Raw genomic sequence first — 115,343 nt, 5'->3', positions numbered from 1 at the left:
ATGTGCCTAGTTCGAGTGAGTTTTTCACGCTGGGAGTTGGGTTAATTTATGTCAGCTATGCGTACACCGGTTGGAATGCGGCGGCGTATGTTGCCGGCGAGGTGCGCGAACCAGAAAAGCTGTTACCCAAAAGTTTGATTGCCGGCTGTGCGACGGTAGTTATTTTGTATCTGCTGGTGAACCTGACGTATGTGTATGCCCTGAATCCACGGATGATGACCGAGTTGTCGTACGACGAAGTAACACCGGTTGCGCAATTAGCGGCTGAACAACTGTTTGGCCGCGAAGTGGGTGGCGCGGTATCGCTTTTGTTGGGAGTAGGTATGTTGGCATCGGTGAGTGCCTACATGCTTTCCGGCCCACGGATTGCTTTCGCAATGGCGCACGATGGAGCGTTTCCTCGCTTCGCCGCGAATTTGCATAGCGAGCGAGAAACCCCAGTCGCGGCGATTATCGTTCAAGGTGTTATCGCGATAGGGCTGGCTTGGTCCGGGCCATTTCTCAGCATCTTAAACTACACCGCCATCGGTTTGGCGGTGATCTCTGGACTGGTGGTGGCTAGTATCTTTCCGCTGAGAGCGCGAAAAGACTTGCCGCATCCTTTTCGGATGCCGTTTTATCCCTTGCCGCCACTGCTCTACCTGGCCCTCATGATCTGGATTTTAAGTACCGGCGTCATGCAAGATATCGAGGGCTTACAGGCCGATTCGCCCAAGTTGCCCACAACTTTTTTAAGCCTGCTGACGATTGCGGCTGGTTTGCCGGTGGCTTACTTCTTAGGACGCAAGAAGCCGGTCTCGTAGCGAATAACCGATGCAGCGATCAAGAGACCGAAGGCGTATGGGTGTGGAAGCGAATTAGATCGATTAGCTTTTCTCGATCGACGGGCTTGGTGGTGTAGTCGGTACATCCCACTTCAATACAGCGGTTGCGATCTTCTGCCATGGCATGGGCAGTTAGGGCAATTATGGGGCCGGAGTACCCCTCGGCACGAAGTTTCGTTACCGCAGCGTAACCATCCATGATCGGCATTTGCATGTCCATTAAGATGACATCGAATGGCTGGCCGACGTGTGAGGCATGGGTAGCCGCTTCGTAGCCAAGTAACCCATTTTCGGCGATTTCGATGGTAGCACCTGCCTTCTTAAGCAGGAAGGAAATCAGCCGTTGGTTGTCGGGCCCATCCTCAACCAACAGAATATGCAAGTTAGCTAACACGTCTTTCAACTCGGCAAGCTTGCGCGGCGGCTGACGCTGCTGCTCGATTAATTTGTCTGGTTGTTCTAGCTTCGCGTTTTGTAGTGGGCCAGGATCGATGGTCAAGCGAAAGGTCGTACCGCGTGGCGAGGTATCGAGAATGACCAGATCGCCTCCTAGTAAATGGGCGAATTGTTTGCTGATCGTCAGCCCCAAGCCGGTTCCACCGAACCTGCGTGACATCGAACCATCTCCTTGGGTAAACGGCTGGAAGAGTTTTTCACGCATCTCGTCGGAAATGCCAATACCGGTATCCGAGAGATCGATCTGAACTTTACAATCGTTGCCGCGACCGACCAGGCTAACCAGAGCTTTGATTTTGCCCTTGGGAGTAGTGAACTTGATGGAATTACTCAACAGGTTCATCAATACCTGCCGTAACCGAGTGGGATCGGTTTGAATCATCGCGGGTATGGGGCCAAGATAATCGACCGAGAAGGTCAGCTTCTTTTCTTCCAGGCGAACGTGCATCAGTTGGCCCAGGTCGGCAATCAGACGATGAAGTGAACAGGGTAGATGCTCGACCTGAAATTTCCCCGCTTCAATCTTCGAGAGGTCAAGCAGATCGTTGATGAGCGAAACCAGGTGCGCTCCGTTTCGGCGGATTGTATCAATCGCTTCCACGCGCTCTATCGGTGCTTTGCCGATATCTCCTGTTTCAAGGAGTAAATCGGCGAAACCAAGGATGGCGGTAAGAGGCGTACGGATTTCGTGGCTCATGTTGGCAAGGAATGCACTCTTGGCTCGGTTGGCTCCTTCAGCAGCTTCGATCGCGAGACGCAGTTCGTCCGTTTGACGCTGCAGGCGTTGGTGCGATTCTTCCAGGACGAGACGTTGCAGTTCGATCTCACGAGTTCGCTCGGTCACCTCGCGTTCGACTTGGATTTGCATCCGTTCCATTTCGGCACGACGATTGGCGATCACCGTCATCTCGCGGCAGCTTTGCATGATGGTGTAAAGGAGGAAAATGTCCTCGAATACCACCCAAGTGGTGTGTTCTAAGGATCGCTGCCAACCGTAAATCGAAACACCATAGATCGATTCCGGCCAGACCAGTCCACGGAAGAAGTGATCAGCGGCAATAACCAGCGAAGCAACGACCAACACAGACCAATCACGATAGAAGGCCAGGAAAGCCAGCGAGCCAAATACGTGAAAATGCGACTCTATGCGTCCGCCCATTAAGTGAATGAGCAGTGACGAGGCTAGGGCTTGTCCCACGGCAATCGTATAACGCGTGACAGCTTTCCCTGGAGCAATCCAGGCCAGCATGATCGGCAAACTGCAGATCAAGCCACCTAAAAATAGAGCCGTCCAAACATGAGGGTGGACATAACTCTCTTCTCCCTCCCAGGTGTGTGGCGAAATCCAGAGCGTGATGATCAGGCCGGCAACCCATTGAAAGAGCATCAGCCAAGCGAACATACGATCTGTCCGCCGATAGATCGCTGTACGATGCTCTTCTAATAGTTCCCGTGCTCGATCGTTGATCGGGCGGTTTTCACTCAGCGCGATCATTTAGAGTCCTCGGCTCGGGATACGACCTCTCTCCGGGGCCAAGCAGAGGGCAGCCAAAGACTTTTGTTTGATCGACGGAGAGGTCTCCACGGCAAACGTACGCTTCGATCGCTTGGCTGCCCAGGTTATCTCCTTCATGGGCACGAGAAGGGGTAATGCCTCCACTGAAGACGCGCTTGCCATTGGGGGCGAACAAAATGACTTGACCTGAAGTGGTTGCTCCAAAGCGTGTTGCCTCGACTCCGTCTTTATCGATAATTGTGTATGTCTTGGGAATTTGATTCGCCAAATCGACAGTTTGCGAATCAAGCCAGTCATGATCCGCATGGGAAGGTTGAAACAAGACAATCTGAATGGCCAGCTTGTCTTGGCAATGTGTTTGCAGCCGTGCGAGCTCCTTTAAGGTCGCCAGCGAACAAGTACATCGTGGATGGAGAAACAGTAATAAATTGCAACGTTTCGAGTCGCGATGAATATAGGTCGAGTTGGGCCAAGCCAGCTGAGAATCGGTGGCTTGACCGGATGTGTTTTGGTAGGCCAACAAGGTAATGAAACCAATTCCAATCAATCCAATCCAGACCGCGATCATTACCGGCAAAAATAGTCGGTACAACGCAAAAGGCTGGTTGTTATTCAAACTGCCTTCCCGGATGTGAAAGCTGCTTTCCATCGAAACTGGTTGCCCCTGAGTTCGTTTGAACGTTCAGTATTAGCGCACCTTTTGCTACGCCAACGTCTGAGATCAAGCGTAGGTTAACCCAGAAACGTAGATGCCTTTGTCAGTCGATGATGCATCATTCCACAGTACAATTGCATCAGATCTCTCGATTGTGCGGAATAAACCGGGTGGGAGATGATTCCCTAAGATAGGAGTAGCCTCGTGAATCGGCGCAAAATCGATTCACTTTCTGGGGCGGCTTCGCATTGGCGGCGGAAAACGTCGAACGGAATTCGGGCAATCCGTTCGCAGTATTCGGGATACGCTTCGATCCGCTCGTGCAATGTCGACAGAGTTAACTCAGGATGGAACTGCGTGCAATAGATGGGCAGATCGTTAAAGCGAAATGCCTGCTGGGCCACTTGCGAATTCGTGGCGAGCAGGGTTGTGCCGGGGGGAAGTTCGACAACGCGGTCCTCGTGGCCCATGTAGGCCAGAAACGACTCGGGTAGCTGAGAAAAGAGTGGGTCTTCCTTTCCCGCGTCGGTTAGGAAGACTCGGTGGGTGCCGAGCTCTGCATGTTCCAAGTCGTGCACAACTTTGCCGCCGGCTGCTCTTGCTAATACTTGAAAACCCCAGCACGAGGCAAACGTTGGTTTGCCGCTGGAAAGCAGAAACCGCAAGCTTGCCAAAGCGGTGTGTAGCCAAGGGGCTTCGCTGGTCACGCTGTATCGGCCTGAGCCGCCGATGACGACCATATCGCAGGCCTCCAAATGAGAGGAAGTAAGCTCGGTCGTTAACAGATCGAACACTTGCAGCGAAGCGGTGGGGCAATCGAGAGCAGCCGCAAAGCAGGCGATCTCTTGCTCGCGAATTGGGTCGTCGGCATCGCGAATCTGAATCAAGAGGTAGCGATAGTCACGCATTAAGTGAGATCCTTCGCTTGCGTCACGTGGTGAATTCCCGCCGCGATAACCTCGCACAGCTTGTCGATTTGATCAAGCGAAACCGACAGCGGGGGCATAATTACCAGCACATCGCCCAGTGGACGAATCCAAACGCCATGGTTAAGTGCGAACTGACAAACCTGATGGCCATGGCGATCGGTCCAGAGAAAGTGTTCGCCGCTGGCTTTGTCTCGCACCAATTCCACAGCAGCAATCATCCCACACTGGCGGACATCACCTACGTGAGGATGTTCTTTTAGCTTGGTCAGATGCTCGGAAATTCGAGATATCTTGGCTGGTAATTGAGCTAGGGTTTGTTCGGTTTCGAATAGGTCTAATGTCGCTAACGAGGCGGCCGCGCCCAAAGGGTTGCCGCCGAAGGTGTGCCCGTGGCAGAGCTGCTTGGCTTCGCCAAAATCACCTAGGTAAGCGTTCCAAATTTCGGTGGTGGCGATGGCTGCACTCATGGGGAGGTAGCCTCCGCTAAGCCCTTTGCCTAGGCAGAGAATGTCTGGGATCACTTCCTCGTGTTCGCAGGCAAACATCTTGCCGGTGCGGCCTAGTCCTACGGCAACTTCATCCGCGATCATGAGGACGTTGTATTTTTGGGTAAGTTCCCGCACCCCTTTCAAATAACCAGCTGGCTGAACGATCATCCCAGCAGCTCCCAAGACGAGCGGTTCGATGACGACGGCCGCGATGGTCTCGTGATGCTGTTGGAGTGTTTCTTCGAGAAGGCGGAGGTGATGAGCACAAGCGGAGGCTTCCGCAGGAACGCGGCGGTCAGGGATCGGCAGCCGTTTAACGGGAAACATCAGCGGTTTGAACACGGCATTGAACTGGTCGATGCCACCCACACTGATCGTGCCGATGGTGTCGCCATGATAAGCGTCCTCGAAGCCGATGTAGCTTGTCTTCTTTGGCTGCGGGCTATCGCACTGGTGCCAATATTGAAAGGCAAGCTTAAGAGCGACTTCCAAGGCCGAAGCGCCATCGCTGCAGAAGAAGCTGTGATTGAGATCGCCCGGGGTGAGGTCCGCTAGTCGCTTGGCTAAGCGAATCGCGGTGCTATTTGAACAACCAAGGTTCGTTACGTGAGCGACGTTGTTTAATTGCTCTGTGATTGCCGCGTTGATCGCGGGATGGCAGTGGCCATGTACGTTACACCACATACTGCTGACACCATCCAGGAGGAGGCGTCCTTCGATGTCGATCAGTTCGCACCCTTCTGCCGACTCGATGATCAGAGGTTCGTAGCAGGCCATTTGCGTGAAGGCATGCCACACGTAGCGTTTGTCCCAGTCGGTTAGCTGTTGGACGGTCGGATTCATAGAGGCACAGGGGATAGCGTCGCGAAATAAATCCCCATTGTAAAGTATCGGCCCTATTGCGACGACGACCGTTCCCCTTGCGGGCTACCACCAATGGGATAGTCTGTTGGTAAGGGACGAGCAGCCGTGGTAAAGCCGATTTGGTATAGGTCGTCTCTAACGCTGCGAAATTGATGATAACTGTCCGGGTAGGTCCAGATCGTGATAGTCGTTCGGGCCGGATCGAGCGACGCGATGATATCGCGAAAGCGCGAGCCCGGTTTGAGCGCGTCCTCGACCGGTTCGCCGAGGAGGTCCGACTCGGGAACCAAAATGAACTGCTTCAGTTCAACACCACCCCGAGTGGCTGTACCCATCGAAGTTTCCATTTGGTAGGCCCGGCTGATGAGCGTGTATTCCATGACGTACCCATTCATGGGACCAATGCGAGACGTGGCTGTGCCGTCCCGTTTCGCCCGGCCCAGATGGCTGCTGGCGTCGTTCTTCATGCCTTCGACCAGGCGATCCATCGGAACGTACGAGATACGACCATTCTTCAGGCGGAAGTGCTCTTCCTTGCCGAAAACGGTTTTCGCGAGCGGGGTTGGGTAATGGGCCAGCTCTTTAACTTCAGGGCGATATTTGCTAATCCCTTCGATTTGATCGTAAAGCGTATCCAACTGGCGAGAGGTTTCTAGCAACTCTCGCTGCTGGGCTACCGCTTGTTGTTTGTCGGTTTCGAGTTCGTTTTGCTTTTCGTTGAGCGTGGTTTCTGCCGAGGTGAGGAAAAGCTGTAGCTGATTCCGTTCTTCGAAGGCGAGCTTGGCTTGTTGCTGGGTTTGCAAGATTTCGCGCTGAATGTTCGCGACATCATCGGCCAAGTTGTTGAGTTCCGCGAGCGTTGGTCCCTTGGGGGTCGGGGGCGTTTGAGGAACCGCCGCTTCTTCTGGAGCAGGAATCGAAAGAGCCGGTGGTTTGGCGCTTTCCGAACTGGTGGTTGCCGCGTCGAATAACGCGTCACGTGTCGTGATGCCAACCACCATGATCAAAATAATCAAGATCCCCACGAGGTTGGTTACCACGTCGAGAAACGAATCGAGCGAGGGGGCGTTTTGATCGCCGTTTGCTTTTCTGGCCGGGCGTCTCACTTGCGTTTTACCTCGATTCCCGAACCATAGAACAGAGTTTCCAACTGGCGGACCACCGCGTCGCCGCCTGGTTCGACGGTGACCTCTAAGACCGGCTTCCAATAGAAGTTGCGGCCAGCGATACCCCAGCTATCGATACGGGTATGAATCAAGCGAACTAGTTTATCGGCAGCGGCTTCCATGTCTCCGTCGACTGGGACCGTTTCAGCGGGCCCCAAGACGCCTCGTTCCTGGACCAAGGTCATTTGCTCGCCACTGCAAACCAAATGAACGGGACGCGTGATGGCTGTGCTGCGCGGTGTCGCATTGGGTAAGGCCCAGTTGCTGCCACGCTTCGCGGCCATGGGCTGTCCCATGGAAGGTCGGTTGCCGGTGGTACCGGAGTTGCCATTTTGGGCACCATCAGGTGTTGCTCCTTGACGTTCGTACGGAGACCCTTCTTGCCCGTTGCTATTGTTGTTCTGTGCTGCTGCAGGGGCGTTCTGAGGGTAAAACCCCTGCTGTCCTTGCTGTTCCCTCGGTTGCATGTTCGAATCTTCTGGCGCGTTGAATGCTTCTCCCCCACCGTTTAAGCCAGAGCCCCCCAGCTTCTCTCCAAAGGCACTTTTGCCGTTGCCATGGATGAATCGGTTTTCCAAGAAGCTTTCGTCTTTGCCACCACCGCCAACCGCTTGAAAGCCACCGTTGCGAGTGGCGACCAGGTATTGATCTTCAATCCGGCCATATTTCTTCGGGGCAGCCATCATGATGGCAAACTTCCTGCGGCGGGCTAGTTCCACGGTTTCCACCAAGCGTTTGGCTAAGAAACGGTCGGCGGGTGGGTAGGCCAGCTCGGTTTCTTCATCAACTAGTTCGTAGCCGAATTCATCGTCCCAGCCATCCAGCGCATCGCGAGCAGCCGAGTACGACTCCGCTCCATTCGGGCGAACGATGAGCAGAGGATAGGGGCTTCCTTGATTGCCGATCCCTTGGCCTTCCCGATATTCGCGAATCGTTCGGAGTGCCGCCGCCAAAGGGTTGCCAGGACCAAGCGGAGGTTGGAAATCGTTGCCGGTAAGACCAATTCCTTCCGGTTGAATAATCACTCGGTCGGCCGTGCATTCGATGTAAATCGGCTGCCGCCGGGTGCCGCTACGTCCTTCGTAGGGAACCAACGCATACGCAGGCTTGCGTTTCTCGGCTTCTTCACGGACTTTGGCAAGTTCTGCTTCTGCCTCGGCGATTTGCTGCCGTAGTTTTTGCTTCTGCGTTTCGAAATCGTCCGCACTACCGGTAACATTGGTCGTTTCCCCTTCCAGGACGGCAATGTCGGCGCGTAGTTTTTTGATCTGCTCGGTCAAGCGATGACTGTGATCTTCCAAGCCCGAGAGCTGCAGGCGCGTCTCTTGGAGTTGGGCCAAGCGTTGCTCACGCAAGGCTTCCAGTTTGGCCAGCTGCTCCGAATAGTCGACTTGCGGCTCCAGAGCAGGGGATTCGATCTGTGGCTCGGGTTCGGGCGGAGCAGGCACCGAAAGTGCTGGCAGCTCGACCGCGACCGCGTCTGTCCGTGCTTGCAGAACCATCACCACGAACAGCACGATAAGTGCTCCCATGGTACAGATCAGCACGGCCAGAAACGGGAAGAGCGACATCTCGACCGATTGTCGTGTTGGACGACGTCGATTCACGCTGCGTGACCTTTTTCCTGTTTCCGATCGAGTTGAACCGTGGCGTGGCCACCATCGGTCATCCGTGAGTTAAGCAAGTGAATGGTGGCAGCCAGGCTTTGCACGGTTTCTTCAAAGTGCTGCTTGCCGGCCAAGCTGGAAAGATTGCGATTGAGCGATTCTTCGAGGCTGGCCACTTCACCGGTCGCTTCCACGACTTTCAACAGGATCGAACCTTGTTCGGTCATTTGTTCCTGCTGCGAGTGGATCGAAGAACTAACTTGGTATAACGCATCGATCACACCATTAAGCTGCTCTGCCGAACGTTGCATCGTGTTTTGTTGGGCAGCGGCAAGGGCCTCGGCATGCGTCTTAAGCGATTCACTTAACGCGTTATGCAAGGCGGTTTCCATTTGTTCGGTACTGGTACTGACCAAACGTTGCCAATGTTGATGGGCGGCCGAAACCGTTTCCCGCCAGAGCTCGGTCTGGCGAACAACCAGATCTTGCGTCGTTTGAATCGTCCGTTCCGCCATTCGCTTAACAGCCAAAACACTTGGGTCGGTCGCGCTTCCCTCGGTTTCAAAGCGAGTTGTGAGTTCTTCCGCCGCGATCGCATCGACATTGCTCAAAATATCGGCTTCGATGCGTCCCATGACAAACTGAGCGAACATTAATCCAATCGACAGCGTCAACGCCAGGGCAGTCGTGTCAAACGCGACACTCAAACCTTGCAGTAGGCTTTCCATTGCCACTTTGGGTTCGCTGACTAAGGCCTCCGGCGAGAGATTACCGAGGGCCAGGGTGATACCGATCACCGTTCCCAAGAAGCCGAGCATGGGGGTCGCCCAAATGACGATCCGAACCATCGAGTAGTCATGCTCAGAGCGTTCCTGGTCGATGTCGGCCAGGTACTTCATTTCGTCTTGCAACGACGCAGCCGTTTGGCTGGCATGCACATGATGCAGCCCTTTGCCCAAGCGTTGGAACAAAAGTGTCGAATGAAGCGACTCCGGCAATTCGCGGAGTGCGGCCAGCAGCACGGGGGCTTGTTCGATTTTGGTTCGTTGAGATTCCTGAGGAGGAAGCTCGACTTGAGGAAGGGAACGTAACTCAGCAACGAGTTGTCCACCTTTCAAGAGCAACGCCGCAATCCCCACCATGAACATGGCCACTTCTGCATATTCGACCGGGTGAGCGGTAACATAGCGAAGTAGCGGGTGCTGGGGGATGACGCCAAAATGAATGGCGGCATAGAAAAGAACGGTCAAAGCCGAACCAATCAGAATCGGCCAGCCAAGCTTGGCAGCGATAGACTGAGAGATCTTAGGGGCGTCCGTCTCTTGCACAATCGAACTCCTTTTCGATGGCACCGCAACTTCCCGGGGAGGGAGGCGGAACAAAAGGGAAACTTCCGTTAATCGTTAGAATCGGAATAATGGGCCTGTAACAATCAGGCAAAATCTAAAGTCTTCTGGGAATGTGTTAGTTTGAGGTGACGTGGCGGTTTGCGTCGTTACGCCGGTTTTTTCGAGAATCACCCCAAAAGAGTTTCAATAGGACCGGTTCGCTTGCCGATAACTCTTTGCGTCGAGGCAAGCAACGCCGCGATAACCTCCTCTGAGAAGAGGACTTGCTTAAAACATCACTCGCTCGTCGAGTTTGAATTAAATCCCGGGGGGGAAATGAATGTTCGGCCGACGGACTTAGTCCGTCGGCCGATGTTCTTTCTTGACAAAATTTTCTCCTCCCGCGGTTTCTTTCCCTGACATGGGGGGAATGGTCCCAGAAATTCCTGTTTGTCGGGGCCGACACTGCTGATAAACTGCCCAACGCATAGGTTGCCAGGATTTAATAGACCGATTTTGCCCCTTTTGGGTGGAATGCTTTGCGGTTTCTCCCTAAACAACCATCAGATAAATAGTTGCATCTCGGAATTGGGCTTCTAGAATAAGTCTTAGAGGAACGATTCCGTAAATCGCGTAATATGGGTGATTTATGTGGAAGTCAATTCTCTCGGCGATCGTCGTCATCGTCGTTGTAACGCTTGGCGTTGAGCTTTTCCGCGATTCCTCGTCCGCTATGGCCCAGCAAAATCTTGGGCTACCGGTCTCTTCCGGGTTAGTCGTTCACACGGCGACCTCTGGAGATGGAGGACAGCACATGATTTTGGTGGACCCAGAAACAAGGGTCATGGCCGTTTATCATGTGGATGGGACCAACGGAAAAGTTTCCCTTCGCAGCGTTCGCAATTTACAATGGGATTTACTCATCGAAGAATTCAACGGGGGCACACCTGGCCCACGTGACATTCGCAAACTGCTCAACCAATCCTAGTGGCAAGCCTTCGGTCGGTGGCTTCCTGGTAAGGATTGGAACACCTGGGAGCCATCATGGCCGAATATATTCCGCTTTCTGATTTCGCCGCCAAGCTGGGCGTTTCCGAAGAAATCATCCAAGATCTGCGTGACCGTGGTAAGCTGCGAGCTTTCCGTGACGGTTCGAGCTGGAAGTTCAAAGACGACGAACTGGAGAAAGCCAAGACCATTCTGGCGGAAGAAGGTTTGGCTGGTGACGAGAGCCAAGAATTCGAGCTCAGCGGTGGGCCTGACTCCGAAGATGGTTCGTCCGGCTCGATGGATAGTCTTTTGATTGAAGACACCGGCGAAGGTGGTGATGGCGGCAGCTCGAATATCATCAGCAATATCGATGATAGTGCTGGCGACATCGCGTTGAGCCTACCTGATAGCGATCTGGGGCTCGAAGATAGCCTGGTCAGCAATACCGAAGAATCTGGCCTGAGCAGCTTAGATTTGGGCGATGATTCTTCGATTGATAAGCCTGCCGAAGACGAATTCAGTCTCGTCGACGACGGCGAGTTGAGCTTGACGGACGAAGAAAGCGAAGCCGACATTAACCTCGGCGGCGAACCGCTCGATCCGGAAGGTACCGGCAGCGGTTTGAGTCTGGCTTTGGAAGACGAATCGTTGGATCTCGGGACCAGCGGTATCGGGATGGACCACGACAGCAGTGGTGAGCTTTCGCTTGATATCGAAGATGACGAAGACAGCAGCATGGACTTGCTGGCTTCCGAAGACGAGTTAAGCCTCGCGGATGAAGCGCCTATTCCAAGCAATAGCGATGACAGCGAAATTGATCTGATCAGCGATTCGAGTGAATCGGGTGAAATTGGACTAGCTGCTTCCGACGATAGTTTCTCGCTGTCCTCCGGTGATAGCGGTTTAGATCTTTTGGCTGAAGAATCGCCAGAGCCAGCAGCCAAGGGGATTGCTGCTTCGGATGACGAAGAATTGTTCGAGCCAGCTGCGGCTGCCGACGCAGCGGAGGGTGACTTCCTGCTGACCCCGGTCGAAGGAGAGTTGGAGGATGACGACAGCGGTTCCCAGGTGATTGCCTTGGATTCCGATTCGATGTCGTCGGAATCAGGCCTGTTTGGTAGCTCGACTCTGGAAGGGGGCGATTTTGGTGGTCTAGGCGATAGCGATGGCCTGGAAGCAGACGATGCTATGGCCGCCTCATCTGGCTCCGGCACCATGGCCCAAGCAGCCCCAGCGGCGGCTGCTCCGGCTGACATTTCCTACACGGGACTAGAAGTTGGCCTCCTCGGGGCAACCGCCCTGATGTTAATGGCTTGCGGTCTGATGGTGACCGACCTGATGTGGAACACGTGGAGTTTCAGCGAGCCCTATTCCATCAGTAGCACCATCATGGACAGCATCCTTGGCCTGCTTCCTTCTTAAGTAGCTGTGATTCAAGCGACCCGTAACCTACAAAAGCCGTGGCCTTCTTTTTGAAGGCTATGGCTTTTTTTGCGGTTGATACCTTCCGCCACCGCGTTGGTGAAGCGGTTTGGGCAACAACTCGTCGATCGACATCAAGCGCCAACAGCGATAGAAGCTATGGCGCTATCAAACCCAAGAGGGCCGATAGCGTTCTTGGTCTGGCGTAAGGTTTCTCCTGCTCGGAGGACATTCGCAGGCCCATGAAAAGCCCGCTGGACGCTAATACTCTCCGATGACGTTTCCATCCGCCTTCATGGAAAGATTGACGAAGATATGACGGTCAATCGTCTCTGGCAGGCTGCGCGTGGAACCATCAGCAAGCATTACGGTGACAACACCCGGATGAAAGCTGTATGGCGCCCCTTCGTTGTTGACATTGATGTAGTGCAAGCAATCATCTGCGGCACCGCAACGGCTTTGGCCTTTTTTGTTGTAGTTCCAAACCATCACACCGTTGTTGCCGACCCAAGGACCATAGCCGTAGAACTGGGCATTCGTCACTTCGACGGTCTTGCCGCTGATCCAATTCGCAGGCTTGCCGGCCATCTCAAAGAGGAGAATTGTATTGCTTGTTCCATCAGTAATGTCAGCAAAATCAGTGGCCGTCTCGCTGAGAATCCCGACCTTGCTGTTGGCATCAGACCACGCGCCGGAAGAGTCGACAATATGAATTCCCCGCACACCTTGATAATCCGTTGCGATGCCGGTCAAGTTCGGATCAAGCGCCGAAACATCCGTCGTCCATCCCATGTTCCAGCCTGCGTAGATGGGCGTCTTCCGTTCGCCCGGAGCGGAAGGGCAGAGATAAACATTAACACTCGTATTGGCAGCGGCCTGATTCGTCACATCGTCGAAGCCATAGCGTTGGTCGTAAAGCCCTTTTAGGTTGCCTTGTTCCACAAATGGTAGGACCATGGCCAGGAAGCCAGTGACAATCTTTGTACTGCTGCCGGTAGAGTCTTTTCCCGAATACTGCAGCCGTCCTGGAGCGAACGTTCTGTAAGTGTCATGGTAGTTATGTCACGCAAGCCCTACCTGGCGCAGGTTATTAGAACACTGCATGCGACGAGCTGCTTCTCGTGCTTGTTGCACGGCAGGCAGCAGCAACGCGATCAAGACGCCAATAATGGCGATAACCACCAATAATTCAACAAGAGTAAATCCACGGGCACGCTGAACAGACACGGTAAAGACCTCCACGAGGAAGAAGTGCGAATCGAAGCCAACGGGAATCAAATGATTCCTCAGGTCGCTTTCGTTCGGTGCCTCGATTCACAAGTGGATATCTGGGTGCCTAGGAACGAGCTCAATCGCTGATATTCTGCATGGATCATGAATCTTATGCAACATTCAGGTCCTTCCCTGCCACGCATATCTCAATCTTTGGCTGGTATAAGCCTTCTATTTTCGATTCGAAAATTATGAAATCGCAGAGAATTCGCTGACGGCTGTCGCTTGATGCGACACGAATCTTCCATTGCCGATGCGAGGGGAAGAGATTTCAAGAGAGACGTGGGAGGCCACACCTCTGGATTGGCCATCACTAGAACGAGCGAATCCTCCTTCACGGAGTATTTCGAGATACACCCACAAAAAAATCTGACAGGACCTTTTGGGCAAGGCAAAGAGTCACAATCTGGGGATCTTGTCAGCAAAATCGGAACCTTTAATTGCCGCTTCTCCCCACTGGCTGCAGAACTGTAGGTATCCGTTGCGACGCATCGCGCTATAATAGAGAGAGTGCCGAAGTGGTGCGACCGTCCAGGGGACGTAAGTTGTTGCCGCATCTGGCCAATTGGCGGGTTTCTCTCGGAGATCTGGGAGGAACTAGGTACCTAACACGTATTGGGCCCCGCTCCCCAATCGTCGGGTAGATGTAACGCCTAATCAAAATCGCCAACATTGCCGAAAGTATCGAGCCAAATTTGAATGCTGAGAGTGCTCAGCGGAAAGCGAGATCCCACCTAGGGGGAGGTTTCTTTCCAGCACTTGAAGTTCACAAACGCTCGCATCCCGCGCTTCCTGACCCCATGGAATAGAACGTGGCAAGACCCAAACTTGTCTCTCCCGACCAACCTTTTCTGGTTCGGGCACTGTTGTATACGTATCAATTCGCTGCTTCGCTGGGCTTGGCCGTGGTGCTGCTCAGCTTGATGGCCCTTGCGCTGATCTTTGCCACCTTTGTCGAGGCCACGTTCAATACGGACGTGGTGCAGTTCTACGTTTATCGATCGTGGTGGTTTGGTCTGATCTATGCGCTGTTAGGGGTCAACATTTTTTGCGCGGCCGCGATTCGTTACCCATGGAAACGGCATCAGACGGGGTTTGTCATTACCCATATCGGGTTGTTGATGCTGTTGTTGAGTGGTGCGATTAGCCGTAGCAAGGGAGTCGATGCCCAGGTTCATGTCTGGGAGAATCACGCCTCGGAATTAGCGTTTGATAACTCGTACTACTTCGATTTACGAATCGATAATCAGGCCAGTCTGCCACCAGAAACGCTTGGCCCGAAGACCGAAGGAGTCGAACGGCATGCCGTCGATTTCGCCCCTGGCATGTTTAACTGGTCGGCCTATCACGATGGCTTCGCCCATTGGAAAGTTGCCGAACCAGAGCTGGCACGTTGGTTCTCTCCCATTTTTTACGCTTCGATGCGAAACCGCGCTGGGAATGTTCTGTACAACCGAGACGACGTGCAACTGGAAGTGCTGGACTACTATGCCGACTGCCGTTGGTGGGACAACACACCTACCGTTCAGTTAATGATGAGCGTGCCGAAGATGCCGAAACAAACTTCGGACGGGCGAATGGAAGAAGGGGAAGAGCAATGGATGCCCACCCGTTTATCGGTTTTCAATGCTCCGCAACAGCCTAAATACCGATTTGGTGTCGGAGACAGTCAGCGTACTGGGGGGGGAACACTAACCTTTCACATGGCTGGCAACCGGGCGGCGACCGAGGCCTTCTTGAAGTGCGTGCCGGAAGAAGGCTCGATCGGGCCACAAGGGGAAGTCATTCTGTACGCTGGCGGCAAGCCAACCGTGATTCAAGTGGATCAACAGTTAGAAAAAGAGCCTCAAGAGCTGCCAGGGACCGATTTGAAATATCAGGTCAAAGCCTATTACCCCACGGCCCAACTCGACCAGGTTGGCGGGCAGCAATTCAGTTGGGTAGAAGTTCCTGAAGAAGAAGGAGCCGAGCCACGCAACCCGACGGTAATTATCGAGCTGTTCCAGGGGGATAAAAAGGTTGACGAATTAACCTTGTTAGCAAACATGCCGCAGATGAATATGCAGGCGTACGATTCGCAAGTCTTCGGCCACTATTGGTTCGACTTTGGCGAAAAAGACGCAGCACAGTTGATGCGTGGGGAAGGGGGATCGCGGATCGATTTGATCCAAGGGGTCGCCGAAGGAACCGAAGATGAAAACGACCCGGCGTCGAAACGCATCTTCTACCGCTATTGGAATCGCAAACAGGTCGTTGCTTCAGGCGAACTCAAACGCAAGGCCACCAAAGAAGATGCGGTCGAAGCATTCAAGATGCCGATTGCAACGCTCAATATGTATGTGGGTGCGTTCGTGCCATCCGATCGCCCTAAACCACAGCCCGAGAAGTTACCGTTTGGCACTTCAGGGCCACTCGCCAACACGCCAGCTGCTCAGGTGCGTTTGACGGTCGACGGCGAGACCGAAGAGTTTTGGCTCAAGGCGCACATCAACGAGCCAGACGTAGGCTTGAACGAACGTTCTACGCTGCACAAGGTGAAGGTCGGGGATCGTGAAGTAAAACTCTCGATGCCAATCCAATCGTACCCCATCGGCTTTCGCATTTACCTGCAACAGTTTGAACGCCGTCTTGATCCTGGTACCTCGCAGCCGTCGCACTACTCAAGTGACGTCGACTATCTCGATCGCCTGAAAGACCGTTACATCATGCGGCTCTCAGACGGAAAGATCGCGCCGATGGGTATCAATGGTGAGATCAATGCGACTTTTGTCGTGGCGCGTGGTGACCGGTTGGCTTGGATCGATGCCAACACACGTGCCAAGCCGATTATGGCGTCGAACCTGGGCGGGTTTGGTGAACCAGCGATTACGCTGGTTAATTCGGCGGCAACCGACCCCAAAAACTTGACAATAAGTGAAGATGGTAAGCAATTCTATTGGTTAGCCAAACAGTTCAATCGACTGACCGGCCAGGAGGCCGATGTGCTATTGCAGGCCAAGGCCGATGGCAGCGATAAGAGAGTGATCGCGTTGTTCGATCGTTCTCCGAGCGGTCTGGCCGTTGATGTTGCGGGAGGCTGGGCTTACTTCGGAAACGTGGCCGACAAGGCGATTGGACGCGTCAAGCTTGATGGCAGCGAAGTCGAGAACAAGTGGCTGGCCAGTGCCGGCAACGTGACGAGTGTGGCTCTTGATAGTAAAAACGGCCAGCTCTATTTTACAGACGACTTGAACGACATGATCGGCAAGACCCCGCTCGATTCCCCTGAGCTTACGCCGGTGTATACCTACAAGTCAGCAGGCAAGCCGAACAGTATCGCTGTCGATAGCGAGCGTGGGCGACTCTATTGGACCGATATTCAGCCGAACGGTATCGATCCGAATGCTCGAAAGCACTTGAACGATCCAATGTACTTGGGGGATGATGGCCCCAAAGAACAAGAGATTAACACAGTGATTCGCATGCTCGACTTAAACGAGAAGTCGGGCGAACCGGTGGTCTTTCACTCGCCGCTAATGGATGGGCTCGAGGGGATCTCGGTCGATCCGGAAACAGGCGACGTTTATTACACGCAGCGTGCTTTGTTAAAGCGTAATGTGTGGATCACAATGAACGCGCCAGACGATTTTACCGAGCCAGCTGGCGGACGCGACTTGCGGATCTTTCAGGAATCGTTCGATGGTCCTTACTTGGCTGGAACGCCCGAGTATCGAGAATTTGTCCCGGAACGAAGTAACGATTCCGAGGTTTACAAATCGGTGTTCTCGGTCAACTACGATCCTGGTACGGCGCTGCGGTATTGGGGCTGTTTGTTCGTGATTGGGGGCATCGCTTGCATGTTCTATATGCGAGCCTATTTCTTCAAAACAAAACGCACGTCTGATCCAAAGGCCCGCGCCAAGGCGCATCCGGCCAAGATTGAGACAGAAGTGGTGACGCGATAATGGCGGAGAGCAAAATGACCAACAGTATGCTGCGAATGGTGTTGTTCACCGTGGTGCTGCTGAGCAGCCTCGGGGTTGCCGGCACGCCAGTTTACGCAGAAGATTTTCCTTCTGACATCTGGCGAGAAATCCCCGTCTATCACCATGGACGGGTCAAGCCGATGGATGCCTACGCGCGGCAAGTGGTGCAGAAGATCACCGAGTTCAATAAGTCGAAGCCACGCTTTAACCTGGTTGACTATTACACCGAAGAAGAACTGAAGCAGCCCGAGATGCAGGCCGCTTTAGAGATCTTTCCTGAGGGGAAAGAACGTAAGTTCACGCCTGATGAACTGATCTTCGAGTGGAGCTTGCGGCCAGAGGCTTGGGAGCGAGTTCCCTTTATCTATCTTGGGCGAGAAGATGTCCGCGAAGAACTTGGTTTGCCGATCAATAGCCCTGGTAGCGTAAAGCTGAATTTCGTTTCTCCGCACCAAGTAGCGACCTCGGTCAAGCTACGTGAATACATCAATGGCATGCACCAGCGAGAGATGAAAAAAGGGCAAGGCGAGTCAGAAGATAAGCAGCCCTTGGATGCGTATATTTGGAAGGGGCTCGTTTTTCGTTACGCCGTTTATCGAGAGGTCTCGCTTGATCCACGCCTGCCGGTGATCTCGACTCCGCCGATTGCGCTCAGTGGTGCACGGGACCGATTCTTCTATCAAGTTCAAGAAGCCAATATGGTCTTGGATGGTGGGGGCGAACGGCCGCTTTATAGTCAACTGCAAACTTTACAGCAAATTGCCGGTGAGCATCCGCTCAGCCTTGGGGCGACGCATCTGCTTGGTTCCATTCAAGAACTGACCGAATTGGCTCGGGAGTCGATCGTGAGAACCGACGAGGTTCTTGGGAATAAAAATCCCACGCCGGTGATGCCTGCGGACCCGCTCAGTACTAAAGAGCTAGAGCCGCTTGTGAAGCGGTTCCGCGAAGATGCCGCCGCGATGGAACGCGTGTTGGAAGAACAGCGCGACACGGTGAATAAAAGTACGACGCTCTCTGAACGCGAGTACAACAACATCAAGCCGATGTTTCAATCGATGTTGGTTTATGTCCGCCAATTGGAACACATTGGTCTGGAAACCAATTTGGCGTTGTACGAGAACCCTCAAACCGCCGCGACCATGGACCGGGTGGGGAACTACTTGCAAATTGTGCCAGCTTTGAATCCATACGCCTTGAGTAAATCGCGTAATCCCAGCGACCTTGCTCAGCCGTGGCTCGGGCTGACAACGGTGTTGTACGGTTCCGAGGACCTGCTTCAGCCGTACAACATGAGCTTGATCAACGCCGTGAGGTCCGATTGGGAAAAGGTGCGTCAGGCTTATCTGGCCGGTGGTGAAACGAAAGGTTCTGGGTTGCGTGACGCAATGCAGAAACTGTCAGACGATTTGCATCGACTGGGCGAAGCCAACAACACCGAACGTAAAGTTGTGTTAGAAGAAACGCTCGGCCCAGACGAAGTCGATTCTGGAATTCTTGCTTACACCGCCTATCCACCAGTGGACAGCTACCGCATTGCGACCGAAGTCCGTTACAACACGCTCGATCCCTTTATGTACGCCTGGATTTTCACATTCATCGCTACCTTGGGGTTTGGCTTGGCCTTTACTGGCATGCGGAAAGCGATGTTCTGGACCGGCGTGACCTTTTTGTTAATTGGCATTGTTTGGTCGACGTATGGTTTTTACATGCGGGTTGTCGTTACCGGTTGGGCTCCGGTGACCAACATGTACGAGACGGTGATCTTTGTGCCGTGGGTCGTTTGTGCTTTGGGGCTGATGTTTCTGTTGCTGCCGATCTACGACCGGGGCCGCTTGGCTGCCTGGCGAGCGACAGCGATTCCCGGAATCTGGGAAGCTGCCGAGCTTACCGAAGCCCAACGCGAAATGTTCCCTTCCAACAAGCTTTGGCTTGGCTTTAACGTGGTGGCGGCAATTCTGCGGTTGCCGGTAACGCTGTTCATTGCCTACGCGTTGGTGGCTCTTCCGTTCTACGACGGCAATCGGCCGATCATTAATTTCGATTCCGTGAACTTCGGTGGCTCGGTCTTTTCGATCGTCCAAGGTCTCGTGATTAGCGTGATTTTGGTCGGAACTACCGTTCTGACGGCTTGGTATTTGCCGCGTCTGGTGATCTCCGCGATCTTGATGCCGCTGTTCTGTCTGTACGATTGGTTTGCCGTCGACAAGAAACTGAGCGATCGCTTTGAGAAGACCTACGACCGCACCTATTACGGGCTCGCTGCCGCTGCTTGTGGCACGTTTCTGTTGTGTGTGGCTTCGATTGCTCCGATTGTTGACACAGGCACGTCCCGGGTCTTGAATGCCGAGTTCTCGCCGCTTCAGCCGGTGTTACGATCGAACGTGTGGTTAACGATCCACGTGCTCACGATTGTGGCCAGTTACGGGGCTGGGATCTTGGCTTGGGGCTTAGGCTGGTTGGCGCTAGGCTATTACATGTTTGGCAAGTACCGTGCTCCGGTTGTGGCTAGTACGCTGAACGAAGGGCTCGCTCCGAAGCATGCCCATACTCCGCAAATGAGTTATCGTCCGCCGGAACAGTGCTTCATCTTGGGGCAGCAATGTTACCGAGCCATCCAGGTTGCTGTGCTTCTGCTGGCCACCGGGACGATCTTGGGCGGTATCTGGGCGGACGTGTCCTGGGGCCGCTTTTGGGGTTGGGATCCAAAAGAAGTTTGGGCCTTAGTGACGCTGTTGATTTACGTCGCTATCTTGCATGCCCGGTTTGCTGGTTGGTTCAACAACTTCGGTTTGGTGGTGGGAACCATCATCGGTTTCTCCTCGATTGTCGGCAGTTGGTACGGTGTGAACTTCCTGTTGCCGCTGTTCAAAGGGGGTGACGCTGTTGGTTTGCACTCGTACGGCAGTGGTGGCAAGGGAAGCGAAATCTTGGTCATGGGATTCGTCGCTGCTAACTGGATTGGCCTGGGGTTGGTCGCGCTTCGTTTTCAATTGTCGAAGCTATCGGTTGTCGATGAAAACGACGTGGAAGAAGTGGTCATTAAAACCGACCTGCCCGATCCGAAAGATACCAGCAACCTGGGCGATATCACCTAAGCGTATGTGTTGGACAGAGAGCCTTATTTCTGCTTGCCGCCTCTGGGCTTCCTGAGGCGGGTATGCAGAGCCTCGACTTCCCTTTCCAGCGAGGGCTGTAATTCGGCCAGTCTTGCTGGAAGATCCATACTGGTAGAAAGGATCGTCAAGACAAAGATCGTTTTGGGCGAGGCATCGCAGACGATCAAGTGCTTGTTCGCCCGATAGAAGCAAAAATCAGGGTGAAAGCTAGGTTCTGCACAAAGCAAATTTGGGTGGGACTGAATGCGATCGAAAGCCGCATTCAAGGAATCGAGATACTTGTCGGTAGCCTTTTTACCGAATTGCGTAAGGCTGAAGTTGACAATACCTTCCAAGTCAGAAATGGCCCTCAGTGTGAATTCCAGGTCCACTTTGCCTGAGCGACTCACTGCTCCGCTTTCTTGAGCATCGCCCGCACGTCCCCTTGGAACTTTACCGTGCGACCAGCGATTGCGTCTTCATAGCCTTCGATGATACTATCGCGGGCCCTTTGGGCTTCGATTTGAGCTTTGCGTTGACGCAAAACGTCGCGCACGAATTCACTGGGCGTGGCATACAGGGTGCCGTCGCCGCAGTTGGCGTCGATGAAGGCGCGAAGTTCGTCGGTAAGGGATAGGTTGAGAGAATTGGCCATCCGGTTTTCCTTCTATCACCAAGGCTTTGCCAGGAAGCTAGGTTGTAGGCCCAATAGTCCAGCTAAGATCTCTGGCATAGTTTAGTCTAGAGTGTGGGCAAATGATGTCAATATTTGCCATTCTCTAGGCTTGCGTTCGTTACCGGAGCGAGTTGTCCGAGCGGTCTGCCAGTTGAGGAACTGCCAGCCAGCGAGCCATATCTACCGACCGCTGCGAGGCAGGGACACTTGGCGTGTGGTCTTCATGAAAGACGCTTGCCAGGTTTGTTGCCGGAAGGTTGTTCACCAGGCCTTCCATGGCCAGGGGATGTTCAAGCCCGGCCAGCATAGTGCCGTGTGGCATGTTTGCGCACAGCCCGCTGAGCGTCAAACGCCCTTGGTCGTCGCGGAAACCGATAGCCAGTTCGTGATAGGCGATCAAGTCTTCATTTTGCGATGGAGGAATCACCCGCAGTTGAAGGTGCTGGGCGGCGCGATTGAGTAGTCGGCGTGATATCTGGCCGTTCTTCGAGGCCAAGACACCGTTCGCCCAATGGACGGTATTCTGGCGAATAATGACCGAGTCCAAGTAAAGATCGGCCCCGCCTGCCCCATGCAGGCCAAACTTGCTGGCCAGGGCCGTTTCTAAATTCATTTGATAGATGTTGCCGCGAAGTTCGACGTTTGGAGAATCGTTAACCAACTCGAACGTCATCTGTCCTTGGTAATAGGCATCGGCCCCGAGCCCAGCCAGTTGTGGTACGGCCATGGCCAAGCGATCAGTTAGCAGACGGTCCGTTTTCAGTTGCAGTTGCCAGGGGACGCCTGCGGTTGTATCCAGAGCGACTTGCAGAGTTGGTGAGTTATCGGTACTCCCAATCATCGCAATGCTGGTCAACGCCGGCTGAGTTGCAGGATTGTGGCGGATACTTAATTGCCGGAGCGGTGGTTGGTTGCCGTCCCGAAAATGAACCTCGGCCACGTTCAAGTGCAACTGTTGAGTCCCGCCACGTTTCAGCAGAATGCCTTCCTGGATGGTCTCCCACAGTCGATGACGCGATGCCCAGTCGATTTCTGCTTCATCGGCTGAAAGATGCCACGTGTTTTCGACTAGTTCGGCCTTGAGCACCGGAAAGACTACCGCGTCCTCGCCAGCCCGTTCCAGGTGAACATCTTCAAAGATCCACTTGGTTGGTTTCGGGTTATAGTAGCGAGCAATCTGGCACTTGAGGCCAATCGTTTGCGAGAGTTCGTGCTCGATTGCTTCGATCGCCCAGTTCGATTGGCGATAGGTAATCCACGAGAGGGTGCAGACCGTCGGTACGACACATCCCAACAGGAATGCGACCCGGCAAAGCAGGCGTCTCGTTGATTCGTGCATGCCGAACATCCTTGCTTGGCAGGCGAATTGTTGGGCCGCGGCTTAACGCTTCCGGGCCATGTCCATGAACAGTTGGTAACGGGCCTTCATTTCTTCCAGGCTGTCACCGCCGAATTTGTCGACCAACGCCACGGCGATTTCAAACGCCACGACACTTTCCACAATCACACTGGCGGCTGAAACCGCACAGACATCGCTTCGTTCGTACGACGCCGCATCTGCTTCTTTGGTTTCCAGATTGACCGATTCCAGTGGCTTGCGAAGCGTGCTGATTGGCTTTTTGGCTGCACGCACGACAATCGTTTGCCCGTTGGTCATCCCAGCTTCTAGCCCACCAGCATTGTTGGAAGGGCGGGTATAGCCAAGATTGACGCTATCTTGCTCGGAAGCGTCGTAGTGAATCGGATCGTGAACTTGCGAGCCGGGCAAGCGGGCGGTTTGGAAGCCCATGCCAATCTCGACCCCTTTGATCGCTTGCACCGCCATGACGGCTTGGGCCAGCTTACCGTCAAGCTTACGTTCCCACTGGGCATGGGTGCCAAGGCCAAACGGAGCACCGACCACGCGAACTTCGACAATCCCGCCGAGCGTGTCGCCTGCTTTGCCCGTTTTGTCGATCAGTTCTTTGAACTCAGGATCTTGGCCCGGGTTAAGCGAGTAGATGATGCTTTCATCACGCTTGGCAACCATCGCCTCGACATCATCAACGTTCTCTGGCCGCTCGATGGCAATTCCGCCTAACTCGTCGACAAAGCCGTAGACCTGGATATCGAATTCAGCCAAAAGTTGCTTGGCCAGGGCGCCGGCAGCAACACGAACGGCCGTTTCGCGAGCACTGGCTCGTTCTAGAATCGCACGAATCGGACCAAGGAACTTAATCGCTCCGGTCAGGTCACCATGTCCTGGGCGGGGGCGCGGCAAGTCTTCCAGGCGTTCTAGCTTGTAATCGCGATTGATGACCTGTAAGGCAATGGGGCTGCCCAAGGTCATTCCTTTCCAGACGCCAGTCATGACTTCGACCTTGTCGGTCTCGATCCGCTGTCGTCCGCCCCGGCCATATCCTCCCTGGCGCCGAGCAAGCTCGCGATTAATAGGTTCCTCGTCGATCGTCAGCCCGGCCGGAAAGCCGTCGATCATCGCGAGAAGGGTTTTACCGTGGGATTCGCCCGCTGTCCAATAACGCAACATTATGCAAAATAAAGACTTTGGCCCCGAGCGAGATTCCGCAGGCCGCTTCCGCTGAAGGGCCGGTCGGCGGTAAACTGCTCTAGGTGCCTAGGTTAAGTGCAAACCGATCTTCGATTCTAACCGCAACCCCGATCGGCAGATAGATCGGTTAGGCAAAAGAGTCTGTCTGGCGAACGCCAAACGGGCCAGAAAGCGAGGCGACGTGCGATCTATTTTACGACGACATTGGTTCCTGGCTGGCCTGATGGTCGTTGTATCGGTCGGATTTGCATTCTCAGAGCCGCTCCGCGAACTGCCGAACATGGCCGTTTTGCGGAACGGAATCGTGGTAACGGTTCTCTTTTTAATGGCCTTTCCGCTGGCTTTTGGCGATTTGCACAATGCCGTTCGCCGCCCAGCCGCCTCCCTGCTAGCAACCGGGATGAATTTTGGGGTGCTGCCACTGATTGCTTGGGCGCTTTCGCTGCTGGCTGCTGGCGATTTCGCAATTGGCATCAACCTGATCGCTGCGATTCCTTGCACGTTGGCTTCGGCTGCCGTTTGGACACGAAGGGCAGGGGGGAACGATTCGGCTGCGTTGGTGGTGACAATCGTGACCAATTCACTTTGCTTTCTGGTAACCCCCTTCTGGCTCCTGTGGACCACCGGAAGTGAAATCACCATCACCGTTTGGCCTGATCCGACCGGCAAAGGGCTGTCGTTGGTCGACATGGTCAGCAAGTTGTTTGTGCTGATCGTCTTGCCGATGGCATTGGGGCAATTGGCTCGCTTGATACCTAAGGCAGGCGACTGGGCATCGCGACATAAATTCTCGCTCAGCATCATCGCTCAAATCGGAATTTTAGCGATGGTTTTGCTGGGATGTATCAGTTGCGGCCTGAAGCTCCGCAGCTTGCCTGCCGCAGAAATGCCGACCCTCTTTTCGTTTGCCACAATGATCGTGCTGGTGCTGACGGTTCACTTCTCGACGCTGGTCATGGGGGCTGGAATTGCCCGACGGCTGAGGTTTAGTCGCCCTGATGAGATCGCGATTGCTTTCTCTGGTAGTCAAAAGACGCTGATGATTGGTTTGGCGATTGCGACGGAATTTTACACGGCCAGTCCGCTGGCCATCTTGCCGATGGTCGCTTACCACGTGGGCCAACTTTTCCTCGACACGGCTGTGGCCGATCATTACCTGCGTAAAGATCGCCAAGCCAATTTCTCGCCTGGCGAAAAGATGCCCTAAGGCTACGCCGCCGCGAACCACTCCTCAGCCAAGCTGTCTAAGTCAGATAGGCCGCCACCCACTCGGCCAGAACACCCCACGCTGGCCACTGGACGGGCGTCAAAAAACCGTTATAACATGGGTAATACACACATCATCGGCCTCGCCTCACGCAATTCGCCCCGGCCAGCCGAAGAAAGTAAACAGCACCCACCATGCCCCCTTCGTCTAGTGGCCCAGGACGTCGGGTTCTCAGCCCGAAAACAGGGGTTCGACTCCCCTAGGGGGTACTTTCTGGCCTTTCGTAAGTCCAGTGTCTGCAACAGTTTCTGATGTAAGTGCTTTCCCCTCATGGGGTTCCTGCTCTTCTGTGCTTTTCGCCGCTTCAACCTGCGGCGTTGATTTTGGCACACTTTCATCACCAACGGCGCTAGTTTTAGCTCGCGTTGCCTCTCTAAAGTGTGATTCCTTGACCTTCAGGTAATGCTTCAACGCCACAAGCTCGGAATTGCCCATCCATTCAATCACTACATGCATTGGGTATTCGTCTGCAAGTTCGTTTTGCCGCGACGTTCGCAGATTTTGAAAAAGCCTTTCCCATGGGGTGATACCAGCTTGGGTTAGGATTCTCTTGAACTGAGTTCGAAGGTTCGCGTTCTTGTTTCGATACTTGGTTATCACGAAACCGGCTTTATCCTCGGCGGAATCATGAGCTTCGCGAAGCAGAGGAATCAGTTCTGGGAATAGTGGAATGACGCGGTGTGATTTGCCGTGGTGCTCAGTTTTGGGGGATTTGACTTTGATTCGTCCTTTATCCCAGTCGATGTCGCACCATTCGAGAGCTTGAATCTCGCTGGGGCACCGAAGCCCACCGTAGCGTGCCAAAGTGATGACAAGCTTCATCTCGATTTCAGGTGTCTCAGAAATTGCCTTGTCGATTACGTCCCGTTCAACGAAGAAGTTACGGCTTTCGTTTCGTTCTCCTCCTGCCTTTAGGTGTTGAAACGGATTGATCCTGACGAGATCTCTGCGTTTAGCCTTCGTGAAAAAGTGTTTGGCGTGCTTGATGGCCTTGCTGATCGTGGCTTTGCTGTAGCGGTAATTGATCAGCGACTGATGCCATTCATCGGCGTCGCCTTCGCTAATCTCGTCTAGGAACCGATCCTCACCAAAAAAGTCCGTTAGCTTTTTCTGGCTGTTGGTATAGTTGCGAATGGTATTGGGTTTTGAATTTTCCCGAGATTGGATGTAGGCGGAAATGAACTCACCCAATTTCTGCCTCCGAATGCTATCGCAAAGGCCTAGTTCTGCGAGCCAATTCACCAAGTTCTTCGGAGCTTCATTTCGTAGCCAGCCATCAGTCTTCGCGTTCAACTCTGCGTTGGACTTCTTTACATCTACGAGATTCTGGATGTGCCCAGCAACTGTATCGGCGTGTTGCTTGCTCACTCTCCCAAGCTGACGAGAATGCCGACGTTTTTCAGCATCGTAGAATTGAATCCGATATCGCCACTTGCCCTGGGCATCTTTATTTCGTGTTACACTTGCCATGATTTTTCTCCTTAGGTGATTTAGTTGAATTTAAGCCAATTGGCTGAATTGTGGCTTCGCCGATTCGTGCATTTAGCGGCTATATTTTGGCGAAACGTGGGTATTGTTTTTCACGAACTCATCGAGGTCGGAATGTGCGTATCGCACTCGTTTCCTCTTGCCCGTTCCGATTCGGACGCAAGCTATTTCTCCGTTTTTGGTTAATTGCCAAAGTAGTCGGGGCGATATTCCCAAGATTGCCGCAGCTTCTTTAGGTGGAGCTAGAAGAAGGGGATTCGATTTGGATTTGGACATTCGTGTCTCCCATGTGAAAGAAAGGTTGATGACCACTTGTGTGGTCCTACCTATGGGAGAAATTCAGGTTGTTCAGCTTCCGAACACCGGAACGCAGATTGCGGAAGTGCCGTGCAGAAAAGGGCTTATGATCGCAAAGAAATTTTTTCAAGCGTTCGATGATCGAACCAAACGATCGAACAATGGGGCTGATTGTTACTCGCTGTCAGGAATCTCGAAGTCCTCGGAGATTTGCCGCATTGGTTCAATATCGCTTTTACGAACTAGAAACTTTTCGATAGCTCCTTCTCGACATAATCTCTGATATTCATGGTGTCCGCCGGCAAATCTTTTGAAGAACTCAGATGCAGTAGACTTCGATACGTCTGCCATCCTAGCTAATTCGCTGACGCCAATGGGGGCGCTGTTCGGCGTATCGCCGCCTTGGTGGTGCTTCTCTAGTGCCCCAAGGATTTTCGATTGAGCATCGCCCGAGGCGGTACTCTTCTTTTTTCGGATGGACGTTGTCGTTTCACCATGACTAGATGTCGCACTCTTCGAATCGAACGGGTTAATGGATTCGACGGCTTTGTGCCCATTTTGGGCCAATTCACTTAACCGGTAACCATAATCAGCGTAGTAGTTGAACTCCCAATTCGATCGACTTCGGGCCAGCATTTCGTAAGCCAGATTTCCGATCTCTCTCAGAATGGCAGCTACTTCATCGAAGCCAGGTGGCGGAGACTCGACGACTGAGATTGATTGAAGCAGAATTTGCCGAAATTGCTTGATTTCAAACTCGTAGATGCAAAGAATCTTGCGTTGCGAAGATGAAATGGCTTCCTCGGAAAGTGCCTCAAATTTATCTTTGAAAACCTCCGATAAATCACGGTAGCTTTCTACCGTTTCTCCGTCGTGATATGTCACGAGGACGCGACGTCCGTTGTCATCCTCGCCTATTGTTTCTTGATGAGTACCACCTCGCAGTCGGTACGCCTTGGTTCTCGCAAGTTTGCTCCCCAATTCCTGAGCGAACCGAATAGCTTCCGATGCTTGGTTGATGGCTGTTAATTTCGCGTGTACTTGACTCATTTACTTTGACTCGACGGCTGGTCGTGCGGATTTCGGAACAACTTACATCCTAGAAAGTTTGTTCAATCAATCCTATTCGCAGGCGTCCGTTCCCACTGGACAATCGAGTCAAAAAAGAGATGCCTGACGGGAGGGAGCGACTATGGTGTTTCCAGAATGCTGTAGATCGTCGGACGCGACAATCCCACGGCCTTTGCAATCGCAGTGATTGGTTCGCCCGCAGCCTTCATCGCTAAAACTGCCTTTTCCTGCGTTGATGTAACCTTTTTCCGTTTGCCCGCCTGAGAGCCTCCCCAGCGTTTTCCCTTTGCTCGGGCAGCAGCTTGGCCAGCGGCTACCCTCTCACCACGCAATTCGGTTTCGTATTGAGCGACGCTCGCGAGCATATTCGCCATCAGCCGACCGGCTGAGGTAGAGAGATCGACTCCATCTTTGAGGCTGACAAAGTTGATGTTCCGGTCTTGGAATTCGTCGAAGAGCGAAGCAAGGCCGCTGACCGTGCGTCCCAATCGATCGATTCTCCAGACGACTACCTGGAAGATTTTGCCCATCCGTAGTGCGAATTCCAATTCATTCCAAGCAGGACGGTTCATCCGCTTTCCAGTTGCTTTATCCCGATACCACTTGATCCTTCCGTTTTGTGCGTCCGCCCATTGTTGGAGGTCGGGTTCCTGGGATCTGAAATCTTGTTGTTGCGTAGAAACGCGTACGTAAATCGCGATTGTCTTGGCCATCGGTTTTCCCTGATTTCCTAGAAAGTCCTACAGCTAGTGTCCTTTGGTACGCCGACAGGTGTCACGAATCGATGAATTCGACCTGAGGCTTTGCCTGAAAACTGAGTCAGTTTCAGAACCTTCAGTGGCAACAGTGGCGTTGGTCTTGTTGGACGTGAAAGTGAACGTATGTTCACTTGATTCTCGGTTCAGAGAGTATCGGGCGTCAAGAATGGATTACAATTCATTCGTTTCAAGAAAGAAGAGCGATTGGCTCCTGAAAACACGGCACGTTGGAGTAGCGAACTCAGGGATAATCAAACTTTACGCCGAGCACTTAGTTGTAGTGTTGGCAATTGAAGGAGCTTCTTCTATACAACGTGGATCCCATGTTAATGATCCCTTTGTGGATTTGATATCATCAGTTGTCGTTGCAGGGGTTGGATATCGCAGGAGAGTTAGATGTATCGAGTGCCGAATGAGTTGGTCGAAATTTTCGCGAGTCTTATTGATGACAGTAAAGTTATCAAGTACGTAGCGGACCAAGCTGGATTGCCTCTTGGGATGATCGATTTTGGTGGCCCTACGAAGGTTGTTTGGCAAAACGTACTGAAGGAGGCTCGCAAGCAGGAGATGTTGGAGTCGCTGATTAGCGTCGCGTCCAGTGAGTATCCAGCCGCAAATTGGAAAAACATTGAACAGATTCTGCAAGACACGAACGAAATTCGTGCAATCTCGGCACTTGGAATTGCTGATTCGGATTGGCAAGGAAAGCGAAGCCGAATTGAGCTTGAAAAGATTACCGGAAAAGAGCCAACGTTTCTGCCACTCCATTTCCTTGAAATGGGGCAATTTAGGGCTAAATCGGTAGCACTGGTTCAACTGGGCCAGACCGCGGGCACTGGTTTTTTGATAAGCAATAATCTGTTGATTACGAATAATCACGTAATCAGTGACGAGGAAGATGCTCGAAAAGCGTCGGTGATTTTTAATTACCAACATAATCTCAACGGTTCGTTGGCAGCGACATCGACGTTTTCTCTTAAACCTGAACTCGGATTTGCTACTTCAGCGTCGCACGATTGGACGGCGGTTCGAATCGATGGGGATGCGAATAAAGAGTGGGGTGAGATCCCATTGATGGGATGCAGCGTCAAAGAAGGTGACTACGTCAATATTATTCAACACCCATTGGCGAAACCCAAAGTAGTGGCTCTATATCACAACGTAGTTGTGTATTCAAACGAAGACAGGGTCCAATACCTGACAGACACATTGCCGGGCTCTTCCGGGTCGCCAGTTTTTCAATCAGACTGGACGCTGGTGGCGCTCCATCATGCGGGAGGAGATTTGATGAATGATGGAAGCGTCAGAAATCAGGGCATCGCGGTTCAGCGTTTACTAAAGGATTTAAAGGCAACACAACTCATTTAGGGAATTGTTTCGTCAAGCATTCGCAGATGAGTGTTGTTTCGATAGTCACTCAAGGAAGCTTTAAGCAGTGATTTGATGGTTAGCTCACCACTCTGAGAACCGTTTCTTAAACCATGGAGGCACTGGCGCCACTGATTGGTGGCAGTGCCTTCGCTCACCAAGTCAGCGGGATTCCCGCTTGCACGCTCCCAAATACCGCTAGTTCTTGGTCCATTTGAATAGAGTCCCGTTAGAGTCGTTTCCACTTCATGCCACCATTCGTCTGGGGAGACGCGAACTGCAATTCCGCCAAATTGGTATCGCTGGATCCAATTCAACAGATCAGGAAATTGGCTTACGGCGGGACGAAGATCTTGCCGTCTATACCAATTGACGTCGTTTGCGAGAGATGACGCAACACCTTCCCAGTGTCGATCACGAACAAACTTGCCGAGTATGATCGCGTCGATATTCGAAACTGGCTGGTTCCGGGCAAGGTAAGTCGATCGCCAACTCTCAAAGTCTTGTTCGCCAAGCTGATTTAGCGTGTCGAAGGCATTTACAACCTTATTCAAGGCCCTTTCCCCCTCACTTGGAAGCAGCCGATTTCGAAAATCTGGATGCACGATTGCCCCGAGTAGTGGAGGTTCAACCTCGTCGGCGCGAATCTCGCCTTCGTGGATACGGTCAATCATTGCTGTTGCCGTTGACTTGAGGAAACCGGGATTTGCGACAGGGTCCATTTTGTCCCAGAGTTTCGGACGATTCTTAGCATCTATGATGTTGGAAAATCTTGTCTTGGATAACGCTCTCTGATACGCAGGGTCCAATTCGTCTGTCAAGAGTAGCTGGATTGAATCTTCAATTGCGACCTCAATCAGATTCAGGGAATCGGGATTGGCGGGCGAGAGTGTGATGATATCGCAGATGACTCTACGCCAAGCGCTAGAATTGGCGTCAAAGTGAATTGGCAACAACTGTGGATTTTCAGCACAGCACTCAGCGGCGACTGCGGACAACTGCTCGTTCTCAATTTGCCCAACAGTTTGGAGGAATTTATCAATGTCTACTCTGGCCCTTAAGCGTTTGAGAGATTTACGCAACTCACTTGGACTCCAGCTATTTTGAAGCTCTTGAACTGCGTTGCGAATAGATGAGTGGGCCGCCAGACCAACAGCATGAAGTTCAGGCAATCTCTGCTTCTTCGCTATATTGCATAATTGAATGCCCAAATCATTGGTAACATTATTTGGGGCGGTCACTGCCAACACGTGATCGTGTTGCTTAATGTTTGGCATCAGTGTTGCCGCCTCAACTGCAAGATCGGGGCTTTCCGAAAATAGGTTCCAGACGCGACCTGCAACTACATCGGAACAGACATTGGAATACTTCGCGAAGCCAGAAATTGTTCCTTCCGCCCAGTCTCTGTCCGAGTGATAAACCGCTTCTAGAACGAGTTCCGCTAGAGTGCCGATATTCGACGAGCTATCTTCGAGGCAAACCTGGATGCCCTCGAAAAAGGCACTTTTTGCCATTTTGGAGGCTTCGAGTTGAGCAAAGTCGATGTTTCTAACAAGTTTCATCGCATCAAGGCTTCCTGACTTTATGCGACTGCAAATTTCGTTTACTACTCGCGTCCTCGCGTCGATTCCGAGCTTTGATTGAGGACTTAAAACCCCTAGGTTTCTAAGAAGTTTTGTCGCTTCTAGATTAGTTGACGACTCCAGGTTTTGAAGCGTGTTATGACATGCACAGGCTCTTCTGAGCTCAGGAAATCCATTGATCGAGATGCCCAACTCATCCATGGATTGATTTATCTGAAATCGAACCGACGGATTAAGGAAGTAGAGTTCGGTCGTTGGGTCCAATGCTCCAGATCGCAATGGGCCTTCAGTGACTAGTTTAATGGTCCACTTGCTTGCCAGTGCAATCGGGCAATAAAGCACAGAGTAGCCATCCTTGTTGCCAACGCTTGGATCGCAGACAAACGCGAAGCCTAGTTTGCGTCTGATAGAGGGTGGGATAAGGGACCATAATTCTGCTACGGCTTCGGTGAAATTGTCCATTCCTGCCCAGACGACAGGGCGATCGGAATTGTCGAGCAACGACTCAATTAGCATCCCAGATAATTGAACTTTTGTGTCTGAATTTGATGAACCGGGAAGTGGGAAATCAAGACCAGAGTACTGGACGGGCGTTACAGAAGGATCTGGGAGTAGGTCTAACAGGCTACGAAAACTAGGGACCTGAATTACTTCGTCTAGAGGAAAGAACGCGGCAGTGGTTGCGGCCATGCCCGGGCGGCTTGCATTCGTGTCACGAATTGTCTTCGTTAACACAAAATAGTCGTCGATCGCACGTGCCCGATACATTGGGGAGGAGCCGAGGCTATCGGGAAGACCCCACGCAAGGTCAGTTATCTGGAGGGTTTTCTCAACAACAGAGGCCTGAAACGAGGAAATCTTTAACGCGTGTGCTCCCTTCTTGTCGCCATATGCTGCAAATTCAACTTTCATGTGTTTCAGTCAATTCGAGTAGTTTGGAAATGGGAAGGGTGAGATCATCGACCTGACTTCCGTCAGTGTCGATGGAGAACCCAAATTCCTCTGGCCCTCTCTTTTTGAAATCCTCGTCCGGCTTATTTTGGTCCAATGGCTTCCCAGTTGAGGAAAGGCCCATCACGAATTGACTTTCGTTAACCCAGTTCGATTCCAGGAACTGGTAGATCAATGGAGCCTTGTCGCCTAGAAGAGATTCGGGAACTACGTTTGGCTTGTCGCAGACTTCATCCCAGCATGACAGTACTACTCCAATTTTGGGCTTCAAAGTTGGGCTCGAAATGTCAATATTAGCAGCGTTGAGAAGGATCTGGAGTAGTTCGATAACTTTCGCTTGACCAGTTAGTTCGTCAATGACTGCTTCAGCATTTAACTCCGTTGTTTCCACATCGTCTGCCGCCGGAATATCTGTATCGATGGGAGCAGAAAGAATGTCTTTGTGCTGAGGCATAATTCCAAGACGCACAAAGAGAAGCCAAGCGTCGGCGGATGAAACGCGGTCTTGCCACTCCTGATTGATTTGTCTCTTTGTGACCAGCCTGTGGAGTTGTTCTCCGTCGTAGTCTGGCCAAGTGATATCAATATCCCTGCCGCCGCAACTCAATGGAAGCATGCATTCAAGATAGGTGTCCGTTGACGTATGAATTGCTGCTATTCCCTGATTTAGCCTTTCTAGTCCTGCCTGAAAAAGCGAAGTGCTTTCCGGTGCCTGGCGTAAGGAGATTGCCCCTTTTTTCGTTCGAAGTCGACCGAAAAGTTGTATCGCGAAGTGCGACTTGCCCGTGTTGGGACCACCGAGGACGGCAATGGACTTGGACATAGATTTGTTGGGCATGAGACTAGACAGAACGAAAGGTGAAAAAGGGGTTGTCGGCACGTATAGGTACTTTGATCGTGATTCTAGTTCCCTGGAAGTCGAGGCGGCCTAACAGTTCCTTGGCAACCGTCTGAATCCCCAAATGGTCGTCTTCATAAACCGAAATGTTAAAGTGCTTGGCCGCAGGAAGGTAATCCGCGAGTCGAGTCGAAATCTGTTCGTGGATAATCGGGTCCAACTGAATGTCATGTTTCGACCAGATTATCAATACTCGTTTGTCTTCGACTTCATCTGCAAGGCGTTGTGCAAGTTGGGTTATAGAATTTCGCGTGGTTCCGACATTCTCGCCAGCCAACTCTTCGCAATCGATGAAAAACAGAATTGAGTCAGAGAATTTTGCTATCCATCGGGCCCCCTTCGCGTTTTCGGCACTGCGATTGGTGCTCCAGTTGGAGAACCATTCTCCAGGGGCATCCGTAAACAGATAGTCTTCGAGGCGATTCCTTGAATTCCGAAACGCAAGATGGAGTAGGCCTGGGACACGGTCCTCAGTGTTGGGCGTATGCCGAGGGAACATCGCTGGCGTTTCGTTTGGATATCGAAGATTGTTAGCGAGGCTTTCCCACGCACTTAACGAAAATGAACCTGAAAATCGCTTGTCGGGTATACGAGCCCCTTGAAAAAGCTTCAGGTATACGGAAGTGAGGAAGGTTGTCTTGCCTGAATTATGTGTTCCAACTAATCCAATCAAGTGAGGTCGCCCGCGAGCGGCAACGTGCTGTAAGTCCGCGAGTCCAAGTACGCTCCCATGCCAAGGAATAGGGCTGTCATAATCAGCTTTGCTTGTTGTCGCGTCTTCGCTGGATTCGTAGTACTGGCAATCTTTGGGATAAAGTTCACCCCTTTGACAACCAGTTCGAAGGTCACAGTCAGTTTCACTGCAATGGTGCTTATTCATCGGATTCTCCCGCATCATACGAATCCGCCACGTAGATCAGTTGAAGTTCACGAAAGAACAACTGTGCAATTTCCGCAAGTGACAGCTCGTTAGTTCCGATTGAGAGATCGTTTTCAATGTTATCTAGAGCATTTGTGTCAGCGAGCGTACGCTTAAGCGCACCAAGTAAACCGCATCTTCCGGGAAGATCGGGGACATCTTCGACGGCTTGGGCTACGATTTCTTGAAACTCTTTGGCGACGAGAGCGTCGATCACCGGACGAATAGTTGTCTTTTTCGTTCGATGAGCGGCGTCACTTACCATAGATGCCAAATAGTGCTCAACAGAATGCGGGCAGAGAACAGGTGCGAGCCGATGGACGTCCAGTGCCAACAGGAAAGGCATCGCCAATTTGGGAATGTCGCTAAAGCCCGTCGATGTCGATAAACAGAATTTTGATTGACCCCACCAGAGTAGGTCAGTCTTGCGAGAGACGACGAGCATCTCGTCATTGAATTGTCTTGTAAGGTCCTCTGCGATATTGAATAGGTTTCGCTGAGCTGGTTGAACTAGGCTATTGATGGCAAGTGCAACTGCACGGCCAACTTTCTGGCTAAATACTGATGACCATTGTTGATTGCTAGCCGGCCAAGTCGGATTGGCTCCCTCAATTGCACCTTCCGTGCCTTCTGGTCCACATGCTGCCAAGATATTCGCAGTCAGACTTTTTTCGTTCACCTGTAGAATCTTGAGTTGCTCCTCATGCAATTCTATTTGGGGAACATTTGTCCACGCCTCGATAGCCTTGGACTCAAGTTTTTCAACTGCAAGATCGATTAACTGCTGACAAGAACTCGCCTCGGGACCGAGGTTAGAGTATTTGGACTCGGATTTGGCTGTCAGTCCGATGATTACTAATTGGTCGTCGTCATTCGCTAGTCGCCCGATCGCCTCCCAGAGAACTGCTCGCAATATGGAAATCGGGCGGTCAGTGTGCTTGTTTCTGAAAAGTTTCCATTGAGCTTTAATTGCTTCTTCGACTTCATCCAATACTGGTTCTGCCGGCGCAACATCTTTGTCCAGGCCTACTCTGACGTAGCGTGCGAGCTGCCATGGATTCGACTCAAGTTCTGACTTTATGGATGCCGCTGCTTCCTCAAGGTTCGCATATCTTCCATCGTCGTCCCCAATGTCAAGCAACTGAAGACCCAGAAACGTGTTCAGAAAACTTCCTGGATTTGACATGTCATATCCTTCTTGCCAATAGATTAACCGTGCGTCAACGTGGGAATTGCTCTTGGGTGCGCCGTCAAACGCTGAGTTAGTCACGCAGCTTCGGATCGGGTTGGTTGGAAACGTCTGAAACTCAACGTCCTCGGGGGGGCGTGGCCGCGATCGTCTGCTCCTTGAGCAGGAAGACGCAACATACATATAGAGGGGGACGAAATCAATCAGGAGGTGAGAATGAGCGTCGCAAGCTATTTAATCTCATTGCCGTATGTTGCCAGCTGGGTTCTCGCTTGGGGGGTGCAGTTCACCTACAATTAACGCCATCAGGCCGGTGATCCGGATCCGTATATCCCAGCCCGATATCAATTTGATCGCTTGCTTCCCCAGATAAATCGGCAAAATTTCTCTCGAAGCGTCGCAAGCACACGCCACCCCCGCAGGGACTGTGGGGAGTGCTGCTTGTGCTATGTCGCTTCACGGGTTTTGCCGAACCTATCTGGGGACTGGTGTGGGTGGCCTCCCCGCCTGGCCCCTCCGAGCAAGCTGTTCTGAACACCATGTTTACCGCTTGCCTGGAGGAATCGATGACCGAAGAAGAAAAGCCAGAAGATCTCGACGCCAAGTACCAGCACCTTTGGGAAAAGAAGGATTCGCCGCCCCCGAACTCACTCACCCGGTTTATTCCCAGCTGGCCCATCTGTATCGCTGGTGTCGTACTTCTGATAACGATTGTGGTTCTTGTTTCGATGGGTGAGCTGGAATTCCGCCCCTCTTGGCCTGGAGGTTCGTCATCCTCCCCATCTCCGTCGTTCGTTTCCGTGAATGGAAACACGCCCAGAAGCGAGTCAGAAGCGTTTCGCGAATTGGTCAAGAATCGAGTCGGTTCAGAAGGATTGGAGTTCACCATCAATGACGACCTAGATCTCGATAGTCGAAAAATCATCCAGGTTCGGTTCGACATCGGTGACAACCTGACGGACGGAATGGTGAAGCGTGGGGCCATGATGGATATCGAAGCCATTCTGAAAGCAATCGACGAGTCGGGCATCTACTGCGGCGAAGTCACCGTCTTCGGTTCGTTTCCACTCACCGACAAGTACGGCGGCTCAAAAAGCGAAGTTGTCGTGAAGGCAACTTACTCTGGGACGGAGATCGACAAAGTTGACTGGAATGGATTCTTGACCGATAACGTCTATGAGATTGCCGACGACGTTTGGATGCATCCAGCGTTCCGCAACTAGGTCCGAGGCGAGGGCTTGGAGAGAGGGAAACAATAAGGGATATGTACTAACGATCTTCCACTGTCCAAGTCTGCGTATCAAATCCCTAGTATCGCGTAAATTACAGGCCCAAACGCATTTCTGTCTTGGGCCGACGGTCAAAAAACCGGACAACAATTTTTTTACTTGTTATCAGGTCGATTCTCCCAGTCGGAAATTGTTGAACGTGGGATGCCAAGTGCGTCTGAAACTTGGCGAAGGGTTAGTCCGTGTTCTCGCATTTCAAGTGCCTGACCGATCTTTGTTTTACGCCGATCATTCATGTATCCAGGTTTCGGAGGCGCTTTCGGCTTGGGACCAGGTTTGTTGCCATTTGCTCGCATTCCTCTTGCCGACTCCATTCCTCGGATTCCACCTTTTCCCATTCTCGGCGTGTCGAATGGCAGTATCGTTGTAACTGGCACTCCTCGGAATAGCTTTATCCACTCTTCAAACTCCGCTGCCGTCGGCATAGCGTAGTTGTCGTCAGGGTATCGGTTGCTTCTAATTGCTCGGTCAAGATCTTGATAGACAATGATAGCGTTCAGTTCTTCCGCAAGTTTGACGATTTCGTTCAGGGCCTTTCGATAATCTGAGTCGAAAATATAGCCGCGTGCGATTTCCCCAGGCGTGTCGATAATGTTCTCGTAAAAGAGCCATTCCAGTTTCTGGTGATTCCCTAGCAGTTGACTTGCCAGATGACTGGCCTGCGAACGCTCCGAAACGCGAGCAGCGTTCAAAAGTATTCTGTCGGTGGGTATGTCGAGAAGGGGCCATAGAAAGTCCCATGGGTTTCCAGGTGGAAAAAGATCGTGGACGTCTGAATACCTTACTCGGGCTGCTCTTCGCTTCTTTCGCTCTTTTCTCTCGCGATCTCGTCGTCTACTCATTACGCAATCCCTTCATGCGTACCCTGAAAAAGTGAGAAGGGGCAGGCGGCAGGGAATTCCGCTTTTCGGTTAGCTATACCTAGCCCCGTTGATTGTGATGTTAGAAGGTGAGTTGAAATCTGGCTTCTAAGCGGCTTAGGCAGCTGCGATTCCGCGTCTTGGATGCAAACCCAATAAAGCTGCTGGCTAAAGTGGCCGCTCACGACAAGCCGTCTCAGGAGCTTTAGTGGAGAAACGGTAGATAGAGAGCTATGAACCCTCTACCATGGCGAGGATTCCCGCTTTGATTGCGGGGTGTAGATCGGGCCATGCCTTTGCGATCTTGCCTAGTTCCGGGTCATTTAGAAGCAACTCATGACCAACAGCGTAGGAATTAACACACTCGCTGGTCAGAAGCCCTGTTTTTCCCGAGGAATTTAGAGGTTGTACGACTCCCCTAGGGGGTACTTCATCATCGCATGATGGAGCTTTAGGTGGCATAATGGCCCGGTTCGTCCGGGCTTTTTTTGTTTCTTGGCTGGTCTGGCTTGTTGTTTCGCTGGGTATTTTCGGGGTTAGGAACATTGACGGAATCTAAACTGCCGCTTCGAGAGCTTCATTTCACCGATCTGCCCTCTGCCGTCCGCGAGGCTGAGGGGTTGTTGGCAGGTGGCTACACGCAGATGGGCAATTGGACTTTGGGGCAGATCTGTTTTCACTTGCGGGTGGTGCAAGATTGTTCGATCGATGGGTATCCGTGGTACTTCGTGTTGTTTGCGCCTTTGCGGCCTATCGTGCGGCGGACGTTGTTGCCTCGGGTGCTGAAAGGGGATTCGCCACGCGGGATTCCGACGACATCGATCTATGTGCCAGGAAACGACTTGGACGATTCCGTCGAGGTCGCTGCGTTTGCGGAAAGTACCGAGCGGCTGCTCGGCCATACCGGTTCTTATCACCCTCATCCTGGATTTGGGCGGCTCGATCGTGAGTTGTGCGAGAAGATCTACGCCGGGCATGCCGCGCATCATCTGCGGTTTCTGCGCCCGGTGGGGTAATTTGGCTTGCACATGCCGATCGTGGTGACAGGGGCACAATTTAAACTGTATCCCCCAAGTTCTCACAAAGCTTGCCCCTGTTCACTCGCGCAGCATCGTATACAATCGCAAGCTATCACTGTTCCTTCGCTTATTGGCATCTTAGCTCGACTGAGCCCCGCGACGATCGCGGAGCAAGGTCACCGTCACTGGCTGTTTCCGAAATGGAAGCAAACCAGAGCACTTGCGGTGCGCGGTGACTTCGCAGGACGAGAACATACGAGACGTTCGACGGATGACGACCGACACACTGAAAAAGACTCCACTCTACAACTGGCATGCCGCGAACGGGGGGCGAATGGTCGACTTTACCGGCTGGTCGATGCCGGTTCAGTACACTTCGATCATTGACGAGCATAATGCGACCCGCAATTCGGTCGGCTTGTTCGATGTCTCGCATATGGCCCGCTTTCGCTTCGATGGGGCAGAGGCTTTGCCCTTTATCGATGGCTTGGTAACCCGGAAAGTGGCCGATCTGAAGCCAGGCCGCATCCGTTACGGCTTGGTCTGTAAAGAAGATGGCGGGATCTTAGACGACGTCCTCACCTATCATCTGCAGGACGTTGCTGGCCAATCTTATACCTGGATGGTGGTTAACGCCGGCAATCGCGAGAAGATCGCCGCTTGGATTAACGATCGTTTGCCGGAAGGTGTCACTTTTACCGACCATACCGAACAGACGGCCATGATTGCCGTGCAAGGGCCGCGGGCGATGGCCTTGGCTCAGGAAATTGTCGAAGGCGATCTTAACGAGCTGAAATATTATCAAGGGCGGGAAGCGACCATTCTCAGCCATCCTGGTTTGGTCAGCCGCACCGGGTATACCGGCGAAGATGGGGTCGAGCTAACTGTGCCAGCCGAAGTGGCGTTTGCCACGTGGGAAGCTTTGCACGTAGCGGCGGCAGAAGTAGGCGGCCATGCGGTCGGCTTGGGAGCCCGCGATACGCTGCGTCTGGAAGCCGCGATGCCCCTGTATGGACACGAGCTTTCTGAAGAAATCACCCCGCTGCAAGCCGGGCTAGGCTTTGCAATGTCGTGGGATCACGAGTTCATTGGCAAGTCTGCCTTGGAAGCGATCGATCAAGACTCGCTGCCGGTTCGGGTGGGCTTGGTGATGCAAGATCGGCGTGTGCCGCGTGAGCATTACCCGCTTTTCTCAGGTGACCAGCAAGTAGGCGAGGTGACCAGCGGTTCGCAGTCGCCCACACTTGGTGCTCCGATTGCCATGGGGTATGTGGCTCCTCAGTTTGCCGCCGACGGCACGCTGCTGGATGTCGACGTTCGCGGCAAGCGGCATGCGGCCAAGGTCGTCCCGCTTCCGTTCTACAAACGTAAGTAAGCTGGCTCGTCAGCATTTCATTAGCTTCCCTTTCCGAATATCAAACTCGCAGGTTTAGTTAGGAGTTTCCCGGTTATGTCCACGGACAATTTGCTTTTCGCCAAGACGCACGAATGGGTCAAAGTGGAAGAGTCGGACGGCGCCAAGATTGCCACGGTTGGTATCAGTGCTCACGCGATCGAAGCTCTGAACGACTTGGTTTATTTGGAATTGCCCGAAGTTGGCAAAGAAGTCACCGCTGGCGAATCTTTTGGTGAAATCGAATCTGTAAAAGCGGTTAGCGATATCTATGCTCCGGTTACAGGCGAAGTGATCGAAGCGAACACGGCTTTGCCAGATAACCTCGATTCGTTGCACGAAGATGCCTACATCAACGGTTGGATCGCCAAGATCAAGATCAGCGACGATACTGCCCTGGCCGACCTGATGGACAAAGCTGGTTACGAAAAGATGTGTGCGGAAGAAGGCTAAGGAAGCCTGCTTCGTTTGAAGTTTTCAGTTGGACGTGTTCAGAGAGGAACACTGCAGGAATTGCTCTCCTGCTTGCTGAAAACTGAACGCTGAAAACTGAATATTAAACTTGGATTTATTGAATGGCCTATCTCTATAACACGCCGGACGATCAGCATGCGATGCTGAAAGCGATTGGCGTCGATTCGATTGAAGCGTTGTTCAGCACGATCCCCGAAGACTTGCGTCTGAAACGTGATCTGGACTTGCCGCCGCAAATGGGTGAATTAGAACTGACGCAGCACTTGTCGGCCTTGGCTGGCAAGAACGCTTCGCCGGCGACGCATGCCTGTTTCCTCGGTGGTGGCAGTTACGATCACTTCGTGCCGGCGGCCGTCGATGCGTTGGCTTCGCGTGGCGAGTTCTACACCTCGTATACGCCGTACCAGCCGGAAGTTTCGCAGGGTAACTTGCAGGCCATGTTCGAGTACCAGACGCTCATCTGCGATCTGACTGGCATGGACCTTTCCAACGCTAGTCTGTACGACGGCGGCAGTGCCTTGGCCGAAGCGGTCATCATGGCATTGAACACCGGCAAGCGGGGCGAGAAGGTGGTAGTGCTGGGGACGGTTCACCCAGAGTATCGCCAGATTCTGCAGACCTACTTCACGCATCTGGGTATTGAGATTATCGAAATCCCTTGCGTCGACGGCATTGCCGATCTGGCCAAGGTGGAAGAGACCGTCAACGCCGAAACGAACTGCGTGGTGGTTCAGTCGCCGAACTTCTTTGGTGGAATCGAAGACGTTGCTGCGATTGCTGAGATAGTCCACAAGAACGACGCCGTCCTGATTCAAAGCTTCGATCCGATCAGCCTTGGTTTACTGAAGCGGCCGGGCGATTTGGGAGCGGACATTGCCGTGGCCGAAGGGCACTCGCTTGGTTCGGCGATGCAGTACGGTGGCCCTTACCTGGGGATCATGGCCTGTAACGACAAATTTGTGCGTCGTCTCCCGGGGCGTATCGTCGGCCAGACTGAAGACCGTCGCGGCAAACGATGCTGGGTGCTAACGCTCCAGACGCGCGAACAACACATTCGTCGCGAGAAGGCGACCAGTAACATTTGTACGAATCAAGGGTTGTTCGCTCTGCGGGCTTCGATCTACTTGGCGTTGCTGGGGCCTGGCGGCTTGAAGCAGTGTGCCACGCTCTGCACGCAGAAGGCCCACTATGCTCAAACGAAGTTAAGTGAAGTGGAACGTTTGGAACCAGTTTTCGCTGGTAGCCCGTTCTTCAAAGAGTTCGTCTTGCGAGACACCCAAGGCAACGTCGAGGGACTGTTGGCTGAAGCTCGCGAAGCAGGGTTCCTCGGTGGCGTACCGCTGGGCCAGTTCTTCCCCGAGATGAACGATTGCTTCCTGGTGTGCGTGACCGAGAAACGCACTAAGCAGGAAATCGACGCCCTGGCCCGCACTTTCTCCCTTATTCATTCCGGGAGCTCCACGATCCATGCGTAACCAACAAGCAACTCAATTGCTCTCCGAACTGTCGCACCCAGGCCGTACTGCGGTTACCTGGCCAGCGTGTGATGTGCCGGAACAGCCGATCGAAGACTTGATTCCTGGTAGCTACCTTTCGGACAAGGCTTTGCAATTGCCTGAATTGACCGAAGGGGAAGTGGTTCGGCACTACACGAACCTGTCGACCAAGAACATGTCGGTCGATACCCATTATTACCCGCTCGGGTCGTGTACCATGAAGTACAACCCGAAGCGGAACGAACGTTTGGCTTCGTTGCCAGGCATTGTCGACTTGCATCCTTACCAGGACGAAGCGACCATCCAAGGCATGCTGCAACTACTGTTTGAATTGCAGGGGATCTTCTCCGAGATTTCTGGCTTGCCGGCTTGTTCGCTGCAGCCTGCCGCAGGTGCCCATGGCGAACTAACCGCGTTGATGGTCGCTGCCAAGTACTTCAAGAGCATTGGCGAAGATCGTAAGGTGGTGCTGGCCCCGGACAGTTCTCACGGGACCAATCCGGCCAGTGCCCAGATGGCTGGTTTCAAAGCGGTTAGCATCAAAAGCGATCCGGCTGGCGGTGTCGACATGGACGACTTCCGCGCCAAGCTGACCGACGACATCGCTGTGCTAATGATCACCAACCCCAGCACGCTCGGCTTGTTCGAGAAGAACATGCGTGAAATCGCCGACGCGGTTCACGCCAAGGGTGGTCTTGTTTACTTGGATGGCGCCAACATGAACGCCATTCTCGGCATCGCTCGCCCAGGCGATTTCGGGGCCGACATGATGCACTACAACCCGCACAAGACCTTCAGTGGTCCTCATGGCGGCGGTGGTCCTGGTGCTGGTCCAATCTGTGTCGCCGACAAGCTCGAGCCGTTTCTGCCGTCGCCGGTTGTGGTGAAAGATGGCGAGAACTACAAGCTTAATTTCGATCGTCCCGAGTCGATCGGACGTGTGCGTAGCTTTTTTGGCAATGTTGGCGTGCTCGTGCGTGCTTACTGCTACATTCTTTCGCACGGCCCGGTCGGTTTGCGAGAGATTTCCGAGAATGCGGTTCTGAATGCTAATTATCTGCTCAGCCAGGTAAAGCACTTCCTTCCCGTTCCGCGTGGCGAACGCTGTATGCACGAGTTCGTGGCTTCCGCTGGTAAGCTGAAGCAAGAGCGTGGCATCACGGCCATGGATATCGGTAAACGACTGCTCGACTATGGGTTTCATGCTCCGACGGTTTACTTCCCCTTAACCGTGCCGGAAGCAATCATGATCGAACCGACTGAGACCGAAAGCAAGGAAACGCTCGACGCGTTTGTGCAAACCTTGTTTCGGATCACCGAAGAGGATGCCGAGTTGTTGCACGAGGCACCTCACTCGACACCGATCAGTCGGCCCAACGAAGTCCAGGCAGCACGTAGCCCTTGTCTGCGAGCTAATTTCTGCAGTTCCTAAACCGTCAGCGGTCTAAAGAATAAGTCAACGACATGCCCACGTTTACGTGGGCATGTTGCATGTAGGGACTTCTCTGGTTGGTTCCACAACCTAAGATGCTCGAGGAAATATCGCATGAATGAGATGCGTTTAATTGTCGATCCACCAGCTTTGGGAAGTTGGAACATGGCGGTCGACGAGGCGATTCTGAGAAATGCCGCAGAAACTGGCATGCCGACCCTCCGATTTTATCAGTGGAGCGAGCCCACGCTCTCGCTCGGGTATTTTCAGAAGTACGAAGATCGCTGGCAGCACGAAGCCAGTCGGGATTGTGCCTGTGTTCGCCGCGCTTCTGGGGGCGGAGCCATCATGCACGATCGAGAATTGACTTACAGCTTCGTGGCACCCGTTCATGATTCTCGGGCCGAGCAGTTCACACGGTGGTTTAACATCTTTCACGAGACGTTGATTGCAGTGCTGTCAGATTGGGGAATAAACGCCCACTTGAGCGGTAATCCGGAGCCAGGCTCACCAAGCGACCCTTTTCTTTGCTTTCAGCGACGGCACGAAGTTGATGTGATTGTGGATCGGTATAAGGTCTGCGGTAGCGCGCAAAGGAGGCACCAAGTGGCTATTTTGCAGCACGGAAGTGTGCTTTTGCAGCAATCGGTGGCTGCCCCTGAACTACCTGGGCTATGCGATTTGACGAAGAAAACCATTTCGCCCGACGAATTGACGCATGCCTGGTGCTCGGCCATTAAAAAGAAATTTCAGCGAAGTTATGCCGAGAAACCCCTCACTAAGGAGGAGTATCGATCCGCTCAGACTATCGATCAAGAGAAATTTGCCAATAAAGCCTGGACGCATAAGCGTTAATCAATGCGGTGGACTTGCGCCTTGCCTTTGTGTTAGTGGTGGAATATCTTTAATACAGGGAGAAAGCCTGAGTGCCGATAGTTAATAATGCAGGTTGGTTGCGAGCAGCTCTTTTTAAGCCTACGAACACGGTTGTCCGCACCCCCTGAAAAATTAGTTGCATTCCAGTTGGAAACCGTTATTTTGATGAGACTCGTCTGATTTAATTGGCACGTCATGTGTGAATCTTTTTACACCGTATGGCGCGTTGATTGCAGTTAAATCATTTGACCCTTCGGTCGGTTCGGTTAACTCCCAGTTAGTTCCTGTAAGATCGCCATTATTGAGTTTTTCAAAATGGGATTAGCCGTTGCACAGGAAGGATTTTCATATGCAAGTTATGCTTCGTGTTATCCAAGGACCAAGTGCCGGCAAGGAGTTTAAGCTCCCCGTCGACAACTTTGTCATTGGACGAGGTGACGGATGTCACCTAAAACCCAAAAGCGACATGGTAAGTCGCAGGCATTGTGCCCTCGCGGTTCGTGATTCCAAACTGTTTCTGGAGGACTTCGGAAGCAAGAATGGAACGTACGTCAACAACGAACGCGTTGAAGGTACCGTGGAATTGAAAATGGGGGATGAGCTTCGTGTTGGTCCGCTCGATTTTCTAATTCTGATTGATCACACCTTGGGCGCCGCCAAACGCTCTAAAGTTAGCAGTGTTTCGGAAGCTGCCAGCCGTGTGGCCCAATCTGGCGGCATTGGTAACGATGTGGCTAGTTGGTTGGAAGAAGCGGACGAAGAAGAGCGGATTCAGCGTCTGGATAACCCAGAAACACGCCAATTCCGCGTTGACGAAACTTCGACAACCGTTTCGCTAGACGATCTTCGCGAGATGGAAGAAGCGGAAGCCGCAGCCGAAGAAGGCAAAGACGAGAAGTCGAAGTCTGGCTTGCTCGGTATGTTCGGCTCGAAAAAGAAGAAAGCCTTTGGCAAGCTGCCGAAAATGGAATCGGCTGGTGCCAAAGACAGCCAAGCGGCTGCCAACGACGCAATTAAGCGTTTGATGGATAATCGTCGCTAGTAAACTTCAGATCTTTCCCCAAGTGGGAAGTGGTCTCCAGAACCCATAAATACGCTTCGTTATACTGCACAAAAAAAGCCGTCCTTATCAAGGGACGGCTTTTTTCGTTCTTGCCGTGGATCATTGGGCGAGAGGAAGGATCGCGTTCGATTCTTGGATTTATTGCTCGAAACCGACAAGAATTGCCGCTAAGCTAGGAATAAATGATCAAATCTCCCACGTTTCCTTTTTGCGGCGAAACTTTCTCTTGTCTCCGTCGGTATTGCTATGCAGAGTGGATTTGATCAGTCCAGGAGCGTCCCATTGACAAATTTCAGCCTGCTAGTCGACCAATGTATGGAGGGCGACCAGAGCGCAGTCTCTGAATTTGTTCAGCGATTTCGAAATCAGGTTTACCTGCTGTGCTACCGTATGCTTGGCGAGCATCACGAAGCCGAGGACATGGCCCAAGAGACGTTTCTGCGGGTGCTGAGAAATCTTGATCGCTGGGATCGGAGCAGACCGATCGAACCCTGGATCATGACAATCGCCGGGAATCGTTGCCGAACGCATCTGGCTCAGCGGAACCGCCGCCCGATCGCCGCCGAAACCCAGGATCATATTGAAGATCACCGCGGTGCCGACCAGCGTGGAGAACTGCTCGCCGAAGAAGTGCAATTGGCCTTGGCGCACGTCCGTGAAGAGTATCGCCAGGCATTCCTCTTGTTTCATGAACAGCAACTAAGCTATGGAGAAATTGCCGAACAATTGAATTGTCCGCTGGGAACCGTCAAGACTTGGGTTCACCGTGCCCGAAGAGAACTGGTACAGCGGCTTATTCATCGCGGCGTAGCACAGGAATACCGTGCGTCCCTCTCTACGAATAGAAGTAACTAGATTTAACTAAATCTCCCTCGACTTGGCCTAGGAACAAAGATCCCGTGACGTTTGATGAGTTTGAAATCACGCTGCAAGATTGGCTCGACGAAGGTCGCTTGGCCGAGGTGGAGATATTAATCCCCTTGGTTCGAGAGTCGGATCGCGAGCAGTGTCAAGAACTCTTGGATACCTATCGGGCTCTCTTTGTCGGCTTGGCTGCCAAGGCCTCTGTGCCTGGGGAGGAGTCCCCCTCTGCTGCTATCGCTGCGAGGCCCCAGCCTGTCCCCGTGAATACCGCTGGGCAGAGCCGAATCGCAGCGAAAGGGCTTTTGGCGCTGGCAGCCTGCTTGGCGATCGTCGCCATGATGCCAGGTTTGTTGCCTTTTGGTGGTGGGGCGAGTGATCCGGTTGCCAGCCCGGTGGCACAGTCCAACCCAATCAAGGCGACTGCGACCAACGGTTCTATTTTGGCCCAAGCGAATTCGTCTTTGGTGGTCGAAGAGAGCGGTTTTTCGTTGTTTACGACGGCTTCGCTCGAACCTTTGGCCCGTGGAATGGCCAGTCAGACCGATACGGCATTCCGCTCGCTGAATCAGGTTTCGCGAGACTATAACCCGATCGATCAGCCTATCGCCGCCTATCGCGAAGCAGCTCCACTGATCGAGACCCTTACCGACGGATTTTTGCCAGGCACACGCTCGCTGAGCAGCGCGTTTTCTGTCTTGAAAGAGTCAGCCACCGATCCCGTGCCTCACGCTGCCAACACCCAACAGCAACCCGCTGATAACGGCACGCCTGAAAATGCCGCAGTGATCTAGCCGTTTGCGGCATTTAAAAAAATCCTTGGTTGCTGGGTCGCTCTAAATACATACGCTTCCGCTTGGCAAGGTCTTATAGGCAACGCCAAGTAAATCGTCTGTAATCCTGGCCTCGTAGCTTGGTCTTGTTGATCATGAGAATTCTCTTGAAATCATGATGCGTCCCAGATCTGCGATGGGGATTCAGCTGAAGGTGAATCTCCTCACTCTAAATCTCTGTGGAAAGTGATTCCGCTGTCTACAGATGAAACGCAAGATCAAAGCTTCAATTTCGCTCGATCGTCGCGGTCCTAGTTCGTCCTGGCTCAATCCCTAAGTCATTCAGCAGGAAGAATTGCCTTTTCTATAGAACTTGCCGGAATACCCTCTTGGGGTGGTGCATTTTTTTGGTGGATTTATTTATTTTAAGTGACAGTCCCTCCAGGCGGTCGCTTGAGTCTTCTTGTCCGTCCCATTCTAACCTCTCTAGGAAACGTTAATCATGCATTCTTCTGAAATGCGCCATCGTGCGCGGTTCGGCTTCACGCTTGTTGAACTATTAGTGGTGATCGCCATTATTGGTGTACTTATTGCGCTTCTTCTTCCCGCAGTGCAGCAAGCAAGAGAAGCAGCTCGCCGAGGCCAATGTCTCAATAACTTGAAACAACTGGCACTTGCGATGCACAATTTTCATGACACGAATAAGGGATTTCCCAAGAATACCTACGGTCCCAATGCTGGGGTCTCGTGGTCGGGATGGCATTTGTTAAGTGCAAGCTACAAGGTGCTTCCCTTCATTGAACAGGAAAATCTTTATAACCAGTTCGACTTGGGCGGCACTTGGAGCTACAACCAGAATGGCCCTATGCAGGTAAAGGTGGAAGCGTTCCTTTGTCCATCCGCGCCTATTGCTCCAAGTTCTTCCACTATTAGTTGGGGCGGTCCTGGTTCGAATTATGCATGGTGCTCGGGTAGTTCGCCGTACACGGCACATTCGTGTACCCGAGCAAACTGCAACGGGATGATTACCACAAAAGACGTGACGCGCATGGCCGATGCAACCGATGGTTTGTCCAACAGCATCTTTTGCTCAGAGATTTTATCTGGCGACGGAATTGCTAATACGCCACGCTATCCTTTCGATGTGTTTTACACTGGTAGTGATTCTGCATTTGATGCCATCGTGAATAAGAATTTCCCCACCCAGGCCGAAATCGACGCGATCGGTCAGTCGGTCGAATCGAGTCCATCAGGTGAACGCAGCAATAATGGTGCCTTGTGGGCTTGGTATTCCCACGGCCAGTCGATTTTTAATGCTTCGACTCCTCCGAACTGGAAGCATCCTTCCGTGGGAGGGAACTGTTGCCCTGGTGGTGCTCATGACTGGGGGCGGGGATTCATTGGAGCACGCAGTATGCACCCTGGTGGCGTTAATACTGGCATGGGGGACGGGTCAGTACGTTTCGTTCCTGAAACGGTCAACTTGATGGTTTGGCAGCAAATGGCAAATAGCCGTGATGGCAAGCCGTACGAGATGCCGTAAGTGTTGAGCCTCTTTCGATATTCCCTTCATGGCGGGGCTCGTCATGCCTCGCCTTTTCTGTTTGCCACTTTCGGAGCTACGAATGCTGCCTGCCTCAAGCCAATGGGTTGTTCTACCACTGTTGCTCTTGGTCCCGCTGATTGGATGTGCAAAATCTAGCCAACAAGAACGCGTGATTCCCTTGAAGGCATCCGCCTCGATGGAAGAAGCTCGGTCGCTACTAGAAAATTATGCCCAAGGCTCTCCTGTAACAAGTGAAGCCGATTCTTTCGATACCTTAGTGGAAGGCGTACGAAAGGAAGACCCTAAGGCCGCCAACATCCTTTCAGAAGCGTTTAAGCAGATCAAAGAGAATCCAGGTTCTCGTGCCAAGGCCGCCAAGAATGCCTTGAAGCAACTGCCCGCAAAAGAAGAACCGCAGCCCGCTGCTGAATCGAGTGAATAGCCCACCGGTTCTTCGTGCAAATCAATTCCAAAGCCGTTCGCCCTGCCGGGTGAGCGGCTTTTTTTGTTGGCCATCGCTGGCTGGGCAGGAGGTGGTCTGTTTTACGTAGGTGGATAGGTCCGGCTAATCCGTACTATCGGAACAACCATAAGACTTTGCGGAGTGTTGAAACTTTGCCACATGCCTCACCGATACGTTGATTATTCCCAACGCATCCTCCCCAGATACTCAAGTTGACGGAGTTTACCACCGTGGCCAAAGCAAAGACGACTACCCGCAAGACAACAACTGCCAAAACTGCCACCAAAAGCCGTAGCACCAAGGCCAGCAAGGCAAAATCGGGTGAACAGGAAGTGGTGATCGATCGCCGTCGAACGGATCGACGTACCAAAGCAGCTGCTGAGAAAGCCGCCAAGGCTGCCCCTGCTGTGGAAGAAAAGAAAAAGCCGGAAGTCGAGCAGCCCAAGATCGAGCGTCGTGAGAAGGTAAACCGCCGCCGCCAGATCGACCCGACAACTTGCGAACGGGACTACACCAACGACGAAATTGAATTCATGCAGGCTCTGGATGCCTACAAGCGTTCAAGCGGTCGGATGTTTCCGACTTGCAGTGAAATTTTAGAAGTGATTCGCGATTTGGGTTATACCCGTAACGGCGCGATGCCAGAAACGGTGGAAGAAGTCGAAGATTGCGAAGAAGTGCCTGCGTTTTCGGAGCAAGTGCCTGCAATCGAAGGCTAAAAAAGTAGCCAGTACCAACTCACCTTGCTAGCGACCTCGGGAGGCCATTTCGGTCTCCCGAGGTCTTTTCTTGAGAGAATTCGTCTTGATTTGGGAAGAAGTCGCCATTATTCTCCCACGACGAATTTCAATATAGATTCCTGAACCCAGGACGCGGGGTTGATGACGTGCATCGACAAGCCACTTTTCGCCAACATCTGATTTACCTGTTTCTGTTGCTGCCAATGCTGCTATTGGGCACTGGCTGCCAGATGGCGGCTTCGGGCTACAATGTTGCCGGTGTTCGCTCTGTAGAAGAAGGCCAACCTCAAGTAGCCATCACGCAGTTTCAAAAGGCACGTAACCACGATCCGACTAATCCCGACGCTTACTACAATTTGGCTGCGACCTACCATCAGATGGCCAAGCAGACCAACGACCGAACCCTGATGCACCAGGCCGAGCAGCTCTATAACCAATGCTTGGATCTCGATCCCAATCATACGGAATGTTATCGAGGATTGGCCGTTCTGTTGATCGATACCCAACGAAACGATAGTGCGTTCACGCTGATGGAACGTTGGGAACAGCGTTCGCCTCAGCTGGCCGATCCTAAGATCGAACTGGCCCGGCTTTACCAGGAATATGGCGATAAAGAGAACGCCAAGAACCAATTGAATCAAGCGTTGGCGGTCGATGCCAACAATGCTCGGGCTTGGGCGGCGCTGGGAAGCTTGCGTGAGCAATCGGGCGAACTAGGTCAAGCTTTGGCTAACTATCAGCGTTCGTATCAGCTAAATAGCTTAGATGCTGGTGTCGGGACGCGGATTGCCACCTTGCAGCGTCAAGGCATTCAGAGCGAAGTGCCAATGGCACCCAACAGCGGTACCCAAATGGCTCAAGGGGCGAATAATCGCCAGCGATATTAATGTGCGTTTAAACGCAGATGCGATGTATCTAATTGCGCAGCCTTCTCTGGCTGTGTGCGTGCTGGCCTGAAATGGCCCATGCTAACGCTTGCTCATTGTCGTCCTTTAGGGTGCGACAAATTGTCTTACGAACCCCCTCAGCCGATCTGTATCCCTCTGTTATGACTCGATTTGTGCCCGGCGGTTTCAATTCTGCCGAGTAGGGCAGGGGGCCGCTTCTATCGAAGCCGAATTCCTCGTAAAATTTGGGTTTACTCACTGCTTACCGGTTCCGCCTGGGCTGTCTCGTCGGGAGACGCAGGTGAGTTAATCGGTCGCCATCCTCTTAGAGCCGACTGTCATGCCAGAACGCGTTTTCAATTTCTCCGCTGGTCCTGCCGTCATGCCCCTGCCTGTGCTTGAAGAAGCCCAGCGCGATTTGCTCGCCCTGCCAGGCGTCGGTAGTTCGGTGATGGAACTGAGTCACCGCGGTAAGCCGTACATGGCGATTCATGCCGATGCCAAGACGCGTCTTGTTTCGCTGTTGAACATTCCCGATACGCATGACGTCCTATTCCTGCAAGGTGGTTCGCGTCTGCAGTTTTCGATGATCCCTATCAATTTGTTGAAAGGGACCGACAAGACGGCTGATTACATCTTGACCGGTAGCTGGGGAAAGAAGGCCCTGGAAGAAGCGGTTAAAGAAGGCAAAACCAATGTGGCCTGGGATGGCAAGCCAACCAACTACAACTGCTTGCCCAAGCAGGCCGATCTGAAGCTGACTCCGGATGCCGCCTACGTTCACATGACCTCGAACGAAACGATCCAAGGGGTGCAGTTCCAGGCCGAACCGGAAGTCGGCAACGTACCACTGGTCTCGGATCTTTCGTCCGATTTCATGAGCCGCCCGGTCGACGTTTCCAAGTACGGTTTGATCTACGCTTGTGCCCAAAAGAACGCCGGTCCTGCTGGCGTGACTGTGGTGATCATTCGGAAGGACTTGATGGAACAGGCCAGCAGCGATCTGCCAGGCTATTTGGTCTATCGTAACCACGCCGAAAACGACTCGATGTGGAACACCCCGCCGACCTTTGGCATTTACTTGCTGGGCTTGGTCTGCAAGTGGCTACAGGAAGACATGGGCGGCCTCGAAAAGATCCAAAAGCAAAACGAAGCCAAAGCCAAGCTCTTGTACGATGCGATCGATCAGTCGAATGGTTTCTACATCGGTCATGCCTTGCCGGAAGATCGTTCGATGATGAACGTCACTTTCAAGCTGGGGGACGAAGAGTCTGAAAAGCGATTCCTGGCCGAAGCAAACGAAGTGGGCCTGACCCAATTGGGCGGGCATCGCAGCGTCGGTGGTGTTCGTGCTTCGATTTACAACGCGATGCCGGTCGAAGGCGTCGAGAAACTTCGTGACTTCATGCTGAAGTTCAAGAAGTAAATATTCCAAACCAACCTAACCTCGCTGGCAAACCCTCAACCGCCAAAGAAACGCATCATGCCTAAAGTTATTGTTCTCGATACGCTTGCTCAGGAAGGTCTTGATCTTTTGGATCAGGCCCCGGGTATTGAATACGAAGTTCGCACCGGCCTGAAAGGGGAAGAACTGCGTAGTGCCCTCAACGAATTCGACGGGGCGATCTGCCGTAGTGGCGTGAAGATCACTGCCGAATCGTTGGAAGGCAACACCAACTTGAAGGTGATCGCCCGGGCTGGGGTCGGTACCGATAACATCGATTCCAAAGCAGCCGCCCGGCATGGCATCGTGGTGATGAACACGCCCACCGGCAACACCATCAGCACGGCCGAACATGCGTTCTGCTTGATGATGGCGCTTTCTCGTAACGTACCGGCTGCCAATCAAAGCTTGGTAGAACGACGTTGGGATCGAAAGAAGTACATGGGGACGCAGTTGGCCGACAAAACGCTGGGCGTGGTCGGCTTGGGCCGCATCGGGCTGGAAGTCGCCAAACGGGCTCTAGCCTTCGAGATGCGAGTGATTGCCTACGATCCATTCGTTAGCCCGGAGCGAGCTGCCGAACTGGGGATCGAGCTTTCGCCCACCGTGCCAGAGATGCTCCCGCACATTGATTATCTGACCGTCCATACTCCGCTTACTCCGGAGACGAAGGACATGATCAGTGCCGAGTCAATCAAGCTGTTGAAGCCAGGTGCGCGGTTGATCAACTGTGCTCGAGGTGGCATCTACAACGAAGAAGCTTTGGTGGAAGGTTTGAAGTCGGGGCACCTTGGCGGTGTGGCTTTGGACGTTTACGCCGAAGAGCCTTGCACGGATAGCCCGCTGTTCGGCATGGAGAATGTCGTTTGCACGCCACACTTAGGGGCCAGCACCGAAGAGGCTCAGACGCAGGTGGCAGTCGAAGCGGTTCAATTGGTGGTTAACTATTTAACGACCGGCGAAATCCGCCATGCCGTTAACGTCGCTCCGCTCGACCCCAAAACGCTTGAGAACATTCGTGGTTACCTCGATGTGGCTTATCGTTTGGGTTTGGTCGCTGCTCAGGTTCATTCTGGCGGTGTCAAATCGGTAAAGTTGACTTATCGCGGCGAAGTTAGCAGCAAGAATACGAAATTGCTGACCGCTTCGTTCTGTGCTGGTTTCCTGGCCAAGGCCTTGGAAGACGAGCCAAATATTATCAACTCCGAGATGTTGCTCCTCGATCGGGGTGTCGATCTTTCGACCGAAACCAGCACCGAGCTGGGCAGCTTCAGCAGCAGCATTACCGCTACGATCGAAGAAGGGGGCAAGTCCCATCAGATCGGGGGCACGTTGTTCGGCAGCAATATGCCTCGTTTGATCTTGCTTGATGGCCAGCGTCTGGAAGCTTACCTCGACGGCACGCTGTTCGTGTTTGCCCACAACGATGTTCCTGGCATCATTGGCAAGGTGGGAACGATCTTTGGCAACCACCAGATCAATATCGCTCAGATGGCGGTTGGTCGTTCCAGTGTTACGCCAGGCAGCGCTGTCGGTGTGTTGAATCTAGATGGCCTGCCAAGCGAAGCTTCGGTCAAAGAAGTGATGAGCAGCGATAACATCACCAGCTGCAAGGTGATCGAATTGCCTGCCTCTGGCGAAATGCCAAGCTGGATGCGATAAGTTCGCTTTAATCCGTAGAATCGTAAAAACCGGCAAAGCACATTGTTTGCCGGTTTTTTATGCGCATGCTCGCAATTGATCTGGCACCCGAGCGAATTATTCTGAGTAGGAGCGAGATTTTTTCGCCCCGTTCTTCTCTAGGTGCTATTGTTGCTTCCGCTCTCTCTTATATCGTTTTTCGCCGTAAGTTCCGCAGGCTGGGTGCTTTCGCCATTCACGGCGATGCTTATCCCTTTGTTGGCGGTGATCGGTTACCCCTTATTGGCACGTTGGCTTTTTCCATTGCGAAAGCTCTCGGATGGACAAAGCCTGAAGCTTTTGCAATCGCTCCCTGCGGGGAATGAGGACTTCGTGCAACGGTTGCGAGTTTGCGACACCGGCGAACGAATCTGCAACGCGGCAGTCGTGGGGTGCTTGCCGGGCTTTTCGTTTGTTTTGGTCAGCGATGCTTTGTTCACCCAGCTTTCTCCACGGGGTGTCGCCGCCATCGTGGCTCACGAGATGGGGCATCTCAAGCTGTGGCATGTGCCAATGCGGATTTGCATCGTGTTTGCTGGCGGGATTCTAGGACTGGCCCTTGTGCAACAAGCCGAACAGTTAAGTGCCTGGCAAACCGTTGCCCAGATTGGTGCCATGTTAGCGACCGCTGGCTATATGGGACTCATGCTGCACATGGTGGCTCCACTGCTGGAGTTTCACGCCGATGCTTATGCCGTTGACACGTTGAGTCGCCAATGCGGCGATCGTCGCCAAGGGGTACGCGACCTAACGAAGGCATTATCACGGTTGACGCTGCTATCTGGTGTTCGCCCAGATCAAAAAACATGGCTATACCCCAGTTTTGAGGAGCGTCGCCAGGCAATTCTAAGCCAACAAAGCTCCCCCCATTTTCGCCATCGTCTGCAGTGGATGTTGGGGATTGTGCTATTTAGCCAACTTGTTCTGATTGTGGTTGGCATTCTAGTAGTCGCAAACTAACACAAAAGCTTGCGACTTTCCGAGCGGAGAGATATTTCGGTTTTGACGGACCGGTATCCTTGCGAGATAATCAGGCGATGATTTCTTTGCCCTCCCGGTTCCTTGAAGCCGAAGTTCGTCGATCGTGAATCTTCTTCGCAAATACTTTTTTCTTGGGGCGGTACCCGCGCTGATTGCGGTTGGTCTGGCTACGGTTCTCGATTCCTACATTACCCAGGGCCTGCTGCAAGAGCAGATCGACCAGACCATGTGGGCTAACCTCGACGCGAAGCGGAACGAGGTTAAGTTCTTTATGGACGAAAAGCTTGCCTTGCTGAAGGCGATTGCTTCGATGCCTCTGCTTAAAAATGGCGAAGTGCCCGAGATCGTGAGCTTTCTCAAGTCGCAAGAGAGTGGCACTCCCCCCAAGATTGAACGGCTCTACTTTTACGAGATGAACGGCAAGGTTCACGCCGCGAACGGCTCGAATTTCAATGTGGCTGATCGTGACTATTTTCCTGGGCTCTTACGTGGAGAGACCGTGATTACACGGATCTTGAAAAGCCGCGATTCAGGAAGAGATATTCTGCTGATGATCGTGCCTGTCTTTGGTGAAGATGGTACTCAGCGTGGCGCTTTTGGGCTCTCGATTCTTGACTCGGAATTGGTCAACTTTGTGCGTTCGATGGAAGTGAGGCAAGGTGGTTTCTTGGCATTAATGGATGATGCCAATCATTTGATTGCAGCCACAGGGATGGCCGATTTTCTGAAAGAACACTCCAATCTCGCTCAGACCCCAAAGCTGGTGAACAAGGACGGCGAAAGCTATTTAGTTTCGGTTGCAGATGTGCCCGATACCTATTGGAAATTGGTCGAGGCGATTCCCGAGGCCCGCATCACGACGGTCTACAATCGCCTTGCCTGGTCTAAAATTACTGCTGTTGCTTGCGGATTGACGGCTGCAGTGATCTTGGCCCTGTTCTTCAGCGAGCGGACGCTACGGCCGTTACAAGAGATCATTCAGACGATACACCGTTATGCGCGTGGTGAACAAGCCGTTCGCATCACTTCCAAACGCTCAGGAGAGTTCGCTATCCTGGCCGATTCTTTTAACAATATGGCCGACGAATTGGATGTGGCTAGCCAGCGTCAGGAAGCCCACCTGAGAACGATCGAAACTAGTGAAACACGCTTTCGCCTTTTGTTTGATGGGGCCGCGGACGCTATCTATGTGCGTGATTTACAAGGGAAGATCATTGATGCCAATCAGGAGGCTTGTCATAGCTTAGGATACCTTCGCGAAGAACTTATTGGCATGTCAGTGGCCGATATCGATCTCGACTGGAATCTAGCGGATGGGATGCGGGTGTGGAATGAACTCGCACGCAACGGTCGCAACTATCATCCACTGGTGGAACGCGTCCATCGACGAAAGGATGGAACGACATTTCCTGTTGAAATACGGCTGACAGTCTTGGAACGAGCCGGACAATCGTTTGTTATGTCGGCAGCTCGTGATGCAACTCTGCGGAAGGCGGCGGAACAGCAGACGCAAGCGGCCAAGGAATTCGCTGAGAATGTAATCAGCGCGTCACCTGGAATCATCTACATCTTTGATCTCGCATCTGAATCGATTGTGTTCGCTAACGATAATATGGAGCGACAACTCGGTTACTCTAAGGAAATCATCGAGCAACTCGGATCCAAGTTTTATGTGGAAGCTTTTCATCCTGATGATTTGCCGCGCATCATCCAATCACATCGTAACTGGTTCGAATCGGACGAACCGGCGGTACGACGTGACAACCTCCGTGTGCGGCATAAGAACGGAGATTGGCTTTGGTTTGATATTCAGCGTGTGGTCTTTCAGCGAAATAGCAAGGGTGAGCCTACCCAGATAATGGGAATCGCCGTTAACATCACCGACCGCATTCGTGCCGAAGAGCAATTGCGGTGGGAGAAGGCCCTCTTGGATCAAGTGATGGAAACAAGCGTTGCTTCGATCATGGTGGTGAACGCCGAAGGAGCGATTCAGTTTTTGAATACCGCCCTAGAGAATTCCTTGCGGGTTGGTCGTAATGAACTTGTCGACAAGGTGATTTACACGTTCCCCTGGCAATTGTTTGATTTATCGGGCAATCCTCTGCCTGACGAGTGCCGTCCTTTTGCGAGAGTTAGCAAGTCGCAGAAATCGGTCTACGATATTTGCTATCGAATTCGGTTTGCACCGGATGACGAGATGATCGTTTCGATTAATGGCGCTCCTTTGTTTGATCAGGACGGGGCGTTTGCCGGAGGAGTATTTGCGTTAACTGATATTACCGAGCGAATTGAATCGGAAAGGGTACGCGAAGCACTCATTCGTAATTTAGAAGCAACTAACGCCGAGCTTAAACAGTTTACCTATACCGTCTCGCACGACCTGAAGTCACCGCTGATTACCATCAAAGGTTTTCTGGGCATCTTAAGTGAAGACTTGGCCAATAACGATCAGAAAGCCATTCAGGAAGATCTTACCATCATCGGTTCAGCCGCCGACGGTATGAAACAATTGCTGGACGACCTGCTAGAACTTTCACGGATTGGTCGTAACCTGAAAACGCGTTCGACCATTTCGTTGCAAGAGGTGATTGGTGAGGCCATCACGCTGTTGGCTGGCGAAATTGAAGCACGCGGGGCAGAAGTGGGCAATGCGTGTAGCGAACTGACCATCTTTGGCGATCCGGTTCAGATTCGTCAGCTCATGCAAAACTTGATCGACAATGCGATTAAGCATAATCGTGAGGCTAACCCTCAGGTCAATATTTCGGCGACGAAGGACGAAGACTTTGTCGTTGTCGAAGTGACCGACAATGGGCCTGGGGTCGCAGTTGAATTTCAGGAACGCATCTTTCAATTGTTCGACAAGCTTGATCCCGACTCAGGTGGAACAGGGATCGGGCTGGCCATTGTAAAGCGAATCATCGATTTTCATGGCGGCACAATCAAGTTAGAGTCGGATGGCCAGGGGCACGGCTGTAAATTCATTTTACGTTTGCCAGCGGGGCCCCAAGCTCACAACGCTTTACTCGCTTTTCAAGAGCCATCGTTGCCGTAGGCAACGAGCTACTTGTTTTCGCTGGTGACCGCCGCACGAATCTCAGCTGGTTTATCGGTTGTTATCGAATCAAACCCAAGTTCTGCATAACGTTGTGCTTGCTGCGGATCGTTGACTGTCCACACATGGCATTCGATGCCCGCATCGCGGATTGCTTTGACAAATTCAGGCGTTACCACGGTATCGTTGGCTTGGGTACCAAGTCCAGTGGCACCGGTTTTTTTAAGTGTTTTCACAACCGATTCAAGCGATGGGCTCCACTTGCCCGATAGCTTGTTTTGTTTGTAGCTGGTTAGCCAGCTTGCTTTATGTTGCGGCATTTTTTCGCGGCACTGGCTTACCACTTCTTCGTTGAAGCAGATGAAGATAACTTGCTCGTCTTTCAGGTTGGCCTTCTTCAATGCTGCTTGAAGCGGCTCGACGATTTCAGGGCCAGACTTGATCTCGATGAAAATCTTGCCGTTTTCGGGAATGGTGGCCAGCACTTCTTCTAAGGTTGGAATCTTTTGGCCAGCGTACTTGGGGGCTTTCCAAGTGCCGACATCAATCGCACGAAGTTCTTCCAGCGTCGAGTCCTCGATCTTTAATTTAGCTGTTCCGCCTGAGGTACGTTCGGTGTTCTTGTCGTGGATGCAGACAATTGCTCCATCCTTGGTCAGATAGAAGTCTCCTTCCACGACATCGGCATCTTGCTGCCAGGCTTCCTGAAACGACGCCAAAGTGTTTTCTGGGGCGACGAACGAGGCACCACGATGGGCAACGATCATTTGTGCTTGTCCTGTGCTGGGGAAACATCCAAATGCCGCGAAGGCCACAAGTGATAATCCAAGCCAGATACGCATCCAAAAATCCTCTATATAAGCAGTGAGTCGCTTTAATGGTGAAAAGCACGTATTATAGTCGCCAGAGGCTGCCTTTGCCCCAGCCTGCAGCGAAGCAGTGGTTAAAGAAACATGAAGAATCGTGCTGCCTGAGTGAAGCCGATCGTCGGGGCCCGTTTCTTGCTCCGACACGGCTGCTGTTAGCAGAGAACGAGACGTTCACTCACTCACTCAATTTTACGGAGCTAAAATCGTTGCCTGGTCCCAGCCTGATTGTGTTTGATCTTGACTTCACGTTATGGGACTGCGGAGGGACATGGTGTGATTGCCTGAGTCCCCCGTTTCGTATCGATCAGAAGCGGATCGTCGATCGCACACAACGCCACATTCGTTGCTACGACGATGTGGAAGCGATTCTCGACTACTGCAATCAGCAAGCGATTCCGCTGGCCTTGGCTTCACGCACGGAACAGCCAAGGTGGGCTAAGGAACTGTTAGATCTGTTGGCGATCACGCACCGTTTCGCCTTTGCCGAGATCTACCCCTCGTCGAAAGTACGGCATTTTTCTGCCTTGCGAAAGGATAGCGGCGTTGCGTACGAAAAGATGCTTTTCTTTGATGACGAAATGAGGAACATCCGCGAAGTGGGCGACTTAGGCGTGACCGCCGTGCATGTCGCCAACGGAATGACCATGGAATTGTTTCGCGCCCATGTCGACCGCTTTTAACAGGCAACGCTGCGAGGCGTTTACTCGGCCGCCGCCTGTTTCTTCACGATCGGGCCTTCGATGAGTTGGTTGATTTCTCCGGCTTGTTTCTTCAGTGTGAAACTATCGTAGATCTCACCAACCGCAGTACGCGCTTCGTACGTCAGGGTGTTCCCATCGACCGAGATAATTTGATAAAGCTGCGTGTTCGCGGCAGTGCTATTCATGAACGGTTCTGGAGCGAGGCTATACATCTTCGGCCCACTTACCGACACCACATAGACGGTGCCTGTTTTACCGTCGAAGTTGTTGACTCCGGTCGGAATGTTCTTCTCTTGTTTGCCTTCTTCGCTAGAAACAAGCGGCGTTTCGAGCCCGGTTCGACCGTAGGTATGGTCGTGCCCTTGCAGCACCAGGTCGACCTTGTACTTGTCGAAGATCGGTTTCCAGGTGTTTCGTAGTTTTTCGTTGTCTCTGCCTTTGCCGGTCGAGTAGACCGGGTGATGGAACGTACAAACGACCCAAGGTTTGTCGTTGTCTTGCAATACCTTGGTCAGCCATTTGGCTTGAACTTCGAGATCTTCCGAACTGTTCATGGCGACGATCAGCATGTTGCCAAAGCTCAGCGTGTAACAGGTTTCCTCCATGCCAGCCGGGCCGTTTTCAGGCAAGGCGAACGAAGGACGCCAGTGATGAGTTAGACGACGCTCGCCGTTCTCTTGCTTTGCTTGTTCGTGATTGCCTGGCACGGGAACGCTGGGGATCATGGCGTTCAGAAACGAGCCAGCTCCGAACCATTCGCCCCACTCGGCATCGTTTTCCGCATGATTGATCAGGTCGCCAGCGTGTAACATGAACGCAGCTTTCGGGGCGTCGCTGTACGCTTCCCGAATCACTCGCGACCACTTCGAGCGTATGTCGTTCTGCGCGTCACCAAAATAGATGAACGAGAACTTGTCTTCGTTTTCGCGCGGTGTCGAAAACTGAAACCACTCGCTCCAGTTCTCACCATGCCCCACGCGGTAGGCGTACTTCGTCCCTGGCTGCAGATCTTGAAATTCGACCGTGTGAAAATTGGCCGTATTGATATCGGTCTCAAGCGGCTGCGTCTGGGCAACAACTTGCTTGGCTTTCTCATCGAACTTGGGGGAACCATCGGCCACCGCGATTTCGGCATAGGCTTCGGCAACATCGGTGGAAGTACGCCAAGTCACTGCCTGCGAAGTGGCTGGATCGCCCGTCCAGGTCAAAATAATGCGGTCAGGCATCGCGGTAGGAGCATAATACGCGGCCGGCTCGACCTTCACCGCGTGTTCGTGTCCATCATGTGCCAGTGCAGAGCTGCCAACCAGAAAGAAGACCAACAGGCATCGCTGGACGAGAGGGCCAAACGTTTTCATCGACTTCTCCAAAATGAGAACAAGCAAAATCGGCTCTCAAGAGGTGAGGATATGGTGGCTGATCCCCCGAAGGGGTCGGTATCCAGGAAGAAAACCAATCCAGGCGATTGTTTCGCAGGTTGGTTAAGAGTTCATGATCGCAAACGCGAATCATGATGAAGATGAAACCGAGGCCTGGCCGGCAGAGAGCTTTCAACCGCTACCACCGGCCAACGATTGACCCAAAAGAAAGATAAGTGGCCGAGGCGGGGATCGAACCCGCACGATGGTTACCCATCGCAGGATTTTAAGTAAGGCACTAGGGCTTCCAGGATATCTGTAGGGCAAGTAAATGCCCTGTTTCCCCGGTGTTTCTTGCCCTCTGGGCATCTACGCTTATCCCCAGATAGCGCCATTTGGTTTGGTTTTTGGTTTGGTAAGGCTGAGCCGAATTGCCTACAATCTTGGGTTGTTTGTTATCTTAAGCGAACTTCGCTAGTTGGCGTATTGTCAATATCGGTTCTTGAATGGAGACTGGAAATATTGTAAAATTCAAGGTTCAACTGTGGACAAGGACCTGCATAGAAGGTATTCATACAACCCACCTCCCGAATCTGTGTTGTTTTGGCTTTTTTTCAAGAAGCTATCGACGTTGAGCGTAATTAGGGATGATGCTTAAGAAGTAAAGGCGATTCATGCTAGGCGAACCAAGGGCGATTCTTTTTCACACGGAATTAGAGTTTCTTCCGATTGATGAGCTTAGCTTCGGAAAGGCGTTTGGACGGAAACTCTATGCTCAGATGGCACAGCTTCCTGTTGAAACGGCTTATGACAATATCGAAATGACATCTAGCACGATTACTCTTTCAACGGATCGTAGTTCATCGAGCAGGTCGTCTATCGAACTCAGAAAGCACTCGCTGACAATTGAGGAATTAAAGCCAGATTTTGAGGTTGAGACTTTTCAGGACATTGTCTCGCAAATACTGCAAGCGGTCAGAGACGTCGACCACCGGTGTCCTCCGGTTGTAATGCAGAGATGTAAGATTCACTGTTTGGCACAGCCGCATAACGTGCGAAACTCGCTTGATTTGCTCGCCGGGCGAGTGGCGAGTGTAATGGACAAAATCGATCCTTTTGAACGCCCGCCATCATTTTTCGGAGTGCGATTTCGCTTTATGCCTCCGGAGATGTTTGCCCACGATCATGTTGATGATGGTCAAGGCGATGCTTCGGAGGAGACGACAACGGATTATCAAATTACAGAGGTGGATGACTCGACGCCCAGGCACCATGGCAGTTTCGTGACCATGCGGTTTGAAACGTATGCTCAAGATATTAGGCAAGTATGGATGGAGATCGCGTCGACATATCCGGTACTTCCGCCAATTGACTTAGATTCGCAAAATTTTGACCCGATACTTAGCAACATTGACGAGACATACAAGTTTGTTACTGAAAAGGGAAGGGCATTCCTCGGGCAATTTGATGTCTCGGATAACGAAAATAAGGATGATGAGAATGAAATGGGCAACGCCGAATAAGCAAATCATAGAAACCACACAAAAGTCAACGCATCACGATCCCGCGTTCGACTCGAATTTTAATGCACAGTTGCCTGATCAAGAAAACGGAGTGACGTGCCTTGCGGAAAATGATGATGACGAAATATCGACCATGCAGCAGCTAATTGTAGGGGAGTCGGCATTGTCTTTCTGGAATGAGCCAGAAGAAGACGTATACACCATGGATGATGGCGAGCCGCTATGATTCCTGGAGAGATTTATCTATGTAACTTTCCATTTTCTGGCGGTGTCGGTTCGAAGCCTAGACCTGTTGTGGTTATTTCCAGGTCTGGTGCTAATAGGGGACCGGATGTCATCGTGCTCCCGATAAGTTCAACAACTGCAAGTCGAAATGCTCCCTTCGCATTCGCAATAGACTCGACTTCACCCAATTTTCCCCAAACAGGTCTCAGGCAATCTTCAACAGTGAAATGTTCAAAGCCTTTCACGATTGAAAAAACGCTTATTGCCAGGCGGTTGGGTTCTTTTCACGCGAGTGATCTCGCATCGATTAAAGGCATATTTTTATCTGTTTTTTAGCGGTTCATTTTGACGCTATACAACGAACCCGCTCAAAACGCCACACTGGCAATTTATTCTCTCCTCAGGCGGTAACCGCCAATCGCCAGGAAAGCGGCAAGAATATCCGCCTACGGTGAATTCCCCGGCAACGGGCACCTCTTGGCCGTCCGCCTCGGAATGCGTTTCCCGGGTGGTTGAGCCGTGAACGGAAAGCCATTCTTTGGTCATGGCCAGCCCTGACTCAGCTTCGATTTGTTGAATGCTCTGTTAGGAGAATGAGAGCGGGCTATAGCAGAGCTTGAGATGAAACCGAGGCCTGGCCGGCAGAGAGCTTTCAACCGCTACCACCGGCCAACGATTGACCCAAAAGAAAGATAAGTGGCCGAGGCGGGGATCGAACCCGCACGATGGTTACCCATCGCAGGATTTTAAGTCCTGTGCGTCTGCCAATTCCGCCACTCGGCCAGAGTGGAAATCTTGCAGGGTTAGTCAAGGATAATTTACAGATCGCAAAAGTTTTTTGACGACCGGCAACCCAAACTACCCCAACGGGGTTATATTAGTGGCACTTGGCTGTTTCGCATTGTGACATTCGACGGTCGGAATCACAAGTGGATTAAGCACAAAGTTATTGGCGATAGGTACTTATCGACCGTTTTGGCGACTGCCATTACGGCATTTTGATCGACTTTTAGCCCAACATTGAAACGGTTTCGACGAAGTAGCATCATAACTTCATACTTCGTTCGTTTGAGATTTAAGAAAGAGGGCTATCGTTATGAACTACCGGCAGCCAAGCGTCGTAGAGACTTTAATATGGCTCGCTGCCGCCTTAATTGCTGCATTTGTGGCAATTGGGGTGACCTTACTGATGGCAATGGTAGGGGCGGCGATGCTCGTGGCCAAGATGGCAAGTGAGGCGGCTCGCTCGGTCTTCGAGAATCTTTTCGGGGGCAGGGCGATTCACAGACAGCGTTCCAGGGAACAAGGAGTTCGACCGACAATCGTCGAAGGTCAAGTTCTTCGCCGAAACGGATAGTTTCGGCATAGAAATTGCTTAAGGGGAGTGAGCTCAAAGAACGAAGTGCCAAACGTGCGTAAAGCCGAGTGAACTTCGCAGGCAAACTTTGGGTCCTTTAAGTATTGGTAACCTGACCTTTTGAGGACTGGCGAGCGAAGACAATGATCGCACCTCGACATTTCAATCGAACCGGCACGTCTGCGGCGGAAAGGCTGGACGTGGTTTTATCCCCGATGGGCAAAACGTTCGTCGATGGGAATCAAGTGGTTTTGCAAGAACTGCTTGCCAAACTATGTGGCGGTACCCTCTGTGGTAATACGCGCGTCCGCATTTTTGCAGGGTCCGCGTGCCGCTTTGATCATCTAGCCGATGTCTATCGTTTGTGCAAAGAGCACGGCATCAACAAAGTTGAGCTTGTGGCCTAGAGACTTTTTCAGGCTTTCTCGCCAAACGGTATGTGTATTGAGAGGAACCGCGCAAGCTTTCCTCTTTTGCCCAGGCCGAAGCGAGCATGTTGCTGCGAAAAGGGCGTCAATTGACCTCGTTGTGTCGCCCAACCTAAAATAAGTCCTCAACCACGCCCGTTTAGGACTTTCATATGGCAAGCGATTTAACAAGTGACCCGGTTCGTTTGGCGGTGGCTATCTGTCCGTTGGCGGCTTACTTGTTGTTGATTGGCTTTATCAATCTTCGCCGCAGGCCGTTCATCACCTCGGGTGGGCGGGACTCGCTGGCTTTGGCCATTGGGCTAAGTGGTTTAGCTTTGATCGGCCCCCTGGCTTTAATGATGCCAAGTTGGTCAATTCAAACCTATGGTGGCTATGCCTGGGTGATGATGCTGACCTTATATTTTTTGCTGGTCACCTTCGTTATCTTGATCAGCCGTCCGCGGATCATTGCTTACAACACGACGATCAAGAATCTCCGCCCCCTGTTAAGGGAGGTGGCCGATGGTCTTGATCCAGCGGCACGTTGGGCAGGCGAAACTTTGTTTCTGCCGACGATGCAATTGCATCTGATCTTGGAAGAAGACCACGGTACGCGAAACGTGCAAATCAAATCGGTTGGCTCCCGGCAAGACTTCAGCGGTTGGCGGCAGTTAGAGCTTGCCCTAGTGAACGCCCTGCGTCAGCACCAGAAGCAATCGATGAACCTGTACGGGATTTTCCTGCTGAGCGTGGGCATGTTAATGTTGCTCGCCGTCTGCGTACACGTTTACCTGCACGGGTATTTTCTCGATAGCTTTTGGCACGATTTCTACTTTGACGTCGAAGTGTAATTTGCCTAGCTACGGCTCAAGCGACTCGCCTAGTTGGTAGAGATACTCGTAAGTAAAGATGCCTGAGTCGTGCCCGTCGCTAAAGATGATCTGGTATGCGTAGTGCCCAACCGGCTGCATTCCTTGGATGGTCAAGGACGCCAGTTCTGCGGGGCTGAGCACGGTAAGTTCGTTTGAGGGTTTCTGCTCGACGTGCGATTTCTTTTCGCGGGTCAGCGCGTCGGGGCTTGCTTCGCGAAGATCGCGGGGGCGATAGACGCGAATCGTGTCATCGCTCCAATCAATGCGAAGTCGCCCGTCCGGCAGCAAAGCCAAAGCAGTGGGGTGAGGGGGCATAGCGTTAGCTCTTTCTGGCATCGATAAAACGTCGTCCTTTGCCTTCGAAGCGGGGAAGGGTACCGGCTTCGACCAGCTCGACATCCACCTTCAATCCCAATCGCAAGTTCAGTTCATGGGCAATCCGCTCAGGGGCTTGTTTACGATCTTCCACTTCAATGGAAATTGCGTCCATTTCCCCACGCTTGACTGCCGTCAGGCGATATTCGACCACTTCGGGGAAGCCGCGTAAGATCTGTTCGATTGAAGTCGGAAAGACGTTCACTCCCCGAATGATCAGCATGTCGTCGGTGCGCCCTAGCACGCCTCCTTCCAGCAAAACGAAGTTGCAAGGGCTGGCCGTGTTCCAGCGAGGACGTACTAGGTCGCCGGTTCGATAACGAATGACCGGGCTGCCATAGCGGCCGAGCGTCGTGATGATCAACTCGGATAACTCCCCTTCGCCAGCCGGAGTACCGGTGTCTAGCGAAATAAACTCTGGCAGGAAGAATGCTTCGTTAACATGCACGCCTGATTGCTGCTCGTCGCTAAAGCCCCACGGACCAATCTCGGTGGCGCCACTATGATCGACGACTTTCGCATTCCAAGCGGTTTCGATGCGGCTGCGAATCTCAGGGATCGATCCCCCTGGCTCACCAGCGAGAACCAACCGTCGTACGCCCAGTTCTGCGAGATGAATATGATGCTGTTGGGCGACTTCCGCCATGTGCAACGCATAGGTGGGGGTACAGAAAACAGCGGTGGCCTGACTGTGCTGGATTAGCTCTAGGCGGCTAACGGTGCTGAGCCCCCCACTCGGAATAGCCAAGCAGCCCCGGGCGGTGGCGGCATCGAAGGCGCTCCAGAAGCCGACAAAGGGACCGAAGCTGAACGCAAAGAAACAGCGGTCGCCAGCGTCGATTTCGGCAGCATCGAGGACGTATTGCCAAGCCTCGATCCACCACTGCCAGTCGGTGGCCGTATCGAGAACCACCATGGGGCGCCCACGCGTGCCACTGGTGCGATGAAAGCGAACATACTGTTCAATTCCATAAGTACGGTTGTTCGCTAAATCGCCGCTCTCGTGCTTGCCGATCAGTTCGTCTTTGAAGGTGAAGGGAAGCTGCGAGAGTTCGTCGAGCGAGTTAAGAGGAAGTTTCCAATCCGAAAACTTCTCGGCGTAAAACGCGTTATGCGGCAAGACCTCGGCTAACATCTGATTCAGCTTGGTAAGCTGCAGACCAGCGAGGTTTTCAGGACTAAGGCAACGGAGCGCAGAACGCTGTGTGGGGATTGCTGATTCCATGCTTGAATCATAAAAGGTCATTCGCGCGGAAACTAGTCGGGCTAAGGGTGCATTCGGCGTCTAGCGACCAACCCACCTAACGCTTCCCTAGCGATTCCGATTAAGATGAAGGGTTTTCCAGCCTGTTTGCATTTCCTGCCGGAGAGTTTCATGTCGTCAGACGCCGCCCCCCCTAAGGCCAATCCTGAGAACCGAGCGGCACGCGGAATTGTGTTTCTGACGGTTTTTATCGATCTGCTGGGGTTTGGCATGGTGTTGCCTTTGCTGCCCATCTATGCCGATCAGTTTGTGGTTGACGAATCTGGCTTAGAGATTGGGCTGTTGATGGCCAGTTTCTCGGCGATGCAGTTTCTGTTCGCACCGATGTGGGGGCGTCTGTCCGATCGGATTGGCCGCCGGCCGGTGCTGATGATTGGTTTAGTGGGGAGTGTGGTCTTTTATACACTCTTCGGAATCGCTACCACGATGCAATCCATGACGCTTCTGTTCATTTCTCGTATTGGAGCAGGAATTGCTGGGGCGACCATTTCGACTGCCCAGGCCTATATAGCCGATACCACCTCGCTGGAAGAACGTCCGAAAGGGATGGCTTTGATTGGTATGGCTTTTGGCTTGGGGTTTACGTTTGGCCCTTTGTTTGGCTACCTGGCCGTGCCGAGCGGAACCGGCGATCCAGGGCCGTGGCCAGGCTACGCCGCTGCTGCCCTTTCTTTTGTGGCGTTGATGTTGGCATGGTTCAAGTTGCCTGAGAGCATTCGTTCCGATAGTCCATCGGCGGCGAAGCACAACTTTAACCTGAAGGGACTGCGCGATGCCTTGTCGGTTCCGTCGGTTGGGCTGCTGCTAATCTCGCTGTTCGTCGTGGTCTTCTCTTTCGCGAACTTCGAGACGACGTTGTCGATGCTGCTGAAAGGGACCGAGCATAGCGAAGGACAAGAGCATCCTTTCGCGTTTACCTTCGGCCAGGTTTGTTTGACTTATGCCTACATCGGTTTCACACTAGCGCTTGTTCAAGGGGGAATTGTGCGACGGGTGGCTGGCAAGGTAAGCGAAGGCGTTTTGGCATCGACCGGCTGCGTGCTGATGATTGTGGGAATGCTGTTGATCCTGAAAGCGACCCAAGATCAATCCGTGGTGCTGCTGCTGGGGGCGTTGGCCATCGTGGTCGGAGGCTTCGGCTTCATGATGCCGTCGCTCAACTCGTTTATCTCGCGGCGGAGCGACCCGGAAAAGCAGGGAGGCATTTTAGGGATCGGGCAAAGCGTGAACTCGCTGGCTCGCATCATCGGATCTGGTTTGGGAATTCCGCTGTTGAAGCTGAATATCCTCGCCCCCTTCGCCATCTCGGCAGCCATCATGGGGCTGGGCTTGCTGCTGGTAATCCTGGCTTCACGGAGCGGTAAGGACTATCAAACCTCCGAGGCTTAAGCCGCAACTACGAGTTGTTCGTCGAGGCGGCTATCTGTTTTGAAATCGACCGCTTCTGAGCAACATAGTTGCCGAGAGCTAAAAAGGGAACGAATATCATCCCTAGGGTAAGCATGCCTCGGGTCAAGTTAAAATGCAGCAATCGCTTGAGCAACTTAAGGGCATCTTCCGGTGTGGTGGCGACACGGTGCTCGTCCTGGATGGACCAAAAAAAGATGCCACGATAAGTGTGGTACGTGAACGTTACGTCACCCTCTTGCGGCGTCTCGTGTAACTCGATGTCTTGGTAGCACTTCTTGAGTGCGTTCAGGCCGATGTTGTCGATAACACTCATAAAATCCAGACCGAAATGCCAAGCAGCGAAAAGGGAGATAGGTAAGTGATGAAACCCAAAAAAGTATTCTTCTAGACGTATCGCTCGATCAATCTTCTAAGGAAGCAATGCTACCGAGGGAACGGCCTGGGTTTTCCAGAAATGCGGTCAATAAGATCTGGGCAGAGAGCATGTCGAGGCGAGCTTTGCGACGTTTCTTGGTGAGGCCAGCCTCTTGCAGCAGGTCTTTGGCCATACTGGTAGTAAAGCGTTCGTCGTAGAAAGCCACGGGGACATTGGTAGTCTCGAAGAGCCACTTGCCAAACTGCCGGGCCTCGTGCGATTTCTGGCTTTCGTCTCCGCTCAAATGAACCGGCAGCCCGACCACAAATAAGACTACTCTTTCCAATTCGGCGAGTTCGCGGAAATATTGCGCGTCTTTCGAGAGACTACGGCGATTGTAATTTTCCAGCGGGCTGCACAAGATGCGATCAGGATCGGTAATCGCGATGCCAATACGTACCGTCCCATAATCGACGGCAGCAATCCGCCCTTTTTCAGGAATGGAGGGAAGTTGGTTACTCATGGGTAGGCGAGTTAGAGGAATCGTTCCAGATCACCTTGTTGCAGCTTTTTGACCACGTCACGAATATCTTCTTCCCGCGACTTGTCCGCAACCAGGGTAGCATCCGGCGTGTGAACCACAATCAGGTCTTTTGTCCCCAGCGTGACAATCAAGTGACCATCTTCGCCCCGCACGATGCAGTCTCGGCTATCGAGGGCCAGGACGTCGCCTAGATGCGTATTGCCAGAGTCGTCTTGGCCATGCAGGCGAGCCATGCTTTGCCAGTTGCCGACATCATCCCAATGGAATGGAGCTTCGACCACCACGATATCGGCGTGATGCTCCATTACCGCATAATCGATGGACTTCCCTTGGATGGCACCGAACTCACGATCGAATACTTCGGCTTGCTCTGCCGTCCCCCAAGCATTCGCGATTGCTTCCAGGTGGGCATACATCTCAGGTTCGTGCTTTTTCAAGGCATCGAGAACCGTTTTTGCCTTCCAGATGAAGATGCCAGCGTTCCAGTAGAACTGGCCAGACTCAAAGTATTGCTGGGCAGTTTCCCCTTTCGGTTTTTCGCGAAATCGCTTGACCTGAAATGCTTTTAGCGAATCAGAAAAAAGCGGTTCGCCTCGTTCGATATAGCCGAACGTTTCCGCCGGGTAAGTGGGGCGAATGCCAAAAGTCACAATCCGTTCTGGTTCGGCATCGACTAAGGAAACCGCCGATGCGATGGCTTCGCGAAAGACGGATTCTGGCGAGATGACGTGATCGGAAGGCATCACTACCATCGTCGCGTCAGGATCGTTCTTTTGCACGAGGAAAGCTGCCAACCCGATGCAGGGGGCCGTATCTCGTTTGTACGGTTCGCCCACAATCGAGTTTTTCGGTACCTTCGGCAATTGTTTGCCGATCGGTTCAACCAAGTGCTGCGCGGTGAAGATATAGAGTTGATCGGCTGGTACGAGGTCGCCCAAGCGATCGCAGGTGGCCTGCATCATGGTGGCCCCACCGGTCATGCTCAAGAGTTGCTTGGGCTTATCGTTACGACTGGCAGGCCAGAACCGAGTACCGGAACCTCCGGCCATCACGATCGCATGCAGCATAGCTCGCTCTCCATTAAGTGTCGATCAAATCGGTCTGCGCCAATTGAGGATCTTCTGCCAACTTCTTTTTCAGCTCCGCAGCATCCAAAGCCACTAGAGGTCCGATTTCAACTTTGCGGCTTTCATCACAAGCGATACCACACTCGGTTAGCCAGCCGCGGTGCATCGCACACATCGCTTCCATGGCCGATTGTGGCGTATCGGAGGGGGCTCCGTCGGCGTTTTTAACTGGGGCAAAACGTAGTGCCGGGGCAACTTCCACCACCATCGGTTTGTGTGCCTTGGGCAGTAAGTCGAAGATGAAGCGTTCGAATTTGATCCCGTTGGGGGATTCTGGCGTTACAACATCGCCAGCCGGCGAGACAAACGGAATCTTCTTAATCGCTTTATGCCAAGGCAAGCTGCCTGCTTCACTGGCCATGCGTTGTAGAAACGAGACTTTGACACCATGCACGGCAATATTGCCTGCCCAATGCTTGAGGGTACCATCGGCGATGGTGTCAGCCGCTTGCTCGGAAGGCAGTTCGCTGTACTCGACCAATTGAAGTTGGCCATCGAGTTCGGCCAAAATACCGAGCTTTTCTTCCGGCAGTTTCTTCGCGACCACTTGGGTCGACATTTCGCTTTCGGCCAAGTGGTGCAGCCCCAGAAACTCTGGTTCGCAAACGTCGGCCAAGGGGTTGTCGACTTGGAAGTAGTAAATTTGCTCGATGCCGCGCTGGGCCATGTTGTCTAGGCAGCCACTCTTCTTCAGTGCGGCCAGCATCCCACCGTGACCATCGGGGCTGAGGGCCAACTGGTCAGGCTCGGCGAGGAGAAGCTGCTTTGTTTCCAGGTCGATCGCCGGCATCGTGCCCTGGCAGAAGATATGCAGGTCTTCTGGGGCAAGCCCGAAGCGATCGTGTTGGTCGAGGAATTCAATCGTTTCGGCGTGAGTGGCCGGGCTGGTCATCAGGTAAAGCGGAATGGGTTTGCCGTACCGACGCGTGCGGGCAACGATCTTCTCTAGGTGAATTTGGAACAAAGTCTTGCCAGAGACCGGCCCGATGGGGAACATCCCTTTGGGATGCTCGAAACCAAGACGCGAGCCTTGCCCGCCGGCCACCAGCAGGGCCGCAACTTTGCCTTCGGAAAGGAGCTTCTCGCCCACTTCGCGGGCCTCGCCCAGCTTGGCGGCGTCTTGCTCTTTGAGGCGGACGGCTTGGGGGGGATTGAGCTTGGTGTAATCTCGCTGGGCTTCTTCCTGATCGCTGTTGGCGAGTTCTGCCAACTCGGCCAAGTCAATCGCTTCCAATTGAGAAGCAAGCTTCTCAGCAATCGCATCGTCACACACGGCGAGATACTGGGCCATCTCGGTTTGACCGGCCTCGTTAAGTTGCTTTACGAGATCCTGAAGTGACGACATCTTCCTCTCCTGGGGTTGCTGTGGTTTCGGCTCGTTGATTGAACGTCAATTATTGAGAACGTGTCCTGTCTTACAAGGGAACCAACGCAAGCCAAGGGCCTAAACAGCCATAAGGAGCCAACTTAGGCCAAAGTTCCTGTAAAATTCTTGATACTCTGGGGGATAATCGAAGAAGATTGAACGGTGAACGAACGGCCTGATAGAATCCTGGCCGATTACCAACCAGTTATGTGGCTGATTATTGCCCAGTGGCGATTGTGACCAGGAAATCTACAGGACTACGCCGATGTCGAATTTTGAAGACGATCCATTTCGCTCCCCAGCCGATAACCCAGCAGGCTACGAGGGTCGTGAGCAGCCAAGGGACGACGAGCACGGACTGATCGTCGCGGTGGCGGTGATTAACTACATCTTTGGTAGTCTTTGCTTGATGTGCGGCGTTTGTTCCGGCGTGCTCGGTGGCAGCGTTCTCGGCATTATTTTCGCGGCGATTGGCAACGATCCGCAATTCGGTCCTGACGCCAAGATGGGAATGGGCATCGCGTCGATGGCTGTTGTGTTGCTTGCCGTGATTCAAGTCTTGATTGGGCTGCTCGTATTGTTGGCAGGCTATGGGGTGCAGTGTTTCCGCGAATGGGGCCGAATTTTGACGGTTGTGTTGGGGATTATCTCAGGCTTGGTCGGGCTATTGGCGCTCTCGTCGCTTAATATCTTTGGTCTGCTGCAAATTGGTTACGCGATTTTTGTCCTGGTAGTCTTGTTGAATCCAAGATACACACGCAACTTCAGGTAAAAGAGATTGCCGCATGCACGATTGGCCTGCATTGGGGTTAGCAGGCTTCGCGCAGCGGATTGCTTTCAGAAAGCGAACTCGTTGCCAGGAATTCAAAGACCGGCAGCGTGGTTTCGGCTGAAACTTCGCGTAGCTTCAGGTCAAAGCGGACACCGCTTGTAAGAACTTGCCCAGGTTTAATCTGCACTTCGGGGCCTTCCAGTTGATGTAGCTCGACATGCGGCACCGAGGGAAGGGGAGGGCAGAAACCGATGTGCAGGTAAGCATGCCGCTGACCGGCAGTGAAGGTGGCACGGACTAGACCGTGGATTTGCTCCTGATCGGCTTCGCTGGCCCGAGTTAGCTGCTGAGTGACGTTTTCAGCAAGGTCGAGGGTTTCTTCCTCGATCTCTTCGTCTTCCTGCGTCATATCCTCGGCAACTGGCAGCGGTACTACCGCCTTTAATGGCGGCGGAGCGTCATTTGTGCGGGTGTTTTTTGCGAGGTTGTTGACACCGAACCACTGGGCAATCGCATCGCTTCCCAGGGTCGAGATGAACAGAGACAGCGTGATCGCTTCCTGGGCGAACGTGGCAAACCAAAGCAGGAAGGTGGCAAAGTTGCTCAGCGGATGGAATGTCACCGCGCGAGCAATCAGCAAGGCCGCACAAAGTGGAACCACGGCGATTAACGCATGTAGCTTCAAGCCCAAGTGCTGGGGCGAAGCGGCCAGCCAGGCAGCTCGGATCGAAGCACACCAGGCCGCCGTCAACAAAGCAATCGACAGGGCAGCGCCGGCGGGCAATGGTTGAGCATTGAGCCAAGTTAAGCGAATGCCGCAAGCCGTTAACGCAGCGGTCGCTAGCAAGGCGGTTCCGCCAGCGGCGAGAGAAAGGAAAATGCCATTTAGTTCTAACGAAACAGGCGATTTCTGGCGATCCATGCCAACGATTTCCGCTAAGGTGCGCACGAAAAAGGGTTCCTGCCGCGAAGTGTGACAGGAACCCAAATTTCTCGCAATGCGGAATTGATTTTCGGCGGCTTGGTGAAGGTGGTTGGTTTTTTACAGGCCGAGCCAATGTTGTGGTAGCTTGGCTCCTTGAAACCCTCACCCCAGCCCTCTCCCTGCTAGGCAGAGGGGCCGAAAATGCCTTAGGCCGAAACCGTGATACCGGCTTGCTTGGCCAGTTCTTCCGCTTTGTCGGTGTTCTCCCAAGGGAATTCGTCACGACCGAAGTGACCGCCAGCCGCCGTTGCGCGGAAGATCGGACGACGCAGGTCGAGGTAGTCGATGATGCCGCCAGGGGAAAGCGGGAAGTTCTTGACGACTAGGTCGGCGATCTTTTCGTCGTCGATCTTGCCGGTGCCGAAGGTGTCGATATGAACACTCACCGGCTCGGTAACGCCAATAGCGTAAGCCAACTGCACTTCGCAGCGATCGGCCAGACCAGCGGCGACAATGTTCTTGGCAACGTAGCGGCCCATGTAAGCGGCACTGCGATCGACCTTGGTCGAGTCCTTACCACTGAACGCACCACCACCGTGACGCCCCCAGCCACCGTAGGTGTCGACGATGATCTTACGACCGGTCAAACCGCAGTCGCCCATCGGGCCACCAACGACAAAGTTGCCGGTTGGGTTGATGTGAAAGATGATGTCGTCGTCGAGGAATTCTTCCGGCAGAACCGGCTTGATGACCTTTTCGATCACGAATTCTTTGATGGTCGCGTTGTCGACCTTGTCGGAGTGCTGAGTCGAAACGACGACGGTGTGGATGCCCACCGGGCGATCGCCATCAAATTCAACCGTGACCTGGCTCTTGCTGTCAGGGCGCAGCCAATCGACTTCGCCGTTTTGGCGGGCTTCGGTCAGGCGGTTTAAGATGCGGTGCGACAAGGCGACCGGCAGTGGCATCAGTTCCGGGGTGTGGTTACAAGCGTAACCAAACATCAGACCTTGGTCGCCGGCGCCAATTTCTTTTCCTTTGGCCGAGTCGTCGTTCACCCCTTGGGCGATGTCAGGGCTTTGGCGGTCGAGCGTGACCATCACGGCACAGGTATCAGCGTTGAAGCCCATGTCGTCGCTGGTGTACCCGATGTCGCGGATCACTTGGCGAATGACGTCTTGATAGTCGATACGAGCTTTCGTCGTGATTTCGCCGGCCACAATCGCAACACCAGTGGTTACCATCGTTTCGCAGGCCACACGGCTGTGGGGATCTTCAGCGAGAAGGGCATCTAAGATGCCGTCCGAGATTTGGTCAGCCATTTTGTCCGGGTGACCCATGCTGACCGATTCGCTAGTGAACAAATACTTTCCAGAAGCCACCGTTTAACTCTCCTGAGATACAGACCGGCACACGGGCACGGAGCGGGATTGAAACACGCCAACACTTGGCCCGAGACCAATGGCGGATAGGGCATTATAGGGACAACAGCAGATGGCGAACAACCGGGTAAATAGGCAAGAAACGGGTTGATTTGCCTTGATCTGGCGGCTTGCGGGTTCAGATTCGATGGCTGCCTATGGTTACAGTAGCCCCAGCTAGGCCGCCGAGCGAAATTTGACAATGGTGGGCCGCTGCAGCAGCGGAGCGAGCAGGGCGACAGAACGGGCTGTGGCTCCTTGCTGGGCGAGCACGACCTCTTTGGCTCGCTCGCCTTGGTCGAGCCGCCAGACATGGTCTGTCGCCGCGTGAAGCACGAATTGGGCGAGGCTATCGGTATCGTGGATTACCGTCAGGGCCTCGGCCGCTTGTAGCCGCTGGACGACATCTTTAAAGTTCCATGTGTTGGGGCCGACGGCGACTGCCGCCCCATAGGCCGCCGGCTCGATCATGTTTTGCCCGCCTCGGTTGCCGAGGCTTCCCCCGACAAACGCGATGTCCGCCGTTCCCCACCAGGCGGAAAGTTCTCCGACGCTATCGATCAGCAAAATGGAAACCTCCGCAGAGAGGGGCTCGTTTAGTTCGCTGCGACGGGCAAAATGTTCCCCTTGAGCGGTCAGGTAGTGAGCGATCTCGTCGAAGCGATGGGGGTGGCGGGGAACTAGCAGAAGCTTCAAGTTGGGAACTTGCTTTTGGGCTTGGTGGTAAGCCGCTAAGATGAGCGGCTCTTCGCCGGCCTGGGTACTACCGGCCAGCCAGACGAGGTCATCTGCTTGAAGGCCGGCCAGTTCTCGAAAGGCAAGCGATTGGGGATTGTTGCGGTTGGGGGTGATACCATCGAACTTAATCGAGCCAGTCACATGAACGTTTTGAGGATCGGCTCCCAGATCACAAAAGCGGGCAGCGTATGTTTCGTCCTGGGCCGCAATCAAATCAAGACGGCGCAGCAAGGGACGCACCAGCCATAAGATACGTCGATAGCCACGATGGCTTTTGCTGCTCAGGCGACCGTTGATAATGGCTATATGGGCTGAGTGCCGCTGGGCAAAGCGAATCAGATTAGGCCACAATTCTAGCTCGGCCAGCAACACCGCATCGGGTTGGATGCGGCGATAGGCATTGGACACGGCCCACGAGAAATCGAGCGGGGCGTAGCTGACAATATGTTCGGCGTACTTGGTCTTGGCCAGGTCGTAGCCAGCTTTGGTGGTCGTGGTGATATGAAAGGTCGTGCCAGGGTGCGCTTGGCCGATCGCTTGCATGAGGGGCGCCAACAGATTGACCTCCCCGACACTGACGGCATGTAGCCAAAGGTGCTGGGCTGAATCGACCGGGCGAGAAGGAAGCTGGCCGAGGAACTTTTCGGCAAAGCCTTCGCGGTATTTGCCTTTGGTAACGGCCGACCATACCAAAAAAGGAGAGGCGGCCACGACCAGCGCGAGGTAGACGATATTGAGCAGCCACGAGATCATCGGCGGATCCGTCCGGTTGGATTGCTGGGAAGGCAATCGCTTGATGGTCTTCCGAAACAAATTCCGTTGTTTCGGCCAAGGCCATAACTACCCAGGGAAAGCATCGCTGGGTAGTTGGCCACTTCAGGGAGCCTGATTGAGGTTCCCCAGGGTTAACGTGCTTGTTCCTGCTTCATGCAGCAGGCCTTATATTTCTTTCCGCTGCCGCAGGGGCAAGGATCGTTGCGGTGGATCTTTTCCCCCACGTTACGAATTGGTGCGGTAACTTCGACTTCGCCTTGCGAGTTGTTAATGGCCTGTTCTTGTTGTTGGGCCATGTCGCCGATAGACGCGGCGGAATCGTGACGTGCTTCCGATTCCTTCCAGGTCGAGCTGACGAATTCCTCGTTCAGGCTTTCGATCTTGTAGACGAGATCGGTCACGCGTTCGCCGACACTACGCCACATCTGATCGAACTGCCGCATGCCTTCTCGCTTGTACTCGACTTTGGAGTCGACTTGGGCGTAACCGACAAAGCTGACGGCTGACCGTAGGTGATCCATCGCGAGAAGGTGATCTTTCCAGGCGTTGTCGATCAATTCCAGCAGGACGCTCCGTTCCATGCGAGTCATTTCCGGGCGATAACGCTCGTAGACTTCGCGGATCAAACGCGATTCCAACTGGTGCTTGTCGAACTGCTCGAGCTCTTCTGCGGGGATGTCAGCATGAATGTTCTGTTGAATCCACGCGGTGAGCGAGCCCATTTGGCCATTGCCGCCACTAATGACGGACAAGGTCTGGGTGTCAGGGTTGTCCTCGTAAAGCTGAGCAACCTTGGCATGGACAGCGGTCAGCTTATCGTGAGCGATCTTTTTGTGCTTCTCGCTCAAGGGAATAAGCAGGGTCTGGATTTCTTCCCGCTGCTTGCTCTTGAACTCTTCTTCGTTCAGATCGATTTCAAAACGCCCCGAGGCCCAAGCCAGTAAGCCATCGCGATCCAAACGCGCGTGTCCGCCGCTCTTGTCGCTGAACTTATACAGGCCAGTCAAAACTGGGTATTCGGCTTCTTTGTGGTCGTAGACTTCGATGGCCTTGGTGGTGACCTGGTCGATCACGGTAGCAGGGGCCTTGTCTTGCAACTCTTCGATGTCGAGCTCGAAGCCAAACTTGTAGCGGCACCAATGGCTGAGCGTTTTCAGGCCGAAGTCTTTGTCGAGGAACTTTTCCCCTTCAGACAGATCGACCTTAGCAATCGCTTCGCGGGCTTTCTCGATCAGGTATTCGTCGACCTGATCGCGGCCTACCTTCTTCAGTTCGCGGTCGTTGAGATTCAACTTCCACATGCTGTTGGCGAAGCGGGCCATCGCGCCCCAGTTCCATTCGCTTTCATCTTCGCTATCGGGTAGGTTTTCGTCGATCGAGGCGATGATGTTCGATTCGGCGGATCGCACCGCTTGGTCCCGGGCGTACTGCTCCGCTGCTGGGAAGTCCATCCCACGCAGGTCGCGATTGTTCAGTTCGCAAGAGAGTTCTGAGCCGGCCCATTTGGTAAAGGTGTCGATGCCGAAGTCTTTTTCCATGAACATGCGAACGTGGTACTCGATTTGTTCGCGTACCATGTCCATGATCAGGTCACGGCTATCGCCCCCTTCCAAAATCTGTTGGCGGAAACCATAGACGCGCTTACGCTGTTCGTCCATTACTTCGTCGTACTCGAGCAGGTTCTTACGAGCCTCGAAGTTTTGTTCTTCGCGTTTCTTCTGGGCACCTTCGATCCGTCGCATGATCAAGCGGCTTTCGATGGCGTCGCCCGGCTGTGGACGCATCGCGGCAGGCATCCGTTGGATGAAGTTCTTCGCCCAATCGCCGAAGTAGATTCGCATCAAGTCGTCTTCCAGCGAGAGGAAGAATCGCGAGCTACCAGGATCCCCTTGGCGACCACAACGACCACGTAACTGAAGGTCGATACGACGCGACTCGTGACGTTCGGTACCGATCACGTGCAGGCCGCCCAGTTCTTTGACCTTCTTGCCCATCTCCTTCATTTTTTCGCGCTGTTCGATCTCGTTGACCAGCGTGTCCCATTCCTCTTGCGGCACATCCAAGCGGGTTGCGTATTTGTGCTGCAGTTGGGCCCAGGCCATTGTCTCGGGGTTGCCCCCCATGATGATGTCGGTACCACGACCGGCCATGTTCGTGGCGATGGTTACCGAACCAATACGGCCAGCTTGGGCGACGATATCGGCTTCTCGTTTGTGCTGCTTGGCATTCAACAGGTCATGTTTGATGCCCCGTTTTTCGAGCAGGTGAGAAAGTCGTTCGCTCTTTTCGATACTGACGGTACCGACCAGAACGGGACGTCCCTTGTACTGTACAGCTTTGATCTTGCTGCGATCAATCTTGGTAGGCTGCTTCTGCCCTTTGGCGTGAATCTCGATCGAATCGTCGGTTTCTTTGAGGATATCCCCCCAAATCTCGTCGCCATTTTTGAACATGACGACGTCCCACTTCACATGACGTTCGATTTCGTCGGCGACCGCTTCGTACTTTTCTTTTTCCGTCATGAAGATGACGTCGGTGTACATGATCCGCTGCATTTCGCGGTTGGTCGGAATGGCGATGACGTCCAGCTCGTAGATCTTCCACAATTCGCCAGCTTCGGTCATGGCCGTACCGGTCATACCACTTAGCTTGTCGAACAGCTTGAAGAAGTTTTGCAGCGTGATCGTAGCGAGCGTTTGGGTCTCTTCCTTGATCTTGACCCCTTCCTTCGCTTCGACGGCTTGGTGCATGCCGTCGCTCCATTGACGCCCATCCATCTTACGACCGGTGTGCGGGTCGACGATGATGATCTTGCCTTCTTCCACCACGTAGTCCACGTCACGCTGGTAGAGGTAATGGGCACGCAGGGCGTTGTCGATCAGGTGGGGCCATTCCATGTTGCCCGAGGTATAGAAGCTTTCGACCCCAGCCAGGCGTTCCGCCATGCGGACACCATCTTCCGTCAGATTCGCCGTACGATCCTTCTCGTTGACGACGAAGTGCTCTTCTTTCTTCAACGTGCGCGCGATCTTGTCGGCTTCGGCGTACTTTTCGTTTTTGGTGTTGGCGGGGCCGCTGATGATCAGCGGAGTCCGGGCTTCGTCGATCAAGATATTGTCGACTTCGTCGATGATCGCGTAATGCAAACGGCCTTGCGACTGCTGATAATGCTTCGGGAAACGGTCGTCACCGCGCGCCGCTGGGCGCATGTTATCGCGCAGGTAGTCGAAGCCGAATTCGTTGTTTGTGCCGTAGGTGATGTCGCAGCTGTAAGCTTGCTGACGTGCTTCGACGGTCATGTCGTTTTGAATCGCGTTGACCGTGAGTCCTAGGCCGCGATAAAGCGGGGCCATCCATTCCATGTCGCGGCGGGCCAGGTAATCGTTCACCGTGATGACGAACACCCCTTTGCCTTCGATCGCGTTTAAGTACGCCGGCAAGGTAGCCACCAAGGTTTTACCTTCACCGGTGACCATTTCAGCCACACTACCACGGTGCAACACGATCCCGCCGATCAGCTGGACATCGTAATGCCGCATGCCAAGGTAACGCTTGCCTGCCTCGCGGCCGACGGCAAACGCCTCGACTAATATGTCATCTAAAGTCTCGCCCGATGCCAGGCGCTGCCGGAACAGCCGAGTCTGGTCGCGAAGTTCGTCGTCCGAAAGGGCTTCGTACTTCGGTTCCAACTCGTTAATGGCATCAACGGTTGACTGTAACTTCTTAATATATCGGGCGTTAGACGAACCAAACGCTGAAGTGATCAGCCGTTCGAACCCGCTAAGCAGACCGCCAAAAAACAGGCTGATCTTTTCCCAAATCTGTTCCAATATCTCCATCGCTGAATTTCACCTGGGGAGGAGGAGAATTAGTGGCACACGTTGGGGCGAAACAAGACCTTTTTTGTAGACACCGCCACAACGGAAGCGTGCGCGCAAACCCTTCCCATCTCGTAGATTATAGGGATTGCTCTAGGGGGTCAACCGCGCTTGATAGGCTAAGGGGAACACATCTCGATATCATGGTATTCGTCTCGGCAGTGAATTTCCTTACCCAGCTAGCGTAGTTTCCGCCAAGTTTCTTACATCTGGGCATTGCGTGCCCATGCTTACCCTGACCTTGGTGGGCCGAGATAAGCGTTCTCTCTTGGTTTAGAAGCAATTCCGTAGCAATAGGTTACGAAATGATCTGCCGTTTCGTTTTCGGGCGGAAGTCGAGGGGTTGCAACGGGATGTTTCTTTTGCGATTCTCAGACCAGACAATTTCCACCCGAAAGACCTAGTATGAGTCAGACCTCACCCTCTAGTTCACCTAAAAAGGAAGTCGTGACACGCGACATTACCGGGCGGCTGCTCGTTTTAGGAACAGGTACCTCTATGGGGGTGCCTGTTGTGGGATGTGGCTGCGATGTCTGTCAGAGCATCAATCCCAAAAATAAGCGGCTCCGCTGTAGCGTGATCTTTGGTTTGCCGGAGGGGAATTTGCTGATCGATACCCCGCCAGACTTGCGGACGCAACTTTTGAACAACGGAATTGGGGTCGTGCATGCCGTGGCGTTTACGCACAGCCACGCCGATCATTTGTTCGGGCTAGACGAAGTGCGGCTTTTTCAGTTCTACCTGGGGCACGCTGTTCCGATTTACTGCGAACCGAATGTCGACGCCAAGATCCGCCGAGTGTACGACTATGCGTTTAGTAACGAAGCTCAGACCCATGTCGGCTCGCGTCCAGCGCTGAACATGATTCCTATCGGGCTCGAACCGTTTCACACTTTAGGGGCCGAGGTCACACCGATTCGCCTGCAGCATGGGCCTCGGTTTGAAGTGCTTGGCTTCCGTGTCGGTAACGTCGCCTACTGCACCGATACCAACGAGATCCCGGCTGAAAGCTGGGCCAAGCTAGAGGGATTAGATGTGCTGATCCTTGATGCCCTGCGGCCCGATCCCCACCCCACTCACTTTTCGCTCGAAGAAGCGGTCGAAGCAGCCCGAAAGATCGGCGCCAAACGGACCTACTTCACGCACATCTCGTGCAAACTCGAACACGAGGCAACCAACGCTACGCTTCCTGAGGGGATGGAACTGGCCTACGACGGGCTCGAGATTCCGCTGACTTAAGCTTCACTCACGCGGAATAATCCAGCACGAGTCGTGCTTCTCTAGACCCACATGCGGATAATAACTAGCCGCAGCCGGAGCGGCGATCAATATGAGCAGCGTGTGTTTGCCGGCGGCTACGTGGCTGCGGGCGATCAGTTCTTTACCGATTCCTTGCTTCTGGAAATCGCGGTCAACGGCCAGGTCGGCCAGGTAAGTGGCATGGGCGAAGTCGGTCATGCAGCGTGAAATGCCGACCAGTTTCCCTTGGCTGCGGGCAGTGAGCAGGATGTCGGCGTTTTCGACCATCTGGGTCAGCTTGGCCCAGTCGTCAGCCGGGCGTCGCTCGGCAAGGCCGGAACGAACGAGGATGTCGTGGTATTCATCTACCGAAAGACGGGGTTCAAGCTGGTATTCAATCATTCGGGTAGTCGTAGGGTGTAAGAAGGCAGAATCACCGAAGAAGACACAAGTGCCTAGCGGTGGTTCATGATAATCGCCAGGGAAGCTGGCGAAAACTCGACTAAGTGCGGCCGTGGTCAACGGTTGGCAGGGGACTGGTTGGTGACCTGAGTGGGATGTGCTGAATTGCCCAAGTCGGCAGATCGCGGGTAGATGACTTGGGGAGGGTTCTCTGAAAAGACTAGTTCCCAAAAGGCGATCGCGCGTTGTTCGTATTCTTCCGGGCAGACGTGCCAGCAGTTGGCATGCGCGGCGCCGTGGACTTTCCAGAATTGTTTCGGTTCGCCTGCTGCATCGTAAACCGTACGAGCGGTCTCAGCAGGAAAGAGCTGGTCATGTTCGGCATCGATGATATAAAGCGGCCGAGGAGAAATCGCTTGCACCGCCGCGTAGGGTTCCACAAGTCGCAGCCTTGTCCCGAGCGACCAGTCGAGAATTGTGCGGACTACGTTGCCAATCAAAAGCGTAGGCAGGCGTGTGATTTTATTGCTGATATGACCCAGCATCAGAGGCATCGATACGAACGGGCTTTCCGCTAATACGCCGCAGATTGATTGATCTTCTGCGGCGGCCATGATCACGCAAGCCGCCCCTAGCGAGAGACCATGCAGGCCAACCTTTTCGGAGTCGATGCCAGGCTGCTTTCGCATCCACTTCACGGCATGCAGCACATCACGCCATTCCAAAAAGCCAAGTGTGGTAAAGCCTCCATCGCTCTTGCCCCGTCCACGGTTGTCGTAGAGCAGCACGTGGTAACCTGCTCGGTAAAGGTAAGCGACATGCGGTAGCATCTCGATCGAAGGGCCATCGATGCCATGGACCACAACAATTGCCTGATCGCTTGAGCCACGCCAATAGCGGCCACGGAGGGTCGTCTCTTTTTCGCCGGTAAACTCGATAATCTGTGGATCCGGCACGGCGAAGTTACGAGGCCGATACGGATCGACGACTTCGCCTGCTTTGTAGGTGCCGGAAAGGATATAGCGAACCAGCCAGCGAACGGTCATGGCCAACGCGATGATGGCGATGGCCGAGATGATTACAATTTGCCAAGTAACGCTCATGCTCATCCATTACTTGCTGCGAACCGGGGCCTTGCTGCCGTCGGTCCGGGCGACGGGTTCGAAGAGCTCGTCGCATTCAAATAATTCTTGCGGGGTGATCATGCCAGGGCGATGTTGCAACACGCCAATGCCGTCGAACTGTTCTTGCGACTTGAGGCAATAAGCTCCTAAGGCACTGCAAAGCCAACGGCTATCACTTTCAACCAAGGTGTCGCCGGCGCGGTTGGCTTCTTCAGCGGTCAGCCAATTAAGGATCCAGCCTAAAAAGTTCTTTTGTAAGGCTAGGTTGGTTGTCGTCGCGTAATCGAAATCGGTGCCGAGCTGCTCTTCGGCGGTTGCGGCGATGCGATCGGCCAATTCTGGAGTTAGCCCCTTAGGTTTACGGAAAATGACGTAGCGATCTTCTTTGGGCCAGTATTCTTCGCTTAATTTCGAACGAACGACTCCCTTGGGGTAAGCGGCTTCGACACACTCGTCGTCGCCAGTTACGACAAACACGTGCGAAACCGTGACGTCAGAAACCTGACGCCACTGTTCGACGTGAGCGATGCCTTTGGAGAACCAGCTGTCAGCGTGGTTGAAGCCAATCCACCCGCGATGGTAGTCCTCTCCGTACTTTGCTGGGGTTGTGTTGAAAATCTTAATTGGTGCCATGATCCTAGGTTGAAGCTAAAAGTTGTGAGTGTGGTTGTTTAAGTTGTTGGGGTTGGCTGCTCGTTTACCGAGGGAAGTTCCGAGGTGCAAGCCGGGCAGCGGGTCGCACGATACGGAACCGTGGACAAGCAGAAAGGACACTTCTTGCTATCGGGATCGCCCGGCTGAGGTTTATCGTTTCCGAACACATCCTCCAAGCTTTTGTCGACCTGACTGACCATCCGAATGATCAAAAACATCGCCAAAGCCACCAGTAAGAACGAGATGATGTTGTTGATGAACAACCCGTAATTGATGGTAGTGAGCCCGGCGGCTTGAGCTTGGGCCAGCGTGTCGTAGGGCTGTTCAGGGGTCTTTGTATTCAAAACAAAGAACAAATCGGAAAAGTCGCTGCGTCCCAGGACGAACCCTAACGGAGGCATAATGATGTCCGAGACCAGTGACTTCGCTACCGAGGTAAACGCAGCCCCCACGGTGAAGCCGACGGCCATATCCATCAAGTTCCCCCGCATGGCGAACTTTTTGAAATCCCCGATAAATCCCATCGAGCGCATCCTTCTCTAGGCATGTGTTGTTGTAAGTTGCTTTAAGTGCAACTCGCATGCCATTTTGGCGGATGTGAAGCGGGAAATACTAGAGCGATTTACCCCAATTGTGCTGAGGATTGCTCAAACATACGCTTCACGCTGGGGCGAACGAGCACAAAAAAGGTGGCTACGCCGAGAATGGTCCCTATGGGGACAAACAGACAATTGATCCCTGCAATAACCAAGCAAAACGTATAATGGCGACGTTTTTGTATTGAGAAGGCGGCAATGACTTGACAGGCCATTAACGCAACCGCCAAGCCTAGAATGATGAGAATCAAAACCCCAAAAAAATCAAACGGCGAAGAAGGGTAGTCGATAGTCGCGTGTTGACCGAACTCTTCTGAGGCTTCCGTGGGAAATCTTATTTTTGTCAACGGTGGTCTGTTGTTGAAAAACGAACGAATCATATAGAGCTGAAACAGCAGCAACAAGCAATACAACAGGTTTAGCCCTGCCATGATGTAGTAGAGAATCGACAGGATAAATAAATATTGCGCGTCGTTCTCGTTTTCAACTTCTGCCATTTCCATCGTTGCCTCTCTCGCTTCACTAGTCCGCGCCGAATAATCTTCTCACCTCGGGACGGACCAATACCAGGATGGTAAAGACACCCAAGACGGTTCCCACAGGGAACGAAAAACAAATAATCACCGCGATCACCAGGCAATAAGTATGCTGCTGATGAGACCGCAGGAATCTTCCGGCCAGGAATGTGCAGAAAGCGATTGCCTGGCAGATGATGAAAATTGCCCCGCCGATCAGCATGAATAGCATGCCGCCCAGCAGCGGAGCCGGACCGGCGGGATGTGCGTTTGCGGCGGCACCGGCGATGATCATGACAAAACCAAAAGCAACATGAATCAGCGGAAAGCAGCCAATCAGTGCTGTCAGCCCGGCCAGGATAAAATAGAAGATCGAGAGTAACCTCAGTTGATACTCGTCTTCTCGTAGGCTGACCGGGCTTTCTGGTGTGGGCATTGTCATTAGTGCATCTCGGTTTCAACGGTGCCAATTCCACCGCGATAGTAGCTAAAGGTGACGCTGGGATGGTCCGCCAAAAGTGACATCGGAACACTCGTGTCAGCGATTCCCTTGCTAATCATCAACGCCGAAAGCCGTATGCCGAACGGGTTGTCGTGATGACCAGGGTGCCAGATCGAAACGCGTTCGGCTTGCCAGGTTTCTTTTGGCCCGACGGTGCAAGCCCGAATGGGAACTTGCGGCACGTAGCCGCCGCCACTGGTCCGGGCATTTTGGATGACCGTCATCGGGTGCAAATCGGTCACGCGTGTTCCCAATTCGCGGTACACTTCCGGCGGAGGTGGTGCGTCGATGTAGTCCCCTTCGCGCTTCGGCGGATCGTTAAACGCCCAGTGCTTCACTTCGCCTTGCCCGCCTTGCATGACGACGCAACGAATATCGCTAAACGATTTAGAAAACGCGGCTAAGCCCCCCGTGGGAAAGTGAAGGTTGGCCGGTGAGATTGCTAGTTTCGGATCGATGCGATCGAAGCAGAGATCTTTGTCGGCTTTGGCAAACGAAAGGGGAAACTCGACCGGCACCGGGTTATCGTCTGCGTCGACCCATTCGTCCATGCCCCAGAAATGAGCATCATGTTTCTTGAGGTCGATCCCCAGGGCGTTGACCATGCGGGCCACCAAAGGCAATTGTTCTGTGGGCCCGATAGGTCCACAGATACCGCAGGGGTTGTCGGGCGTGCTTTGCTGCCAAGCTTGAATGTATTCCAGGGCTTCGGCACAGTACAACTCTTCCAGTGTGTCGAAGATGCGGACTTCGAAACCAGGACGAGAAAGCTGCAGCAAATCTTCGGCGGTCAGCTTAGCCGCATCCGCCAATAATTCTTCGTCGAGGGTTGTGTAATCCCACCAGCCAGGAGCTACTTTGCTAATTGGTCGTGCCACGGTTTATTTCCTTGATACTCGTTAGGTTGTTCGTCGTTGTTGGGGATTTATTAGAGAAGTTCCGCCAGGAGATCGTTTTCAGGGAAGGCGTGCCCTAAGTGTTGTCGAAAAGCTTCGGCATACTCCACGCCAATCAGCGAACCGCGATGGGCACTGAATCGCTTCATCGCATCGAGGTACTCGTCCATGCCATGGTGGGCTCGTAACCAGTCTCGCTGCGAGGCATGGCAGGCCAGCATTTCCGCCTTTTGATCGATCTGGGCTGAAACGTCGATGACCGTAGTCGGGGTAACCATCTGGCCGTTGTAAGGATTTTTGCCTTCCACCGGATCGGCGTAATACAAGTGCGGAATGTGTGCGCCGGTCGCGCGTGGCAGGGACGAAGCGTTGGGGATGGGAAAACTGAACGCGGCACTACGGGCCAACAGGTGGGTTTGCTCGTGATCGAGCATGTAGTCTTCGCGCGGGTGGGTGATGACCAGCGTGGGGTTAATTTGCCGGAACAGGTCGATCGCTTTGCGGTTAGTTGCTTGATCGAAAGCCACGTTCACGTCAGGCTCGCCCAGGGTGTGGTAGGTGGCGCCGATGCTTTGCGCCGCAGCAATTCCTTCCGTTTGGCGAACCGCCGCGATTTCTGCCCGGCTGAGATTCTCGGAACCGCAATCGCCATTGGCCGCCGTGGCGATGTGAACTTCCCACCCCAACTGGCCCAGGCGAATCAGCACGCCGCCACACAAAATTTCGGCATCGTCCGGGTGGGCCATAAAACAAAGAACCACATTCTTCGCGTCAGACAATGATTGCTCCTAATCGCACTGGCCAAGGAAGGAACCCGCAGGGCGGAGGGAAATGGGGAAGGATTTGCGAAGAGTGTACCAGAAGAAAGGCCATCTGGCGAAAAGGTTTTTGTGGGGCGGTGGGAGTTTTTGCTCGTTAGAGGTCGAATAAGAAATCGAGTGATTTCCAGCCGTTAGACGTTTTATCAACGATCGACGGATCGTAGTGCTGAATCAAACCACAATAAATACAACTGGCAACGATGAACTCGTAACACTGCCAATCCATCAAACGGGAAATGCCATTCCCTGTGGTCGCAATGCGTCGTACTCGGGCACCATACGATCGACAACAGCCACAACGGTACGTTTGGGCAAGTTTATTATCGAAGCATTTGTCACCTAAGTGCCTTGGGCCAGTTTGTGGCAAGGGACTTGGCCGAACTCCATAGTTGCACGCGGGGCAGCGATATTGGGTTTCGGCTAGTTCCTTCTTGCAGGCAGGGCATTGCATCACAGGTTCCTCAAAACGAAATTGCCTACCGGTTATTCGTCTCTCGGTGCCAATTATGGCGCCGAATTCAGCAAGCTTCCAGCGATGCTCAGCCATAAAAAAAGGGCCTGCCGAAGCAGACCCTTTCATGCAAGGTTTCATTCTTTGGTCGGGGCGAACTTAGTTGTTCGCGGCGACCTTCTGTTGTTCTAGTAGACGGACGTAGTCCTCGGTGATGTCGATCACTTCGTCGAAGTAGTAGTCTTTTTCGACCACTTGGTTCGGGTCTTCCTTGTTTTCGTTGACCAAGCTTTCGATCTCTTTTTCTCGTTCGCTCAGGGCATCGTATTCGGCCATGAACTTCTCTTTGTTGAGATCGACTTGCTTCTTATCCTTCTGTTCAAGGTAAGTGTTGATCATCTTGTCCATCTTGGCAAAGCCTTCGGACGACTCGCGACGTTTGGCCGACAAGCGGTTTAGTTCCGCCACGATGGGAGCCGCGTTGGCGTTGCTCTTGGGGTACTCGGTCGTTTTCACCGTGTCGAACGGAACTGGGTAGTCGAGGTCACCCTCGGCGATGTCCATGTTCGTGGTCAACGAAGGCAAAGCGACGTCAGCTTCAACCCCTTTCAACTGCGTGCTCTTGCCGCTTGGGCGATAGAACTTCTGCAGCGTGATCTTCAAGGCGCCCAGCGACGGTGGATTGACCGGATTGGCACCGATCAGTTCTTCGCGGCCCAGGTCGAGTAGCGTTTGCACGGTACCTTTTCCGTGGGTTTGCTTATCGCCAACGACGATACCACGACCATAGTCTTGGATGGCACCTGCCAGAATTTCGCTGGCACTAGCGCTCATCTTGCTGGTCAGCACAACCAACGGGCCATCCCACAACATCGACTTGTTGACGTCGTCGTAGGCGTTGACGTTGTTGTCGGAATCTTTCACTTGAACCACTGGACCGCGATCGATGAATAAGCCGGTCAGGTCGATCGCTTCGGTCAAGCTACCACCACCGTTTCGACGCAGGTCGAGCACGACAGCTTGGACACCCTTTTCGCGGAATTCGAGCAACAAGCGAGCCACGTCAATCGTGCTGCGTTTGAAGTTCCGTTTACCGGCGCGTGCACCTTCCATGTCCATGTAGAACGAGGGAAGATCGATCCAACCAATCTTGAGGCTTTGGCCGCTACCGTCGTCCAGCGGTTGATCGATGATCTCGCCGCGAGCTTCGCTATCGGTCAGTTCCACTTTGGCGCGGGTAACGTTGTAGATCTTGGTCTCTCCCTTACCTTTCTTTTTGACGCCCAAGCGAACAACGGTGTTGGCCTTGCCGCGGATCATGTCGACCACATCGTTCAGCTTCATGTCGATCACGTCGACCATTTCGCCGTCGGTACCTTGACCGACACTCACGATGACGTCTTCTGGTTCGAGCTTTTCTTCTGGGTTCTTCTTGCCAAGCTTATCGGCAGCACCGCCAGGAATCACTTTCGAGACCTTGCAGAAACCATCTTCCGATTGCAGGGCAGCCCCAATACCTTCCAGGTTCAACCGCATCTGGATGTTGAAGTTCTCCAGCGTGCCAGGCGACATGTAGGTGGTGTGTGGGTCGTACGAGGAAGTGATCGAAGTCAGAAACACTTCCAACAGTTCGTCCTCGCTGGTCTGGCCGATCCGGCGGGAATAGCTGTGGTAACGTTTGCGAATCCGCTCCTTGGCTTCTTCCAATGTTTTGCCGTCGGCCATCTGCGAGAGCAGGTCGTACTTGATTCGTTTCCGCCAGCGATCGGTCGCTTCAGCCGCATTGGCTGGGTAGTTGACCTTATCGCCGTCGGTGATGAAGACTTCGTCTTCATCGAAGTTAAAGTCATGGTTTGCGAGCAGGTCGTCGACGGTTTGCACGCGTTCTAGAGTGCGTTTGGTGAAGCGATCGAAGACCATGTGAGCGAATTCGGTGTTGCCACTGCGGACCTGATCGTCCAGCAACTTGCGGTTCGCGGCAAATTCGTTGACGTCTTGCTGAGTGAAGTACAACTTCAACGGATCCCAGAACTTGAGGAACTTGTCGAAAGCCCGTTCCGAGATGGTGTCGTCCAGCGGAGCGTTCGAGAGGTGATCGCGAAGCAACAAACGCGAAACCATCCGCGAAATGTGACGCTCCGGCAGGTTGTTTACCGGCGGGCCAATGGGAGGCTGAGCCGGCGCAACCTGAGGAACTAGCGAGGCAGCGACCAAAGCAGCGAAGGTAGCTAATGCCGTGAAAAGAAAAATCGCCGGATGGCGCAGATCAGTCCACTTCCGTCGAACGTTTGCCATGGTAATTCCTTAATCGCAAAAATATGCGTCGATATGTGAGATTAGTGGATTGAGGGCAGCGGGAGGGGTTAGCCTTATCGTATCTGGGTCGGCAACTTCACTCAAGCCGAATGCACTAAACCAGATACGGCGATTCAAGCCGCCTAATCCATGTAAACACCGATTCCATACGCTGGCATCGGTAATAAGGTTGTTACCGCAGCGGCTTATTTCCTGCGTTTTCATTGGCGAAATTTGTGACCCGACTGGCAATTTACCGTGTAAATTCCGTAAGATAAGGCAGCATCTGAGTTTAGTGAATCCATCGCGGACCCGTTCGCGTGTCATCAGAAACCGGGGAATGTTCGACTGAGCTAATGGCGATCTATAGCTACCTAAAGATGATTTCCGGTAACGGACCGGGGAAGAGTTTTCCCTTAGACGCAACGCACGATAACCTTATCGGACGCGGGTTGGAGTGTGATATCACCTTAACCGACCCCCTCTGTTCGCGTGTGCATGCGGCCATTTTTTCGAAGGAGGGGAAGTGGTTTGTCCAAGATCGCGAGAGTCGGAACGGCAGCTATTTAAACGACGCCCAAATTAAAGACGCCGAACTTAAAGACGGCTCCCGCTTGAGGTTAGGTGATACTGAATTCACTTTTAACCACAGCGCCCAGCCCCCCACATCGCACGATGAGCTCCCTTTGAGCATGACTCAGACCATTGTGCGGAATATGCCGGTTAATCCGCAAGATACGAACCTGATTGCGCTAAAGGAGCTAAAAGACTACCAGCAGGCTCAGCGACTTTTGTTGCTGCACCAGTTTGCGATCCGCCTATTGGGGGAGGACGACCCCAATACGATTATCCAGGTCACCTTGGAAATGGTCAAAGAGCAGACTCAGGCCGTAGTGGTGGGTTTTTTATGGCTCAGTGATGATGGACAGTTAAGAGCCAAACGAATCTATCCCGAAGATACCGAAGGCCCTGCTCCGCTAAGCGAAGCGCTAACCGAGATCGTTACCAAAAAGGGGAATGCCGTCTGGATAGCCAACGAGGCCCCTGGCGAGACCAGTAAGAAGCTTACCCATTTTGCCGATGCGATTTGTGTTCCTCTAATTCACTCGAAAAAAACGTTTGGAGCCTTGCACCTTTATCGCGAGCGAGAAAGATTCTGGCACAACGAACTCGATTTTGCGATTTCGGTAGGCAATATCTTAACGATTGCCCTGTTGCGGGCCTGGCGAGTGACTCAGTTGCAAGCAGGCTATCAGCGATTAGTGGATAAGTCGGCCGCATTCGACGAGTTAATCGGCGAGAGCCCAGCCATGGGGGAGTTAAAGCAGAAGATCACGCGCATCTCGAAAGCGGCTGGCTGCGTGTTAGTGCGGGGCGAGAGTGGTTCGGGCAAGGAATTGGTGGCCCGCGCCTTGCATAAGGCTTCGAATCGCTCCGACCGTCCGATGCTCAGCGTGAATTGTGCCGCCCTGCCAGAGAACCTGATGGAGAGCCAGCTATTTGGTCATAAGAAGGGCGCGTTTACCGGGGCCGACTCAGATCATATTGGCTTTTTTCAGCAAGCGGACACAGGAACTTTATTCTTAGACGAAGTGGGTGAGCTAACGCTCGACGGTCAGGCCAAGTTGCTCCGAATTCTAGAAGGGCACCCATTCCTTCCTTTAGGGGCGACTAAAGAAGTGAGTGTCGATGTTCGGGTGATCGCTGCCACCAATCGAGACTTGGCCGAGTTCGTCCGAGAGAAGCGGTTCCGAGAAGATCTCTATTACCGATTAAGTGTCTTTGAGTTATACATTCCTCCGCTACGAGAACGTGGAAAAGATGTTCTTATGCTAGCGGAGCACTTCCTCGAGCATTTTCGCAAGTCGCACGGCAGGCCACTGCTGACGCTATCGGAAAGTGCCAAGAAGAAACTGGCCGACTACGCTTGGCCTGGCAATGTGAGACAGCTTCGCAATGTGATCGACAGTAGCGTAGTGCTGGCCGATGGCGAATCGATCCAAGCCCATGATTTAGGGCTTCGAGATGCTGGTCTTAATGGACCAGAGTCGTTAAGGTTTGACTATTGGGAAAAAAAACTGATCGAAGAAGCCCTCTCCCGAACTGGAGGGAACATTCCCGAGGCCGTAAAATTGCTTGGTACTAGCCGAGCAACGTTGTATCGAAAAATCGAAGAGTATCAAATTCAACGCTAGATCGCCCGACTGCATGGAAGGCAGGGGAACACCCTGCGGCAGAATAATGTTGGCCCGTTCTCCTTTAGTCTTGACCTCAGTGAGGCCCTTTCGGCCTCATCCTTTGTTTCGGAACTCGCACGCGCAAACCATATTGGCTGCGTTCTGGTCGGGGCACAATATTTCGTATCAAGCTCGTCAACATTTTGTGGTGTTTGACGACGGTGATCAAATTGTTCTGCACGACGATTGCCCCAAAACCTGGAAGCCTGGGCAACGCGCTGTGCTGATGGTCCATGGCCTAGGAGGCAGCCACAGCAGCAGCAACCTGGTGCGGATCTCGCATAAGTTAAATATGTTGGGCATTCGCACCTTCCGGGTCGACCTGCGTGGTTGCGGTGCCGGCAGCACGCTGGCGAAACGCCCTTTTCATGCTGGGTGCAGCGAGGATATCGCTCAGGCCGTAGAAACGGTTAGTGCTCTGTGTCTGGGATCTCCCATCACGTTGAACGGCTATTCGATGGGAGCCAATATTGTCTTAAAGTTGGCTGGCGAAATCGGTTCAGGGCGACTGGGTGGCGTCGATAGTGTGATGGCGGTTGCGCCACCGATCGACTTGGGCTATTGTAGCCGCAACATGAATCGCGGATTCAATCGGCTGTACGATTGGGACTTCTCGCGTCGGTTGGTCCGAATGGTGCAAGGGCGAATCGAGAAAGACGAAAACTACTACGATGGTTTTCAGTTCAACGAGAAGCCGTGGCGACTGATCGAGTTCGATACCATCTTCACGGCTCCGCAGTGTGGATTCGAGTCGGCGGAAGATTACTACACCCAAGCCAGTTCCGCCCGGCTGCTACCGAAAATTCAAATTCCTGGCCTGATCTTGGCAGCGGACGACGATAGCGTGGTCCCGATCGAGATTTTCAAAAAGAATCCTCGTTCCAGCAGTGTCGAGCTTGAGGTTACCAAGGGGGGCGGTCATCTCGGTTTCATTGCCCCGCGAACCATTGTGCCAGATCGTCGTTGGATGGACCAACGCGTTGTTCATTGGATCGCGAAGCTCGATGGGCATAGCGCCTTTCTCGACGATTAGCCGGCTGGTTTTCTGCAGCTTAGTTCACAGAAACGGCTGAGTTCGCAATCGACGATTCATCGGTAACGCGAGCGCGACTAATCGCTTGTATGCCGTTGCACCGATCCAAATTCGCTCGTGCTTCTTGAAGCCGGTAGTAGGCATCAACCACAGGGGGTGGCAGTTCTCGGGCCGCTTTTTCAGGCGAGGTTCGTAGCCACTTTTCAACGTTGGTGTGTTGCTGGGAAGGGTGAACGATAGAAGTGAGGTAGTCCAGCGGCGAATCAATTCGGCGGTGTTGGATTTGGGCGTCGTACTTTCGACGCACCTCCTGCCAATTGGCTTCCTCGCGTACATAATGGCCGGCCGTATTGGCCGCATGGCGATCGCCAGCCAGGTACAACGCTACCATGTAACGTGATTCTGGGAGTTCGTTTTCCTTCGAGGGGCCACCAGGCACGATCGGCTGACGCATCTTGGCGCGGCAACGGACGGTCATCGTATCGGCCGACCAGCCTTCTGGAACTGCCAAGATCACGCCCAGTGTGGTTGTCCCTTCCAGGCTCGTTTGCGGCGTGCGATTGAAGCGAAAGTAAACTCCGCGGCCTCGATGGATGGTACCACTGGCCGAGACCAGCTTCATCTCCGGAATCACATCGACTTTTTCCACCGACGATTGCTTACGGCTGATACCAAGCGAGCCGTTGCCACCCAAATTCGGCGTGAGCGTCTGATTGGCGATCAGTTTGCCGTCGACGTTGTATTCAACGCGTTTCTCTTGCGAGATGTTGCCAGCGTAAGGGCTTTGCAGCGTGGTTTGTGGCGAGAAGTCTTCGATTTGAATGTTCGGATTATGGGGCTCGATCAGGAAGGTGGTCTCGGTTAGGTCTTTCGAGATTCGCGAGTCGACCATTGTCGAGATCATCACGTCTAATTGCATCAGCCGATATCCGGGCCGTTGCAGTTGGAACTCGGGAGTCGTGATATCGTGGGCAGGCGTGAGATAGCCGACATCGAATTGAACAGGCGAACCAGCCCAAAGCAGCGCAGGGGAGGTGGCGAGAAATCCAATAGCTATCAATTGCCGGACGGTGCGAACCATTTTTGCTGGCCTTTATGCGATTCCTAAGTAGTCTTCGCGGCGTCAAAGCAGGTCGCATTCCGTGCGATTGAGAAAGTCCTATCCTTCCGTGCTGGCCGAATCCATTTCGATCACGAGGTATCCTATGCTACGTATCGAGTGCGGCAAGGGTTGGCGAAAACCAGCAGAGAAATCGCTGGTTTTCGCTAATTTGGTTGTCTGCTGGCGAAGCAACGCTAGCCGAGAGAAACTTGGGAGAAGCTGGCGATCGGCTCGTGGCCATGGCCTTCTTCCACCGGTTTGTTACCGGGGCGAATGCTCAGTCGGGTCTCCATGCCTGCTTCACGGGCCGCATCAAGCTCGGCGGTGACATCGCTGATGAACAGCACCTTTTCGCCTGCTTCACCGATCTCGGCAGCAATGGTGAGGTAGCTCTGAGTTTCCTTCTTGGGCCCCGTGGTCGTATCGAAATGGCCTGAGAAATAGGGGAGAAGGTTGCCGGCTTCGCTGTGCCCAAAGAACAACTTTTGGGCGGCGATACTGCCGGACGAATAGATATAGACTCGCAAGCCAGCCGAGGTCCATGCTTCCAGGGCCTCGGGGACGTCTTGGTAAACCTGGGCGACCAGTTCACCACGTTCAAAGCCATCTTTCCAGATCATGCCTTGCAGCTGCTTTAAACCGGTCGCTTTCACATCGTCAGCCATGAGACGGCGAATCTCGCTAGCGACCCGTTCGCGTCGTGACGATTCGTCGGTCAGATCAGCGGTCCAGGCCAAAAAGCTTTGGTGTCCGGCATCTTGGGCAATTTGATCGAGGACCGGCGAGAGTTCTGGCGCGTTCCAGGCACACTCTAGGTAGTTGTCTAGTTCGCGCAGGACAAACGGAAACATCACGTCATACACGAAGCTGACGCTGGATGTGGTGCCTTCGATGTCAAGCAGGATGCAGTTCCAAGGTGATGCCATTAGAGTTTCACCACAGGGTCAATGTCGTCCGCTTTCGGCAGGAAATCGGGGCCCCAGCACAGAGGCGAATACTTAACGTGCACGCCGTCGTCCATGTAATGCGGCGTCCAACCGGAAGGATCTTCGAACAGACGGATGCAACGAATGTGGCGATCGCTGCAAAGGTTGAACCAATGCTGCGTGTCGCGTGGCACATTGATCAAATCGCCTGATTCAACGAGGACAGCAAAGACTGGCCCGTTTTCAGGATTGATATGAAACACGCCCCGACCTTCTACCGTGAAGCGAACTTCGTCTTCGCTGTGGGTGTGTTCTTTATTGAATTTCTCGAGCATCGCATCGAGGTTGGGTGTTTCTGGCGAGACATTGATCACGTCGGCGGTGACAAACCCGCCCTGTTTTTTCAGGCGCTCAATTTCCGGCGAGTAGGCTTCTAAGATCTCTTCATTGGTCGCTTTTTCGCCAATGCGACCAGCGACATCCCACTTTTCGTACCAGATGCCAAACGGCTGCAGAAAGTCGCGAATCTCTTGCACTTCGGTCAGTGTGCGGTTTTCGTCAGGAATGGAAATGCTGGCCATGATGCCGGAAGCTCCCATCGCCGTGAGGGGCGAAATTTGGTGGAAGGTGAACGTGTGCGAATAAGAAAAGGGGATTGCTAGGCGGGGTTACAAAGCTTTCCCTGTGCTGAAAGTTTACGCCCTAAGACTTCAAAGAGAAACTCATAAACCTCGATGTGGCGACGAGCTTCCGCGACGTCTTCTCCCCAAGTGTATAGGCCGTGGTTGCGAATCAAAAAGCCGTGAATCGGCGGTTGCGACTCGTCATGCAGGCGTTTGTCGACCTTCTCGGCCAGCTTAGGAATGTCTTGCGTATTGTCGAAGATCGGCACCGATTCGACGTGGCGGTGCGTTTTCACGCCAGCCAAGCCCTTGAGCATTTCGTAATCTTCGATCTCGAAACTACCTTGGGCTGCGAAGTGGTCGGACAATAGCGTGCCCCATACCGAATGGGTATGCAGTACCGAGCCAACGCCTTCCAGCCGAGCGAGAACAACATGCAACAACGTTTCCGCTGAAGAACGGGGTTGATCGGTGGTGGGTTGATTGTTGGTATCGACCTGAACGCCGTCGTAGTTGCAGCGAACGAAGTCTTTGGGCCGCAGACGCCCCTTATCCATACCGCTGGCCGTGACAACCAACTGAAGCGGGCTGCGATTGAGAACCACGCTGTAATTGCTGCTGGTGCCGACTGACCAACCGCGTTGGAAGAAGTACTGGCCGGTCTCGCGCAATTCGGCGATGGCTTTTTCAGCTCCGGCTAGGGCAGGATGGGAAGGGGAGGGGGTGACTTCGGTATCGGTAGTCATAAGGCTCGAAATTATCTTCCGCCAGGCCGGACGAATTGGGGGTCGCCTCGGTCATCGGCAAGCAGGGCGAGTAAAAAGTGTGAGTTTAGCAAATCGGGGGCAGGGTTCAACGGAACAAGCCTACGTGAGGGAAGCTTAGCTATGCATGCGCGCGTTTTCGTATCCCTTGGCAATAATCGCTGCTTCCGCCGTGGCAAGCTCGTCCAGGCGGGCCATCACTTCTTTTTCTGGGGCATAGTGCTTCGCTAATCGCACATAAACGGCGTGATGCCGGGCCTCGGATTCAAACAAACTATCGTAAAAGTCGCGTAACTCTGCATCAGGTAGGTGCTTGCGGAGTTGGCCGAATCGCTCGCAACTCCGTGCTTCGATCAGTCCGGCAATCAGCAAGCGATCAACGGCTCGCTGTGGTTCCTGGTTGCGGATCAGTTCGTGCAGCTGGTTACCGTAATTACTTGGCTTGAGGCGGAGGAACTTGATTCCACGTTTTTTTAGTAGGTCGAGCACCATGTGAAAGTGTTCGAGTTCTTCGTTGACGATCGAAGTCATTTCGCGGCATAGCTCTTCATCTTCGACATAAGCGAAGATCAGGTTCAACGCTGTGCCAGCCGCTTTCTTTTCGCAGTGGGCGTGATCGATCAGGACCAAGTCGGTGTGCTTTTCGACTTGATCGAGCCAACGCTGGCTTGATTCGGACTTTAAATGCAGCATGGATCTATCTCGTGAATTGGGTTTTCACAAGCCAATTTAGTGTCCCTGCCGCGAAAGAACGAGGGGTGTCTGCCGGGGGCAAGCATAAGAAAAGCCCCTCCATTTTGCCAAATAGAGGGGCTCGCATGAAAAGGTGACCCGTGCGTTCGTGATTCACTTAAAAGCGAACACCGAAGTTGAACCCACGACCGTTGATCTGGATTCCACTCCCTCCGTAGTACGGATACGGGCTGTAATAGCGGTAGCTGGGACGATAGTAGTTGCGACCGTAATACGATGGTCCACGATGATACGAATGGTAGCCATAGCCGTGCCCGTGGTGGTAGCCGTAATTGCCATGGTGTCCGTGATGGCCGTGATGACCATGGTGCGGTCCGCCAGCTTCGGCATTGGATGCGGCACCAAACATCAAACCAGTGGCAACAATCGCAGCAAGCAATAACGATTTCATGATGAACTCTCCAGAATTGAGTGATTTCTTATCTGGCAGCGATGACATTGTCGTGATCAAGCTGCCGAGCCCGAGGTGGTTTGACAGCTAAATAATGCAGAAGGAATGCCAAAAACGCTACGAATAGCGCAAGTCGTTATGCTGTAAATGCTTGCACTATTTGTAGTGTTTAGGGAAACGAGGAGGTGTGTTGTCGATGTGACAACTTTCATCTCAAAAGATGACACAGAGGATGTCATTCTGATTGATCCGCGCTCGTTTCTCTTGTGGGTATCCTCGGCGGCTATATTGGGGGCTTGTCGTGCTTTCGCCTAAGCTGGTTCGGAATTAGAGGATGCCAGCAAGGCATGCTTCGTATACCTCAGGAGGCTGGTGAAAATCGTTATATCTTGCCTAGTTGAAATAATTCTTATAAAGCGCAGGGCGTTTGTACTCCGATGGTATTACCAGGCTCTTGGACCTAGCGAGGGGGAGGAGCAGGGAAAGTGGTCTGGGGCAGGAATGATCATTTTTTGTGACGGTCGTCATTTTGAATGCCAGCCGAGATACGCATGACAAGCGCGGATATAAGTATTGTTGTCACGACGTTTGAGCGTCCTGGCCATCTAAGGAATTGCCTGCGTTCTTTAGAGAACCAAGATTTCGACGCCAGACGCTGCGAAGTGATCGTGGCCGATGATGGTTCTGCGGGAAGCGAAACCGAAGCGTGTGTGGCCGAGTTTGCCCAGCGATGGGGGGGCCGCACCCTCTTTCTTACCCAAGCCAAAGCTGGTTTTCGTCTAGCAATGTGCCGTAACAAAGCGGCAGCCGTGTCGCAGGGGCCCGAGCTGATCTTCCTGGATGGAGATTGCATTGTGCCCCCCCAGTTTGTCCGTTCCATGGTCGAAGGATTGCAGCCTGGGGTCGTGTTGGCGAGCGATTGCTACCGTTTGTCTGAAAAGGCCACCCAATCAATCAACGGCGATCGCATTGACGCTTGGGATGTGGAAAAACTGATTTGCCAAAACGAGGTGAAGCGTCTCTCGCGCAAGACCTTTCGGGCACGTGTTTATTCTCTGCTTTCTCTGCCGATGCGTCCGCGCCTGACTGGTTGTGCGTTTGCCTGCCGACGGGAAGATTTACTTGGCATCAACGGCTTCGACGAAAACTTCGTTGGTTGGGGATTCGAGGATCGCGATATCCAGCGTCGCTTTTTACGCAACGGGATTCGTACGAAGACGGTCTTGCATCGCGTGAAAGCGATTCATCTTTGGCATCCCTTCGATCCCACGTTTGCTCGTAACGGAGAAGGCACAGCCAATCGCGCGTACTACGAACAATCGCCAGTGATGCCGTTTTGCCAGCATGGCATGAACCAGTACTTGGATGGTTCCGTTCCTTATCAGACTTACGATCGTCCCTTGTCCTCCAGGCTCGCAGAGCCTGCTGCACTGCCGGTGGCTCAAGCTTCCAGCGGAACGTTAATCACTCCTCCTTCGAATGCGTCCGCTCTTTCGGTCTCGCTTGGATAAGGAAAGCTCAACCATGAAGATCCGTTGTTTCAAGCATCAAGGCCCGTTGAATCGAATCGAACGCGTTTGCTTGCGATCGTTTGCGGTACACCATGGGGAAGTTGAACTGTTGACCTACTGCCCGCAAGAGAACTTGCCTGAGGGAGTACGTGCTGTTGACGCCAACGAGATAGTGCCGCAGTCCAGCGAGCTATTTCGCCGCAACTCGCAAGCCGGTATCGCGGCGATGATCCGGTGGAAAACATTGCTTGAACATGGTGGCTGTTTTATCTCGACCGACGTACTTTGCATCCGCCCTTTCGACTTCGATCAGCCGGTTGTCTTCGGGCGGAAGTCGGATATCGATTGGTGCCCTTGGGGGCTTTCCGTATTAATCACGCCTCCCGCGCATCCGCTGCCCCGCTTCATGTTGAATCGTTGCCTGCAGCCTCATTTTCCGGTAGCTGGCGAGAAGTTGCGGCATCGCTGGAAGAAAGCCTTTCGGAGGCGATTTACCCACAATCTGAAACCAATTCGCTCATGGATGGTCGGCGACGAGGGTGGTTTTCAGGTGGCCATACGGACGCTGGAAATGGAAAACCTCGCATTGCCAATTCCTGTCTTCTATCCCATTCATGAAGCGCGCTGGCGAAGCCCCTACGACGAGACGTTTCGCGATGATTGGCCCATGCTCGATTCGACACGAGCCGTCTATTTGAATTCTTTTGAGGCCAAGCGAAATCGATTTGATTTCGAGGCCCCCTTTGTTCCAGGTTCATTGCTAGATTATTACCAGCGGCAATACTTCGGCGGATATTCCAAGGTGGCCGCCTAAGCAGGGAAGAGCGTTCTTTTTAATCCAAGGTAACAACCCTCGCAGGGAAGCGTGGCGAACAATGAGTGCAACTTTACGAATTCAAACGCTATGGATTGGAGAACGTTTATCGCGTTTGGAGCGTCTTTGTTTGGCATCGTTCGTTTATCACGGTCATCCAGTCGACCTTTATACGTATGGCGAAATTGCCGGCGTGCCCCCTGGGGTTCAGGTATGCGACGCGAACGAAATTATTCCTGAGAGCCAAGTGTTTACTTACTTCAACGGCTCGTTCGCTGGCTTTGCCGATTTGTTTCGCTGGAAATTGTTGCTCGATCGTGGCGGCTGCTGGATCGATACCGACATGCTTTGTGTCCGCCCGTTTGATTTTGAACAGCCCATCGTTTTCGGGCGAGAAATCGATCTCGCGAAACATATTCATTGGACAGCGGCCGTGGGGGTGTTGATCTTTCCTCAGGGGCACGAAGTGTGCGCTTATATGGTTGATCGCTGCCGGAATCCCCATCGGCTTGATTGGACCGATCGCCCCAAGCAAATCGCGCAAAAGCTGTACCGCCGTCTGTCAGGCAATCCGGCGCCGGTTGGTTGGGGAAGTGCTGGCGGCCCCATCGGGTTTTCTCACGCAGCCCGTAAATTCCAATTGCAGAAGTATGAAGTTCCGACCACGGTGTTTTATCCCGTCTCAGGAGCCCACTGGCAAACGCCATTCGATCGGACCTATCAAGGCAATTATCAGTTGTATAACGCAACGTGTGGAATCCATCTTTGGAACGAAATCCTCCGTCGTGAAGACTTCGATAAAGACGCGTCTTACCAGGCCGGCTCGTTGATGGAACATTACCAACAGTTGTACTTGCCAGAAGAGATAAGGATTGCGGCATGACGTTGCTTACCTATCGCAAAATGGCCAAGCAAGCCGAAAAATTGGGGCTGAACCGTTTGGTGCGTTTGGTCGGTTCGTGGCGTGGCTTGCTGGTGCTGACCTATCACCGGATCGGGAATGCCGAGCAGTGTGAGTTCGATCGCGGCGTTTATAGTACGGATGAAGCGACGTTTGCCCGGCAGATGGAATTCATTCGTCGCCACTTTGAAGTTGTGAGTGTCGACGATGTCATGCGAAAACCGGCCGACCATTGGAAGAGACGCCAGGCAGTTCTGGTTACCTTCGACGACGGCTACATCGATAACTACGAAATTGCCTTTCCCATTTTAAAACGCCTCGATATTCCCGCGTTGTTTTTCGTAACCAGCGGGTTCATCGATCAAAGGTCGATTGCCTGGTGGGATGAAATCGCTTGGATGATGCGAAAGCAATATGCTGGCGTTGAAGAAGACCAGGTCGACGATGCGATTGTGGACGTCGTCGAGAAGTTCTACGAGATCTCCGCGTCTGAGAGTGAAGACTATTTGAATCGCGTGGGCGATCAAGCGCAAACCGGTCGATATCAAGGGGCTTCACCAGTATGGATGAACTGGGGAATGCTGCGAGAGATGGCCGCAGCTGGCATGAGCTTCGGAGGACATACCGTCTCGCACCCGATTCTTACGCGTACAAGTACCAGCAACTGGGAACATGAACTCACCGAAGGCCGCCGCCGCTTAGAGGAAGAACTGGATGTCGACGTCCAGGTCTTCAGCTATCCCGTTGGTAACCCCGATTGTTTTAGTTCCGACTTGAAACAGCAAACGGCCAAGCATTACCAAGCCGCTTTCAGTTGCTACGGTGGCGTGAACCAAGGGAAGGCCGCAGGAAGCTGGGATCGTTTTGATCTGCGGCGTTGGCCTGTCTATGGACCGATGCGGCAATTTCGGATGACGACAACGTGGCCGCAGCTTCTTAATTAGAGCAAGGATTGATTCAAGTGCGCATTCAAACGTTGTGGATTGGTGAACAGCTTTCGCGGTTGGAACAGCTTTGCCTCAGTTCGTTTACCTATCACCATCCAGGCCAAGTCGATCTGTATACCTATGCCCCGATTGCCGGCGTTCCGGCTGGGGTGCGGATTTGTGACGCCAACGAAATTGTTCCGCAGGATAAGGTGTTCTCGAGCTTTCGTGGTTCATTTGCAGGCTTCGCAGATTTGTTTCGCTGGAAGCTCTTGCAGCAGCGGGGCGGCTATTGGATCGATACCGATATGCTCTGCATCCGCCCCTTTGATTTTGCCGAGGAAATTGTCTTTGGCAAAGAAACCGAAGCGTATGGCAAGGTTTTCTGGAGTGCCGCAGTTGGAGTCCTGAAGTTTCCTGCCGGTCATGCGGTAACTCAGTATATGGTGGATCGTTGTCTTCATCCGCACCGACCAGACAAGCACGATCGACCTCGTCACAGGCTTCAAAAATGGTATCGGCGTCATTTCAGTAAATCGATTTCGCCGGTGGTGTGGGGCGGATCTGGCGGTCCCAAAGGTTTTGCTTACGCCGTCGAAAAATTTGAACTGCACGAATTCATGCAAGACAATACGGTTTTCTATCCTGTCCATGGCACGTTGTGGCGTAGTCCTTTCGACAAAACGTATGTCGGAGATTACCAGCTTTTTCAAAAGACCCGAGCCGTTCATCTGTGGAACGAAATGTTGCGTAGCAACGGCTTCGATAAGGATCAGCCCTTTCAAGAGGGATCGCTCGTCGATTATTACGAACGAAAATATGTATCCCAGCGGCACGATCGCCCCAGCCTAAGAATCTATCGCCAACAGAAAAGTGAGCACCATCTAATTGCAACGGGAAAAGCAGAGCAGCGAAAAGCGGCCTAACTAAGCCAAAATGATTGGCAAGCCGAAAGCGTCATCAACAGCAGCGCGACGTTTGGCTATACCGCCCGAATAGACATCGTAGGCAGGCGGAAGATCAACGAGCGGCTGGATTGGTAGATCCATAACAGCAAGCATTCGCATCATTCCTGCCGTAAAAGATACTCGCACTCGCCATGTTCCAGCTTGCTCACACGTTCGCAGGTCGATACCGCACGTATGATCAACTGGCCCAACGCCGGTAACTTATGGTTTATGCCAGCTGCTGGCACTTACTGAACTCGGAATACAATCTCATCGGGCACCTCCTCTCGCGGTTCGACTCCTATTTCCTGCCGATCGCTTGAAAACCCGATGTACGTTCGTCGTAGAAACATATCGCACCGCTTTCGGGGCGGAAAAACATCGGAGTTACGAGCACATGGCGAATTGCCAGGTGGTCTAGCATGGTACATGCTTGGGCTAATTGTGCGGAGACTCCCAATAGTCTTTGTTCTGCCAGCTTACTTTGTCGCTGTTTACGGGTAACTCGCATCGTCAGCGAGTCCAAGTTCAAATTGTCGTTTTCGCTGAATTCATTGCTACCGTGTACCAACTGGCTTACAGGCAAAAAGCATGGATGCCCTACGACGATGACATCTAATTGCTGCCAATCCGTTGTGGTGCCACGAATCTCTCGAACCAAGTTCTGTGACGATTCAAAGACATCCGCTGGAAACCTGGCTACCGGATCGCCAAACTGTGCAGTTACCCGGTTTAGCAAAGAGTCCACGCACGGATCGTGGTCGCTTATCCACAACGTGGAATGGCTTTGTGTGACATAATCTTCCGGCGAATCGCTAGAAGGATGAGCGTCCATCCAGCCAAAAAATCCGTTTGACGACACCATGACTCAAAATCCCCTTATCGAATCGAACGACTTTTCAAACGAAGGGCGAAGACACCCTATTTTCGCACCCTGGTAACGATCGCGTCGATTAAATGGTGGATCGATTCCGCTCCATCCGAGTAAGCTGGAAGCACCCTTATCGGGCTGCTTTCCTTCTCAGCGTTTGATGATCGGGGTTCTTCTTCGGTGGACAGATTCCTCTCGATCGGACTCGCACTCCAGCTATCAGACGACTTCGTTTCAACGATCATGTACTTTTCGCATTCAAGCATTGGCAAAGCGTTCTCGTTCATTCGTAGGTCAGCCATTTCTACGGGGACGAGGGAGATAATTCCGAATTGATTGAGAACATGTGCAATCTGAAGGTTGCGAACGAGTCGTTTACGACCTTCCAAGCTCGAAATGCCAAATGCATCGGCGATCCCTTCACCAATCAAAGCTTCATCCACAACCACCACATGAAACCCCGCTTCGTATAACTCAGACGAAAGCTTCTGAGCGATATCCACGTGTTTCTGGCGGTCATCTCCTGATACAAGTACCGTGACAGAATCGTGCTCCAGTCGAGCAGCTTGAGAACCCACCGGGATTTTGCTCACAGAACTTCCGGAGTGAACGCGACCGTCATTGCTACGGCCGGTTCCCTCTCTGGCTTCTTCCGGTGGTAAAATAATTCCTGCAGCGACCGTCTCGTGCGAAATCTTGTCCACGAGAATAAATGCGCCGGTGTCGCGGGCGGCGTTGTAATGATCATGCACGATTGGTTCGTGAAGTAGGACACGGCACCGACCAATCTCATTGAGGCGGAGAGTCGTCGCCTGTTTGTCGCTGCCCGTTTCGATGTCGATCACAGATTCAACGGATTCGACTTCCGCCATCGTTTTCTTGGTGACGCATCTCAGAAAGTAGGTTCTTCCCAATTCGAGTTCGTCTCTCGCCATCCAGACCAGTTTGGCATAAACGTTCTGACTCACGTGAGATTCACTGTCGAGCGATACAATCCAATCACCTCGTGCAAGATCAATCTCATCTTCCAGCGTAATCGTCACCGCTTGTCCGCCATTTGCTGATGATAATTCTCCCTCCATCGTGACGATCGAACGCACCGTTGACCTTGTTCCTTGAGGTAGCACAATGATTGGATCGTTGACGCGGATCGAGCCAGAGAGAATGGTGCCGCTGACTCCCCGGAACTCGGAATTAGGGCGAACGACACGCTGAATTGGAAATTTAAAAAGGTCTTTTTGAACGCATTGAGAATCAGGAGAAGACTCCAACGCTTCTAGCAGGGTAGGCCCCTCGTACCAGGGCATCTGCAAACTTCGGCGACAAACATTATCGCCGCAAAGGCCAGACAAGGGGATCGCGGTTGTTTCTAGCTCGCCAAGTGATTGGGCGAATTCTCGGAAGGAACGAGCGATGGCGTCGTAGACTCGCTGCTTCTCGTCAATTAGATCCATTTTGTTGACAGCCAAAATGAATCGCTTGATTCCGAGCAGCGAAGCAATGATGGCATGGCGCTTGGTTTGCTGAACAATTCCCTTCCTGGCATCGACCAAAATCAAGGCAACATCCGATCGCGAGGCAGCCGTCACCATGTTTCTGGTATACTGCTCGTGTCCTGGACTATCGGCGATAATGACCTTCCGCCGAGGTGATCGAACATACCGATAAGCAACATCGATCGTAATGCCCTGAGCCCTTTCGTCTTCAAGGCCATCGACAAGTAACGCGGGATCAATAAGCAACTCCGTGGTTCCGTGACGCTTCGTTTCAAGCTGTAACGATTGCAGATGATCTTCGTAAACTGCGCCAGTTTCCAGCAATAAGCGTCCAATCAAAGTACTCTTTCCGTCATCAACACTTCCGCATGTCAGAAGTCGAAGAATCCCAAACGGCGGGTGTTCATGCTGAAGATCGATATCTGTTGTGCTAGTTGGGTGTGTGAACATTAGAAATATCCTTGTCGCTTTTTGCGTTCCATTGCTGCTTCTTCATCTTTGTCGATCGCTCGGCCAGCACGTTCTGACAAACGTGTCGATCGAAGTTCTCGCACAATTTCCGATACCGTGCATGCGTTCGATTTAATGGCGCCAGTCACTGGGTAACATCCCAGTGTCCGAAATCGCACCTTCATCATCTCTGCTTTCTCTCCTCGGCTCAGCGGCATTCGCTCGTCGTCTACCATGATCAAGTTGCCATCACGATGAACGATTGGTCGGTCCTTGGAAAAATAGAGCGGTACAAGTGGGATGTTTTCGAGAAGTATGTATTGCCATATTTCTTCCTCGGTCCAATCCGAAAGTGGAAACACACGCATACTCTCACCGCGATGGACCCACGTGTTGTAGAGGCGCCAGAGCTCTGGACGCTGGTTGCGTGGATCCCATCGATGATGTTTGTCACGAAACGAAAAAATGCGTTCTTTCGCCCGCGATCGCTCTTCTTCTCTCCGTCCTCCGCCGATTGCGGCGTCAAAACGATTGCGTGTCAGGGCGGATTTCAGCGGTTGCGTCCGCATGACATCGGTATAGACGCTACTAGAGAAATCAAACGGATTCACGCCTCGCTCGACTCCGTCCTGATTGATTTCCACGAGAACCTCAATCCCCAGTTCTCCGCGAACGTAGGTGTCCCGGAATTCGATCATCTCGCGGAATTCCCATGTCGAGTCGACATGGAGCAGCGGGATTGGTGGCTTCTCAGGATAAAATGCCTTGCGAGCGAGGTGCAGGAGAACGCTGGAGTCCTTGCCGATGGAGTAAAGGAGGACTGGATTCTCGAAACACTCGGCAACTTCTCGCAAGATGTAAATGCTCTCTTCTTCCAGCATTCTAAGATGTTTGAAGTTGCCTTGAAGCTCATCTGCGGCGTTTGTTTCTGGACTTGCCATTGGATTCATCCTTTGTCTCCGTTAGATATGCTGAATTGTCATGCGTGATCGATTAAGTTCGTAAGGTTGCCAGTCCTCGAATCCCCTACAGAACGCTCGATCCCCCTCTAACGCTACCAACGAGATCCAACCGTTAATTACCAGATCTCGTACGCCTGGGTGTTTCTGGATAATTACCTCGATCCGATCTCGCGGGGCTTCGATGATGACGAGAAGTCGAAGCGGTTCATGTTGCCATGAGATCCCGTTGTGAATGGATTGGATCGGCAGCCCGGTTTTCAGGTCCCCTCCGTTCCCTTCCAGCACGCCAAACTTACCGACGGCGTTATGGATCAACTTGTCGCCGCTTCCGTATTTTCGGTTGTCGACTGTCGATGCAAAGTATTGCAAGTTGATCCAACTGGTGACGATCATGGGTGCTGTCATGACCAGTTCGAGTACCTTGCCGGAAGGATCCTTGGCAGCGTCGTAACTGTGAAGAAATACGCGACCTGCCAAATCCAGCCCCTGAGTCCTCACGCGAGGCGCGACAACGAATGCGGCATTACCGACCAGGCCCCAGTCTGGTCGGACGTCTCCCCAGTTCCGACTCTTGCTTTCCAGATCCTGATTTCCTTCGATCGGAAATCGTGCGACGCGTTGGGCGGCACAGCGTTCACTTGCTGTATGGCATAACGATTCAAGCTCGCGGAAGTCTTCTCGGAATTCTTGTGGAATGGTGTCGAGTTTGGGAAGGACGATCCTTTCGGTCGTCGTGTTGTGTACCGCAGGGACAAACCAAGTCGTCTTGGGAATAGATATTCCCCGCTCTGCCAGACCCGAACGAACATCGGGGTCATTCAGCATTATCGATGCAACACGCGCGTTCGGCTCGCCGGAGTGTCCGCCGCATGCTCCACAATCAAGACCCGCCTGGAAGAGATTGTTCTGGACATCCGAAGCATGACCACACACGACCACAAATCGTGCAAAGTGATCTCGTAGTCCCAGGTTACTCAAAAACCCTTGACAGTATTCGACCTTTTGCTCGATGGAGAGTGCGTTTCGATGGTCCCCACAACAATCCGGCTCCGAGAGAACATCGGGTTCGGTATCTGACAGGGCATTACCGAACCGAGATTTAACCCAGCCGAGTGAGTCGGATAGCAACTTCCCCGCCGATGACCAGCCGAGAGTTTCCACGAACGTCAGACTTGAAATTGGATTAGATCGAAAGAGCGTGAAAATACTTCGCCAGTTTTCTTTATCTCGCGTTTGCCATTTCCAATAATTGTCGTGACGTTTGGAGGATTGTGATCTCTCCCATTCGACCTGAAACGTTGGTTTGATAAGCACTGGGCAATGGGAACTACCCGTCGCGTCGTTCGGCGAAATGTTCCGCAGCGGCATTCCAAAGAAGCCTGCGAACCCGAATGTTTGAATATGATTCGAAGAAAGTTCTAATTGGCGGCGAAGCGGTTCGGAGCGAACATCGATACAGAAGACAAACTGTCCGAGCGGCTCATTGGGGACTTCTTTCGCGTCGTCCTGTCGCAAAATGTCGGATACAAGACCACCATGAAATTTTGTCTCGCACGCGACCTGCAGGATGTGACGAATGACATCCATCTTGCCTGGCGTAGCAATTTCTTCCAGCGATGCCTCCCCATTCCAGAGATCGTCGTGAAAGCATGTCGCGACACCACCACCAGATGTTTGTACTAGAAATACCTCGTAGGCCAGCCTTATTGCTAGGAGTTCTCGTAATTCAACTGGGGAACGGTTCTTGATATAGGATGCCCAACCGAGTATTGAGCTTAGTTGTGTAAGGCAGTAAGCGAACCATAGGTGGCTTGGCAGCGAGATACTTGAGAGCATTTGTAAAATCGCCTTGTCTGTATCCTGCGGAAGGTCTTGCACAAATTGGCGAAAACCTCGCATGCCAAGTAGGTCCATACGGTAGCTGATGGAATTCATTTGTTTCCAGGCCGCGAAGACCGATTTCTTTCGCCAAGGAATTGCCCAAACCGATTCCGACTCATCGAAATAGACCGACAAACACCGTGTGATATCGTTGATTATTTGGTTGCTTCGTTCTCCTTCATTGGATTGGTCTAACGTCTCTGCCATGGTCCAAACTTTCCTTTGCGTCGGATCGTGTGGTTCCACATCGCTACGCAGCCAATCGTTGATTTCATCGATCGATACTTCATCGATCGATACTTCATCGACATCGTTCGGCTGAACGTGTTCGAGCTTGGAGTATGCAAGCATCACATCGTCGAGCGATAGTTGTCCATCTCGCTGACGCTGTCGGAAATAGCTCAGCGGAGGAAGCAAATCAACATCACAGACCGCTTTCAAGAGAGCGTTCGTGTCCTGTAATGTTTGCCCAGTGAATCCGAGGAATGGATTTACTGCTACGAAGTCCTTCAGCGGCCAGGAAGGTGGCACAACGCTGATGAGCCGCTGCAGCGTGCGATCAAATTCATGAAACGTGTCTTGCGTTATTGGGAGGGGACTTGTCGGCAATTTCTTGCCACTTCCGTCTAGGGAATTAAGAGCGACTACCATCGTCGAAGTTCTCCAAAAAATGCCGAGTATCGTGGTGTGTTTTGCAATTACGGAGTGGGAGCAGACTTTCCCCAGATCATCGCGGTCACTCGCCGTGCAGCAATGTCAAAGTAAAAGCCATTGATGGCGTGAACGTACAAGACTTGAACTGGGCGAGCGTTTGGAAAAATGATGATTGCAAGTTGAAGCACCGCAAGCGTTAGGAAGCCAATGGCGACCACCGCCGTCGCCATGTAAAAGGCAAGACTTGTGTGCGTGGTTTCATGAGGAAGTGCTTCGGCTGTGAACTGAGCGAGAACTTTATGGCTGAGAAAGTAGATTCCGCCAGTGAAGATAGCCGTAGCAATTCCTAAACTGACAATCTTGGGCGATCCGGTGGCAATACTATCCGCAATCAAATAGGTAAGTGCGAGAATCAGGACTAGCCCAAGTAACAGACCAGAGGCAGATTGAATCGACACGGTGTCCGTCGCCCATAGAAATCCACCGATGATCCCTAACGATATCACCATGCCGAAAGCCAACGCATAGAACCTTTGCATGCCCTTCACATCTGGCTGGGGGACTGGCGTTGCGGTAACGGCGCTGCCCGACCTTAGAAACGCATGGGATTTATAAAGCGAGTGAAAAATGATGTGGATCAAAGCAATTGAGAAGGCCCCTAGTCCACACTGCAACATCATGAATCCCATTTGAGACATCGTGCTGTAGGCCAGCTTTTTCTTGATGCTAGACTGCGTCATCATGATGACACCGCCGAGTAGGCAAGTTCCGCCGCCGACAGCGGTGCAAAGCGTCAGGGCACTGCTCGATTGCGAAACGAGGGGACTTAATCGAATTAAGAGGAATCCCCCTCCGTTAATAATGCCGGCATGCATTAGTGCTGATACAGGAGTTGGCGTCTCCAAGGTATCTGGTAGCCAACTGTGGAAAGGAAATTGAGCAGACTTCGTTAAGGCACTCAGTACCAAGAGAATGCAGATGGGGGCAACAAGAGGATCGTCGAACGCGCCCGGCCCCCCTGACTGGAATCGAGCGAAAAGCTGACTAAGTTCGCCGGTCCCCCAAAGCCGATAGACGAGGTAGATGGCAATCCCTAGAAATAAGTCTCCCAGCCGACTTATTAAGAACTTCTTTCGGGCAGTCCACATTGCCCAGGAACGATCGGAATAGTGCGTCAGTAGTTTATGAAGTGCAACACTCGTTAGTACCCAGAACGCAAAAAGCTGAATCAAGTTGCCACTGATAACCAAACCGAGAATCGCTCCCAGGCAAACCATCAGCCACTTATGGAAATACCCTGCTTTCGCATCGCCGTTCATATAGCTGTAGGCGTAGCGAGTAATGATCCATCCGACATACGAGATCAAGAGGGCTATCAATGCCGATACTCGATCGTAATAAATGCTGATTTTCAAATGTCCATCCAGGTCTCCCCATGTCCAACTGTCAGTGACCTCTCCTCGGAAAAATAAGAGCACCGAGAACAAAGAAAACCAGACGCCGCTCACAGACACCAAGGCATAGGAAACCCGTCGCATCAAAGCCGCATGGCGATTGGCCCATGAACTTGGGATTGCCAGTGCCAGCACCAGCACAAACGGGGCAGCATAGATAAGCATCGGCGGTATCGGCATCGGGCATCCTCTTCCAAATTGTCCTGTGGCTTCGTCAAGATAACACGCGAAGTTTAAAGCACGACAAATGTGTCGTCAATTGCGTGTCGTTGATTTTCGGCAGGAAGGGAGCACGGACTTGAGTCTAGAATGAATCTGGCAACACACGACATTGGTGTCAGGATTGCCAAATCACGAATCGTGCCGTAAGATAAGTTGTTTATCCATGAGACTTTAGGGATAAGAGATCCCAAGTTGGATACATCCCTCGCGAGGGCGAAACTATGGCGGCACCTCCCAGAAAAAAAAAGCCTGTTAGTACGGTACCGAAGACAAGAGCGTCCCCTTCCCGAAGCGTCGCAACGAAATCTCTCCCTCCAGAGAAAGCGAACACGGCACGGTGGACATTCCTGACGAACCACTCCCATGTGTTGGTCATTTTATCGCGAAATCCGAGCATGGTCCTCCGAGAGGTTGCAATCAAAGTCGGGATAACAGAGCGCGCAGTCCAGCGAATAATTGCCGATCTAGAGGAAGCAGGCGTAATTCGTAAAGAAAAGGTAGGACGTCAAAACCATTACCTGATCAACGCGGATCAACCTCTTCGACACCCGATCGAATCGCACAAGATGATCAGTGATCTTCTTGAACTGCTTAGCGAGAACGAAGAAAGCAATTCGTGAGAGAACGGATTCCTTGGAAGTACTGCGATAGCCCACGACTTTCGGACAGTGGCGGGCCAGATTTCTACGTCGCTAATACCGGGGCGTGTTCGGCTTCGTATTGATCGGGCGCTTTCGCAAACCGACGCTCCGTCGTCGAAGAAGCTACGAAAACGCCCCATTGATGTCGCCCGGAAACGATATCCCCGGCATAAACAGGGCTGGTGATAATTCGCCGCACGCTTGAACTGTTGAAACGCTTGCCAGGTTCATCTGGCAAGGCGTAGCAAGCTGGGACAAAGTCAACGCGAGGCCGAAGCTCGGCGGTTCCGCCAGCAATGCGAATTCATCGTCTGGGGATCCAAGGGCAAAGCACCTAGCGTCGGTATCAGCTTGCCAGGCTCGTTTCGGGTGTCACTCGTCAGGGGAACCAAGCGAGTTCACGCAGCCCAAAAAACAGTCAAACTCATCAGCGAAGTCTGCCGCTGCACCAGGCACCAAGAAAACCCTAAGGTCCTCGATCCATTCGCCGGAAGCTGGACGACCTTGCTGGCAGCACGCCGTCAAGGCATTCAGGCGGTCGGGGTGGAGTAGAGTCCTGTGATTGGGGCTTTGGCGGTGGAACGATTAAGCAATGGAGTTCGCCCTTGATTCGATTTGACATCGTAGAATCGCATAGGCCGGAGTTCGAGTCGTCGTGATCTCAATAGTTATTCGGCGATCCAAGCAAGAATGTAAACTTCGTCGGTTACAATATTCATTGGCAGCCGAAGGCCGTTTCGATCGCCATCGAGGTAGTGATATGGCTCTTTTGCTTCGCGGCGGTTGCCTCGCCCGAAATCTTCTTTTGCTGATGCTATCGCATCGTTCTTAACCGTCATTTCGATAGGTTACGATTATGTCTGATTTGGAATGGTTACTGACGCACTCCCGACATCCTTATCATCGAGGAAGCATCGAGCAGCCGTGTCAAACCGGCGACATCGCAAGCCGAACCTGTGCCGATCGTGTTTCGCTGCAAGTGGTAGTCGATGGCCCGGTGATACAGCAGATCTGGCATAACGCCGTCGGCTGCATGGTTTGCCAGGCTTCGATCTCTTATCTCTGCGAAATGTTTGAGGGGCTAACGATTGATGAGGTGCAAAGCCAAACCGAAGTGGACTACCTGGAGGAACTCGGTACGCTGACGCCGCTGCGGCAACAGCGTGCCCTACAATCCTTCCGCTGCCTCAAGCAGATTCTGGAAAGCAGTGCCACTAAGGCAAGCTGAAGTAATGCAATCGAAAAAAGCAACCAAACGTTTCCCTTGGTTGCTGATGCTTTCGATGACTTGGTAATCAACCGACTTGTTGTAGGCTGGCTGCCGAGGGGCGTTCATTCCAGCGATGTCGTCAGACTTCGGAGTGAAAATTCTTTATCCGGGCTTTGGAAAGCATCCGCTTCCTTATTCCAGTCTAGCCGCTCAGGCGACCAGTGGTACCATTCCAACAGCAGCGTTGCCTCTGGCTTCCACTCAAAATCCCCTTCGTCGCCAGCGGCCCGAGCGAATGTTCCGTCATCAAACAAAATGACTTCATCGCGCCAGTGCGGATGATCGGCCGAAAAGCGGTGGAGTTCTTTTTTCGGCGAGTCGCCGCCGACTAGCCTCCGATGAACCTGCTTCATTTGCAGGGGATTGCAGTAATGCGAAGTGATAAGCGTGTTCTCAGGCCGGGGGCATTGATTATTCCACGGATGAAATCGTGAGTCGGCGACGAAAGGAATATCTGCCGCAGCCAAGGCGACCTGAACCAGCACGTCCTCGGCACCAGTTAACTGATGCATCCTGGTGCTCACGACTTGCGCGGCGCGGCGGCTTAGCAGATACCCAGCTCCACCGCTGGCATAACCTCCGATGTCGTACCCGACATAATCGCGGTTGGGAAGCACCGACAGAAGGCGATCAATCGCCACGTAGGTATCGTCATCGCATTTGAAGAGAAAGTCGAACGAAGCACTGGCCAAGGCCCAATTGCAAAACCAGCGTGTCTTTTGCGGCAAGCTTTCGTAATTATCCGGACAAGGACAATATAAGACATCGTCAACGCGATAAGCCGACTTGGCCTGGGGATCGCCCACCAGAAAAACCAAGTCGACCTCCTTAGGGAGATTACTCGCCCACGTATCACGACAGGCCTGGCGACGATCGTCATAGTGTTGGGCAGAGAGGGCTCCGATGATTAATGGGGTGTTTTGCATTTTTGGATTCTTGTGGGGTGATGAGACATGTGAGTAACGACTAGCCTCTATGGGTTTGCGACAAAAGAAGGCCGCTTTAGGTATTGCTGTCGACGTCGTAGAGTTCGTTCAAATCGAAATGAACGGCTTTCGTGCTTCCACGAGTTGATCGACACGTTGACGCAGAACCGTGTCTGCGATGGGGCTCGGCTTTAACTCGTAATGACCAGGAGTGAGATCGAGTGGGCTCTCTCCTCCTTTCATGCACATGTGTTTGTATTTCGATTTGCCGCGAAGAAGGAAGAAGCGATCATTTCGATTTAGCGGATGGGCGACAAACGACTGATTCAGCGTCTCATGGATTCGCCGAAAGAACACGGCATCTTCGTTCAAGCTTTGCGGCGGATAACCTCCCACGCTTCGCCACGGCAATCGCATGTTCAATCCCTATTAAAACCGGCATAAATCTTGTCCAGCACCGTCTCGTCCCAGCCGGCGCGGAGGCGTTTTCCGCGGATGTTATCTTTGACGGTGGTGTCCTGTTTTAAAATATTGAGGGCCAGGCGGCGGAACGCGGCGGTGATTTCTGGGGCCTGACCGCGGCGGATGCGGCTGGCGTCTTCGGCAAAAATTACATCAAGCACCCAGTGCTGGCTGTTCTCGATTCGCCAGTGATCTCGAATCAGCCCGGCCAGGTGCTTCACGCGGGGCGGGTGACTGCTGATAAAGAAAGACGTTTCGCACTGCTGCTTGCCGCCTGACTGACGCTCACGATAAACCATCCCCACCGATCCCAAGTTGGGCCACCGCGCGAAGACATCATCCTTGGGCGGCTTGATCGTGTAGTAAATGCGAAGCTCCTCGCGGCCGTGCGAACGCTCGCGAGTCGTATGTTTGCGAAGCCCGGGAACTTGGTAATTTCGCTCGCCGAAGTCGGCGAACATCTCGAGCAACTTTCGATGTAGCGTCTCTTGGTTCCCCTTAGCGGTCAGTAGGTTATGGTTCTTGCCCCGATCAGCTCGCGGATCGGTAACCTTTACAAACTGTTTGTAAATCAGAGCAGCAGGCCCAGACATCGTTCCCCTCCATGCCAGCAAAAACAGCCATCACCCATCGAGGGCTTGACGAATCAGAGAACAGTGCAATCCTTGAACCAAAACGACTACAACGTGCGATTGCCCTGGGGGTCCTTCGATGGTAGGTAAACGTGAAGTGCTGTTCACCGACGAGCAGTGGGAAATGGTCAAACCGTTCATTCCTGAGGTCCCGACAACACGACGTGGCGGACGACCGGGCCTGTTTTGAAGGTATTTTGTGGGTGCTTCGTAGCGGCGCTTGCAGGAAGGATCTGCCGGATTGGTGTCCTTCGCCAAGCACTTGTTGGCGACGATTGGCCGAGTGGAAAGAGGCTGGCCTCTTCGTCGGCATGTAGCATGTGGGCTCATTTGTTTACGTAGGTTTTGAAACAGCTTATAGTAATCAATTCCCATTGGTCATCGTTGATGACGATGGCGTGTCACAATGGATCTCCCTGCGTTGAAAAAATAACGTGTTCTTCAACGGCCGGAGACCGCGAACTGAAAGTGACATTACCGTATTCCGACGGGAATCAGGTGCTTTGAGCGTATACAAGACATTGCAGTTCTCCATTCAAGATGTAATGTTAACCTGCGTTTCCATCAGTCTTTTGATAGTGACATGTATGTCACTGAGTAACGCACGGGCATTGCATGTGTCCATATTATCTCAGATAGTGCTATTAGTCTACTCGATCATCCACGGTAATCGCATTCGAAACCCCTCCTAACTCCCGAGGATAATCGCTTCCAGCGCCTCTTGTGACCAGCCGGCGACTTTTCGTTTTAGGCGGATGCTCATTTTCCGCTGCGAAGTGTCTCGCTTTAAAATGGTCAGGGCAACTCGCC

General features: G+C 52.9%; 103 protein-coding genes, 2 tRNA genes and 1 pseudogene (1 of these 106 running past the window's edge). 46 read left to right on the top strand and 60 right to left on the bottom strand.

The window, feature by feature from the left end; translation table 11 throughout:
- Positions 1-803, top strand: the 3' portion of a protein-coding gene (locus DTL42_RS11855) for an APC family permease (RefSeq protein WP_147274257.1). 697 nt of this gene lie to the left of the window's left edge; the window shows 803 of its 1,500 coding nt (coding positions 698-1,500); the start codon falls outside the window, past its left edge; it ends in the stop codon at positions 801-803.
- A 19-nt stretch (positions 804-822) separates the two neighbouring features.
- On the opposite strand, the gene DTL42_RS11850 is transcribed toward DTL42_RS11855, so the two are convergent.
- The 7 genes from DTL42_RS11850 to DTL42_RS11820 all read right to left on the bottom strand — a co-directional run bounded on the left by DTL42_RS11850 (position 823) and on the right by DTL42_RS11820 (position 9,833).
- On the bottom strand, positions 823-2,775 hold the full coding sequence (locus DTL42_RS11850; protein ID WP_114368939.1) for an ATP-binding protein: 1,953 nt from the start codon (positions 2,773-2,775) through the stop codon (positions 823-825).
- Positions 2,759-3,445, bottom strand: a complete 687-nt coding sequence (locus DTL42_RS11845) for a hypothetical protein (RefSeq protein WP_114368938.1) — start codon at positions 3,443-3,445, stop codon at positions 2,759-2,761. Before DTL42_RS11845 ends, DTL42_RS11850 begins: the two co-directional genes overlap by 17 nt.
- 191 nt (positions 3,446-3,636) lie before the next feature.
- The gene (locus tag DTL42_RS11840; RefSeq protein ID WP_114368937.1) at positions 3,637-4,359 is read right to left on the bottom strand and encodes a type 1 glutamine amidotransferase; all 723 of its coding nucleotides are present in this window, start codon (positions 4,357-4,359) and stop codon (positions 3,637-3,639) included.
- Positions 4,359-5,711, bottom strand: coding sequence for an adenosylmethionine--8-amino-7-oxononanoate transaminase (gene bioA, locus DTL42_RS11835; RefSeq protein ID WP_114368936.1), 1,353 nt, complete (start codon positions 5,709-5,711; stop codon positions 4,359-4,361). Before bioA ends, DTL42_RS11840 begins: the two co-directional genes overlap by 1 nt.
- A gap of 53 nt (positions 5,712-5,764) precedes the next feature.
- Positions 5,765-6,838, bottom strand: a complete 1,074-nt coding sequence (locus tag DTL42_RS11830; protein ID WP_114368935.1) for a hypothetical protein — start codon at positions 6,836-6,838, stop codon at positions 5,765-5,767.
- Positions 6,835-8,505, bottom strand: coding sequence for a hypothetical protein (locus DTL42_RS11825; RefSeq protein ID WP_114368934.1), 1,671 nt, complete (start codon positions 8,503-8,505; stop codon positions 6,835-6,837). Before DTL42_RS11825 ends, DTL42_RS11830 begins: the two co-directional genes overlap by 4 nt.
- Positions 8,502-9,833, bottom strand: a complete 1,332-nt coding sequence (locus tag DTL42_RS11820; RefSeq protein WP_114368933.1) for a MotA/TolQ/ExbB proton channel family protein — start codon at positions 9,831-9,833, stop codon at positions 8,502-8,504. Before DTL42_RS11820 ends, DTL42_RS11825 begins: the two co-directional genes overlap by 4 nt.
- A gap of 649 nt (positions 9,834-10,482) precedes the next feature.
- Between DTL42_RS11820 and DTL42_RS11815 the strand changes: the two genes are divergently transcribed.
- Both DTL42_RS11815 and DTL42_RS11810 read left to right on the top strand, forming a co-directional pair.
- Positions 10,483-10,821 (top strand): hypothetical protein, encoded by a 339-nt coding sequence (locus tag DTL42_RS11815; RefSeq protein WP_114368932.1) that lies wholly within the window; start codon positions 10,483-10,485, stop codon positions 10,819-10,821.
- 56 nt (positions 10,822-10,877) lie between these two features.
- Positions 10,878-12,245, top strand: coding sequence for a DNA-binding protein (locus DTL42_RS11810; protein WP_114368931.1), 1,368 nt, complete (start codon positions 10,878-10,880; stop codon positions 12,243-12,245).
- 261 nt (positions 12,246-12,506) lie between these two features.
- Here DTL42_RS11810 and DTL42_RS11805 read toward each other — a convergent pair.
- A pseudogene (locus DTL42_RS11805) lies at positions 12,507-13,472 on the bottom strand (DUF1559 domain-containing protein).
- A gap of 857 nt (positions 13,473-14,329) precedes the next feature.
- Here DTL42_RS11805 and DTL42_RS11795 point away from each other — a divergent pair.
- Positions 14,330-17,461 (top strand): hypothetical protein, encoded by a 3,132-nt coding sequence (locus DTL42_RS11795; protein WP_114368928.1) that lies wholly within the window; start codon positions 14,330-14,332, stop codon positions 17,459-17,461.
- A gap of 14 nt (positions 17,462-17,475) precedes the next feature.
- Entirely contained in the window at positions 17,476-20,580 is a 3,105-nt protein-coding gene (locus tag DTL42_RS11790) for a cytochrome c biogenesis protein (protein ID WP_158545340.1), read from the top strand.
- Between the two features lie 23 nt (positions 20,581-20,603).
- Here the strand turns inward: DTL42_RS11790 and DTL42_RS11785 are convergent, their stop codons facing one another.
- From DTL42_RS11785 to aroC, 4 genes are all read right to left on the bottom strand, one after another.
- Entirely contained in the window at positions 20,604-20,990 is a 387-nt protein-coding gene (locus DTL42_RS11785; RefSeq protein ID WP_114368926.1) for a type II toxin-antitoxin system RelE/ParE family toxin, read from the bottom strand.
- Positions 20,987-21,235: a ribbon-helix-helix domain-containing protein gene (locus tag DTL42_RS11780; RefSeq protein ID WP_114368925.1), complete on the bottom strand. Its 249-nt coding sequence runs from the start codon at positions 21,233-21,235 to the stop codon at positions 20,987-20,989. Before DTL42_RS11780 ends, DTL42_RS11785 begins: the two co-directional genes overlap by 4 nt.
- Before the next feature lie 139 nt (positions 21,236-21,374).
- Positions 21,375-22,595: a hypothetical protein gene (locus tag DTL42_RS11775; protein WP_114368924.1), complete on the bottom strand. Its 1,221-nt coding sequence runs from the start codon at positions 22,593-22,595 to the stop codon at positions 21,375-21,377.
- 42 nt (positions 22,596-22,637) lie between these two features.
- Positions 22,638-23,783 carry a chorismate synthase gene (gene aroC, locus DTL42_RS11770; RefSeq protein ID WP_114368923.1) on the bottom strand — a complete coding sequence of 382 codons (1,146 nt, stop codon included), beginning with the start codon at positions 23,781-23,783 and terminating at the stop codon, positions 22,638-22,640.
- A gap of 202 nt (positions 23,784-23,985) precedes the next feature.
- Here aroC and DTL42_RS11765 point away from each other — a divergent pair, with 202 nt between their 5' ends.
- Together DTL42_RS11765 and DTL42_RS11760 are read left to right on the top strand one after the other, a co-directional pair.
- The gene (locus DTL42_RS11765) at positions 23,986-25,011 is read left to right on the top strand and encodes a bile acid:sodium symporter family protein (RefSeq protein WP_114368922.1); all 1,026 of its coding nucleotides are present in this window, start codon (positions 23,986-23,988) and stop codon (positions 25,009-25,011) included.
- A gap of 196 nt (positions 25,012-25,207) precedes the next feature.
- A tRNA-Glu gene (locus tag DTL42_RS11760) sits at positions 25,208-25,280 on the top strand.
- Here the strand turns inward: DTL42_RS11760 and DTL42_RS27140 are convergent.
- The 4 genes from DTL42_RS27140 to DTL42_RS11735 form a co-directional block, all read right to left on the bottom strand.
- The gene (locus DTL42_RS27140) at positions 25,243-26,541 is read right to left on the bottom strand and encodes a tyrosine-type recombinase/integrase (protein ID WP_425305523.1); all 1,299 of its coding nucleotides are present in this window, start codon (positions 26,539-26,541) and stop codon (positions 25,243-25,245) included. The genes DTL42_RS11760 and DTL42_RS27140 overlap by 38 nt on opposite strands.
- Positions 26,542-26,613: 72 nt before the next feature.
- Positions 26,614-26,835, bottom strand: coding sequence for a helix-turn-helix domain-containing protein (locus DTL42_RS27135; protein ID WP_114368921.1), 222 nt, complete (start codon positions 26,833-26,835; stop codon positions 26,614-26,616).
- A 195-nt stretch (positions 26,836-27,030) separates the two neighbouring features.
- Complete coding sequence (locus DTL42_RS11740) at positions 27,031-27,906, bottom strand: hypothetical protein (protein WP_114368920.1); 876 nt, start codon at positions 27,904-27,906, stop codon at positions 27,031-27,033.
- A gap of 140 nt (positions 27,907-28,046) precedes the next feature.
- A complete protein-coding gene (locus tag DTL42_RS11735; protein ID WP_114368919.1) occupies positions 28,047-28,640 on the bottom strand; it encodes a recombinase family protein in 594 nt (197 codons plus the stop codon).
- A gap of 441 nt (positions 28,641-29,081) precedes the next feature.
- On the opposite strand from DTL42_RS11735, the gene DTL42_RS11730 reads away from it, so the two are divergent.
- Complete coding sequence (locus DTL42_RS11730; protein ID WP_114368918.1) at positions 29,082-30,053, top strand: trypsin-like serine peptidase; 972 nt, start codon at positions 29,082-29,084, stop codon at positions 30,051-30,053.
- On the opposite strand, the gene DTL42_RS11725 is transcribed toward DTL42_RS11730, so the two are convergent.
- Genes DTL42_RS11725 through DTL42_RS11705 form a run of 4 tightly spaced genes read right to left on the bottom strand, consistent with a single transcriptional unit; the run spans position 30,050 to position 35,590 of the window.
- On the bottom strand, positions 30,050-32,548 hold the full coding sequence (locus DTL42_RS11725) for an effector-associated domain EAD1-containing protein (protein ID WP_114368917.1): 2,499 nt from the start codon (positions 32,546-32,548) through the stop codon (positions 30,050-30,052). The genes DTL42_RS11730 and DTL42_RS11725 overlap by 4 nt on opposite strands.
- Positions 32,538-33,410: a hypothetical protein gene (locus DTL42_RS11720; protein ID WP_114368916.1), complete on the bottom strand. Its 873-nt coding sequence runs from the start codon at positions 33,408-33,410 to the stop codon at positions 32,538-32,540. The genes DTL42_RS11725 and DTL42_RS11720 overlap by 11 nt, the downstream gene beginning before the upstream one ends.
- 19 nt (positions 33,411-33,429) lie before the next feature.
- A complete protein-coding gene (locus DTL42_RS26000) occupies positions 33,430-34,365 on the bottom strand; it encodes a TRAFAC clade GTPase domain-containing protein (RefSeq protein WP_147274256.1) in 936 nt (311 codons plus the stop codon).
- Positions 34,358-35,590: a GTPase-associated system all-helical protein GASH gene (locus tag DTL42_RS11705; RefSeq protein WP_114368913.1), complete on the bottom strand. Its 1,233-nt coding sequence runs from the start codon at positions 35,588-35,590 to the stop codon at positions 34,358-34,360. The genes DTL42_RS26000 and DTL42_RS11705 overlap by 8 nt, the downstream gene beginning before the upstream one ends.
- A 569-nt stretch (positions 35,591-36,159) precedes the next feature.
- Here DTL42_RS11705 and DTL42_RS11700 point away from each other — a divergent pair.
- Positions 36,160-36,816: a hypothetical protein gene (locus tag DTL42_RS11700; RefSeq protein ID WP_147274255.1), complete on the top strand. Its 657-nt coding sequence runs from the start codon at positions 36,160-36,162 to the stop codon at positions 36,814-36,816.
- A 161-nt stretch (positions 36,817-36,977) separates the two neighbouring features.
- On the opposite strand, the gene DTL42_RS11695 is transcribed toward DTL42_RS11700, so the two are convergent.
- On the bottom strand, positions 36,978-37,574 hold the full coding sequence (locus tag DTL42_RS11695; protein ID WP_158545339.1) for a helix-turn-helix domain-containing protein: 597 nt from the start codon (positions 37,572-37,574) through the stop codon (positions 36,978-36,980).
- 713 nt (positions 37,575-38,287) lie between these two features.
- Between DTL42_RS11695 and DTL42_RS11685 the strand changes: the two genes are divergently transcribed.
- The 17 genes from DTL42_RS11685 (at position 38,288) to DTL42_RS11605 (ending at position 57,925) form a co-directional block, all read left to right on the top strand.
- On the top strand, positions 38,288-38,758 hold the full coding sequence (locus DTL42_RS11685; RefSeq protein ID WP_234824176.1) for a DUF1569 domain-containing protein: 471 nt from the start codon (positions 38,288-38,290) through the stop codon (positions 38,756-38,758).
- 274 nt (positions 38,759-39,032) lie between these two features.
- The gene (gene gcvT / locus DTL42_RS11680; RefSeq protein ID WP_114368909.1) at positions 39,033-40,136 is read left to right on the top strand and encodes a glycine cleavage system aminomethyltransferase GcvT; all 1,104 of its coding nucleotides are present in this window, start codon (positions 39,033-39,035) and stop codon (positions 40,134-40,136) included.
- A 75-nt stretch (positions 40,137-40,211) separates the two neighbouring features.
- Entirely contained in the window at positions 40,212-40,607 is a 396-nt protein-coding gene (gcvH, locus tag DTL42_RS11675) for a glycine cleavage system protein GcvH (protein ID WP_114368908.1), read from the top strand.
- Positions 40,608-40,729: 122 nt separating this feature from the next.
- On the top strand, positions 40,730-42,103 hold the full coding sequence (gcvPA, locus tag DTL42_RS11670; RefSeq protein ID WP_114368907.1) for an aminomethyl-transferring glycine dehydrogenase subunit GcvPA: 1,374 nt from the start codon (positions 40,730-40,732) through the stop codon (positions 42,101-42,103).
- Entirely contained in the window at positions 42,096-43,556 is a 1,461-nt protein-coding gene (gene gcvPB, locus DTL42_RS11665) for an aminomethyl-transferring glycine dehydrogenase subunit GcvPB (protein WP_114368906.1), read from the top strand. The genes gcvPA and gcvPB overlap by 8 nt, the downstream gene beginning before the upstream one ends.
- Positions 43,557-43,670: 114 nt before the next feature.
- Complete coding sequence (locus tag DTL42_RS11660; protein WP_114368905.1) at positions 43,671-44,411, top strand: lipoate--protein ligase family protein; 741 nt, start codon at positions 43,671-43,673, stop codon at positions 44,409-44,411.
- A gap of 370 nt (positions 44,412-44,781) precedes the next feature.
- A complete protein-coding gene (locus DTL42_RS11655) occupies positions 44,782-45,474 on the top strand; it encodes an FHA domain-containing protein (protein ID WP_114368904.1) in 693 nt (230 codons plus the stop codon).
- 267 nt (positions 45,475-45,741) lie between these two features.
- Positions 45,742-46,350 carry an RNA polymerase sigma factor gene (locus DTL42_RS27130; RefSeq protein ID WP_114368903.1) on the top strand — a complete coding sequence of 203 codons (609 nt, stop codon included), beginning with the start codon at positions 45,742-45,744 and terminating at the stop codon, positions 46,348-46,350.
- 44 nt (positions 46,351-46,394) lie between these two features.
- Positions 46,395-47,150, top strand: a complete 756-nt coding sequence (locus tag DTL42_RS11645) for a hypothetical protein (protein WP_114368902.1) — start codon at positions 46,395-46,397, stop codon at positions 47,148-47,150.
- 481 nt (positions 47,151-47,631) lie between these two features.
- The gene (locus DTL42_RS11640; protein WP_114368901.1) at positions 47,632-48,672 is read left to right on the top strand and encodes a DUF1559 domain-containing protein; all 1,041 of its coding nucleotides are present in this window, start codon (positions 47,632-47,634) and stop codon (positions 48,670-48,672) included.
- An 82-nt stretch (positions 48,673-48,754) separates the two neighbouring features.
- Complete coding sequence (locus tag DTL42_RS11635; RefSeq protein WP_147274254.1) at positions 48,755-49,117, top strand: hypothetical protein; 363 nt, start codon at positions 48,755-48,757, stop codon at positions 49,115-49,117.
- Positions 49,118-49,368: 251 nt separating this feature from the next.
- A complete protein-coding gene (locus DTL42_RS26760; protein WP_234824174.1) occupies positions 49,369-49,857 on the top strand; it encodes a hypothetical protein in 489 nt (162 codons plus the stop codon).
- 167 nt (positions 49,858-50,024) lie between these two features.
- Complete coding sequence (locus tag DTL42_RS11625; RefSeq protein ID WP_234824173.1) at positions 50,025-50,765, top strand: tetratricopeptide repeat protein; 741 nt, start codon at positions 50,025-50,027, stop codon at positions 50,763-50,765.
- Positions 50,766-51,105: 340 nt separating this feature from the next.
- Positions 51,106-52,191 carry a 3-phosphoserine/phosphohydroxythreonine transaminase gene (serC, locus tag DTL42_RS11620; protein ID WP_114368899.1) on the top strand — a complete coding sequence of 362 codons (1,086 nt, stop codon included), beginning with the start codon at positions 51,106-51,108 and terminating at the stop codon, positions 52,189-52,191.
- Between the two features lie 57 nt (positions 52,192-52,248).
- The gene (gene serA / locus DTL42_RS11615; RefSeq protein WP_114368898.1) at positions 52,249-53,871 is read left to right on the top strand and encodes a phosphoglycerate dehydrogenase; all 1,623 of its coding nucleotides are present in this window, start codon (positions 52,249-52,251) and stop codon (positions 53,869-53,871) included.
- Positions 53,872-54,072: 201 nt separating this feature from the next.
- Positions 54,073-54,849 (top strand): M48 family metalloprotease, encoded by a 777-nt coding sequence (locus DTL42_RS11610; protein WP_147274253.1) that lies wholly within the window; start codon positions 54,073-54,075, stop codon positions 54,847-54,849.
- A gap of 124 nt (positions 54,850-54,973) precedes the next feature.
- Entirely contained in the window at positions 54,974-57,925 is a 2,952-nt protein-coding gene (locus tag DTL42_RS11605) for a PAS domain S-box protein (RefSeq protein WP_114368896.1), read from the top strand.
- Between the two features lie 8 nt (positions 57,926-57,933).
- Here the strand turns inward: DTL42_RS11605 and DTL42_RS11600 are convergent, their stop codons facing one another.
- The gene (locus DTL42_RS11600) at positions 57,934-58,767 is read right to left on the bottom strand and encodes a glycerophosphodiester phosphodiesterase (protein WP_114368895.1); all 834 of its coding nucleotides are present in this window, start codon (positions 58,765-58,767) and stop codon (positions 57,934-57,936) included.
- Between the two features lie 74 nt (positions 58,768-58,841).
- Between DTL42_RS11600 and DTL42_RS11595 the strand changes: the two genes are divergently transcribed.
- Positions 58,842-59,474 carry a magnesium-dependent phosphatase-1 gene (locus DTL42_RS11595; RefSeq protein WP_234824172.1) on the top strand — a complete coding sequence of 211 codons (633 nt, stop codon included), beginning with the start codon at positions 58,842-58,844 and terminating at the stop codon, positions 59,472-59,474.
- A 20-nt stretch (positions 59,475-59,494) separates the two neighbouring features.
- Here the strand turns inward: DTL42_RS11595 and DTL42_RS11590 are convergent, their stop codons facing one another.
- Positions 59,495-60,853 carry a purple acid phosphatase family protein gene (locus DTL42_RS11590; protein ID WP_114368893.1) on the bottom strand — a complete coding sequence of 453 codons (1,359 nt, stop codon included), beginning with the start codon at positions 60,851-60,853 and terminating at the stop codon, positions 59,495-59,497.
- Between the two features lie 674 nt (positions 60,854-61,527).
- Here DTL42_RS11590 and DTL42_RS11585 point away from each other — a divergent pair.
- Genes DTL42_RS11585 through DTL42_RS27125 form a run of 3 tightly spaced genes read left to right on the top strand, consistent with a single transcriptional unit; the run spans position 61,528 to position 62,937 of the window.
- Positions 61,528-62,376: a hypothetical protein gene (locus tag DTL42_RS11585; RefSeq protein ID WP_114368892.1), complete on the top strand. Its 849-nt coding sequence runs from the start codon at positions 61,528-61,530 to the stop codon at positions 62,374-62,376.
- Entirely contained in the window at positions 62,354-62,602 is a 249-nt protein-coding gene (locus DTL42_RS11580; RefSeq protein ID WP_114368891.1) for a hypothetical protein, read from the top strand. The genes DTL42_RS11585 and DTL42_RS11580 overlap by 23 nt, the downstream gene beginning before the upstream one ends.
- The gene (locus tag DTL42_RS27125; protein ID WP_114368890.1) at positions 62,599-62,937 is read left to right on the top strand and encodes a type II toxin-antitoxin system PemK/MazF family toxin; all 339 of its coding nucleotides are present in this window, start codon (positions 62,599-62,601) and stop codon (positions 62,935-62,937) included. The genes DTL42_RS11580 and DTL42_RS27125 overlap by 4 nt, the downstream gene beginning before the upstream one ends.
- A gap of 361 nt (positions 62,938-63,298) precedes the next feature.
- Here the strand turns inward: DTL42_RS27125 and DTL42_RS11565 are convergent.
- Positions 63,299-63,384: transfer RNA gene (locus tag DTL42_RS11565), tRNA-Leu, on the bottom strand.
- 717 nt (positions 63,385-64,101) lie between these two features.
- On the opposite strand from DTL42_RS11565, the gene DTL42_RS11555 reads away from it, so the two are divergent.
- Together DTL42_RS11555 and DTL42_RS11550 are read left to right on the top strand one after the other, a co-directional pair.
- Positions 64,102-64,365: a hypothetical protein gene (locus tag DTL42_RS11555; RefSeq protein ID WP_114368887.1), complete on the top strand. Its 264-nt coding sequence runs from the start codon at positions 64,102-64,104 to the stop codon at positions 64,363-64,365.
- 173 nt (positions 64,366-64,538) lie between these two features.
- On the top strand, positions 64,539-65,219 hold the full coding sequence (locus DTL42_RS11550) for a hypothetical protein (RefSeq protein WP_114368886.1): 681 nt from the start codon (positions 64,539-64,541) through the stop codon (positions 65,217-65,219).
- A 9-nt stretch (positions 65,220-65,228) separates the two neighbouring features.
- On the opposite strand, the gene DTL42_RS11545 is transcribed toward DTL42_RS11550, so the two are convergent.
- Positions 65,229-65,555: a gamma-butyrobetaine hydroxylase-like domain-containing protein gene (locus DTL42_RS11545; protein WP_114368885.1), complete on the bottom strand. Its 327-nt coding sequence runs from the start codon at positions 65,553-65,555 to the stop codon at positions 65,229-65,231.
- 4 nt (positions 65,556-65,559) lie between these two features.
- On the bottom strand, positions 65,560-66,840 hold the full coding sequence (locus tag DTL42_RS11540) for a phenylacetate--CoA ligase family protein (protein WP_114368884.1): 1,281 nt from the start codon (positions 66,838-66,840) through the stop codon (positions 65,560-65,562).
- 150 nt (positions 66,841-66,990) lie between these two features.
- Here DTL42_RS11540 and DTL42_RS11535 point away from each other — a divergent pair, with 150 nt between their 5' ends.
- A complete protein-coding gene (locus tag DTL42_RS11535; RefSeq protein ID WP_158545337.1) occupies positions 66,991-68,268 on the top strand; it encodes an MFS transporter in 1,278 nt (425 codons plus the stop codon).
- Positions 68,269-68,275: 7 nt separating this feature from the next.
- Here the strand turns inward: DTL42_RS11535 and DTL42_RS11530 are convergent, their stop codons facing one another.
- The 4 genes from DTL42_RS11530 to DTL42_RS11515 all read right to left on the bottom strand — a co-directional run bounded on the left by DTL42_RS11530 (position 68,276) and on the right by DTL42_RS11515 (position 71,660).
- Positions 68,276-68,602 (bottom strand): hypothetical protein, encoded by a 327-nt coding sequence (locus DTL42_RS11530; protein WP_114368882.1) that lies wholly within the window; start codon positions 68,600-68,602, stop codon positions 68,276-68,278.
- 88 nt (positions 68,603-68,690) lie between these two features.
- Positions 68,691-69,167 carry a Holliday junction resolvase RuvX gene (ruvX, locus tag DTL42_RS11525; RefSeq protein ID WP_114368881.1) on the bottom strand — a complete coding sequence of 159 codons (477 nt, stop codon included), beginning with the start codon at positions 69,165-69,167 and terminating at the stop codon, positions 68,691-68,693.
- 11 nt (positions 69,168-69,178) lie between these two features.
- Entirely contained in the window at positions 69,179-70,255 is a 1,077-nt protein-coding gene (locus DTL42_RS11520; protein WP_114368880.1) for a mannose-1-phosphate guanylyltransferase, read from the bottom strand.
- A gap of 13 nt (positions 70,256-70,268) precedes the next feature.
- On the bottom strand, positions 70,269-71,660 hold the full coding sequence (locus DTL42_RS11515; RefSeq protein WP_114368879.1) for a UTP--glucose-1-phosphate uridylyltransferase: 1,392 nt from the start codon (positions 71,658-71,660) through the stop codon (positions 70,269-70,271).
- A gap of 286 nt (positions 71,661-71,946) precedes the next feature.
- On the opposite strand from DTL42_RS11515, the gene DTL42_RS11510 reads away from it, so the two are divergent.
- Positions 71,947-72,453 (top strand): hypothetical protein, encoded by a 507-nt coding sequence (locus DTL42_RS11510; RefSeq protein WP_114368878.1) that lies wholly within the window; start codon positions 71,947-71,949, stop codon positions 72,451-72,453.
- Positions 72,454-72,490: 37 nt separating this feature from the next.
- Here the strand turns inward: DTL42_RS11510 and DTL42_RS11505 are convergent, their stop codons facing one another.
- From DTL42_RS11505 to secA, 4 genes are all read right to left on the bottom strand, one after another.
- A complete protein-coding gene (locus tag DTL42_RS11505) occupies positions 72,491-73,402 on the bottom strand; it encodes a hypothetical protein (protein WP_114368877.1) in 912 nt (303 codons plus the stop codon).
- A 182-nt stretch (positions 73,403-73,584) separates the two neighbouring features.
- Complete coding sequence (gene metK / locus DTL42_RS11500; RefSeq protein ID WP_234824201.1) at positions 73,585-74,718, bottom strand: methionine adenosyltransferase; 1,134 nt, start codon at positions 74,716-74,718, stop codon at positions 73,585-73,587.
- Positions 74,719-74,976: 258 nt separating this feature from the next.
- Entirely contained in the window at positions 74,977-76,290 is a 1,314-nt protein-coding gene (locus tag DTL42_RS11495; RefSeq protein WP_147274252.1) for a 3-deoxy-D-manno-octulosonic acid transferase, read from the bottom strand.
- Positions 76,291-76,442: 152 nt separating this feature from the next.
- Complete coding sequence (gene secA / locus DTL42_RS26995) at positions 76,443-80,150, bottom strand: preprotein translocase subunit SecA (protein WP_114368874.1); 3,708 nt, start codon at positions 80,148-80,150, stop codon at positions 76,443-76,445.
- Between the two features lie 444 nt (positions 80,151-80,594).
- On the opposite strand from secA, the gene DTL42_RS11485 reads away from it, so the two are divergent.
- Entirely contained in the window at positions 80,595-81,428 is an 834-nt protein-coding gene (locus DTL42_RS11485; protein ID WP_114368873.1) for an MBL fold metallo-hydrolase, read from the top strand.
- A 3-nt stretch (positions 81,429-81,431) separates the two neighbouring features.
- Here the strand turns inward: DTL42_RS11485 and DTL42_RS11480 are convergent, their stop codons facing one another.
- From DTL42_RS11480 to DTL42_RS11435, 10 genes are all read right to left on the bottom strand, one after another.
- A complete protein-coding gene (locus tag DTL42_RS11480) occupies positions 81,432-81,830 on the bottom strand; it encodes a GNAT family N-acetyltransferase (RefSeq protein ID WP_114368872.1) in 399 nt (132 codons plus the stop codon).
- A 116-nt stretch (positions 81,831-81,946) separates the two neighbouring features.
- Complete coding sequence (locus tag DTL42_RS11475; protein ID WP_158545336.1) at positions 81,947-82,933, bottom strand: alpha/beta hydrolase; 987 nt, start codon at positions 82,931-82,933, stop codon at positions 81,947-81,949.
- Between the two features lie 9 nt (positions 82,934-82,942).
- Positions 82,943-83,587 carry a hypothetical protein gene (locus tag DTL42_RS11470; protein ID WP_114368870.1) on the bottom strand — a complete coding sequence of 215 codons (645 nt, stop codon included), beginning with the start codon at positions 83,585-83,587 and terminating at the stop codon, positions 82,943-82,945.
- Positions 83,588-83,625: 38 nt separating this feature from the next.
- The gene (gene mscL / locus DTL42_RS11465; protein WP_114368869.1) at positions 83,626-84,132 is read right to left on the bottom strand and encodes a large conductance mechanosensitive channel protein MscL; all 507 of its coding nucleotides are present in this window, start codon (positions 84,130-84,132) and stop codon (positions 83,626-83,628) included.
- A 98-nt stretch (positions 84,133-84,230) separates the two neighbouring features.
- Positions 84,231-84,707: a hypothetical protein gene (locus DTL42_RS11460; RefSeq protein WP_114368868.1), complete on the bottom strand. Its 477-nt coding sequence runs from the start codon at positions 84,705-84,707 to the stop codon at positions 84,231-84,233.
- 19 nt (positions 84,708-84,726) lie between these two features.
- Positions 84,727-85,161 (bottom strand): hypothetical protein, encoded by a 435-nt coding sequence (locus DTL42_RS11455; RefSeq protein WP_114368867.1) that lies wholly within the window; start codon positions 85,159-85,161, stop codon positions 84,727-84,729.
- Positions 85,161-86,099: a glucosamine-6-phosphate isomerase gene (locus DTL42_RS11450; RefSeq protein ID WP_114368866.1), complete on the bottom strand. Its 939-nt coding sequence runs from the start codon at positions 86,097-86,099 to the stop codon at positions 85,161-85,163. Before DTL42_RS11450 ends, DTL42_RS11455 begins: the two co-directional genes overlap by 1 nt.
- A 50-nt stretch (positions 86,100-86,149) precedes the next feature.
- Entirely contained in the window at positions 86,150-86,896 is a 747-nt protein-coding gene (locus DTL42_RS11445; RefSeq protein ID WP_338065625.1) for a PIG-L deacetylase family protein, read from the bottom strand.
- A gap of 136 nt (positions 86,897-87,032) precedes the next feature.
- Positions 87,033-87,389, bottom strand: a complete 357-nt coding sequence (locus DTL42_RS27120; protein ID WP_158545335.1) for a zinc ribbon domain-containing protein — start codon at positions 87,387-87,389, stop codon at positions 87,033-87,035.
- Positions 87,390-87,548: 159 nt separating this feature from the next.
- The gene (locus tag DTL42_RS11435; RefSeq protein ID WP_114368863.1) at positions 87,549-89,684 is read right to left on the bottom strand and encodes a carboxy terminal-processing peptidase; all 2,136 of its coding nucleotides are present in this window, start codon (positions 89,682-89,684) and stop codon (positions 87,549-87,551) included.
- A 320-nt stretch (positions 89,685-90,004) separates the two neighbouring features.
- On the opposite strand from DTL42_RS11435, the gene DTL42_RS11430 reads away from it, so the two are divergent.
- Entirely contained in the window at positions 90,005-91,879 is a 1,875-nt protein-coding gene (locus DTL42_RS11430) for a sigma 54-interacting transcriptional regulator (protein ID WP_234824171.1), read from the top strand.
- A gap of 190 nt (positions 91,880-92,069) precedes the next feature.
- Positions 92,070-92,954, top strand: a complete 885-nt coding sequence (locus DTL42_RS11425; protein WP_158545334.1) for a YheT family hydrolase — start codon at positions 92,070-92,072, stop codon at positions 92,952-92,954.
- Between the two features lie 19 nt (positions 92,955-92,973).
- On the opposite strand, the gene DTL42_RS11420 is transcribed toward DTL42_RS11425, so the two are convergent.
- The 6 genes from DTL42_RS11420 to DTL42_RS11395 all read right to left on the bottom strand — a co-directional run bounded on the left by DTL42_RS11420 (position 92,974) and on the right by DTL42_RS11395 (position 97,513).
- Positions 92,974-94,035, bottom strand: coding sequence for a hypothetical protein (locus tag DTL42_RS11420; protein WP_114368861.1), 1,062 nt, complete (start codon positions 94,033-94,035; stop codon positions 92,974-92,976).
- 215 nt (positions 94,036-94,250) lie between these two features.
- Positions 94,251-94,982 carry an acireductone synthase gene (mtnC, locus tag DTL42_RS11415; RefSeq protein ID WP_114368860.1) on the bottom strand — a complete coding sequence of 244 codons (732 nt, stop codon included), beginning with the start codon at positions 94,980-94,982 and terminating at the stop codon, positions 94,251-94,253.
- A complete protein-coding gene (locus tag DTL42_RS11410; RefSeq protein WP_114368859.1) occupies positions 94,982-95,563 on the bottom strand; it encodes a 1,2-dihydroxy-3-keto-5-methylthiopentene dioxygenase in 582 nt (193 codons plus the stop codon). The genes mtnC and DTL42_RS11410 overlap by 1 nt, the downstream gene beginning before the upstream one ends.
- A 77-nt stretch (positions 95,564-95,640) precedes the next feature.
- Positions 95,641-96,351 (bottom strand): methylthioribulose 1-phosphate dehydratase, encoded by a 711-nt coding sequence (mtnB, locus tag DTL42_RS11405; RefSeq protein WP_114368858.1) that lies wholly within the window; start codon positions 96,349-96,351, stop codon positions 95,641-95,643.
- 135 nt (positions 96,352-96,486) lie between these two features.
- On the bottom strand, positions 96,487-97,062 hold the full coding sequence (locus DTL42_RS11400) for a tRNA-(ms[2]io[6]A)-hydroxylase (protein WP_114368857.1): 576 nt from the start codon (positions 97,060-97,062) through the stop codon (positions 96,487-96,489).
- Positions 97,063-97,219: 157 nt separating this feature from the next.
- Positions 97,220-97,513 carry a hypothetical protein gene (locus DTL42_RS11395; RefSeq protein WP_114368856.1) on the bottom strand — a complete coding sequence of 98 codons (294 nt, stop codon included), beginning with the start codon at positions 97,511-97,513 and terminating at the stop codon, positions 97,220-97,222.
- Positions 97,514-98,064: 551 nt separating this feature from the next.
- Here DTL42_RS11395 and DTL42_RS11390 point away from each other — a divergent pair.
- From DTL42_RS11390 to DTL42_RS11370, 5 genes are all read left to right on the top strand, one after another.
- Positions 98,065-99,024: a glycosyltransferase gene (locus DTL42_RS11390; protein WP_158545333.1), complete on the top strand. Its 960-nt coding sequence runs from the start codon at positions 98,065-98,067 to the stop codon at positions 99,022-99,024.
- Between the two features lie 13 nt (positions 99,025-99,037).
- Positions 99,038-99,838, top strand: coding sequence for a hypothetical protein (locus tag DTL42_RS11385; RefSeq protein WP_114368854.1), 801 nt, complete (start codon positions 99,038-99,040; stop codon positions 99,836-99,838).
- Between the two features lie 61 nt (positions 99,839-99,899).
- Entirely contained in the window at positions 99,900-100,721 is an 822-nt protein-coding gene (locus tag DTL42_RS11380) for a hypothetical protein (RefSeq protein ID WP_114368853.1), read from the top strand.
- Positions 100,718-101,683: a polysaccharide deacetylase family protein gene (locus tag DTL42_RS11375; RefSeq protein ID WP_114368852.1), complete on the top strand. Its 966-nt coding sequence runs from the start codon at positions 100,718-100,720 to the stop codon at positions 101,681-101,683. The genes DTL42_RS11380 and DTL42_RS11375 overlap by 4 nt, the downstream gene beginning before the upstream one ends.
- Positions 101,684-101,700: 17 nt before the next feature.
- On the top strand, positions 101,701-102,591 hold the full coding sequence (locus DTL42_RS11370) for a hypothetical protein (protein WP_114368851.1): 891 nt from the start codon (positions 101,701-101,703) through the stop codon (positions 102,589-102,591).
- 322 nt (positions 102,592-102,913) lie between these two features.
- Here DTL42_RS11370 and DTL42_RS11365 read toward each other — a convergent pair whose 3' ends face one another.
- The 5 genes from DTL42_RS11365 to DTL42_RS11345 are packed head-to-tail and all read right to left on the bottom strand — an operon-like array spanning position 102,914 to position 110,560.
- The gene (locus DTL42_RS11365) at positions 102,914-103,477 is read right to left on the bottom strand and encodes a hypothetical protein (protein ID WP_114368850.1); all 564 of its coding nucleotides are present in this window, start codon (positions 103,475-103,477) and stop codon (positions 102,914-102,916) included.
- A gap of 56 nt (positions 103,478-103,533) precedes the next feature.
- Positions 103,534-105,429 (bottom strand): sulfate adenylyltransferase subunit 1, encoded by a 1,896-nt coding sequence (locus DTL42_RS11360; protein ID WP_114368849.1) that lies wholly within the window; start codon positions 105,427-105,429, stop codon positions 103,534-103,536.
- The gene (gene cysD, locus DTL42_RS11355; protein WP_114368848.1) at positions 105,429-106,370 is read right to left on the bottom strand and encodes a sulfate adenylyltransferase subunit CysD; all 942 of its coding nucleotides are present in this window, start codon (positions 106,368-106,370) and stop codon (positions 105,429-105,431) included. The genes DTL42_RS11360 and cysD overlap by 1 nt, the downstream gene beginning before the upstream one ends.
- Positions 106,371-106,391: 21 nt before the next feature.
- Entirely contained in the window at positions 106,392-108,923 is a 2,532-nt protein-coding gene (locus DTL42_RS11350) for a DUF2309 domain-containing protein (protein ID WP_114368847.1), read from the bottom strand.
- Positions 108,924-108,970: 47 nt separating this feature from the next.
- Complete coding sequence (locus DTL42_RS11345) at positions 108,971-110,560, bottom strand: proton-conducting transporter membrane subunit (protein WP_114368846.1); 1,590 nt, start codon at positions 110,558-110,560, stop codon at positions 108,971-108,973.
- A gap of 263 nt (positions 110,561-110,823) precedes the next feature.
- Between DTL42_RS11345 and DTL42_RS26935 the strand changes: the two genes are divergently transcribed.
- The gene (locus tag DTL42_RS26935; protein WP_114368845.1) at positions 110,824-111,222 is read left to right on the top strand and encodes a helix-turn-helix transcriptional regulator; all 399 of its coding nucleotides are present in this window, start codon (positions 110,824-110,826) and stop codon (positions 111,220-111,222) included.
- Between the two features lie 64 nt (positions 111,223-111,286).
- Here DTL42_RS26935 and DTL42_RS27115 read toward each other — a convergent pair whose 3' ends face one another.
- Positions 111,287-111,481 carry a recombinase family protein gene (locus DTL42_RS27115; RefSeq protein ID WP_158545332.1) on the bottom strand — a complete coding sequence of 65 codons (195 nt, stop codon included), beginning with the start codon at positions 111,479-111,481 and terminating at the stop codon, positions 111,287-111,289.
- Positions 111,482-111,612: 131 nt separating this feature from the next.
- Between DTL42_RS27115 and DTL42_RS27110 the strand changes: the two genes are divergently transcribed.
- Positions 111,613-111,795 (top strand): DNA methyltransferase, encoded by a 183-nt coding sequence (locus tag DTL42_RS27110; protein WP_158545331.1) that lies wholly within the window; start codon positions 111,613-111,615, stop codon positions 111,793-111,795.
- Between the two features lie 116 nt (positions 111,796-111,911).
- On the opposite strand, the gene DTL42_RS26290 is transcribed toward DTL42_RS27110, so the two are convergent.
- Positions 111,912-112,082, bottom strand: a complete 171-nt coding sequence (locus DTL42_RS26290) for a hypothetical protein (protein ID WP_158545330.1) — start codon at positions 112,080-112,082, stop codon at positions 111,912-111,914.
- A gap of 17 nt (positions 112,083-112,099) precedes the next feature.
- Between DTL42_RS26290 and DTL42_RS11325 the strand changes: the two genes are divergently transcribed.
- On the top strand, positions 112,100-112,471 hold the full coding sequence (locus tag DTL42_RS11325; protein WP_114368842.1) for an iron-sulfur cluster assembly scaffold protein: 372 nt from the start codon (positions 112,100-112,102) through the stop codon (positions 112,469-112,471).
- Between the two features lie 104 nt (positions 112,472-112,575).
- Here the strand turns inward: DTL42_RS11325 and DTL42_RS11320 are convergent, their stop codons facing one another.
- The 3 genes from DTL42_RS11320 to DTL42_RS11310 all read right to left on the bottom strand — a co-directional run bounded on the left by DTL42_RS11320 (position 112,576) and on the right by DTL42_RS11310 (position 114,494).
- Positions 112,576-113,439: a hypothetical protein gene (locus DTL42_RS11320; RefSeq protein ID WP_114368841.1), complete on the bottom strand. Its 864-nt coding sequence runs from the start codon at positions 113,437-113,439 to the stop codon at positions 112,576-112,578.
- 108 nt (positions 113,440-113,547) lie between these two features.
- The gene (locus DTL42_RS11315; RefSeq protein ID WP_114368840.1) at positions 113,548-113,856 is read right to left on the bottom strand and encodes a hypothetical protein; all 309 of its coding nucleotides are present in this window, start codon (positions 113,854-113,856) and stop codon (positions 113,548-113,550) included.
- Between the two features lie 2 nt (positions 113,857-113,858).
- Complete coding sequence (locus DTL42_RS11310; RefSeq protein WP_114368839.1) at positions 113,859-114,494, bottom strand: ISAs1 family transposase; 636 nt, start codon at positions 114,492-114,494, stop codon at positions 113,859-113,861.
- A gap of 203 nt (positions 114,495-114,697) precedes the next feature.
- Here DTL42_RS11310 and DTL42_RS27105 point away from each other — a divergent pair, with 203 nt between their 5' ends.
- Complete coding sequence (locus DTL42_RS27105; protein WP_158545329.1) at positions 114,698-114,850, top strand: transposase; 153 nt, start codon at positions 114,698-114,700, stop codon at positions 114,848-114,850.
- Positions 114,851-115,343 lie beyond the last annotated feature (493 nt).

This window comes from Bremerella cremea, from assembly GCF_003335505.1.
Classification (GTDB): Bacteria; Planctomycetota; Planctomycetia; order Pirellulales; family Pirellulaceae; genus Bremerella; species Bremerella cremea_A.
This window is presented reverse-complemented; position numbering and strand designations above follow the sequence as displayed.

Excerpts from the sequence above, each read along its gene's own strand:
- mscL (WP_114368869.1), bottom strand. The coding sequence starts at position 84,132 with ATGGGATTTATCGGGGATTTCAAAAAGTTCGCCATGCGGGGGAACTTG.
- DTL42_RS27120 (WP_158545335.1), bottom strand. The coding sequence starts at position 87,389 with ATGCAATGCCCTGCCTGCAAGAAGGAACTAGCCGAAACCCAATATCGC.
- DTL42_RS11590 (WP_114368893.1), bottom strand. The coding sequence starts at position 60,853 with ATGAAAACGTTTGGCCCTCTCGTCCAGCGATGCCTGTTGGTCTTCTTT.
- DTL42_RS11320 (WP_114368841.1), bottom strand. The coding sequence starts at position 113,439 with ATGCAAAACACCCCATTAATCATCGGAGCCCTCTCTGCCCAACACTAT.
- gcvPA (WP_114368907.1), top strand. The coding sequence starts at position 40,730 with ATGGCCTATCTCTATAACACGCCGGACGATCAGCATGCGATGCTGAAA.
- bioA (WP_114368936.1), bottom strand. The coding sequence starts at position 5,711 with ATGAATCCGACCGTCCAACAGCTAACCGACTGGGACAAACGCTACGTG.
- DTL42_RS11635 (WP_147274254.1), top strand. The coding sequence starts at position 48,755 with ATGCTGCCTGCCTCAAGCCAATGGGTTGTTCTACCACTGTTGCTCTTG.
- DTL42_RS11535 (WP_158545337.1), top strand. The coding sequence starts at position 66,991 with ATGTCGTCAGACGCCGCCCCCCCTAAGGCCAATCCTGAGAACCGAGCG.
- DTL42_RS11310 (WP_114368839.1), bottom strand. The coding sequence starts at position 114,494 with ATGTCTGGGCCTGCTGCTCTGATTTACAAACAGTTTGTAAAGGTTACC.
- DTL42_RS11510 (WP_114368878.1), top strand. The coding sequence starts at position 71,947 with ATGTCGAATTTTGAAGACGATCCATTTCGCTCCCCAGCCGATAACCCA.
- gcvT (WP_114368909.1), top strand. The coding sequence starts at position 39,033 with ATGACGACCGACACACTGAAAAAGACTCCACTCTACAACTGGCATGCC.
- mtnB (WP_114368858.1), bottom strand. The coding sequence starts at position 96,351 with ATGACTACCGATACCGAAGTCACCCCCTCCCCTTCCCATCCTGCCCTA.
- DTL42_RS11315 (WP_114368840.1), bottom strand. The coding sequence starts at position 113,856 with ATGCGATTGCCGTGGCGAAGCGTGGGAGGTTATCCGCCGCAAAGCTTG.
- DTL42_RS11780 (WP_114368925.1), bottom strand. The coding sequence starts at position 21,235 with ATGGCCAATTCTCTCAACCTATCCCTTACCGACGAACTTCGCGCCTTC.
- ruvX (WP_114368881.1), bottom strand. The coding sequence starts at position 69,167 with ATGAGTAACCAACTTCCCTCCATTCCTGAAAAAGGGCGGATTGCTGCC.
- DTL42_RS11325 (WP_114368842.1), top strand. The coding sequence starts at position 112,100 with ATGTCTGATTTGGAATGGTTACTGACGCACTCCCGACATCCTTATCAT.
- DTL42_RS11380 (WP_114368853.1), top strand. The coding sequence starts at position 99,900 with ATGAGTGCAACTTTACGAATTCAAACGCTATGGATTGGAGAACGTTTA.
- metK (WP_234824201.1), bottom strand. The coding sequence starts at position 74,718 with ATGGGTCACCCGGACAAAATGGCTGACCAAATCTCGGACGGCATCTTA.
- DTL42_RS11515 (WP_114368879.1), bottom strand. The coding sequence starts at position 71,660 with ATGTCGTCACTTCAGGATCTCGTAAAGCAACTTAACGAGGCCGGTCAA.
- DTL42_RS11350 (WP_114368847.1), bottom strand. The coding sequence starts at position 108,923 with ATGGTAGTCGCTCTTAATTCCCTAGACGGAAGTGGCAAGAAATTGCCG.
- DTL42_RS11540 (WP_114368884.1), bottom strand. The coding sequence starts at position 66,840 with ATGGAATCAGCAATCCCCACACAGCGTTCTGCGCTCCGTTGCCTTAGT.
- DTL42_RS11475 (WP_158545336.1), bottom strand. The coding sequence starts at position 82,933 with ATGAGCGTTACTTGGCAAATTGTAATCATCTCGGCCATCGCCATCATC.
- DTL42_RS11530 (WP_114368882.1), bottom strand. The coding sequence starts at position 68,602 with ATGAGTGTTATCGACAACATCGGCCTGAACGCACTCAAGAAGTGCTAC.
- DTL42_RS26000 (WP_147274256.1), bottom strand. The coding sequence starts at position 34,365 with ATGAATAAGCACCATTGCAGTGAAACTGACTGTGACCTTCGAACTGGT.
- DTL42_RS11735 (WP_114368919.1), bottom strand. The coding sequence starts at position 28,640 with ATGGCCAAGACAATCGCGATTTACGTACGCGTTTCTACGCAACAACAA.
- DTL42_RS11455 (WP_114368867.1), bottom strand. The coding sequence starts at position 85,161 with ATGACAATGCCCACACCAGAAAGCCCGGTCAGCCTACGAGAAGACGAG.
- mtnC (WP_114368860.1), bottom strand. The coding sequence starts at position 94,982 with ATGGCATCACCTTGGAACTGCATCCTGCTTGACATCGAAGGCACCACA.
- DTL42_RS11400 (WP_114368857.1), bottom strand. The coding sequence starts at position 97,062 with ATGCTGCATTTAAAGTCCGAATCAAGCCAGCGTTGGCTCGATCAAGTC.
- DTL42_RS11385 (WP_114368854.1), top strand. The coding sequence starts at position 99,038 with ATGAAGATCCGTTGTTTCAAGCATCAAGGCCCGTTGAATCGAATCGAA.
- DTL42_RS11640 (WP_114368901.1), top strand. The coding sequence starts at position 47,632 with ATGCATTCTTCTGAAATGCGCCATCGTGCGCGGTTCGGCTTCACGCTT.
- gcvPB (WP_114368906.1), top strand. The coding sequence starts at position 42,096 with ATGCGTAACCAACAAGCAACTCAATTGCTCTCCGAACTGTCGCACCCA.
- DTL42_RS11725 (WP_114368917.1), bottom strand. The coding sequence starts at position 32,548 with ATGAAAGTTGAATTTGCAGCATATGGCGACAAGAAGGGAGCACACGCG.
- DTL42_RS11845 (WP_114368938.1), bottom strand. The coding sequence starts at position 3,445 with ATGGAAAGCAGCTTTCACATCCGGGAAGGCAGTTTGAATAACAACCAG.
- DTL42_RS27140 (WP_425305523.1), bottom strand. The coding sequence starts at position 26,541 with ATGGCAAGTGTAACACGAAATAAAGATGCCCAGGGCAAGTGGCGATAT.
- DTL42_RS11730 (WP_114368918.1), top strand. The coding sequence starts at position 29,082 with ATGTATCGAGTGCCGAATGAGTTGGTCGAAATTTTCGCGAGTCTTATT.
- DTL42_RS27135 (WP_114368921.1), bottom strand. The coding sequence starts at position 26,835 with ATGTCCAAATCCAAATCGAATCCCCTTCTTCTAGCTCCACCTAAAGAA.
- DTL42_RS27125 (WP_114368890.1), top strand. The coding sequence starts at position 62,599 with ATGATTCCTGGAGAGATTTATCTATGTAACTTTCCATTTTCTGGCGGT.
- DTL42_RS11555 (WP_114368887.1), top strand. The coding sequence starts at position 64,102 with ATGATCGCACCTCGACATTTCAATCGAACCGGCACGTCTGCGGCGGAA.
- DTL42_RS11740 (WP_114368920.1), bottom strand. The coding sequence starts at position 27,906 with ATGAGTCAAGTACACGCGAAATTAACAGCCATCAACCAAGCATCGGAA.
- DTL42_RS11775 (WP_114368924.1), bottom strand. The coding sequence starts at position 22,595 with ATGCACGAATCAACGAGACGCCTGCTTTGCCGGGTCGCATTCCTGTTG.
- DTL42_RS11600 (WP_114368895.1), bottom strand. The coding sequence starts at position 58,767 with ATGCGTATCTGGCTTGGATTATCACTTGTGGCCTTCGCGGCATTTGGA.
- DTL42_RS11700 (WP_147274255.1), top strand. The coding sequence starts at position 36,160 with ATGACCGAAGAAGAAAAGCCAGAAGATCTCGACGCCAAGTACCAGCAC.
- DTL42_RS26290 (WP_158545330.1), bottom strand. The coding sequence starts at position 112,082 with ATGACGGTTAAGAACGATGCGATAGCATCAGCAAAAGAAGATTTCGGG.
- DTL42_RS11485 (WP_114368873.1), top strand. The coding sequence starts at position 80,595 with ATGAGTCAGACCTCACCCTCTAGTTCACCTAAAAAGGAAGTCGTGACA.
- DTL42_RS11375 (WP_114368852.1), top strand. The coding sequence starts at position 100,718 with ATGACGTTGCTTACCTATCGCAAAATGGCCAAGCAAGCCGAAAAATTG.
- DTL42_RS11585 (WP_114368892.1), top strand. The coding sequence starts at position 61,528 with ATGCTAGGCGAACCAAGGGCGATTCTTTTTCACACGGAATTAGAGTTT.
- serA (WP_114368898.1), top strand. The coding sequence starts at position 52,249 with ATGCCTAAAGTTATTGTTCTCGATACGCTTGCTCAGGAAGGTCTTGAT.
- DTL42_RS11815 (WP_114368932.1), top strand. The coding sequence starts at position 10,483 with ATGTGGAAGTCAATTCTCTCGGCGATCGTCGTCATCGTCGTTGTAACG.
- DTL42_RS11435 (WP_114368863.1), bottom strand. The coding sequence starts at position 89,684 with ATGGCAAACGTTCGACGGAAGTGGACTGATCTGCGCCATCCGGCGATT.
- DTL42_RS11790 (WP_158545340.1), top strand. The coding sequence starts at position 17,476 with ATGACCAACAGTATGCTGCGAATGGTGTTGTTCACCGTGGTGCTGCTG.
- DTL42_RS11580 (WP_114368891.1), top strand. The coding sequence starts at position 62,354 with ATGAAATGGGCAACGCCGAATAAGCAAATCATAGAAACCACACAAAAG.
- DTL42_RS11720 (WP_114368916.1), bottom strand. The coding sequence starts at position 33,410 with ATGTCCAAGTCCATTGCCGTCCTCGGTGGTCCCAACACGGGCAAGTCG.
- DTL42_RS11470 (WP_114368870.1), bottom strand. The coding sequence starts at position 83,587 with ATGGCACCAATTAAGATTTTCAACACAACCCCAGCAAAGTACGGAGAG.
- DTL42_RS11840 (WP_114368937.1), bottom strand. The coding sequence starts at position 4,359 with ATGCGTGACTATCGCTACCTCTTGATTCAGATTCGCGATGCCGACGAC.
- DTL42_RS11420 (WP_114368861.1), bottom strand. The coding sequence starts at position 94,035 with ATGGTTCGCACCGTCCGGCAATTGATAGCTATTGGATTTCTCGCCACC.
- DTL42_RS11480 (WP_114368872.1), bottom strand. The coding sequence starts at position 81,830 with ATGATTGAATACCAGCTTGAACCCCGTCTTTCGGTAGATGAATACCAC.
- DTL42_RS11655 (WP_114368904.1), top strand. The coding sequence starts at position 44,782 with ATGCAAGTTATGCTTCGTGTTATCCAAGGACCAAGTGCCGGCAAGGAG.
- aroC (WP_114368923.1), bottom strand. The coding sequence starts at position 23,783 with ATGTTGCGTTATTGGACAGCGGGCGAATCCCACGGTAAAACCCTTCTC.
- DTL42_RS11550 (WP_114368886.1), top strand. The coding sequence starts at position 64,539 with ATGGCAAGCGATTTAACAAGTGACCCGGTTCGTTTGGCGGTGGCTATC.
- DTL42_RS11390 (WP_158545333.1), top strand. The coding sequence starts at position 98,065 with ATGACAAGCGCGGATATAAGTATTGTTGTCACGACGTTTGAGCGTCCT.
- DTL42_RS26935 (WP_114368845.1), top strand. The coding sequence starts at position 110,824 with ATGGCGGCACCTCCCAGAAAAAAAAAGCCTGTTAGTACGGTACCGAAG.
- DTL42_RS11345 (WP_114368846.1), bottom strand. The coding sequence starts at position 110,560 with ATGCCGATACCGCCGATGCTTATCTATGCTGCCCCGTTTGTGCTGGTG.
- cysD (WP_114368848.1), bottom strand. The coding sequence starts at position 106,370 with ATGGCAAGTCCAGAAACAAACGCCGCAGATGAGCTTCAAGGCAACTTC.
- DTL42_RS11545 (WP_114368885.1), bottom strand. The coding sequence starts at position 65,555 with ATGCCCCCTCACCCCACTGCTTTGGCTTTGCTGCCGGACGGGCGACTT.
- DTL42_RS11660 (WP_114368905.1), top strand. The coding sequence starts at position 43,671 with ATGAATGAGATGCGTTTAATTGTCGATCCACCAGCTTTGGGAAGTTGG.
- DTL42_RS27130 (WP_114368903.1), top strand. The coding sequence starts at position 45,742 with ATGCAGAGTGGATTTGATCAGTCCAGGAGCGTCCCATTGACAAATTTC.
- DTL42_RS11460 (WP_114368868.1), bottom strand. The coding sequence starts at position 84,707 with ATGGAAATGGCAGAAGTTGAAAACGAGAACGACGCGCAATATTTATTT.
- DTL42_RS11410 (WP_114368859.1), bottom strand. The coding sequence starts at position 95,563 with ATGGCCAGCATTTCCATTCCTGACGAAAACCGCACACTGACCGAAGTG.
- secA (WP_114368874.1), bottom strand. The coding sequence starts at position 80,150 with ATGGAGATATTGGAACAGATTTGGGAAAAGATCAGCCTGTTTTTTGGC.
- DTL42_RS11365 (WP_114368850.1), bottom strand. The coding sequence starts at position 103,477 with ATGGTGTCGTCAAACGGATTTTTTGGCTGGATGGACGCTCATCCTTCT.
- DTL42_RS11810 (WP_114368931.1), top strand. The coding sequence starts at position 10,878 with ATGGCCGAATATATTCCGCTTTCTGATTTCGCCGCCAAGCTGGGCGTT.
- DTL42_RS11705 (WP_114368913.1), bottom strand. The coding sequence starts at position 35,590 with ATGTCAAATCCAGGAAGTTTTCTGAACACGTTTCTGGGTCTTCAGTTG.
- DTL42_RS11850 (WP_114368939.1), bottom strand. The coding sequence starts at position 2,775 with ATGATCGCGCTGAGTGAAAACCGCCCGATCAACGATCGAGCACGGGAA.
- DTL42_RS11495 (WP_147274252.1), bottom strand. The coding sequence starts at position 76,290 with ATGATCTCGTGGCTGCTCAATATCGTCTACCTCGCGCTGGTCGTGGCC.
- DTL42_RS11395 (WP_114368856.1), bottom strand. The coding sequence starts at position 97,513 with ATGAAATCGTTATTGCTTGCTGCGATTGTTGCCACTGGTTTGATGTTT.
- serC (WP_114368899.1), top strand. The coding sequence starts at position 51,106 with ATGCCAGAACGCGTTTTCAATTTCTCCGCTGGTCCTGCCGTCATGCCC.
- gcvH (WP_114368908.1), top strand. The coding sequence starts at position 40,212 with ATGTCCACGGACAATTTGCTTTTCGCCAAGACGCACGAATGGGTCAAA.
- DTL42_RS11360 (WP_114368849.1), bottom strand. The coding sequence starts at position 105,429 with ATGTTCACACACCCAACTAGCACAACAGATATCGATCTTCAGCATGAA.
- DTL42_RS11520 (WP_114368880.1), bottom strand. The coding sequence starts at position 70,255 with ATGCTGCATGCGATCGTGATGGCCGGAGGTTCCGGTACTCGGTTCTGG.